At 37.2% G+C, this 115,343-nt stretch carries 111 protein-coding genes and 2 tRNA genes (2 of these 113 cut by a window edge); 35 read left to right on the top strand and 78 right to left on the bottom strand.

From position 1 onward, the window contains the following. On the top strand, positions 1-880 hold the 3' portion of the coding sequence (locus tag I6U49_RS03205) for an IS256 family transposase (RefSeq protein WP_262894938.1). 386 nt of this gene lie to the left of the window's left edge; only the last 880 of its 1,266 coding nucleotides appear in the window; its start codon lies off the left edge, out of view; its stop codon occupies positions 878-880. A 114-nt stretch (positions 881-994) separates the two neighbouring features. On the opposite strand, the gene I6U49_RS03200 is transcribed toward I6U49_RS03205, so the two are convergent. Both I6U49_RS03200 and I6U49_RS03195 read right to left on the bottom strand, forming a co-directional pair. Further along, positions 995-3,466 (bottom strand): polysaccharide biosynthesis tyrosine autokinase, encoded by a 2,472-nt coding sequence (locus I6U49_RS03200; RefSeq protein ID WP_198627540.1) that lies wholly within the window; start codon positions 3,464-3,466, stop codon positions 995-997. Further along, a complete protein-coding gene (locus I6U49_RS03195) occupies positions 3,467-4,264 on the bottom strand; it encodes a polysaccharide biosynthesis/export family protein (protein WP_193710442.1) in 798 nt (265 codons plus the stop codon). A 163-nt stretch (positions 4,265-4,427) separates the two neighbouring features. On the opposite strand from I6U49_RS03195, the gene I6U49_RS03190 reads away from it, so the two are divergent. The 4 genes from I6U49_RS03190 (at position 4,428) to I6U49_RS03175 (ending at position 8,409) form a co-directional block, all read left to right on the top strand. Beyond that, on the top strand, positions 4,428-6,293 hold the full coding sequence (locus I6U49_RS03190) for an ABC-F family ATP-binding cassette domain-containing protein (RefSeq protein ID WP_198627539.1): 1,866 nt from the start codon (positions 4,428-4,430) through the stop codon (positions 6,291-6,293). Between the two features lie 125 nt (positions 6,294-6,418). Then, positions 6,419-6,814: a four helix bundle protein gene (locus tag I6U49_RS03185; protein WP_198627538.1), complete on the top strand. Its 396-nt coding sequence runs from the start codon at positions 6,419-6,421 to the stop codon at positions 6,812-6,814. A 107-nt stretch (positions 6,815-6,921) separates the two neighbouring features. Next, on the top strand, positions 6,922-7,665 hold the full coding sequence (locus I6U49_RS03180; protein ID WP_232804620.1) for an O-methyltransferase: 744 nt from the start codon (positions 6,922-6,924) through the stop codon (positions 7,663-7,665). 45 nt (positions 7,666-7,710) lie between these two features. After that, positions 7,711-8,409 carry an ABC transporter ATP-binding protein gene (locus I6U49_RS03175; RefSeq protein WP_198627537.1) on the top strand — a complete coding sequence of 233 codons (699 nt, stop codon included), beginning with the start codon at positions 7,711-7,713 and terminating at the stop codon, positions 8,407-8,409. A 3-nt stretch (positions 8,410-8,412) separates the two neighbouring features. On the opposite strand, the gene I6U49_RS03170 is transcribed toward I6U49_RS03175, so the two are convergent. The 4 genes from I6U49_RS03170 to I6U49_RS03155 form a co-directional block, all read right to left on the bottom strand. Further along, positions 8,413-8,994, bottom strand: a complete 582-nt coding sequence (locus I6U49_RS03170; protein ID WP_198627536.1) for a PhnA domain-containing protein — start codon at positions 8,992-8,994, stop codon at positions 8,413-8,415. A gap of 87 nt (positions 8,995-9,081) precedes the next feature. Then, the gene (locus tag I6U49_RS03165; protein ID WP_198627535.1) at positions 9,082-9,381 is read right to left on the bottom strand and encodes a type II toxin-antitoxin system RelE/ParE family toxin; all 300 of its coding nucleotides are present in this window, start codon (positions 9,379-9,381) and stop codon (positions 9,082-9,084) included. After that, the gene (locus tag I6U49_RS03160; RefSeq protein ID WP_198627534.1) at positions 9,366-9,602 is read right to left on the bottom strand and encodes a hypothetical protein; all 237 of its coding nucleotides are present in this window, start codon (positions 9,600-9,602) and stop codon (positions 9,366-9,368) included. The genes I6U49_RS03165 and I6U49_RS03160 overlap by 16 nt, the downstream gene beginning before the upstream one ends. A 59-nt stretch (positions 9,603-9,661) precedes the next feature. Further along, positions 9,662-11,368, bottom strand: a complete 1,707-nt coding sequence (locus I6U49_RS03155; protein WP_198627533.1) for a DUF885 domain-containing protein — start codon at positions 11,366-11,368, stop codon at positions 9,662-9,664. 160 nt (positions 11,369-11,528) lie between these two features. Between I6U49_RS03155 and I6U49_RS03150 the strand changes: the two genes are divergently transcribed. Together I6U49_RS03150 and I6U49_RS03145 are read left to right on the top strand one after the other, a co-directional pair. Next, entirely contained in the window at positions 11,529-11,711 is a 183-nt protein-coding gene (locus I6U49_RS03150) for a hypothetical protein (protein WP_193710435.1), read from the top strand. Continuing rightward, entirely contained in the window at positions 11,699-11,995 is a 297-nt protein-coding gene (locus tag I6U49_RS03145; RefSeq protein ID WP_198627532.1) for a type II toxin-antitoxin system RelE/ParE family toxin, read from the top strand. The genes I6U49_RS03150 and I6U49_RS03145 overlap by 13 nt, the downstream gene beginning before the upstream one ends. 22 nt (positions 11,996-12,017) lie before the next feature. Here I6U49_RS03145 and I6U49_RS03140 read toward each other — a convergent pair whose 3' ends face one another. The 10 genes from I6U49_RS03140 to ruvC form a co-directional block, all read right to left on the bottom strand. Continuing rightward, positions 12,018-13,025, bottom strand: a complete 1,008-nt coding sequence (locus I6U49_RS03140; protein ID WP_198627531.1) for a metal-dependent hydrolase — start codon at positions 13,023-13,025, stop codon at positions 12,018-12,020. A 214-nt stretch (positions 13,026-13,239) separates the two neighbouring features. Continuing rightward, a complete protein-coding gene (locus I6U49_RS03135) occupies positions 13,240-15,018 on the bottom strand; it encodes a MutS-related protein (protein WP_198627530.1) in 1,779 nt (592 codons plus the stop codon). After that, positions 15,011-15,376: an MmcQ/YjbR family DNA-binding protein gene (locus I6U49_RS03130; RefSeq protein WP_198627529.1), complete on the bottom strand. Its 366-nt coding sequence runs from the start codon at positions 15,374-15,376 to the stop codon at positions 15,011-15,013. The genes I6U49_RS03135 and I6U49_RS03130 overlap by 8 nt, the downstream gene beginning before the upstream one ends. Before the next feature lie 137 nt (positions 15,377-15,513). Next, positions 15,514-16,128: a DUF4230 domain-containing protein gene (locus tag I6U49_RS03125; RefSeq protein ID WP_193710430.1), complete on the bottom strand. Its 615-nt coding sequence runs from the start codon at positions 16,126-16,128 to the stop codon at positions 15,514-15,516. Position 16,129: 1 nt separating this feature from the next. After that, a complete protein-coding gene (locus I6U49_RS03120; RefSeq protein ID WP_317191840.1) occupies positions 16,130-16,390 on the bottom strand; it encodes a DUF4260 domain-containing protein in 261 nt (86 codons plus the stop codon). 86 nt (positions 16,391-16,476) lie between these two features. Further along, positions 16,477-17,223 carry a cyclase family protein gene (locus I6U49_RS03115; RefSeq protein ID WP_198627528.1) on the bottom strand — a complete coding sequence of 249 codons (747 nt, stop codon included), beginning with the start codon at positions 17,221-17,223 and terminating at the stop codon, positions 16,477-16,479. A 44-nt stretch (positions 17,224-17,267) separates the two neighbouring features. Beyond that, complete coding sequence (locus I6U49_RS03110) at positions 17,268-17,573, bottom strand: type II toxin-antitoxin system RelE/ParE family toxin (protein ID WP_198627527.1); 306 nt, start codon at positions 17,571-17,573, stop codon at positions 17,268-17,270. After that, positions 17,557-17,790, bottom strand: coding sequence for a hypothetical protein (locus I6U49_RS03105; RefSeq protein WP_198627526.1), 234 nt, complete (start codon positions 17,788-17,790; stop codon positions 17,557-17,559). Before I6U49_RS03105 ends, I6U49_RS03110 begins: the two co-directional genes overlap by 17 nt. A 40-nt stretch (positions 17,791-17,830) precedes the next feature. Continuing rightward, positions 17,831-18,958 (bottom strand): radical SAM family heme chaperone HemW, encoded by a 1,128-nt coding sequence (gene hemW / locus I6U49_RS03100; RefSeq protein ID WP_198627525.1) that lies wholly within the window; start codon positions 18,956-18,958, stop codon positions 17,831-17,833. Between the two features lie 23 nt (positions 18,959-18,981). Further along, entirely contained in the window at positions 18,982-19,533 is a 552-nt protein-coding gene (gene ruvC, locus I6U49_RS03095) for a crossover junction endodeoxyribonuclease RuvC (protein ID WP_198627524.1), read from the bottom strand. Positions 19,534-19,813: 280 nt separating this feature from the next. Here ruvC and I6U49_RS03090 point away from each other — a divergent pair, with 280 nt between their 5' ends. Next, the gene (locus I6U49_RS03090; RefSeq protein WP_232804619.1) at positions 19,814-20,854 is read left to right on the top strand and encodes a glycosyltransferase family 2 protein; all 1,041 of its coding nucleotides are present in this window, start codon (positions 19,814-19,816) and stop codon (positions 20,852-20,854) included. Position 20,855: 1 nt separating this feature from the next. Next, positions 20,856-21,131, top strand: a complete 276-nt coding sequence (locus I6U49_RS03085) for a YciI-like protein (protein ID WP_198627522.1) — start codon at positions 20,856-20,858, stop codon at positions 21,129-21,131. On the opposite strand, the gene I6U49_RS03080 is transcribed toward I6U49_RS03085, so the two are convergent. The 7 genes from I6U49_RS03080 to I6U49_RS03050 all read right to left on the bottom strand — a co-directional run bounded on the left by I6U49_RS03080 (position 21,128) and on the right by I6U49_RS03050 (position 25,810). Then, on the bottom strand, positions 21,128-21,532 hold the full coding sequence (locus I6U49_RS03080) for a type II toxin-antitoxin system HicB family antitoxin (RefSeq protein WP_198627521.1): 405 nt from the start codon (positions 21,530-21,532) through the stop codon (positions 21,128-21,130). The genes I6U49_RS03085 and I6U49_RS03080 overlap by 4 nt on opposite strands. Continuing rightward, positions 21,519-21,719 (bottom strand): type II toxin-antitoxin system HicA family toxin, encoded by a 201-nt coding sequence (locus tag I6U49_RS16960; RefSeq protein WP_198627520.1) that lies wholly within the window; start codon positions 21,717-21,719, stop codon positions 21,519-21,521. Before I6U49_RS16960 ends, I6U49_RS03080 begins: the two co-directional genes overlap by 14 nt. A 54-nt stretch (positions 21,720-21,773) precedes the next feature. Then, a complete protein-coding gene (locus I6U49_RS03070) occupies positions 21,774-22,343 on the bottom strand; it encodes a hypothetical protein (protein WP_232804618.1) in 570 nt (189 codons plus the stop codon). Positions 22,344-22,411: 68 nt separating this feature from the next. Beyond that, a complete protein-coding gene (locus tag I6U49_RS03065; RefSeq protein WP_198627519.1) occupies positions 22,412-22,675 on the bottom strand; it encodes a hypothetical protein in 264 nt (87 codons plus the stop codon). A gap of 186 nt (positions 22,676-22,861) precedes the next feature. Next, positions 22,862-23,977: a tetratricopeptide repeat protein gene (locus I6U49_RS03060; RefSeq protein ID WP_232804617.1), complete on the bottom strand. Its 1,116-nt coding sequence runs from the start codon at positions 23,975-23,977 to the stop codon at positions 22,862-22,864. 22 nt (positions 23,978-23,999) lie between these two features. Continuing rightward, complete coding sequence (locus I6U49_RS03055) at positions 24,000-25,448, bottom strand: M56 family metallopeptidase (protein WP_198627517.1); 1,449 nt, start codon at positions 25,446-25,448, stop codon at positions 24,000-24,002. Next, positions 25,448-25,810: a BlaI/MecI/CopY family transcriptional regulator gene (locus I6U49_RS03050; protein ID WP_193710419.1), complete on the bottom strand. Its 363-nt coding sequence runs from the start codon at positions 25,808-25,810 to the stop codon at positions 25,448-25,450. Before I6U49_RS03050 ends, I6U49_RS03055 begins: the two co-directional genes overlap by 1 nt. 352 nt (positions 25,811-26,162) lie before the next feature. On the opposite strand from I6U49_RS03050, the gene I6U49_RS03045 reads away from it, so the two are divergent. Next, on the top strand, positions 26,163-26,660 hold the full coding sequence (locus I6U49_RS03045; protein ID WP_198627516.1) for a DUF456 domain-containing protein: 498 nt from the start codon (positions 26,163-26,165) through the stop codon (positions 26,658-26,660). 105 nt (positions 26,661-26,765) lie between these two features. Here the strand turns inward: I6U49_RS03045 and I6U49_RS03040 are convergent, their stop codons facing one another. From I6U49_RS03040 to I6U49_RS03020, 5 genes are all read right to left on the bottom strand, one after another. Next, positions 26,766-27,065 (bottom strand): HPF/RaiA family ribosome-associated protein, encoded by a 300-nt coding sequence (locus tag I6U49_RS03040; RefSeq protein WP_198627515.1) that lies wholly within the window; start codon positions 27,063-27,065, stop codon positions 26,766-26,768. A 91-nt stretch (positions 27,066-27,156) separates the two neighbouring features. After that, positions 27,157-27,597 carry a hypothetical protein gene (locus I6U49_RS03035; protein ID WP_198627514.1) on the bottom strand — a complete coding sequence of 147 codons (441 nt, stop codon included), beginning with the start codon at positions 27,595-27,597 and terminating at the stop codon, positions 27,157-27,159. A 79-nt stretch (positions 27,598-27,676) separates the two neighbouring features. Next, the gene (locus I6U49_RS03030) at positions 27,677-30,304 is read right to left on the bottom strand and encodes a cation-translocating P-type ATPase (protein ID WP_198627513.1); all 2,628 of its coding nucleotides are present in this window, start codon (positions 30,302-30,304) and stop codon (positions 27,677-27,679) included. A gap of 11 nt (positions 30,305-30,315) precedes the next feature. Then, complete coding sequence (gene ppsA, locus I6U49_RS03025; RefSeq protein WP_198627512.1) at positions 30,316-32,682, bottom strand: phosphoenolpyruvate synthase; 2,367 nt, start codon at positions 32,680-32,682, stop codon at positions 30,316-30,318. A gap of 10 nt (positions 32,683-32,692) precedes the next feature. Then, positions 32,693-33,079, bottom strand: a complete 387-nt coding sequence (locus I6U49_RS03020; RefSeq protein ID WP_198627511.1) for a hypothetical protein — start codon at positions 33,077-33,079, stop codon at positions 32,693-32,695. Between the two features lie 167 nt (positions 33,080-33,246). On the opposite strand from I6U49_RS03020, the gene I6U49_RS03015 reads away from it, so the two are divergent. Beyond that, positions 33,247-34,518: a cation:proton antiporter gene (locus I6U49_RS03015; protein ID WP_198627510.1), complete on the top strand. Its 1,272-nt coding sequence runs from the start codon at positions 33,247-33,249 to the stop codon at positions 34,516-34,518. Here I6U49_RS03015 and I6U49_RS03010 read toward each other — a convergent pair. Genes I6U49_RS03010 through I6U49_RS03000 form a run of 3 tightly spaced genes read right to left on the bottom strand, consistent with a single transcriptional unit; the run spans position 34,507 to position 36,318 of the window. Next, positions 34,507-35,199: an LrgB family protein gene (locus I6U49_RS03010; RefSeq protein WP_193710410.1), complete on the bottom strand. Its 693-nt coding sequence runs from the start codon at positions 35,197-35,199 to the stop codon at positions 34,507-34,509. The two genes, I6U49_RS03015 and I6U49_RS03010, sit on opposite strands and share 12 nt — an antisense overlap. Then, positions 35,199-35,531 (bottom strand): CidA/LrgA family protein, encoded by a 333-nt coding sequence (locus tag I6U49_RS03005; RefSeq protein WP_193710409.1) that lies wholly within the window; start codon positions 35,529-35,531, stop codon positions 35,199-35,201. The genes I6U49_RS03010 and I6U49_RS03005 overlap by 1 nt, the downstream gene beginning before the upstream one ends. 13 nt (positions 35,532-35,544) lie before the next feature. Beyond that, a complete protein-coding gene (locus I6U49_RS03000) occupies positions 35,545-36,318 on the bottom strand; it encodes a creatininase family protein (protein WP_232804616.1) in 774 nt (257 codons plus the stop codon). A 93-nt stretch (positions 36,319-36,411) separates the two neighbouring features. Between I6U49_RS03000 and I6U49_RS02995 the strand changes: the two genes are divergently transcribed. Further along, positions 36,412-37,464, top strand: a complete 1,053-nt coding sequence (locus tag I6U49_RS02995) for a flavin-containing monooxygenase (RefSeq protein ID WP_198627509.1) — start codon at positions 36,412-36,414, stop codon at positions 37,462-37,464. 98 nt (positions 37,465-37,562) lie between these two features. Here the strand turns inward: I6U49_RS02995 and I6U49_RS02990 are convergent, their stop codons facing one another. The 9 genes from I6U49_RS02990 to I6U49_RS02950 all read right to left on the bottom strand — a co-directional run bounded on the left by I6U49_RS02990 (position 37,563) and on the right by I6U49_RS02950 (position 43,898). Continuing rightward, positions 37,563-37,820 (bottom strand): GIY-YIG nuclease family protein, encoded by a 258-nt coding sequence (locus I6U49_RS02990; protein ID WP_198627508.1) that lies wholly within the window; start codon positions 37,818-37,820, stop codon positions 37,563-37,565. Between the two features lie 45 nt (positions 37,821-37,865). Further along, positions 37,866-37,940 (bottom strand) — tRNA-Val (locus tag I6U49_RS02985). A 93-nt stretch (positions 37,941-38,033) separates the two neighbouring features. Next, positions 38,034-38,108: transfer RNA gene (locus I6U49_RS02980), tRNA-Val, on the bottom strand. Between the two features lie 66 nt (positions 38,109-38,174). Beyond that, on the bottom strand, positions 38,175-39,365 hold the full coding sequence (locus I6U49_RS02975; RefSeq protein ID WP_198627546.1) for a bifunctional folylpolyglutamate synthase/dihydrofolate synthase: 1,191 nt from the start codon (positions 39,363-39,365) through the stop codon (positions 38,175-38,177). Between the two features lie 30 nt (positions 39,366-39,395). Beyond that, complete coding sequence (locus I6U49_RS02970) at positions 39,396-40,214, bottom strand: energy transducer TonB (RefSeq protein WP_198627507.1); 819 nt, start codon at positions 40,212-40,214, stop codon at positions 39,396-39,398. An 8-nt stretch (positions 40,215-40,222) separates the two neighbouring features. Then, entirely contained in the window at positions 40,223-40,615 is a 393-nt protein-coding gene (locus I6U49_RS02965; protein WP_198627506.1) for an ExbD/TolR family protein, read from the bottom strand. A gap of 1 nt (position 40,616) precedes the next feature. After that, positions 40,617-41,318 (bottom strand): MotA/TolQ/ExbB proton channel family protein, encoded by a 702-nt coding sequence (locus tag I6U49_RS02960; RefSeq protein ID WP_193710404.1) that lies wholly within the window; start codon positions 41,316-41,318, stop codon positions 40,617-40,619. A gap of 223 nt (positions 41,319-41,541) precedes the next feature. Beyond that, positions 41,542-42,768, bottom strand: a complete 1,227-nt coding sequence (locus I6U49_RS02955; protein WP_193710403.1) for a Glu/Leu/Phe/Val dehydrogenase — start codon at positions 42,766-42,768, stop codon at positions 41,542-41,544. Positions 42,769-42,833: 65 nt separating this feature from the next. Further along, positions 42,834-43,898 carry an anhydro-N-acetylmuramic acid kinase gene (locus tag I6U49_RS02950; RefSeq protein WP_198627505.1) on the bottom strand — a complete coding sequence of 355 codons (1,065 nt, stop codon included), beginning with the start codon at positions 43,896-43,898 and terminating at the stop codon, positions 42,834-42,836. Between the two features lie 93 nt (positions 43,899-43,991). On the opposite strand from I6U49_RS02950, the gene I6U49_RS02945 reads away from it, so the two are divergent. The 3 genes from I6U49_RS02945 to I6U49_RS02935 all read left to right on the top strand — a co-directional run bounded on the left by I6U49_RS02945 (position 43,992) and on the right by I6U49_RS02935 (position 51,360). Next, positions 43,992-45,134, top strand: coding sequence for an acyl-CoA dehydrogenase (locus I6U49_RS02945; RefSeq protein ID WP_198627504.1), 1,143 nt, complete (start codon positions 43,992-43,994; stop codon positions 45,132-45,134). A gap of 239 nt (positions 45,135-45,373) precedes the next feature. Beyond that, positions 45,374-49,897 carry a glutamate synthase large subunit gene (gltB, locus tag I6U49_RS02940; RefSeq protein ID WP_193710400.1) on the top strand — a complete coding sequence of 1,508 codons (4,524 nt, stop codon included), beginning with the start codon at positions 45,374-45,376 and terminating at the stop codon, positions 49,895-49,897. Between the two features lie 2 nt (positions 49,898-49,899). After that, positions 49,900-51,360 (top strand): glutamate synthase subunit beta, encoded by a 1,461-nt coding sequence (locus tag I6U49_RS02935; protein WP_198627503.1) that lies wholly within the window; start codon positions 49,900-49,902, stop codon positions 51,358-51,360. 157 nt (positions 51,361-51,517) lie between these two features. Here the strand turns inward: I6U49_RS02935 and I6U49_RS02930 are convergent, their stop codons facing one another. Next, positions 51,518-53,290, bottom strand: a complete 1,773-nt coding sequence (locus tag I6U49_RS02930) for a T9SS type B sorting domain-containing protein (RefSeq protein WP_198627502.1) — start codon at positions 53,288-53,290, stop codon at positions 51,518-51,520. A 174-nt stretch (positions 53,291-53,464) separates the two neighbouring features. Here I6U49_RS02930 and folE point away from each other — a divergent pair, with 174 nt between their 5' ends. From folE to I6U49_RS02905, 5 genes are all read left to right on the top strand, one after another. Beyond that, the gene (gene folE / locus I6U49_RS02925) at positions 53,465-54,142 is read left to right on the top strand and encodes a GTP cyclohydrolase I FolE (RefSeq protein WP_193710397.1); all 678 of its coding nucleotides are present in this window, start codon (positions 53,465-53,467) and stop codon (positions 54,140-54,142) included. Positions 54,143-54,180: 38 nt separating this feature from the next. Further along, entirely contained in the window at positions 54,181-55,665 is a 1,485-nt protein-coding gene (gene cysS / locus I6U49_RS02920; protein ID WP_198627501.1) for a cysteine--tRNA ligase, read from the top strand. 107 nt (positions 55,666-55,772) lie between these two features. Beyond that, positions 55,773-56,018 carry a membrane protein insertion efficiency factor YidD gene (gene yidD, locus I6U49_RS02915; protein ID WP_198627500.1) on the top strand — a complete coding sequence of 82 codons (246 nt, stop codon included), beginning with the start codon at positions 55,773-55,775 and terminating at the stop codon, positions 56,016-56,018. Positions 56,019-56,066: 48 nt separating this feature from the next. Beyond that, positions 56,067-56,888, top strand: coding sequence for a prolipoprotein diacylglyceryl transferase (lgt, locus tag I6U49_RS02910; protein WP_193710394.1), 822 nt, complete (start codon positions 56,067-56,069; stop codon positions 56,886-56,888). Continuing rightward, positions 56,885-57,379, top strand: a complete 495-nt coding sequence (locus I6U49_RS02905) for a DUF192 domain-containing protein (protein WP_198627499.1) — start codon at positions 56,885-56,887, stop codon at positions 57,377-57,379. The genes lgt and I6U49_RS02905 overlap by 4 nt, the downstream gene beginning before the upstream one ends. Before the next feature lie 244 nt (positions 57,380-57,623). Here the strand turns inward: I6U49_RS02905 and I6U49_RS02900 are convergent, their stop codons facing one another. From I6U49_RS02900 to gyrB, 11 genes are all read right to left on the bottom strand, one after another. Then, entirely contained in the window at positions 57,624-58,358 is a 735-nt protein-coding gene (locus I6U49_RS02900) for an HD domain-containing protein (protein ID WP_232804615.1), read from the bottom strand. Positions 58,359-58,441: 83 nt separating this feature from the next. Beyond that, the gene (locus I6U49_RS02895) at positions 58,442-59,032 is read right to left on the bottom strand and encodes a TetR/AcrR family transcriptional regulator (protein WP_198627497.1); all 591 of its coding nucleotides are present in this window, start codon (positions 59,030-59,032) and stop codon (positions 58,442-58,444) included. Between the two features lie 234 nt (positions 59,033-59,266). Continuing rightward, positions 59,267-59,695 carry a DUF1801 domain-containing protein gene (locus I6U49_RS02890; RefSeq protein WP_198627496.1) on the bottom strand — a complete coding sequence of 143 codons (429 nt, stop codon included), beginning with the start codon at positions 59,693-59,695 and terminating at the stop codon, positions 59,267-59,269. A 202-nt stretch (positions 59,696-59,897) separates the two neighbouring features. Further along, positions 59,898-60,485 carry a hypothetical protein gene (locus I6U49_RS02885; protein WP_198627495.1) on the bottom strand — a complete coding sequence of 196 codons (588 nt, stop codon included), beginning with the start codon at positions 60,483-60,485 and terminating at the stop codon, positions 59,898-59,900. 153 nt (positions 60,486-60,638) lie between these two features. After that, positions 60,639-61,439 (bottom strand): tetratricopeptide repeat protein, encoded by an 801-nt coding sequence (locus tag I6U49_RS02880; RefSeq protein ID WP_232804614.1) that lies wholly within the window; start codon positions 61,437-61,439, stop codon positions 60,639-60,641. Between the two features lie 216 nt (positions 61,440-61,655). Next, positions 61,656-62,249, bottom strand: coding sequence for a hypothetical protein (locus tag I6U49_RS02875; protein WP_198627494.1), 594 nt, complete (start codon positions 62,247-62,249; stop codon positions 61,656-61,658). Between the two features lie 290 nt (positions 62,250-62,539). After that, positions 62,540-63,070, bottom strand: coding sequence for a GNAT family N-acetyltransferase (locus I6U49_RS02870; protein WP_198627493.1), 531 nt, complete (start codon positions 63,068-63,070; stop codon positions 62,540-62,542). Positions 63,071-63,280: 210 nt separating this feature from the next. Beyond that, the gene (secDF, locus tag I6U49_RS02865; protein ID WP_198627492.1) at positions 63,281-66,280 is read right to left on the bottom strand and encodes a protein translocase subunit SecDF; all 3,000 of its coding nucleotides are present in this window, start codon (positions 66,278-66,280) and stop codon (positions 63,281-63,283) included. Between the two features lie 164 nt (positions 66,281-66,444). Continuing rightward, positions 66,445-67,371, bottom strand: coding sequence for a malate dehydrogenase (mdh, locus tag I6U49_RS02860; RefSeq protein ID WP_193710386.1), 927 nt, complete (start codon positions 67,369-67,371; stop codon positions 66,445-66,447). A 92-nt stretch (positions 67,372-67,463) separates the two neighbouring features. Beyond that, positions 67,464-68,486: a DUF6588 family protein gene (locus tag I6U49_RS02855; RefSeq protein ID WP_198627491.1), complete on the bottom strand. Its 1,023-nt coding sequence runs from the start codon at positions 68,484-68,486 to the stop codon at positions 67,464-67,466. Between the two features lie 125 nt (positions 68,487-68,611). Beyond that, positions 68,612-70,552, bottom strand: a complete 1,941-nt coding sequence (gyrB, locus tag I6U49_RS02850) for a DNA topoisomerase (ATP-hydrolyzing) subunit B (protein WP_193710384.1) — start codon at positions 70,550-70,552, stop codon at positions 68,612-68,614. Positions 70,553-71,304: 752 nt separating this feature from the next. Between gyrB and I6U49_RS02845 the strand changes: the two genes are divergently transcribed. After that, complete coding sequence (locus I6U49_RS02845) at positions 71,305-71,877, top strand: DUF2911 domain-containing protein (protein WP_198627490.1); 573 nt, start codon at positions 71,305-71,307, stop codon at positions 71,875-71,877. Between the two features lie 278 nt (positions 71,878-72,155). Here the strand turns inward: I6U49_RS02845 and I6U49_RS02840 are convergent, their stop codons facing one another. The 5 genes from I6U49_RS02840 to I6U49_RS02820 all read right to left on the bottom strand — a co-directional run bounded on the left by I6U49_RS02840 (position 72,156) and on the right by I6U49_RS02820 (position 79,633). Next, entirely contained in the window at positions 72,156-72,788 is a 633-nt protein-coding gene (locus I6U49_RS02840) for a 7-carboxy-7-deazaguanine synthase QueE (protein WP_198627489.1), read from the bottom strand. A 58-nt stretch (positions 72,789-72,846) separates the two neighbouring features. Further along, a complete protein-coding gene (locus tag I6U49_RS02835; protein ID WP_198627488.1) occupies positions 72,847-74,304 on the bottom strand; it encodes a M14 family metallopeptidase in 1,458 nt (485 codons plus the stop codon). Beyond that, positions 74,301-74,972, bottom strand: a complete 672-nt coding sequence (locus tag I6U49_RS02830; protein ID WP_198627487.1) for an N-acetylmuramoyl-L-alanine amidase — start codon at positions 74,970-74,972, stop codon at positions 74,301-74,303. Before I6U49_RS02830 ends, I6U49_RS02835 begins: the two co-directional genes overlap by 4 nt. 144 nt (positions 74,973-75,116) lie before the next feature. Continuing rightward, the gene (locus tag I6U49_RS02825) at positions 75,117-76,529 is read right to left on the bottom strand and encodes a SusD/RagB family nutrient-binding outer membrane lipoprotein (protein ID WP_198627486.1); all 1,413 of its coding nucleotides are present in this window, start codon (positions 76,527-76,529) and stop codon (positions 75,117-75,119) included. A gap of 17 nt (positions 76,530-76,546) precedes the next feature. Continuing rightward, complete coding sequence (locus tag I6U49_RS02820) at positions 76,547-79,633, bottom strand: SusC/RagA family TonB-linked outer membrane protein (RefSeq protein WP_198627485.1); 3,087 nt, start codon at positions 79,631-79,633, stop codon at positions 76,547-76,549. A gap of 163 nt (positions 79,634-79,796) precedes the next feature. On the opposite strand from I6U49_RS02820, the gene dacB reads away from it, so the two are divergent. From dacB to I6U49_RS02790, 6 genes are all read left to right on the top strand, one after another. Next, positions 79,797-81,134 carry a D-alanyl-D-alanine carboxypeptidase/D-alanyl-D-alanine endopeptidase gene (gene dacB, locus I6U49_RS02815; protein ID WP_198627484.1) on the top strand — a complete coding sequence of 446 codons (1,338 nt, stop codon included), beginning with the start codon at positions 79,797-79,799 and terminating at the stop codon, positions 81,132-81,134. Between the two features lie 24 nt (positions 81,135-81,158). Further along, a complete protein-coding gene (locus tag I6U49_RS02810; RefSeq protein WP_198627483.1) occupies positions 81,159-82,211 on the top strand; it encodes a S66 peptidase family protein in 1,053 nt (350 codons plus the stop codon). A 76-nt stretch (positions 82,212-82,287) separates the two neighbouring features. After that, positions 82,288-83,817 carry a helicase HerA-like domain-containing protein gene (locus tag I6U49_RS02805; protein ID WP_198627482.1) on the top strand — a complete coding sequence of 510 codons (1,530 nt, stop codon included), beginning with the start codon at positions 82,288-82,290 and terminating at the stop codon, positions 83,815-83,817. A gap of 24 nt (positions 83,818-83,841) precedes the next feature. Then, complete coding sequence (locus tag I6U49_RS02800) at positions 83,842-84,399, top strand: hypothetical protein (protein WP_193710375.1); 558 nt, start codon at positions 83,842-83,844, stop codon at positions 84,397-84,399. Positions 84,400-84,409: 10 nt separating this feature from the next. Then, a complete protein-coding gene (locus I6U49_RS02795; protein ID WP_198627481.1) occupies positions 84,410-85,015 on the top strand; it encodes an inorganic diphosphatase in 606 nt (201 codons plus the stop codon). Positions 85,016-85,104: 89 nt separating this feature from the next. After that, positions 85,105-85,308 (top strand): hypothetical protein, encoded by a 204-nt coding sequence (locus I6U49_RS02790; protein WP_193710373.1) that lies wholly within the window; start codon positions 85,105-85,107, stop codon positions 85,306-85,308. Positions 85,309-85,422: 114 nt separating this feature from the next. Here the strand turns inward: I6U49_RS02790 and ftsZ are convergent, their stop codons facing one another. The 13 genes from ftsZ to mraZ form a co-directional block, all read right to left on the bottom strand. Continuing rightward, positions 85,423-87,462, bottom strand: a complete 2,040-nt coding sequence (gene ftsZ / locus I6U49_RS02785) for a cell division protein FtsZ (RefSeq protein ID WP_198627480.1) — start codon at positions 87,460-87,462, stop codon at positions 85,423-85,425. Between the two features lie 121 nt (positions 87,463-87,583). Then, positions 87,584-88,951 (bottom strand): cell division protein FtsA, encoded by a 1,368-nt coding sequence (gene ftsA / locus I6U49_RS02780; protein WP_193710371.1) that lies wholly within the window; start codon positions 88,949-88,951, stop codon positions 87,584-87,586. Between the two features lie 3 nt (positions 88,952-88,954). Next, a complete protein-coding gene (locus tag I6U49_RS02775; protein ID WP_198627479.1) occupies positions 88,955-89,671 on the bottom strand; it encodes a cell division protein FtsQ/DivIB in 717 nt (238 codons plus the stop codon). Next, positions 89,661-91,016, bottom strand: coding sequence for a UDP-N-acetylmuramate--L-alanine ligase (murC, locus tag I6U49_RS02770; RefSeq protein WP_198627478.1), 1,356 nt, complete (start codon positions 91,014-91,016; stop codon positions 89,661-89,663). The genes I6U49_RS02775 and murC overlap by 11 nt, the downstream gene beginning before the upstream one ends. 24 nt (positions 91,017-91,040) lie before the next feature. Further along, a complete protein-coding gene (gene murG / locus I6U49_RS02765) occupies positions 91,041-92,132 on the bottom strand; it encodes an undecaprenyldiphospho-muramoylpentapeptide beta-N-acetylglucosaminyltransferase (RefSeq protein WP_198627477.1) in 1,092 nt (363 codons plus the stop codon). A gap of 49 nt (positions 92,133-92,181) precedes the next feature. Continuing rightward, on the bottom strand, positions 92,182-93,390 hold the full coding sequence (locus tag I6U49_RS02760) for an FtsW/RodA/SpoVE family cell cycle protein (RefSeq protein ID WP_193710367.1): 1,209 nt from the start codon (positions 93,388-93,390) through the stop codon (positions 92,182-92,184). A gap of 145 nt (positions 93,391-93,535) precedes the next feature. Continuing rightward, positions 93,536-94,903: a UDP-N-acetylmuramoyl-L-alanine--D-glutamate ligase gene (gene murD / locus I6U49_RS02755; protein WP_317191838.1), complete on the bottom strand. Its 1,368-nt coding sequence runs from the start codon at positions 94,901-94,903 to the stop codon at positions 93,536-93,538. Positions 94,904-94,909: 6 nt separating this feature from the next. Beyond that, entirely contained in the window at positions 94,910-96,148 is a 1,239-nt protein-coding gene (gene mraY, locus I6U49_RS02750; protein ID WP_198627476.1) for a phospho-N-acetylmuramoyl-pentapeptide-transferase, read from the bottom strand. Positions 96,149-96,183: 35 nt separating this feature from the next. Next, on the bottom strand, positions 96,184-97,650 hold the full coding sequence (locus I6U49_RS02745; protein ID WP_198627475.1) for a UDP-N-acetylmuramoyl-L-alanyl-D-glutamate--2,6-diaminopimelate ligase: 1,467 nt from the start codon (positions 97,648-97,650) through the stop codon (positions 96,184-96,186). Next, entirely contained in the window at positions 97,647-99,638 is a 1,992-nt protein-coding gene (locus tag I6U49_RS02740) for a penicillin-binding protein (protein ID WP_193710364.1), read from the bottom strand. Before I6U49_RS02740 ends, I6U49_RS02745 begins: the two co-directional genes overlap by 4 nt. After that, complete coding sequence (locus I6U49_RS02735; RefSeq protein WP_193710363.1) at positions 99,639-99,956, bottom strand: FtsL-like putative cell division protein; 318 nt, start codon at positions 99,954-99,956, stop codon at positions 99,639-99,641. A gap of 52 nt (positions 99,957-100,008) precedes the next feature. Further along, on the bottom strand, positions 100,009-100,905 hold the full coding sequence (gene rsmH / locus I6U49_RS02730; protein WP_198627474.1) for a 16S rRNA (cytosine(1402)-N(4))-methyltransferase RsmH: 897 nt from the start codon (positions 100,903-100,905) through the stop codon (positions 100,009-100,011). After that, positions 100,892-101,359, bottom strand: a complete 468-nt coding sequence (gene mraZ, locus I6U49_RS02725) for a division/cell wall cluster transcriptional repressor MraZ (protein WP_193710361.1) — start codon at positions 101,357-101,359, stop codon at positions 100,892-100,894. The genes rsmH and mraZ overlap by 14 nt, the downstream gene beginning before the upstream one ends. Before the next feature lie 280 nt (positions 101,360-101,639). On the opposite strand from mraZ, the gene I6U49_RS02720 reads away from it, so the two are divergent. Both I6U49_RS02720 and yihA read left to right on the top strand, forming a co-directional pair. Further along, on the top strand, positions 101,640-102,404 hold the full coding sequence (locus I6U49_RS02720) for an alpha/beta fold hydrolase (RefSeq protein WP_193710360.1): 765 nt from the start codon (positions 101,640-101,642) through the stop codon (positions 102,402-102,404). Between the two features lie 82 nt (positions 102,405-102,486). Continuing rightward, positions 102,487-103,095: a ribosome biogenesis GTP-binding protein YihA/YsxC gene (gene yihA / locus I6U49_RS02715; RefSeq protein ID WP_198627473.1), complete on the top strand. Its 609-nt coding sequence runs from the start codon at positions 102,487-102,489 to the stop codon at positions 103,093-103,095. 4 nt (positions 103,096-103,099) lie between these two features. Here yihA and I6U49_RS02710 read toward each other — a convergent pair whose 3' ends face one another. From I6U49_RS02710 to gldB, 3 genes are all read right to left on the bottom strand, one after another. Continuing rightward, on the bottom strand, positions 103,100-103,465 hold the full coding sequence (locus tag I6U49_RS02710; RefSeq protein ID WP_198627472.1) for a GTPase: 366 nt from the start codon (positions 103,463-103,465) through the stop codon (positions 103,100-103,102). 73 nt (positions 103,466-103,538) lie between these two features. Further along, on the bottom strand, positions 103,539-103,877 hold the full coding sequence (gene gldC, locus I6U49_RS02705; RefSeq protein WP_193710357.1) for a gliding motility protein GldC: 339 nt from the start codon (positions 103,875-103,877) through the stop codon (positions 103,539-103,541). Next, positions 103,877-104,836, bottom strand: coding sequence for a gliding motility lipoprotein GldB (gene gldB / locus I6U49_RS02700; RefSeq protein WP_198627471.1), 960 nt, complete (start codon positions 104,834-104,836; stop codon positions 103,877-103,879). Before gldB ends, gldC begins: the two co-directional genes overlap by 1 nt. 105 nt (positions 104,837-104,941) lie before the next feature. Here gldB and nadE point away from each other — a divergent pair, with 105 nt between their 5' ends. Both nadE and I6U49_RS02690 read left to right on the top strand, forming a co-directional pair. Further along, positions 104,942-105,733, top strand: coding sequence for an NAD(+) synthase (nadE, locus tag I6U49_RS02695; protein ID WP_193710355.1), 792 nt, complete (start codon positions 104,942-104,944; stop codon positions 105,731-105,733). A gap of 114 nt (positions 105,734-105,847) precedes the next feature. Beyond that, positions 105,848-106,486 (top strand): response regulator, encoded by a 639-nt coding sequence (locus I6U49_RS02690; RefSeq protein ID WP_198627470.1) that lies wholly within the window; start codon positions 105,848-105,850, stop codon positions 106,484-106,486. On the opposite strand, the gene dnaG is transcribed toward I6U49_RS02690, so the two are convergent. The 4 genes from dnaG to I6U49_RS02670 all read right to left on the bottom strand — a co-directional run bounded on the left by dnaG (position 106,479) and on the right by I6U49_RS02670 (position 111,073). Next, positions 106,479-108,443, bottom strand: coding sequence for a DNA primase (gene dnaG / locus I6U49_RS02685; RefSeq protein WP_198627469.1), 1,965 nt, complete (start codon positions 108,441-108,443; stop codon positions 106,479-106,481). The two genes, I6U49_RS02690 and dnaG, sit on opposite strands and share 8 nt — an antisense overlap. Before the next feature lie 211 nt (positions 108,444-108,654). Next, entirely contained in the window at positions 108,655-109,704 is a 1,050-nt protein-coding gene (locus tag I6U49_RS02680) for a hypothetical protein (protein ID WP_198627468.1), read from the bottom strand. Between the two features lie 57 nt (positions 109,705-109,761). Then, entirely contained in the window at positions 109,762-110,526 is a 765-nt protein-coding gene (locus I6U49_RS02675; protein ID WP_198627467.1) for a hypothetical protein, read from the bottom strand. Beyond that, positions 110,513-111,073 carry an RNA polymerase sigma factor gene (locus I6U49_RS02670; RefSeq protein ID WP_198627466.1) on the bottom strand — a complete coding sequence of 187 codons (561 nt, stop codon included), beginning with the start codon at positions 111,071-111,073 and terminating at the stop codon, positions 110,513-110,515. The genes I6U49_RS02675 and I6U49_RS02670 overlap by 14 nt, the downstream gene beginning before the upstream one ends. A gap of 810 nt (positions 111,074-111,883) precedes the next feature. Between I6U49_RS02670 and rluF the strand changes: the two genes are divergently transcribed. The 4 genes from rluF (at position 111,884) to I6U49_RS02650 (ending at position 114,663) form a co-directional block, all read left to right on the top strand. Next, complete coding sequence (rluF, locus tag I6U49_RS02665; RefSeq protein ID WP_198627465.1) at positions 111,884-112,672, top strand: 23S rRNA pseudouridine(2604) synthase RluF; 789 nt, start codon at positions 111,884-111,886, stop codon at positions 112,670-112,672. A gap of 95 nt (positions 112,673-112,767) precedes the next feature. Continuing rightward, positions 112,768-113,190 (top strand): VOC family protein, encoded by a 423-nt coding sequence (locus I6U49_RS02660; RefSeq protein ID WP_198627464.1) that lies wholly within the window; start codon positions 112,768-112,770, stop codon positions 113,188-113,190. Between the two features lie 18 nt (positions 113,191-113,208). Beyond that, the gene (locus tag I6U49_RS02655) at positions 113,209-114,228 is read left to right on the top strand and encodes an AI-2E family transporter (RefSeq protein WP_198627463.1); all 1,020 of its coding nucleotides are present in this window, start codon (positions 113,209-113,211) and stop codon (positions 114,226-114,228) included. A 33-nt stretch (positions 114,229-114,261) separates the two neighbouring features. Further along, positions 114,262-114,663: a YkvA family protein gene (locus I6U49_RS02650; protein WP_317191837.1), complete on the top strand. Its 402-nt coding sequence runs from the start codon at positions 114,262-114,264 to the stop codon at positions 114,661-114,663. Positions 114,664-114,753: 90 nt separating this feature from the next. Here I6U49_RS02650 and I6U49_RS02645 read toward each other — a convergent pair whose 3' ends face one another. Then, positions 114,754-115,343, bottom strand: the 3' portion of a protein-coding gene (locus I6U49_RS02645) for a bifunctional 5,10-methylenetetrahydrofolate dehydrogenase/5,10-methenyltetrahydrofolate cyclohydrolase (RefSeq protein ID WP_193710347.1). The gene runs 319 nt beyond the window's last position; 590 of the gene's 909 nt are visible here — the last part of the coding sequence; the start codon falls outside the window, past its right edge — the gene reads right to left on this strand; it ends in the stop codon at positions 114,754-114,756.

The following is a 115,343-nucleotide window of genomic DNA, read 5'->3' as shown; positions in this document are numbered from 1 at the left end:
CGATACCGATATTTCCCATACGGTTTTAAGCCAGATCACCGATCAGATCATTCCTGATATCAAAGCCTGGCAAAGTCGTCCTTTAGAACCCCTTTACTGTATTGTTTGGCTTGATGCCATGCATTATAAAGTTAAAGTGGATGGAAAGATTGCCCACAAAGCACTTTATAACATCCTGGGTATTACCAAAGAAGGGAAAAAGGAAATCCTGGGGATGTATATCTCTGAGAGCGAAGGTGCTAATTTCTGGCTACAGGTTTTAACCGACCTTCATAACCGTGGATTACAGGATATCTTAATAGCCTGTACAGATAATCTCAAAGGCTTTACACAAGCCATCTTAAGCGTTTATCCAAAGGCTCAGGTTCAGCTTTGTATTGTACACCAAATCCGTAATTCATTGAAGTATATTGCCTCTAAAGATCAAAAAGAGTTTATGAAAGACCTGAAAAAGGTCTATAGGGCTGTCACTAAAGATGTAGCCGAAGATGAGCTATTGAACCTGGAAGGGAAATGGGGTAATAAATATCCTGTAGTTATTGAAAGTTGGCAGCGTAACTGGGAACAGCTATCCCAGTATTTTGAGTATACAGAACCCATTAGGAAGATTATTTACACCACTAATGCCGTAGAGGGCTTCCATCGGCAAATCCGGAAAGTTACCAAAACCAAGGGTGCTTTCACCACTGATATGTCGCTGCTAAAGCTAGTCTACCTGGCCACACGAAACATTGAGAAGAAATGGACCGCTCCTTTGCATAATTGGAGCCTTACGATTCAGCAATTTTATATTAAATTTGGAGACCGGATACCGCTGGACATAAACGCCAATTCCTCTGGGGCTAGCCCCAGAGGAATTGAAACATCAGACAGAGTTTAATTTACAGACCCTCTCCTCCACCAAATCCATACCCCTTTTCCAAACATCCAGATCTTTATGATTCATCTTTCCGCATTTAATTCTCTTCACTCTTCACCTTTCACTCTTGACCAACTACTCAAAATTCCGCATTGCTTTTTTCCACCAACGTTTAAGTTTTCGGGTGGGATCAGATTTTTCTACGTAGCCTTTAGAATAACGGTTGTATCCGTAGCCATAGCCGTACCCATAACCGTAGCCATAGCCATAGCCATAACCATATTTGGCACGGTGTACAAAATGGTTTAATACAAAGCTGATGTTTTTAATTTCACCTTTGCCATATTTCTCGTTAATAGACTCCAGCATTCCGCGTTTGGTATAATCCTGGCGTATTAGGTATATTGTGGCATCGGCGTGTTTTACCAGGTTTAAAGCATCGGCCACCATCCCAATTGGCGGTGTATCAAGAATAATATAATCGTATTTTTGTTTTAATTCTTCCATCAGCTTATCCATCTGTTCATTGATCAATAATTCTGAAGGGTTGGGTGGTACGGGCCCGGCAGTAATCACATCGAGATAAGGAATTTTACTTTGCTGAATAATTTCATCGGTACTTGCCTGGTCAATTAAATAATTCACCACTCCCAGATCGTTATTCAGCTGAAAATCGTCAAAAATCTTAGGTTTTCTTAAATCCACTCCCACCAATACCGTTTTTCGCTCACTCAAGGCAAAAACCGTAGCCAGGTTCATGGCACAAAAAGTTTTTCCTTCCCCTGAAACCGATGAGGTAATAAGCAGGGTTTTAGAACCTGTAACCCCCTGTTTTTTATACATAAATTGAAGACTGGAACGCAAGCCCCTAAAACCTTCAGAAATAGATGATTTTGGATTGTTAAAAACAACTAAATTCGAGTCGATCTTACTTTTTCCTATCATTCCCAAAATAGGAATGGGTGATAAACGTGTTACTTCCTGGGCATTATGGATGTTGGTATTTAGAAAAACCAACAGAAACACAAAGGTTAAAGGAATCACCCCACCCACCAATACGGCCATCACATAATTCAACTGCGTGTTGGGGCCAATTTGACCTCCGCCTGTATCCTTAGCTGAATCGATCACCATTACATCACTTACATTCGCCGCCTTAATAAGCCCCGCCTCGCTCCTTTTCTCAAGGAACATATTGTAAGATTTTTCGTTTAAACTATACCGCCGCTCAATTTTTAGTAAATCCTGTTCTTCCTGCGGTAGCTTGCTAATTTCAGCCTCCAGTTGCGCTATTTGCCGATTAATATCCAATTGTTCTTCTCGTAACAAGCCTTTGGAAGAACTAATGTTCTCTAGCAAAATAGATTTAACCGAATTTATTTGTCGGTCTATATCGTCAAAAACAGGCGAATTTTCTTTTAGTGAATACTGGTAATTGCTTCTTTCTTCCGCCAATGCAATAATTCGCGAAACCCCACTGGAAATACTTCCTTCTGAAATACCGGCTACCGAAGGGGCGGGCACATTAGAATAATCGTTTCGGGTTTCAAGGTAATTTCTTAAAGTTTCGTAATAAGAAATCTGCCTTCTAATCTCTTCTTTTCTTAGGTCTAAAGTTGAAAGTTTATTGGAAAGTTTAGAGCTTTCCGCAGAAATATCCATAATGGCATTTTCATTTCTAAACTGGTTCAGCTCTGCTTCTACCAACTTCAGGGCTTCCGATTGTACCGCTAAACTGGAATCTATAAACCGAATGGTTTTAGTGGCAAACAGGTTTTTACGAGCCAGCATATTTTCGCTAAGCACTCGTACGGTTCCATTTAAATAATCTACAAGCCTGGCTTTATTCCCCCCGGTTTGATTCATTCTTAACACCGAAGAACCCTGGGATTCCGGACTCACATTTACATTACGATACCTCCCTACAGCCGAATCGAAATTCATAAAACTCACATAAAAAGGAGTACCGGCCTGTAACGGCTGATCTACCCGAACAATAGTACCGTTAAAAAAAGGTAATTTTACTTTTTCCCCCGATTTGTAATTCTTATTAAACTCTTTGGCATCTACTTCCCGGAATGTTTTTTCTTTCGTTTTATAATTTTGAAGGCTTAAATTACCGGGTACTTTTGCTTTTAAATTATAGGTTAGCGAATCTAAAAATGTGATGGTCATACTTACATTAGTAGCCTGGGCCCTAGCCGTATCTGCAATTACTTTAAAAGGAGTACTCCCATAGGCATCTATACGCTGATATTCGCCATCTTTTAAGTACTGGGTATAAAATTGAAGCTCTTCTACCACCTCTTCGTTATGGGAGCGTGACCTTAAGATCGTCATGGCAGTATTTACCTTATCTGAAGTTCCTCCCCAGTTAAAAGTTAAACTGGTATTACTGGTAAAAAAAGGGTTTTGATCGTCTTTTATAGAAATAGAATTTCCCAGCCTGTACACCGGTAATTTCCGAACATTATTATAATAAGCAACCGCCAAACTAATCCCTACCGAAAGCAAAATAAGCTTCCAGTAACTGATAACTTTTAACACAAAACCTTTAAAATCGAAGGTTGAGCCAACATCTGAAATATGATCGTCTTCGTGTGCCATTTAAATCCTGCTAAATAATAAGATGGTTGTGGTTACAAAAGATAATATGGTAACTCCAGTTCTAAATATTTCTAATCCGGTGGTTCCCAACCCCAGCGCCTTTTGCGGCAAAGCGTTCACCAAAATAAGATCGTTGGGTTGAATATAATAATATTCGCTTTTGGTAGCATCAATATCAGTGAGATCTATCTTATGAATTTCCTCTCCATACGGGTATTGCCTAATAATCTTTACATTTTCCATATCTCCATATTCAGAAATACCGCCGGCATTGGCCACCGCTTCCATAATGGTCACTTTTTCTTTGTAAATCACCTGGCTTCCGGTTCCAATTTCCCCAAGCGTGGTATATCTAATTCCGGCGAGTTTTACCGTAACAAAAAGGTTGGCTTCTTCTTTAAAATAATTTTCCAGTAGCAGTTGCTCAATTTTTTCCCGTATTTCCCTTTCGGTATATCCCAGAACGTTTACTTCCCCCAGGGTAGGTACACGAATATTACCATGTTCATCTACCGTAAACCCATCAAAATAAACTTTTTCTTCGGTAGTTGCATTATTATTGGCCTCCCCTACCGGATTAAACATTCCTACCAACTCCTGGTCCAGGGCTTTCACCCGAATACTTAAAAGATCCCCTGTTTGAATTCGATATGGTTTTTTTAATTGATGTACCTGGATAATACTATCCATTGTTTTCTCTTTATCCTGAAGATAAGTGGTTTTTTTAGTAGAAATACACGACGAGAAACTTAAAAACGCCGCCAGTAAGATTAAAATGAAGGTGTATCTTTTCAGCATTTTGCTATTGATTCGGGACATCAAGATAATTTAAATTCACCAATACACATCTATGCAAGGAGTTATCATCTTAATTTAGATAGTTTTAACAAATATAGTTTTTGTAGGCCAATAATAAAATTAAGTCGCAATTTTCCTTTTATTTTGCACAAAACTCAAGTCTGTGAATTATTTAAGTGTAGAAAATATTGCCAAAGCCTACGGCGAACGCGTATTATTTGAAGATATCTCTTTTGGAATCAACGAAGGACAAAAAGTAGGGTTTATCGCGAAAAACGGAACCGGAAAAACCTCCCTCCTAAATATCTTGGCCGGGTTTGATTCTCCAGATGCAGGTAAAGTAGTGTATAGGAAAGATATTACCACGGCCTTTCTTCCACAGGAACCCAACTTAGATCCAAACTTAAGCATTGAAGAAACTATATTTTCTTCAGATAATGAGATTCTAAAGATTATAAACCGCTACGAAAAAGCGCTTAAAAACCCCGATGATACAGAAGCTTACCAAAAAGCCTTTGAAGAAATGGACGCTGCACAAGCCTGGGATTTTGAAACCCAGTACAAGCAGATTTTGTTCAAACTAAAATTAGACGACCTCTCTAAAGAAGTAAAACATCTGTCGGGCGGACAAAAAAAGCGACTTGCCCTTACGGTGATGTTACTTCAAAAACCCAATTTCATTATTATGGATGAGCCCACCAACCATCTTGATTTAGATATGATTGAGTGGCTGGAGGAATATTTTAAGAAAGAAAATTTTACCATTTTTATGGTTACCCACGACAGGTATTTCCTGGAAAGGGTTTGTAATGAAATTGTAGAATTAGACCACGGGCAACTTTATACTTACAAAGGAAACTATGGGTATTATTTGGATAAAAAAGATGCCAGGATGGCACTGGAAGCCACCAATACCGAAAAAGCAAAACAGCTTTATAAAAAAGAGCTAACCTGGATGAGACGCCAACCCAAGGCGCGTACCACTAAATCTAAATCTAGAATAGACGATTTTCAGGAAATTAAAGAACGAGCCCATAAACGCCGCCAGGACCACGAAGTGCAGCTAGAATTAAACATGGAGCGCCTGGGCAGCAAAATTGTAGAACTTCACAATATTGGCAAGTCTTTTCAGGACAAACAACTACTGGAAAATTTTAGCTATAATTTTAAACGTGGAGAACGTATTGGTATTATCGGAAAAAATGGTACCGGTAAATCTACTTTCTTAAACATTCTTACCGGAGGAATTAAACCCGATAGTGGAAAAGTAGTGATTGGAGAAACCATCAAGTTTGGTTATTACACCCAGTCTGGAATTAATATTAAACCGGGCCAAAAAGTTATTGAAGTAATCAGGGAGTTTGGAGACTATATTCCGCTTAAAAAAGGGCGGCAAATTTCGGCTCAACAACTGCTGGAACGCTTTTTATTCGACAGAAAAAAACAATACGATTTTGTTGAGAAATTAAGTGGAGGAGAGCGAAAGCGCCTTTATTTATGTACTGTACTTATCCAAAATCCAAACTTTCTAATTCTGGATGAGCCTACCAACGACCTGGATATTGTTACTTTAAACGTACTGGAAAGCTTTCTATTAGACTTTCCGGGCTGTTTACTGGTGGTCTCTCACGACCGGTATTTTATGGATAAAATCGTAGACCACCTGTTCGTGTTTCAGGGCAATGCCGAAATTCAGGATTTCCCGGGGAATTACACCGATTATAGGGAATATGAAAACAGTGCTATTGCAGAAGCCAGGGAAGAAAGCTCAGAAACCGAGAGTACCAAAAAAGACTGGAAAAAGAGCAGTTCAGGTACAAAACTGAGTTATAATGAGCAAAAAGAGTTTGGAAAATTAGAAAAGGAAATCGCAAAACTAGAAAAACAAAAAGAGAAATTTCAGCAAAAATTCCTGGAAAACCTCAATCCGGATGAAATTAAAGAAAACTCTATAAAACTCCAGGAGATAGATGACGCCATAGAAACCAAAACCGAACGTTGGTTTGAACTTGGGGCGAAGATGGAGTAGATTCAGTGTTTGTTGTTTGTTTGGTGTTTGGTGTTTGATGTTTGGTGTTTGGTGTTTGGTATTTGGTGTTTGGTGTTTGGTGTTTGAAAGATCTTGTATTTTTAGTTAGAAAAAAAATGAGAATTATGGGTAAAATCGAAAGGTTTGAGGATATTGAAGCCTGGCAGCTAGCAAGATTAATATGCAAGAAAACAGAAAAACTATTTCATAATACCAAGCTAGGAAGAAATTTTTCGCTGCGTGATCAAATGGAAAGAAGTTCGGGTTCGATAATGGATAATATTGCTGAAGGTTATGGCCGTGGAGGTAATCAGGAATTTCATAATTTTTTAAGTTATTCAAAAGGTTCTGTTTCTGAATTGCGCTCGCAATTATATAGAGCTTTTGATAAAAAGCTAATTAGTAGTGAACAGTTTGAAGACTTAAAAGAAGACTGCTTAAAAGCCGAAAATAAAATAGGGGCTTTTATGTATTATTTGAGAAAAACGAACCTAAAAGGAATTAAGTTTAAAAAACCATAAACAATATATTTCAACCTGAACTACAAACAAAAAACTCTAAACCACAAACTACTCTGCACCTAAAATCCTACATAAAATTCCTTTTAAAATCCCAAAACCAACATGGGTTGCATTCGCCCTTTGTATACGATTTGGTGACGAAATGTTTTTATGATAGAAAGAAATACGAAGCATATACACTTCTAAACGATTACCGAAAAAATCTTTTAAAAAACAATAAAACAATACAGGTAACCGACTTTGGTGCAGGGAGTAGGGTTTTCACTTCTAATGAGCGCAGTATTGCTTCAATTGCCAAAAATGTAGGAATTCCGAAAAAAAGGGCCAGGTTTTTATTTCGCTTAGTGAATTATTTAAACTGTAAAAATATATTAGAACTTGGCACTTCGCTGGGAATTGGCACTGCTGCACTTTCGGCAAATAAAAATAGCAAAGTAACCAGTATTGAAGGTTGCCCACAAACCGCCAATGTAGCCCGGGTGCAATTGAACAAGTTCGGTTTGAGTAATGTTGATCTTAAGGTGGGAGAGTTTGAAGAAATTCTTTCAAAATTTGTAGTCTTTTCTAATAAAGCCACAAACAACAAACAACAAACCCATTACGATCTTATTTATTTTGACGGGCATCATACCAAAGAAGCTACCTTAAATTATTTTCAGCAATTGCTTCCCACCGCCCATAACGATTCTGTTTTTATCTTTGATGATATTCATTGGTCTCCCGGTATGGAAGCTGCCTGGGAAGAAATTAAGGCACATCCCAGGGTTAAAGTGAGCATTGATACCTTTTTCCTCGGACTTATATTTTTTAGGAAAGAACAGGCAAAGCAGCATTTTACAATACGTTTGTAACAAAATGCGCAAAGCTGCGTCCTATAAGCACAAAATTATTTCTGCATGAGTAAAGTCATTGAGATTAGGCAAATTACCCGGGATTTCCCATTGGGAAATGAAGTGGTAAAAGTTTTAAAAGGCATAGACCTGGACATTGAAAGAGGTGAATATGTGGCCATTATGGGGCCATCGGGATCTGGAAAGTCTACTTTAATGAATTTACTGGGATGTTTAGATACACCTACTTCCGGCACCTATATTTTAAATGGAAAAGACGCCAGCCAAATGGGCGACGATGAACTTGCCGAAATTAGAAATAAAGAGATAGGCTTTGTTTTTCAAACCTTTAACCTTCTTCCACGCACTACCGCTTTAGAAAATGTTGCCTTACCCATGATCTATGCCGGCTACAATAAAACCGACCGAAAAAAACGGGCCGAAGAGGTTTTAACCAACGTAGGACTTGGCGATAGAATGGACCATAAGCCCAATCAACTTTCAGGGGGGCAGCGTCAAAGAGTAGCTGTTGGAAGGGCTTTGGTAAATAAACCTTCTATAATTCTTGCCGATGAACCAACCGGAAACCTGGATTCTAAAACTTCGGTAGAGATCATGAACCTTTTTGATGAAATACACGCAGCGGGCAACACAGTAATCCTGGTTACCCACGAAGAAGATATCGCCGAACACGCTCATCGTATTATACGCCTTCGCGACGGGATGGTAGAAAGTGACGAGAGAAAAAAAGTCTTAAGCCAATAAGCTTTAAACCTTTTTCACAAACTTTGTTAAGATAACAATTTGTTGTCCTTCAACCTTACCTTCAATTTGCTCTGCATTATCGTGAACTAAAGAAACACGGCGTACAGCAGTTCCGCGTTTAGCGGTTAAACTACTACCCTTTACATTTAGGTCTTTTATAAGCACTACGGTGTCTCCGGCCTCGATTACTGCACCATTGCTATCCTTATGGATAACTTCTGGCGTAGTATTTTCTTCGGAAACCAACTGGGACTTGGCAAAAGCTTTTAGCTCGTCTTCCATATACAGCATATCCAGCAAATCCTGCGGCCAGCCTTCAGCCTTAAGTTTAGTAAGCATCTGAAAAGCAACAACCTGAACAGCAGGAACAGTACTCCACATACTATCGTTTAAACAACGCCAGTGGTTTACCTCTACTTTATCAAAATCTTCCAGTTGTTCGCTACATACCTGGCAAGCCATAAAACTTCCATCTACGGCTTCCCCCGGGAAATTCTCCAGGCTATAAACCTTTAAATTATCTGTAGCACTGCAAAGTTCGCAAGTACTATCGCTGCGTTCCCTTAATTCTTTTTCTAAACTCATGCTTAATTTTTAAAGTCGCGAAGATAAGATATAAAACTACAAAACAACTTGATTTGATTCAATAGATAACCGCTGCATAGCTCATTTTTAGAGTTGTTTTACTAGTTTTTTGGGATTCTGCCTACTATCCCAAATAGTCAATATAAAAATTTGGTTCTTCTTTATTTCATAAATAAGTAAGTAATCCCTAACAACTTTAATTCGAACGTTCTTGCTATCTGTAGGTTTTCCGATTTCGGGATAATTAGTAACCAGTATTTCGGCTTGCCTGAATAATTCTGCTAGTTTTTTGCTGTAGACTTTGGATTTATTCCTTTTTATCCAATATTCCAGGATTTCTTTTCTATCGTTCTGAGCTCTTGAAGACCAAATTACCTTTTTAGCCATTCGTCAATTTCTTGATTGGCTTCCTCACTAGTCAAATAATCTCCTTTATTAATCTGTTCCCTAGCTTCTTCTATTGCAAGCTTTTGTTCATCACTCAAATTATAGCTTTTCTGAGTTCTATTCTCTCTATTTAAGTAACGGTAGAGTTCTTCAAGCAAATTTTTATTATCAGATAAATTTATCTCCCTGATTAACTTTTCTCGTATTTCAGCAGTTTTCATAGCGGTAAATTTTACTCCTATAAGTTAAGAAATTCTGAATAAATTGAACTGATATGTTGCTATTGCGCTTCTTCAATATATTTCTCTACCCTTTCTTCTAAAATTGGTAATGTAACCACTCCCTGTTCTAAAATCACTTCGTGAAAATCACGAATATCAAATTGGGCACCCAGGGCTTTTTCTGCTTTTTCACGTAATTCCCTGATTTTTATTTCCCCAATTTTATAGGAAACTGCCTGTCCGGGCCAGGAGATATATCGATCTACTTCGGTATTGATATTATGCATTGAAAGCGCTGTATTCTTTTCAAAATATGCTACCGCTTCTTCCCTACTCCACCCCATAGCGTGAATCCCTGTATCTATTACCAATCGGCAGGCGCGCCATTGTTCATAAGTTAGTTTTCCAAACAACTCATAAGGCGTAGTATATATCCCCATGTCTTCAGCTAGAAATTCGGAATATAAGCCCCAGCCTTCTCCGTAAGCCGATAGATACATATTTCTTCGGAATTTTGGAATGCTATCACCCAATTCGGCATTTAAAGCATTTTGTAAATGATGTCCGGGCACGGCCTCATGCGCTGTTAAAGATGGTAACACATATAAAGGACGATTAGGTAAATTATAAGTATTTACCCAATAATAACCCGGCTGTGTTTCATTGGAAGCTCCAATATAGCGTCCTGTAGTATACTTTGGTGCGATAGCATCGGGTACTTTTGCCACTCCGTAAGGTTTCCTGGGCAAGGTCTTAAAATAAGCGGGGAGTTTGGCATCTATACGTTTAGAAATATCACGGGCTTCTTTAAGTAATTCTTCCCCTGTTTTGGCATAAAATTGTTCATCGGTTCTTAGAAAATGAATAAATTCTTCAAAACTTCCATCAAACTCAACCTCGGCAATTATTTTTTTCATTTCTGAATTAATCCGCGCTACTTCCTCTAAACCAATTTGATGGATTTCTTCTGCTGTTAAATCTAAGGTTGTATAATAATCCAGCCTGTTTTGATAATAGTCCCTACCATTAGGAATTTCAGAAACGCCTAAACTTGTTCGTGTATTTGGCAGATATTCAGTTTCAAAAAAAGCTTTAATTCTTTTAAACTGCGGAATTACATTTTCGGCAATCGCATTTTCAGCGGCATTTAAAACAGAGTCCGTTTGGGTTTTTGAAAGTGTTTTTGGCAGGTTTAGAAAAGGTTCATAGAAATAACTTTCTTTTGGATCTTCTAAAATTTGATTGTTATAGGTAGCTTCGTAACCTTTAAATATAACCAGAGGTTGTGTATTGCCTTTCTTTAAACCTTCCCGCAACAAAGCGAAATGCTGATCTACATAAGTTGGTATGGCATTTAATTTATTTAAATAAGCCTTTACCTGTGCATAGGTATTTAAATCCCGCACCTGGTAAGCCAGGCTTAAATGAAATCCAGAATCAGAAAGCAACGGATTTAAATAGGCTTCGTAGGTGTAACGATCTACGGTTTCCTGGAGTTTAAACTTTAGCATTTCCAACGAAATTGCTTCAGTTTCACTAAGTGAATTAGCTTTAATATTATTGAGTTCTTCTAAACGTGCTTCGGCAAATTCAGCTTGTTTTTTATAATATCCTTCGGTATAAAGGCCTAAAGGAAAATCTTCGCGATCGTAGGCTTTGTGATTTTCTATTTTGCTAATTATGGAGTCTAATTTTACGGAAGCTTCCTGCGCAGAAAAAGTGGAAGTAAATAAAAATACAATAGCAATGCTCAAATAATATTTCATAAATAGGTAGAATTTTCGCTAAGATAAGATTTATAAAGAAGTTTATATGGAATTTAGCTTGCCACGAATAAACGAATATTTTTTATTCAGTAGCTCCTTTCTTTAAATTTAAACTCAGATTAAAATTGTATCTTGTTATTGGATTCAAATTGATGTAAAAATGCTTACAAAAAGCAAATTAAGGGAAGAGATTGAAAAACTGCCGGAGACATTTTCTATTGATGAGTTGGTAGAACGCTTGATTTTTATTGAAAAAGTAGAAAATGGTATAAATCAGTCAAAGAAAGGAGATGTTATTTCTGAGGAACAATTGGATAAGGAGATTGAAAAATGGTTCAAATAAACTGGACATTTCAAGCCATATCTGATTTAAAAAGTATTGGGAAATACATTGGTAGGGATTCTAAAAAATATGCTAGGTTACAAATTATTAAACTTAGGAATCGAACAAAAATTCTTCATACTCAAACCTATTCAGGTAAATCGGTCCCTGAAATAAATCATCCTAAAATTAGAGAGTTAATTGAAGGGAACTATCGAATTATCTATAAAATACTGAATAACAAAAGAATAGACATCCTTACTATTCATCACTCAGCCAGAAATTTAAAGGCAGAAAATCTCTAAATTCATTTCAAATTCCACACCACTAATTTCCCAAAATACGTGTACCCAACTGCGACAAAAGCTCTTTTGCATCACCACGTGTTTTTTCAGTCTCTATGGCTTTAATTTCGCCCTCTTCTTCCACGAGTTTATAGCTAAAAGCAAAATCGGCATCCACCCTGGCTATTGGGCTTAAAGTACCAAAACGAAGATCGTTAAAATAAATCTCCCCTTCCTTTTCTGAAATGGTAAACCAGCCTTCTGAAATAGCAATAAGGCGTTTTACATTAGGTTTTTCTCTCCAGGGCCCCATTAAATGGTGATTCTTGGGATGTGCTACAAAGTCTATTGGTTGTGTATCAAAAATTGAATAATTTCCAATTAAATAAGCATCATCCACCTCTACATTTGCCGTCCATAAAATAGCATTTAGCGGAGCGGGTTTGGTTTCTATTTTATAATAAGCAATACCCTGATTTTCTAAAGCTTCGGTAAACTTAGTAAAGGTATAAAGTTTTAATGCCGGGGTAATTACCAATAAATAAACGCTACTAATTATAAGGCCAAGATTGTTGAATTTTCTCCTTTCTTTTGTTCCTCTTTTCTTTCGCATTGCCAGGATTAAAAACACTAAAAACGGTAAGGTATATAGTGGATCTATCACAAAAATATTCTTATAGGCCAGGCGCACTTCCAGAGGCCAGAATAACTGTGTTCCCCAGGTGGTATGCGAATCTAAAAGCGGATGCGTAAATAAGCCCCAAAACATTAACCAGGACCAATTTTGCCAGGTGGCCTTAGATTTCTTTTCAATCTTTGAGATCAACCAGCCAAAAATGGGCGCAAAAAGTATAGAAAATATGATAGAATGAGTAAAACCACGGTGAATTTCAATAGCGGTAATGGTATCGGTAAAGGCACTGGCAAAAGTGTCTAAATCGGGTATGGTGCCTGCAATGGCTCCATACAGCATTGCTTTATTGCCAACTTTTTTGCCTAAAACTGCTTCGCCAACCGCGGCACCCAGTACTATTTGTGTTAGTGAATCCATTTATAACTTTTTTCTTTACCGATTTAACATCTCCTTTTCGAAAGGAAAAGCTAGATAGTAATAAATCCTTTAATCACGTCATCCTGCTTCAGAATCTAATACGCTTATAAGATCTTGTTAGAAGCTGAAAAAAGTTCAGCTTGACGAAAATAAGACATTTCATATAATCTCAACTAAAGCCTGGAAAAGGTTCCGAAAACTTTAATTCTAGCGTTTAATCGTCTACAATCTCCATCTTTCTAAGCAAGAAAGAGGCGTTCATATTCTGGCAAATTCCATCTTTAAACTTATAATCAAAATGCAGTTCGTCGTTAATGATTTCTGCATCAAAATAATGGTTCTTCACCTGGGATAATTCTGAAGTGATTTCGCATAAACTCAAATCGTGCGTTGCGATAATTCCGGTTGAATTGGAGTTCACCAGTTTCCGAATAAACTTCCTAGAACCTATGGCCTTATCACTACTATTGGTTCCTTTTAATATTTCATCCAGAATAATAAAATAACGATCGGTTTTTATTTCATCTACAATAAATTTTAAGCGCTTTAATTCTGAAAAGAAATAAGACTCGTCATCGCTTAGCGAATCACTGGTGCGCATACTTGTAATAAGTTTTATGGGCGAATATTGACAGGCTTCTGCACAAACCGGAAGCCCTATATTACTCATTAAGATTTGTAGGGAAACCGTTCTTAAGAAGGTACTTTTCCCGGCCATATTGGCCCCGGTAATTATAAAAAATTCTTCCCTACCAATAGAGAAATCATTTGCAATCCTTTTATTAGGATCTAAAAGTGGATGTGCCAATCTTCTTGCTGTAATCCCTCTTTTTTCGTTTATGATTTCAGGAAAAACATAAGCCGGATGGTTGAAAACAAAATTACCCAACGAATTATAAGCATCGGTAGTTTCAATCACTTCAAACCAATTTTCTACGTGCTGCCTGTAGCTTGAGATCCATTTTTCAAGTTTGTAGCATTGTCTAAGGTCCCATAGCAAAAAACCATTGCCCAAAATGCCAAAAATCATATTATTTCGCTGGTCTAAAGCATCAATTGCTTTAGAAAATTCTTTAAAAATGGCAGAAGCTTTTTTCTTTTCTGAACGGATTAAAGCCTGGTTCTTTTTTAATATTTCTGAAGAAAAATCTTCCTGTTCCAGCAAGCCAAGTAACAAATGATATTGATGAAAAGTATCCTGAACTTTACTCACGCTACCCGACAATAAATTGATTTTTTTCAGGTAAATCCCTGTAAAAAGTACTCCCGCCAAAAACCATAAAAAAAGGTGAATCCCTTTTAAATAATCAAACGAATAACCGGCAATTACCAAAATGGAAATCACCGAAAATACTGTTGGCAACCATTTTACGTAATCTGGAACAAAATTCTTATAGTTTTTAAACCATTTAATAACAGTTTTAGAAGGTGTTTCAGTCTTCACTAATTTAGCTAAAGCAGTAAACTCCTGCCGCCATTTTGGCTTTTTAGCCAGTTCTTTAATGGCTTCCTGTTTTAAGGGTATATTCTCTATGCTGTTTTCGGTAAAAATACCCGCCAGTTTTTTGGTCCCTTCATAAAGTGCGGTTCGATTTGCATATTGAAAAAACGATCCCCGCCCAAATAAATCTATATCCTGACTGTAGGGATGTGTGGGCTTTTCAAATTCACTTCCATCGGGGAGCTCTTGAAAATACCCGGTGTTTAGAATATCTATTTCCTGTTCATTCAGCTTGATGATTTCTTTTTGTTTATCGCTTTCATCTTTTAGGTTGCTATGCCTGGAAACCAGGAACAAAAAAAGTGCAATCCCGCCAATAATTACCGGTACGATTACATTCATATTTCCGAAAAAATAATAAACTGCAAAACAAATCGCTAAAAAAACCAATAGCCTAATCAAGCTGGAAACCAATAATTTTTTTGAAATCTTAGCTAATTCCTGCCTGTGTATTTCTTTCTGTTTTATATAAAATTCTAATGGGTTATTCATCTAAATCTTTAAGTTCTTGTTGTTGTTTTTTGGTTAATCCTGAAATTACCAAATGATACGAATCGTCTACCAATTGGAAAACAAAATCGGGCTTCAGGTGACCATCCAGGATTACGGTGTTCCAATGCTGTTTGTTCATATGGTAGCCGGGCAAAATATTGTTTTCGTTTGCTTCCCGCAAGCTAATTGCTTTTTCAGGATCACATTTTAAATTTACACTAAGCGGAATCGCATCCAGACTGGCCAAAGCAAACATTTTGCCCATTACTTTAAAAACCAGCACATCGGGACCAAAAGGAAGTCCTTCTGTCACTCCTTTTTTGTTTATGCAATAATTTCTTAGTGATTCGATGTCCATATGCAATATTGTCATTTCCGCGCAGGCGAAAATCTAAAAAATGTTCTGGTTTGTATTAAGATGAAAAAACAATAATCATCTTAGATCCTGACTTCTCGACTCTGCTAGAAGTGACGAATTCAGGGTGACGTCATCGTCTATTTTTCGATTTTTGACTGATTTCTATCTTCCAAAGTTAGTGCGGTATAATCTAATTTCCAGCCTATGGTTTCTACTATTTTTTCCATTAACAAAATGGTATCCAGTGCCTCTTTTCTTGCCTGGTCTAACAAACCGCTTTGTGGAATTTTATCTACAATATAGTTTTTGGCGTCCCGGTTAATATCGGTAAGATCTGATGTGGTAAAAGGATTTGCCCAACCTTCGCGCTTATCGTAGTACTTAAAATCTGTCTCTACCGTAAGCAATTCAGGCTGCGGAAAATTGGTTAGTACAATGGTTTTTCTTTCATTTTCACTGGTCATTCGCACTTTACTAAGATCGAAACCTACGTGTGCTTTGGCATTTACCAGTACAATGGCCTTTTTCTTTCCTAAAAGCAAGCTTAGGTATTTTTCCTTTAAATTCTCGTAATGATAGACTTCAGAAAAATCGCCTTCAACGGTGATGAACTTACAAACACTTCTAATTTTATCCATAATCACCAACGACTGCTCGTTGGTTTTAAGTTTTGATTTCTCCTTATTAAACCTGGCGAAAATAAAATAAGCCACAACCGCTCCCACGGCCAATCCGATAAATAAAAATTCCATATTAATTTCCTATTTCTCCCAAATGAGTGAATTTAAAACCTTTTTCATACTTAAGGCCATAGCCTAAAATACGATCAAAAGCCACGTGTGAAAACAAAATTACACCTATTAATTGAAATACTTCATTTTGCAGATAGAATCCCAAAATCCAAATTAAAATTGCCAATCCCCTGTGATGAAAAAGATTATAGGTAAAAGCACCTATTTTAGTATTGAAGAGATATCCCAGCATACCAAAATCTGGTGCAAAAAATAAAACCAAAAACCACCATCAGACAAAGTCTAATTGACTAAATACAAAGATTCCCAACAATAACATTGCGAGTTCTTCAAGTGCGAGTGTTACTTTCATAATAATTTATATAAAACAGGCTTTGAGGGGCTGGCATCGTTTTCAAAAGAAGCTATTTGCAGGTTTAATAAATAAGCACCATCTTCAATAGTATTTGGCACATAAACTAATTCGGTAATAGTAGCCTCAAACCGGGTCTTTTTCGGGTAATTCCAAAAGGCCTTGTGCGCCAGTAGCTTCCCACCGTCTTTTTCTTTATCTACAGAGGGTAAATCTATAAGCAGATGTTTTATGCCACAATTCCTAAGGTAAACTGCAGCTTCTTCGCTAAGATATGGCCAATTGGTATGCGAATATTTTTTGGTTTGTTTTTCCCTAAAATTGGGCAGGGTTCTTATAATTAAGGCTTCTGTTTCGTTAGCCTGGATTTTTTCCTTTAAAATGGCTTCAGAAATCACTTTATCTTCTCCCCTTGTTTCAGGTTCTACTGAAATCAACTTAGAAAGAAAGAAGAAAGTTTTCAGCGTTTGATTGATGCTGTAAAATTCCCTGGAAATATGTCCCACACATTCTGTATGCGTAGCGTGTGCGTGCGGATTAAACTGAATAGTATTAAAATTAACCGAAGCGCCTTCTGAAACTTTCCCAATAAAATCACCGTCATTTACCGGTTTTATTTCAGGGGAACCTAAATACCAGGCCACCGGATTCTTTTCATCACCCCGCAAGCCAATGGAAATATCCAGGGGTTTGGAAAGATCGGTTTTAAAATCCTTAGCTTTAAAATTAATGTTCGTTAGCATTCAGCTAAATTATAAAAAGAGTTGGTAGAATAAGCCGGTAAAATTTATTGAAACTTAATTTTATCAGGATCCTTTCTATGAGAAAAGAAAGATAGAATTTCAATCTTTTCGTTGTGCAGTCTATAATACAGCGTATTAAATCTTGCAATTACAGCTCTGTGAATATTTTGCTTTTTATAAGAGACCTGAAATATGGTTGGGTTTTTAGAAATTAACTCAAGGGTATGATCTAAGTGTCTAAATAATTTCTGGAGCTCTTTTTCAGTCCAGTTTTCTTCTAAATAGGCTATTGTTTCCTCAAGTTCAGAAAGTGCGTGAACAGTCCAAAAAATCTTACAACCATTTTTCATAGAGTTTCCTGGCTTCAGATTGCGGTTTTAAGTTCCCGGAATTGGCATCTTCAATTCCTTTCCCTATAGATTTTTTCTCGCCTTCATTTATCTTATTCCACCAATCAGCCTTCTCACTCTCTCTCAATTTCATTAATTTATCTATAATGATTTCATTATCCAAAGTGGATAACCATTGAATTAATTCTATTTTCTTGTTTTTAATATCTATAGCCATAACTCAAATTTACGATTTTTGACTTTAATTTCGATATTTATTATTCCAGGAAAAACAAATCGGCAGCAATACCGTCGCTTAAAAATTTTCCTTTGGCAGTAATATGAAAAACCCCATTTTTTTCCTCAAGTAAATTTTCCTTTTGCAATGGCTTTGCAAGCTCCACAAAGTGATTTTTGTAATCTTCTCCAAATTCCCATGAAACCTCAGCAATATTCACCCCAAATTTTGTGCGAAGCCTCGTCATCACATATTCGTTGTACATATCTGAAAGTGATAAGGTCTCAGTTTCCTGCGGAATTTTATCATTTTCGAGAGCCTTTATGTAAAGAGGATTGTTAGAAACATTCCATTTCCTGGAGTTGCCATCATAAGAATGCGCGGCGGGCCCAATTCCTAAATACGGTTTCCCCAACCAATAAGCGGTATTGTTCTCTGAAAAATAGCCGGGCTTGCCAAAGTTTGAAAACTCATAATGTTCAAACCCATTTTTAGTAAGGGTTTCAACCAGAATTTCAAAATGAAGTTTAGCAGCTTCATCGTCTACCGGTTTTATTTTTCCCCTTTCAATAAATTTATGTAATGCGGTATTTGGTTCTACCGTAAGCGCATAACTGGAAATATGAGGTACACCAAGTTCTAACGAAATTTCCACATTTCGCTGCCATCGTTCCACACTCATTCCCGGGATTCCGTAGATAAGATCTATAGAAATATTATCGAAAGCTTGTTTAGCAAGTTTTATGCTTTTTAAAGCTTCTTTGGCATTATGGGCGCGGTTCATCAGCTTTAAATCTTCTTCAAAAAAAGATTGCACCCCAATACTTAAACGGTTTATTTTAGAAACCGAAAGCATCTTCAACTTTTCTTCGGTTAAATCATCGGGATTGGCTTCCAGGGTGATTTCAGGATTATTGGCAATCTTATAATTCCCAAAAATGGTCTCAAAAATTTTCTGAAGCTCATCTGCTTCCAACAAACTGGGCGTTCCGCCTCCAAAATAAATGGTATGGATTTCAGGAGAATTAAGCTCATTTTTCCGAAGCAGCAATTCCTTACATAACATTTCTACAAGTTTAGCTTTCTTTTTTAAAGAGGTAGAAAAATGAAAATCACAGTAATGACAAGCCTGCTTACAAAAAGGAATATGAACGTAAATACCAGCCATTTTATAAATTTGAAAAGCTTAAATTATTTAATTTTCTTCGGGTTTTGCTTTACGAAGGCAGCCCATCCGGAATAGCTTTTTCCCATTTGAGTTTTCCCCGAATTGTAGAAGTGACAAACCGCAGCTGCAAGCCCATCGGTTGAGTCGAGATTTTTCGGTAATGATTTCAAACCCAACAAACTTTGCAACATTTTTGCCACCTGTTCTTTGCTGGCGTTCCCATTACCAGTAATTGCCATTTTGATTTTCTTGGGTAAATATTCGGTAATTGGAATATCTCGTGAGAGTCCGGCGGCCATCGCCACACCCTGTGCCCTGCCTAATTTAAGCATAGATTGCACATTTTTACCGAAAAATGGTGCTTCAATCGCAATTTCATCGGGATGGTAAGTATCTATTAATTCTATGGTTCGTTCAAAAATCAATTTAAGTTTTACATAGGGATCGCTGTATTTACTTAGCTGCAATTCGTTGAGCTGCATAAATTTCATCTGTTTATTTTCCACTTTTATAAGTCCGAAACCCATAATCGTGGTACCGGGATCAATTCCTAAAATGATTCTTTCACTCTTCAAAATAACTGTTTCAATATAATACTTCCCTAATTTCAACTAACATCGCAAAGCTAAGCAATTTCGTTTCCTTACTCGCTTTCAAGTCTTTTTAGCTTAGCTTTTTTCTTTCAATAAATTCAGAATTCACATTGATTTAATTTACTTTACAGCACAATAAATTAGAAAACCGAGTATGTTCATTTTTGTTATTATTTGTATTTGTTATTCGGTCTTAATGCTCATGTTGCTGTATGGCTGGAAAAAAATCCCTGAATTCTCTTCGGAAAATTCAACTGTGCAAATGCGGTTTTCCATTATTGTCCCTTTTAGAAATGAAGCTAAAAACCTACCAGCTTTACTGAATTCCCTTGCTGAAATTAATTACCCGAATTCACAATTTGAAATTATCCTGATAAACGATAACTCTGAAGATAATTCGGTAAAAATTATCGAAGAGTTTCAGGAAAACTATTCAGAATTAAATGTAAAGCTGTTAGAAAATAAACCTGCCTCAAAGGCTCCCAAAAAAGACGCGATTACTACCGCTATTAAGGCTTCAAAATTTGAATATATTATCACCACCGATGCAGACTGCCAAATTTCTAAAACCTGGCTAAAAACTTACAATAGTTTTATTCAAAAAACCAATTGCAGTTTAGTTGCAGGACCGGTTGCATTACTTCAACTTCCCGGAGAAAACACCAATACCGGACGAAAACATATTTTACGGAATTTTGAGGAATTAGATATTCTAAGCCTCCAGGCATCAACCGCGGGTGCTTTTGGTATAAACAGGGCTTTTATGTGTAATGCCGCCAATTTATGTTATAAGAAAGAAGCCTTTTTGAAGGTTTTAGGGTTTTCGGGAAATACTAATATTGCCAGCGGTGACGATGTTTTTTTGCTTCAAAAATTTCAACAAAGAAAATACCCAATAGGTTTTTTAAAAAGTAAAGAGGCCATTGTTTACACCCGGGGTCAAAATAATTTTAAGAATTTAATTTCTCAACGAATTAGATGGGCTTCCAAAGCGCCGGCTTACACGAGTATCTTTGCTAAAATAACCGGAATCACTGTATTCTTAATGAATGTAAGCCTGGTGATAGCCGCTTTTTTAGTCTTTTTACAGCTGATTAATTATCAGACTGTTTTAATAATTTTTCTGATAAAGTTTAACCTGGATTTTATTTTAATATATAGTGCGGCTAAATTTTTTAAGCGAGAAACAGTATTACGAAGCTATTTTTGGAGCAGTATTTTTTATCCTTTTTTTAGCACTTATATCGCCCTGAAATCATTATTTTATGGGTTCTCCTGGAAAGGAAGGGAATTTAAAAATTAAGATGAATTACTATATATTAACATACACTACCCCTGAAAATTACCTGGAGGAACGGGAAAAATATCGAAAAGACCACTTAAGCCACGCAACCGAGTATTTTAATGAAGGATATTTGCTGCTTGGCGGAGCCATAGATTCGGCTAACGAAGCTGTATTGGTTTTTAAAGCCAACAGTGATAAGATTGCCAAAGCTTTTGCAGAAAACGATCCTTATACAAAAAACGGACTTATAAAAAGTTGGTCGGTAAAAAAGTGGAATGTGGCAATTGGGGATTAAATAGAAATGGAAAGAAGGTCTTCACCTAGTTCGTGAATAGCTTTTTCTATTTTTCTTGCTCTTTCTTCTGAGGCATTTGCTTTTCCACTGGCATATTGTCTCATAAGCGAAGGATTTATACCAGATTTTTCGGCAATAGCTGAAATTTTTATTGGAAGAAGTTTAAAAAATGAAGCTATATCAAGTCTATATTCAAATTCTGTTGAACCTTTAATTTCATCTAACCATTCTTCATTTAGATCTTCCGCTACTTCTATATAATCTTTAAACGCAACTCTTAAATTTTGTTTTAAATCATCTAATGAACTTCCAAAAGCACTTACTACGCCTGGGAGGTTTTGAGTACTTCCCCAGTAAGTCCCGTCCTCGGCCTTTTCAACATATACATTAATCTTTTTCATTATATTTTTTAATTCTAGCTTGTTTTAGAATTGAATTTACGGTTCCCTTGGGAAGATCTTTTTTAGGATGTGGAATGGTAACAATCCCTCTCTTTTCAGGATGTTTGAAATGATGGTGACTTCCTCTAGTTCTAACGAGATACCAGCCATCCTTTTTTATCACTTTAATTAAGGAAACCGAATTCACACGTTAAATTTATAACAAAAATGTTATATAACAAAAATGTTATGTTTCTAATAATTACTCTGCTTTAATTACAATAGGCATTTTAAAAACCGTAGAAACCGGCACCCCGCGCTTACTTGCCGGATAAATTTTTGGAAGGGAATCTATACTTTGGTCTAACCACAATCGCAATTCAGGTAACTGGCTATTTAAAGTAGAGTCAATTTTAACCGAATCTATTTCGGGACGCCCAGAACTATTTATTTCCAGGTAAAGATAAAGCGTATCGTCTATAGATTCTGTAACTACTGGTTGTTGTTTAGAAAGGTAAGCGTAGATATTTTCAGCAACTTCCCGCTCAAAACAATCCCGGGCTGCTAAAAGTTCGGTTTCGTTCCGGCAGTCTTCAAAAGCCGGGTATTCATCTACTTCTTTCCAATTAAGCGTCTTTGCTTCCAGTTCCAGTACTTCTTCCGATGAAATTTTCCTGGTTTCAAAATTACAGGAAGCAATTATTAAAACAGCAACTGCAAGTAGACTATACCGAAAAAAAATCAAAAGGCTATTAGAGAATAAATAAGACTTTAATTTCGAGACAGGTTTTAAAGCCTTTAAATCTCGATTATTGAGTAAAGCTTTTTTCATTGGCAAATACACTTGTACTTTAAGCAAAAGTAAGGAAAATTAAGAGAAGGCCCACTGAAAATGAAGGGCTAATCTTTTATTGCATCCAGTTTTAAAGACTTTATTTCTAACTGCCAGTTAGCCTTATCGAGATCGAGGTTTTTATATTCCAAAAGATATTTATTAGTCTTTGACTTTAAAGCTTCCATGGCTCTTAAAAGTTGATAATTTATATCCATAACAAATCCGTGTCTCAGGTTTTTGTCTGCATATATATTATAAGTAAGTCGGTCATATTTCAACGCCGGCTGCTTATAAATCAAAGCTTTAGTTTCTTTTAAAAGTTCACTCATACTCACTTTTTGCTCTTCCAAATAGATGTTTTTTTCGGTATCAACAAAAATATTGACTTCAAAAGCTTACTGTGCAGTGGCGAAAATAGAAACAAAAAGACTGAAGAAAAATGGAATGATTTTAAATTTGATAGGTTTAATTAGCATTAAAAATAAGTTTGATAGTACTTAAACCTGCAAAGTTTATTAGTTTTCAGCTAAATGTATTTTTTGCTTTAGATCGCTTATTCTGGTTTTTGCCCTATAAAGCATTCCGTCGTTCCCAATACTCTTATATCTATTAAAATACGTCTCGTAGTAGCCAATTACGGCTTCGTGATCTGCCATATAATTATCTGCTGCCACTGCTCGTTCGTACAAAGCTCTTTCATGATCGGGATTTTCTTCCAGGGCCTTATTAAAATATTCCAATGCGTTTTTGTGCTTTTCCTGCATTTTATAGGTAAGTCCCAGGCTAAAAAATTCGGCATCTACCGGTTGTTTTTTTATAAGAATTGACATCAATAAATGCGTTTCAGATTTATCTAAGTTTCCGGTTAAAGCATATAATTTCCCCAGCGTGTAATGCGTGGCCGAATTTCGATCTTCAAAATTCAAAGCTTCCTTATACATCGCTATGGCTTTTTTATAATCGCCAAGCCGGTAATAGGCAAATCCGAGTTTGTTATAGATGAAGTCGGTACCTTCGCCTAACGCTATTAACTTCTCATAACGTGGAATTGCCTCCTTATACAGTTTTAAAGATGAATAGGTTTGCGCAAGGATAGAAAGCAATGAGGCACTATTAGGATTGGCACGCAAGCCTTGTTTACTGAAATGTTCCGCCATAGTATACTGGCGATTCTTCAATTTATCTTTTGCCAGTTTATACAGTGCTCCCTGATGCGTAGTATCAAGGCCTAAGGTAAACAAGAAATACTCCATAGCAGTACTGTCTTTTAATTTCTCCTTAATTAACCCCTGCTGATATTTAAAATTGGCATTTTGAGGATATTTTTTGCTCAGCTTGTTAAAAAGACTGTCGGCTGGATGTAGTTTTCCAGTTTTCACTAATAATTTGCCATAATCTACCGCGGTTAAAACCCGGTTTGGATTTTTGCGTAAAACCTTTTTGTAATTCTCCAGGGCAATCTCAGGTTGCCGGTTGGCCGCATAGTTTTTAGCCAATTTTAAGTAAGTTTTCTCTGTTTGAGGATCTATTTCCTGAAGCTTATTTATAGCCTCAGCATATTCCCCTACGGCATACAAACTATCGGAAACCGCCAAAGCCGAAGTTTGAGCTTCGGCTTTAAAGGCTAACATTAATAAAATGATTATACTTATTTTATTCACCACCATCTACTTGAAAAACTATAGGAAGCGAATACATCACACTAATATTTTCTCCTTTTTGCTTCCCCGGCTGCATCTGTGGAAGTTTAGAAATCACTCTTATAGCCTCTTCTTCTAAAATAGGGTGCGGCGCTCGTGCTTTTACATCTACTATTTTTCCGGTTTCATCTATCCTAAATTGCACAATTATACGATTTACCCCAGTTAGACCACTTTTCTCTGCAATGGAGGTATCAAAGTTTTTATTTACGAATTGTGAAATCTTATTACTAGTACATTTTTTTCTTTCTTCATTAGAGGATAGACCTTCACAACCTTTAAAAACCGGAACATCTTCAATCACTCCAAAAGGAACTGAGTTCGAATTATCAGTGGAAGACTTTTCAAAAGAGGGTGGCGATGGTGGCATTGGAGGTTTTTCAGTATCCATCACTACTTTCATTATTTCAAATAATTCCTCCTTCTCTTCAAGCGATAGTTCTTTACCTTCCTGAACCGCCAATTTAATCTCGGTTAACTGTTGGTAGATTGGTTCTTCTTTTTCATTTATCTCTCTATTTTCAGAACAAGACACATAGGTGAGCATCATAAAAAGTAAAGGCAATACAAATAAGTACTTGTATTTCGCAATTGTTTTTGATCTTGATTTTTGTAACATACTAATTCGTTTTTTGATTAATGAATGGTTAAAAAATTGATTGATGAATGAAATATTCTGCGTGTTAAACGCGGTGTTGAGCAACTGTTCATAATAGCTGCGTTTGGTTGTGGTTTTTACCACATTTGCATCGGCGATGAACTCGTGCAATACGGCAATTCTACTCTGGTAGATGTATACCAAAGGATTAAACCAAAATATGATCTTTAAAGCTTCAAAAAATATCAGGTCCAGGCTATGTCTTTGTTTTACGTGAACCAACTCATGAGATAAAATTTGTTGCTTTTCAGCTTCAGATAATTTATCGCCTAAAAACACGGTTTTATAAAAGGTGCAGGCAATTTTAGAGTTGGGAACTTCAATAATTCGCAGCTCCTTATCTTCTGAAATTCTTCTGAAACGAAACAAATGATTGAGATCCCGGTATTTCTTTATCAAAAGCATTAAACTCAGCACCGCTCCCGCAACATAAGTAACCAACCACCAGTTTATTTGCAAGCCCTGTTGAACGGCTAACTTTACCGCCGGTAACTCCTGACTAGCTTCTGGTTGGCCACCAATATAAACTTCGGGAAGCAAAACCTGAAGGCCAGCGATAGATTCTGCCGGGACCAGTGTGGCCAGGCTTTCAAACTTCAATACTGGCAGTAAAAGGGAAACTAAAGGTGTTACCAGTAAGTACAGCCTGTTTATTGTAAAAAAGGTTTCCTTTTTTAGCATCAGCTCGTACAGCAGTAAAAAACCAAGTTGAAAAACGATTACCTGAATTATATACTCAAACATTATTGTTCTTTTTTATTGATTTCTTTTAAAATGGCCTCCAGATCTTTGGTGTCCATATCGTTTTTCTTCATAAAAAACGAAACCATACTTTTAAAGGAACCATTAAAATAATTGTTCATCAACTTATTGATGCTTTGGTTGCTATAGGTTTCACGAGCCAAAAGCGGAAAATATAAATAGCCTTTTCCCTTTTTTTCGTGATCTACAAAACCTTTATCTTCCAGTATTCTAACAATGGTAGAAACCGTATTGTACGCCGGTTTGGGTGTTGGCATTTCCTCGATAATCGAAGCTACATTAGCCTTCTCCAGTTTCCAGAGAATTTGCATAATCTCTTCTTCGGCTTTGGTTAGTTGTTTCATAATCTTTTTATGTCATTTCCATCCCTTAGAAATCGGGATAAACTCTGGCGGAAATCTCTTATTATTTTTTGAATATTAAACTTCTAAATAGTCAAGCTGAGTTAATTTCAGACTTTATTCCGGAATAACTTCGGAATTCTAAGTCGATTTGAAATTAGGTCCTGAAACAAGTTCAGGATGACGTTATATCTAAAATCAGATCCTGACTTCTCGACTCCGCTCGAAGTGACAAACCCGGAAAATTCAAATTCGATACTGCTAATATAAACTAAGATTTTAGTTTAACCTAATTTTTTAGTTGAAAAATTATTTGAAATTCATCTATATTTGAAAATCTACTTATAAAAACACTATGGATTTACTATTAATAGTTATTGGTGCGGTTTTGATGATATTGGGAATTCTGGGAAGCTTTTTTCCGGTATTGCCCGGGGTACCGCTTAGTTGGCTGGGATTATTACTACTCTATTTATCGCCTTCAATACCCATAAATTACTGGGTTTTGGGCATAGCATTTTTTCTGGCCGCTATAATTTATGCCTTACAACTTGTTATTCCGGCTATGGGAACTAAAAGGTATGGTGGCAGTAAAGCTGGTATGTGGGGTGCTACTATAGGGCTGGTTGTAGGAATTTTAACCCCCATCCCCTTAGGAATACTAATTGGAGCTTTTGTAGGGGCCTTTATTGGGGAAATCGTCAATAAATCTGACTCTAAATCGGCTTTGCGAGCGGCCTATGGGTCTTTTATTGGCTTACTGGCATCTACCTTTATGGAATTGATAGTGGCAGTAGGCTTCTTCCTTTTCTTTAGTTATAAAGTTTGGGGCTTTAGGGATTTACTATTTTAAAAAAAAGAGACTGTTTAAAAATGATTAAACTTCAACTTGGGGATATTGAAATTTACCCAAAAGAATGATTCTATTTCTAATTTTCAAACAGTCTCTGCAAACATCCTAGTGAGCTACAAAAACAGCTTTACGTTTTTTAACTTGCTGTTCCAGTTCGAAGATGGTCTTTTTGATGGCTAATTCAAAACTTTCTTCTGTAGAGGAAGCAAAAATTCTTGGTCCCGGAGCACTTAGCTCTATTTCACAAATTTTTGACTTTCCCTTAGGATCATTTTCTTCTTTAAAATAAACTTCGGCCCTAATAAGCCATTCATATTTTTCTGATAATTTGTTGAGGTGTTCTGATACTAATTCGGTTAAACTTGGTTTTCCTTTTGTTTTTATAAATTGAATGTTGATGAGCATAGTAGTAGTTTTAAGTTTAGACAAAGGTATATTCAAGGCTGTTTTTAAAATATGACAACGGTCACGTTGCCTCGTTTAATTTTGCCGCGTTTCAGGAAATATCGGGTAGCTTATCGGTGTCTTTTATATATTCGGTTATTTTAAAAAGTTCAAGCCTATTTAACCTAAAAGCTTTTACAAAAGCAGCAATCTCATCTTCCAAATGTTCGTGTTCCAATCTAAAAATTCGGCTATCTTCCATCTTTTCAAGGATCATTTTCCCTATTTGCTGCGTATGCTTTTCGGTTTTATCCAATAAATCATCACAACGCTCTCTAAGTCTCAGCAATTCATTCTTCATTCGTGAAGCTATCCTATAATTCTCATCTTTATCTATCCAAATAAAATAGCTATCTAAAAGTTTATGTAGAAAACTGAGGTCATCTTTAAAAAAATGAAGATCTGAATTCCAGTGTTTTGTAAGTGCGTAAAGTTGTTCCATATTGGCTTCAGCGATAAAATCTCCCTTAGGCCGTTTTCTTATATTATCCATAACTTTAAATATTTATGTAGTATGAAAATTAGCATAAAACCGACTTATAAAAAATGATTTCTCTCAGTCTCCAACAAGTTTAGTTAGCTAATTTTAAATGCTTAAAAATTTGGGATAACAGCAGGGAGGCAGTACCAAAAACCACAACCACCAAAAGATGATTAGCAGTAAGCGGCACCAGCGATAATGCCCGGGCCATTATTGGAATTTGATATACCACAAGCATCACTAAAACAGAAAAAAACAAGGCAGCCCAAACCCATTTATTTTTTGTCACCTCGTTTTTTAAAAAAGAAACATTTCTGGCAGGAAGGTTAAACACATTAAGCAATTGACCTAATATTAGTGTATAGAAAGCAATATTATTTACCTGGTTTGAGTTTAAGCCCATTTTAAAATGGGTATATAAAACCACTCCAATTACCGCTGCAGTTATACTTAAGCCATATAACACGGTAGCGAACCAAAGTTTTTTTGTTAAAATAGGTTCCTGAGGATCACGTGGGGGAGCTTTCATAATATTTGGATCTCCTTTTCCCACGCCAAGGGCGAGGGCAGGGAAAACATCGGTAATAAGATTTAAAAATAGAATTTGAAGCGGCAGTAAAGGCATAGGCAGGTTACTTAAAGAAGCCAGTGCCACCGCAATGATCTCGGCCAGGTTACAGGAAAGTAAAAAAACAACAAATTGCCTAATATTTTCAAAAATGGTACGGCCCTGTCTAATGGCCAGTTCGGTAGAAGTAAACTTATCGTCCATTAGAATTACATCGGCCACTTCTTTGGCGGCTTCAGTGCCCCTAATCCCCATAGCAATGCCTATATCGGCTTTCTTTAGTGCCGGGGCATCATTAACTCCATCGCCAAGCATTCCTACAATAGCTTTTTTCTTCTGGTAAAATTCTACCAAATCCAGTTTTTGTCCCGGAACCATTCTGGCAAAGATTGCTGCCTCCATTATTTTCTTTTGCTTAACCTCAGGTAAAGTTTCTATTTCCTCCAGTTCAGCGCCTTTAACCACCATACTATCTGAAGCATTGGTTGGGATAAGTCCAACTTCCTCTCCTATTTTTCTTGCGGTATCGGGATGGTCTCCGGTAACCATAACCACCCGTATCCCTGCATTTTTATAGGTTTCTATTGCTTGCTTAATATCTTTTCTTGGCGGATCTAAAAAACCCAGAATTCCAACAAATGTGAGATTGTCTATTAGGTTTTCCCTGCCCGGATTTTCTTTACTTTCTTTGTAGGCGAAAGCCAAAACCCGCATACCTTCAGCAGCGATTAATTCGGCCTGTTTTTCCCATTTTTCTTTATCCTGAAATTCTTTTGATCCTTCTTTAGTTAAAATTAAATCGCAAGATTCTAACAAAGCTTCGAGGGCGCCTTTTACACATACCAGGAAATCATCTTCAACGCGATTAACCGTAGCCATCTTTTTGATTTCAGCATCAAAAGGAACTTCCTGAGTTCTGGGGTATTTTTGCTGAATTTCTTTACAATTAAAACCCATATCTGCAGCGAATTCTACCAGGGCGATCTCTACGGCGTCCCCGGCCATTTCGCCATTTTTCATTTTTGAATTGTTGCAGAGACACCCAATATCTATCAACCTTTCAAAAGCAATGTCTTTTTTGAATTTTTTGGCTTCGGTAGCAGGAAATTCTGAAGAAGGAAGCATCACATAATGTACACTCATTTTGTTTTCGGTAAGGGTGCCTGTCTTATCGGTACAAATAATACCGGTTTCGCCTAAAGTTTGAACGGCTTCCAGTTTTTTTATCACCACATTTCTTTTGGAAAGCCTAAGCATTCCCCTGGCAAGGGCAATAGTTGCCACTATGGGCAAGCCTTCGGGAATAGCGGCTACCGCAAGGGCTATTCCGGTTTCGATCATTAACAATAAGTCTTTTCCCTGAAAATAACCGGTAACTATAATAAGCAAGGCCAAGAATAAAGTAAGCCATATAAGCCACCGACTTAATCTTTTTAGTTTCTTCTCTAAAGGAGTACTTTCTTTTTTAGCGTTTTCTGTAAGCTCGCTAATGCGTCCAATTTCTGTATTAATTCCGGTGGCCACCACTACGGCCTTTGCTTTTCCCCTAACCGCAATAGTACCTTTATAAAGCATATTTTTACGCTCGGCCAAAGGAAAATTAGCAGAAAGGCTTTCTGTACTTTTTTCTATCTGATTACTCTCACCTGTAAGAATTGCTTCTTTCACGGCAAAACTATCGGTTTCTAACATACGGCAATCGGCAGGAATCACATCGCCGCTTTCCAAAAGCACAATATCTCCGGGCACCAATCCCACTGCCTTTATTTGCTTTTCTTTTCCATCACGCCAAACCCTGGCCCGGGTTTCTACCATTTTTTGCAGTGCCTCTACCGAGCGAAGCGCCTGCCATTCCATAAAAAATCCTATTAAGGTGGTGATAAGAATAACAATTAAAACAGCAGTACCTTCTATGTATTCACCAAAGAGATAAGCCAATAGCATGGCAGCAGCCAGGATATAAATAATGGGATCAAGAAATTGCTCTAAAAAAATGAGGAAGATGTTTTTAGACTTTTCCTTTTTTAAGCGGTTATAGCCATTTTCTTCCAATCTAGATATAACCTCGGGATAGGCTAAGCCCTTAGTGGGATCTACATCCAAATCTGCTAAAACTTTTTCAATAGAGAGCCTATGCACATCCTTAATCATTCTATGATGTTTTAACGTACAGCTTCTGCCTTATTAATATTTTCTATTCCTTTTAGCAGGGCATCAGGATTAAACGAGATACTGTTAATCCCTTCTTTTACCAAAAAGGAAGCAAATTCAGGAATATCACTGGGTGCCTGGCCACAGAGGCCTATTTTTCTCCCTGCTTTTCCGGCTTTATGTATCGCGGTGGCAATCATTTCTTTCGCTGCCGGATTATTTTCATCGAAAACAGGCGTCATAAGCTCTGAATCCCTATCTACGCCGAGTGTAAGCTGGGTAAGATCGTTAGAACCTATAGAGAATCCATCGAAGTACGCTGCAAACTCTTCCAGCAGAATCACATTTGAAGGAATTTCAACCATCATATAAAGCTCAAGTGAATTCTTTCCACGCTCAAGGCCAAATTCTTTTAAAGTATCAATTAGGCTTTTTGCTTCTTTTATAGTTCTGCAAAATGGAATCATCACTTTTAGATTAACAAATCCCATTTCTTCCCTAAGCTTTTTTATGGCTTTACACTCCAGCCTAAAAGCATCTTTATAATTAGGGTGCGAATAGCGGGCAGCACCTCTAAAACCCAGCATAGGATTTTCTTCTAAAGGCTCAAATTGCCTACCTCCTATTAAGTTGGCATATTCATTACTTTTAAAATCGCTAAGCCTAACAATAACTTCTTTCGGATAAAATGCAGCCGCCATTACGGCTATTCCCCGGGATAATTCTTCTACAAAAAAGTCTGTTTTATCTTTATACTGCCAGGTAAGCTCATCAATAGTCTTTTTTGCGGCCTTCTCTTTTACCTCATCATATTTTACCAGGGCCATGGGGTGAATCTTAATTTTATGGGTAATTATAAATTCCATTCGCAATAAACCAACACCCGTATTGGGATAAAAAGAGAGTTGAAAAGCCCTGTCTGGATCTGATAATATAAACTTAACTTCAGTGTTAGGAAGCTTAATTTTTCCGAAATCAATTTTCTTAGTTTCAAACTGCAGGGCATCTTTATACACAAAGCCGGTTTTACCCTCACAGGAAACGGTAATCATTTCCCCGTCTTTTATTTTTGTAGTAGCGTTGGTTGTCCCTACAATTGCCGGCACACCAAGTTCACGGGCTACAATGGCGGCATGGCTGGTTCTGCCGCCCCTATCGGTTACCACCGCAGTTGCCAGTTTTAATAAAGGATCCCAATCTGGACTGGTGTTGTTGGTTATTAAAATTTCACCGGGGTTTAGTTTATAACCTTCATCGGGTGACTTTAAAAACCGGGCTACCCCGCAAGCAATACTGGAGCCAATGGCACTACCACTGGTTAAAATTTCGCCTTTTTCTTTTAAGTGATATTCTATATAAAAACGTTTGTCTTCAGCCTGGTGCACGGTTTCTGGCCGGGCCTGAGTAATAAAGAGCTGGTTAGAGCCCCCATCTTTTGCCCACTCTACATCCATAGGCCTGTTATAATGCTTTTCTATTAATAAGATCCACCGGGAAAGTTTTATAATCTCCTTATCATCTAGCACAAAACTATCTTGTTTTGCCAGCGGTGTTTCAATATTTACGGTAGAAGAGTGACCACTGGACTCGGCGTAGACCATAGAAAGTTCTTTGCGACCAAGTTTTTTCTGAATAATGGGATTTTCGGCTTTATCTATGGTGGGTTTAAAAACATCAAATTCATCTGGATTTACCAAACCCTGCACAATATTCTCTCCTAATCCCCATACGCCAGATAGATGAATAATATTTCTAAAACCAGATTCTGGCTCCAAACTAAAGCCAATTCCGGAGCAACCAATATCAGAGCGTACCATTTTTTGCACGCCTACCGAGAGAGCTATTTCGTGATGCAAAAAATCTTGATCTTCCCTATATTTAATAGCCCGGTTCGTATAAAGCGAAGCAAAACAATTTTTAACCGCCTTAAGTAAAACTTCTGTTCCCTGTATATTTAAAAAGCTATCGTGCTGCCCGGCAAAACTAGCATTGGGCAAATCTTCGGCGGTTGCACTACTTCGCACGGCTACCTGAATATCCTCTCCCTTGCCCAAGTCTTTATATGCTGAAATAATTTCTTCGGAAAACTCTTTTGAAAATTCTGCCTCTAAAATCAGCTTTCTGGCTTCAGAACCAATCTCGGAAAGATTCTTATAATTTTCCCTGTTTAGTTGTTTCAACAGGTTTTTTAATTTTCCTTCTATATCATTAGATTTCAAAAAGGTCCAAAAAGCTTCAGAGGTAGTAGCAAAACCATCTGGCACCAACACTCCTTCTGAAGATAACTCATTATACATTTCACCCAAAGAAGCATTTTTACCGCCTACTTCAGCTAGATTTTTTATAGATATTTCCTTAAATTTTTTAATGAACTTCATAAGCCTTTGTTTAGAGTAATACCAGTTGATAGCCCATATTTAGTAGGAAAATCCCCAATAGAAAAAGTAATACATAAATGGTCTGTACAAGCTTAAGATTTAGTACAGATAGTTTACGTGTAGTAGGTTCAGGAAAAACAAAAAGGCCAAGTCCTATAAAAAGTGAAGTCCAGCCAAGCATAGTGATGATAAACTTCCAGTTAAGCTCCCAAACATTATGAAAAAGAATGTTTAACAAGCCTATAATAATAGCAGCAAAAGCGGCTAATATCAAAAACTTTTGATCTTTTAAATCCTCAAAAATTTGTTGTATTCGTCTGGGATTAAAACTGAGCACAAAAAAGAATATAAGGAGGTACCAACCCCAGAACTTAGCGAGAAATAAAGAAGTATCCATCTTTTATAGGCATTGGTTATCCTCTCAAAGTTAACTTCTATAAAACTATTTTAATATGATAAATATCAGTCAATTAACTATAAAACCCAATCATCTATATTGTTAGTTTTTTGTGAAAAAACTTTAGGTTTTAAGGAAGATCAATTAAAAAAGTTATTTTTAAAATTATGAAAGAACACTACTGGATTTTAGCCGGAATTGGTTTTACTACGCTTATTATGGCCTGGCTGCCTTCAATCTCAAAGCGCATAAAAATTAGTGGACCGGTAATATTGCTAATTATTGGTTTTTTACTCTTCGCCTTAGGTTTACCAATTAGCTGGCCAGATCCTTTATGGGCCGATAAAGGCCTTATGTATTTCTCTGAAATGATTGTGATTATTTCCCTGATGGGCGCCGGCTTAAAAATTGGAAATAATTACAGTTTTAAAGCCTGGAAAAGACCTTTTTTATTAGTTTTTTTAACGATGCCGCTTTGTATAGTTTCTGCCTATTTCCTGGGGCAAAACTTTTTGTATTTGAGTGTGCCCTCATCTTTATTACTTGCCGCCGTTTTAGCACCCACAGATCCGGTTTTAGCTGCCGAAACCCAACTTGACGATCCTGAGCGGGAAAAAGAGTATAAAGGAAAAATAAGATTTGCGCTCACCGCCGAAGCGGGCTTAAATGATGGGCTGGCTTTTCCCTTTACATATATGGCCGTGTTGGTTGCACAGGCAGGTAGCTGGGCCGCATTCGATTTTACAGGTTGGGTATTAGACAAATTCTTTTTAAAAATTATTATTGGAACCATAGCCGGGTTTGCCATTGGTAAGTCTATAGGTTTTTTACTGGATAGGATTCATAAGTACACCGGGATTAGAACTTTTGACGGCTTTCTGGCACTTTCCCTCACTTTACTTAGCTATGGTGCCACAGAACTTTTACATGGTTACGGATTTTTAGCAATTTTCTTTACCGGTCTAAGTCTTAGACATTACGAAAAAGTTAGTGGCGATTATAAAACAAAAATGCACGATTTTATTCATGAGGTAGAACGCCTACTTCTTGTTGTATGGATTATTCTTTTTGGAGCCTCTATCATGAATGGCATGCTTAGCCTTACTGACTGGAGGGGGATTCTTTTTGCCTTTGCTTTTGTATTAATAATTAGGCCACTTGCCGGTGTTTTAAGTATGATGGGGATTAAAGATAGCTTTAAAAACAAACTTGCTATAAGTTTCCTGGGAATTAAAGGTATAGGCTCGGTTTTTTACCTTTCCTGGGCTTTTGTGGAATTTGATGGTTTTGAGCATAAAGAAGAACTCTATGCCATTACCGCATATATTATTTTAATTTCTGTGGTTTTACACGGACTTACCGCACCTTCAATTATTGCATACTTTAAGCGAAAAACTAAAAAAGGCGAAAACCAGGCAGGTGAAATTTCACAGGAATAACTGAAGCAAATACGGTGTTACCAGTGCCGTGATAATTCCGTTTACGCACATTGCCAGTCCCCCATAGACTCCTGCCAATTTGCTTTCTTCAAAAGCGCGGGCGGTTCCAATACCGTGAGCTGCAATACCAAGGGCTGCGCCAATGGCAATTTTACTTTTAATTCCTAATTTTTTCAGGATAAAAGGGCCAAAAGCATTGCCAAATATTCCCACAGCAATTACTATCCCGGCAGTAATTTCAGGAATTCCACCGGTAAGCTTTGTTATTTCAATAGCTATAGGTGTGGTAACCGATTTAGCTGCGAGCGATTCAACAATAAAATCGGGAACTTTTAAAAGCAAGAGAAAAACAATTACGGTTAAGACTCCGCTTATTCCACCAATAAGTACAGAAAATAAAAAAATCTTTAAGTTTTGCTTTACGGCTTCATATTTCTCATAAAAGAAAACCCCTAGTGCCACAACCGAAGGTCCCAGAAAAAAACTTATAAATTTTCCACCCCGATTATAATCTTCAAAATCTATTTTAAAAATTAATAAGAATGAAATAATAAATAAAATGGCCAGCAACACCGGATTTAGTAATACATAATTAAACTTTTTACGTATTTCACGGCCACCTGCAAAAGCAATTATACTTATAAAAACTCCAAATACCGGTAATTGAAAGAATTCATGCATTATCGCTCCAGTTTTTCAATAATAATTGCCGAAATATACAGGGTGATCACTGTGCTGGCAATAACTGCTATAGAAATTGGCATCCAATAATCGGCTATAACTTCAAAATAAACCATTAAACCTACTCCATAGGGAATAAAGAATAATACCAGGTATTTTATAAGTTTATCTGAGGCCGGTTTTACATCCTTAAGTTTTACTATTTTAAGCCTTAAAGCGATAAAAATCAAAAACATCCCCAGGATATTTCCGGCAATTGGAATTTTAAAAAAATAGGTGATTAGCTCACCTAAAAGTAAAAATCCAAAGATATAGGCCAGAGCTTTAAGCATAAGTTTTCTTTAATTAATGATACATATCTTCTAAATCTGACCCGTGCAGCTCCACAAAGAAATCGGCGATCAAATCGGTGGTTTTTTCAAAGAAAACCTCTCCCTTCTCAGCCGTAGCAGCTTTGGGGTCTCCTACTCCTGTATCTTTGGTTACGCTAGTCCATTTTCGTTGCGCACTTGCCCAACCTTCTTTTAAAGCACTTATTTTAAAAGTTTTGGCACTTCCGTCTCCGGCTTCTTCCAGCGGTAAAACCAATTCGGGGCGTAAATGCATAACCGCTGCTGTTTCAAGCTCGCCGGCGTGATCCCCTGGTTCATCGAAATATGGTTTAGCATCGGTAACCTGCCACCAATTTACTGAGCAGGTAAAAAGGTTGGGGTATTCCAGGCTCAATTCCCTAATCATTTGCTTAAAGTTATTTCCGCCGTGAGCATTTAAAATAACCAGCTTATCGATATTATGCATTTGCAAAACCTGGGCTACATCTTTTAAAACAGCATATTGGGTACTGGGGTTAAGGTTCATACAAAGCTTTACATCCATTTGACCGGTATTTACCCCAAATGGAATAGTAGGTAAAACCACGACTTTTGCCTGCTGTCCCCAGGCTTTTTCTGCCGCTTTTGTAGCAGCTTCTTCTGCCAAAATATTATCAGTAGCATAAGGTAAGTGATAGTTATGTGCTTCAGTAGCACCCCAGGGCAAAACGGCTACACTAAAATCTTCATCTCTTATCTGCTTCCAGTTTGTTTCGGCCAGAACATAAGGCCTAATTTTTCTTTCCATAAGCTAATTTTGCCTTAAAATTAGCAATTATGCTTTTTCTAGAGCTATTAAACAGGTGGAAATTAAAACTTATCTTTGCTGAAAATGCGATAGATGCTAGATTTTGTAATTGTTGGGGGAGCGCAAGCCGGGCTTTCCATGGCCTATTATCTTAATAAATTGGGCAAAACTTATGTGGTAATTGATAAAGAAGAGGAAGTAGGTGCTTCCTGGTTAAATAGGTGGGACTCTTTAAAGCTATTTACACCTTCAGAATTTAATAATTTACCGGGAATGGATTTCCCTGCAAAAAAAGGATATTACCCCAGCAAGGAAGATGTAGCAACCTATTTTAAAAAATATGTAGCGACATTCAATATTGAAGTTCGTTTAAATACACTGATAAAAAACGTGGTTAAAGAAGATGATTTTTTCATTCTAAAGCATAGTAAAGGCGAATTAAAGTCCCAAAATGTAGTAATCGCTACCGGTCCATTTCATATTCCATACACCCCTTCTTTTTCACAGAAAATATCAGAAGATATTTTTCAAATTCACAGTAACTATTATAAAAATCCCGGGCAATTGCAGGAAGGCCCTGCGATGGTTGTTGGGGCCGGGGATTCAGGATTTCAAATTTTAGATGAAATTTCTCAAACTAACCGAACTACCTACTTTTCCGGCGCTACCAATGTGCGGGTACTTCCACAGGAAATTTTGGGAAAAACCTTATGGTGGTGGTTTACTAAGATAGGTTTTCTAAGTTTTAGTCGAAAAACCTGGCTTGGAAAAAAGCTTAGTCGGTCTAAACAACCTATTATTGGTACAGACGTTAAAGGCATTTTAAAAAGAGACAATGTACTACCTGTTGGGAAAACTACAAATGCCAAAGAGCAAATTATATTTACCGAAAATCAAAAAATTGAGGAATTAAAAAATATTGTTTGGGCTACAGGTTACAGGCCAAATTTTGGTTGGATAGAAGGTTTAGAACTTACAAAAGATGGTTATCCTAAACACCATAGAGGTGTTAGCAATATTGACGGACTATATTTTATAGGCCTTCCCTGGTTACATACAAGAGGCTCGGCAACTTTAGGCGGAATTAAAAAAGATGCTCAATATCTTGCCAATTATATTAAAGCCGAAGAAAAAACCCTTTTATAACAAAGAGGTTGTCTGAAAAGTTATTAAAATCGTCATCCTGAATTTATTTCAGCATCTAAAATATTGATAATCAAAACATCTTAGAAGCTGAAACGAGTTCAGCTTGACGAAGCTAGACATTTCAGACAACCTCTTCTTCTGCTTTTCCATTTCTTAATTTGTCGCTCTCTGCGAACTGCTCCTGTTCTGGTTTCGAATGTTTCAGAATAAACTAGTAACCAATCTTTAGCCTTCGATGTAAAACCTTTATTGCTCTGCAAATGTTTCTTCAGCCTGTTATCAATGCTTTGGGTGGAACTAATATAATATCCATTAAGTGATTCAGAAAAAAGTATATAAATGTAAAATTTCGACATAAAAAATCCCTAAAGTAGGTAAACTTTGGGATTTGGGAATAAAAGTGGGCGCGAAGGGATTCGAACCCCTGACCCCTTGGGTGTAAACCAAGTGCTCTGAACCAACTGAGCTACGCGCCCTAAAATTTTCAATAAAATTAGCTTTCTTTAAAAAACTAAAAATTTCACTAAGCTAAAAAAAGACTTCATTTTTTAGAAGCCTTTTATATTCTGTGGGCGCGAAGGGATTCGAACCCCTGACCCCTTGGGTGTAAACCAAGTGCTCTGAACCAACTGAGCTACGCGCCCTATTCTTGAATGCGGATGCAAATATAGACTAGTTTTTAATCTACACCAAGAAAAATTTCAAAAAAATTAAATTATTTCGGCAACACTAAACGTGCTTCCACCTATAAACACCAAATCCTGATCCAGGGCAGCATCCAGGGCAGCATCATAGGCTTCTGAAATAGAACCAAATAAACTTCCTTCAAGGCCAAAATCAGCGGCTTTTTGTTGCAAAATCTCAGCATCTAATCCACGGGGAACTGCCGGTTTAGAAAAATAGTAAAGTGCGGCTTTCGGAAACAATGGCAGGATTTTTTCTAAATCTTTATCATTCACCACTCCTAAAACAATATGTAGATGTTGAAATTTCTCATTCTTAAGCTGCTTAAAAACCAAACTAAGGCCTTCTGCATTATGAGCCGTATCACAAATCACCCTTGGCTTTTCCCGTAAAATATCCCAGCGTCCCTGAAGCGATGTATGCAACTTTACACTATTAAGTCCGTTTTTAAGACATTCTTCCGGGATTTCCCAGCCCTTTTCCCTTAAAGCTTTTATAGCGGCAACTGCCGTCTTCATATTTTTGTTCTGATACCCTCCCTTAAGATCTGTATCATAATTTTCCAGTTTTAGATCTTGGGCAAAATATATTTCTGACTTATGTTTTAGTGCCTCTTCTTTAAAAACCCTGGTAGTTTCTTTTTGGGTTTCTCCAATAATTACGGGTACATTATCTTTTATTATCCCGGCTTTTTCACTAGCTATTTCTGGAATAGTATCTCCTAGAAAAGCGGTATGGTCTAAGCCTATATTGGTAATTACCGACACCTCTGGCGTAATAATATTGGTAGAATCGAGCCTACCACCCAAGCCTACTTCAATTATAGCAATATCTACTTTCGTCTTCGAAAAATAATCGAAGGCCATTCCTACGGTCATTTCGAAGAAAGAAAGATTATTTTCAGTCAAAAAATCCCTATGCTCCTCAATAAATCCAACTACATTTTTCTTTGGAATAAATTTTCCGTTCACTTTAATTCGTTCCCGAAAATCTTTTAGATGCGGAGAAGTATATAAACCTACTTTATAACCGGCTTCTTGTAAAATAGAGGCCAACATATGGCTTGTAGAACCTTTACCGTTGGTACCGGCAATATGAACCGATTTAAAATTCTTATGCGGATTCCCCAGATATTCATCTAGTTTAATGGTACGGGAAAGATCTTTTTTAAAAGCCTGCGCTCCTACTCGTTGAAACATAGGCAACTGTTGAAACATCCATTCAACAGTTTTTGTATATGCATCCACTTATTCAGAAAGTTTAAAGTTATAAATAATAGTCCCTACCTGGCGAGAGGGTGCGTTACTATCGCTATTAAAACGCGTGGCCATCGCAGCCCTTCTTGCGGGATCGGTTAAACAAGACGCACTGTTGGTAGTTCCCTTTACACCGGGCGTAGCATTAATTACCTGTCCATTCTGGTTAACTTCTATACGAACCACCACAATTCCGGACTCGTTACAATCCTGAACAAATTTTTCTTTATTCAAGGCCCTTCTACCTCCCAAACGGTAGTTTCCATCTCCATCCAGGCCAGAGCCGCTTCCATAATAAGAACTAGCGTTAGGGTCTCCATTAGGGTCTCCCTTATCACCAGCCTGACTATCGTTTCCTTCCCCTCCACTTTCGGTGCCTGATCTTTCCGGACCATTTAAAATACTACTCATGGCATCGGTAGTGGATTTATCGGGTTTGGGTTCAGGCTTTTTGGCCGGTGGTTCTTCTTTGGGTTTTTCGGGTTCCTTTTTTTCTACCGGTTTTGGCTCTTTCTTTTCTTCAATAACCGGTGCCTCTTCTGTTTGTTGGGTTACCACTTCCTCTTCAATAACCGGCTCAGGTTGGGTTTGCGTTTCGGGAACTGTAGTTTGCTGAGGTGCCGATTTTACCGGCTCGGTAGGCTGCTCATTTCCAGAGCCAACTTCTGATGTCCCAAAATTGATGGCAATACCGCTCTCTGGCGGCGGGTCTAAATATTTAAATCCTAACAGAAATAACAATGCAATTAGCAACACGTGTAAGATAACCGTGATGGTAAAAGATTTTTTTTCGTGTTTGGTATCTAACATAATTAGGCTTATTCGGGTTTAACCGCTAAAACGATTTTATAACTATTTCTATTTGCAATATCCATCACATTCACTGCCTTTTCTATAGGCACTCCTTCTTCTGCCCTTAAGATAATAGTGGGTTTCTCTTCACCAGACAGCTTTGTTTTTAGCGTACTTTCTAAAGAAGACTGCGTTACACGTTGGTCGTCTACATAAAACTGCAGATCTTTTGTAATACTAACCGATACATTTTGAACGCTGGTAGTTTTTCCTTTTGCCTTTGGAAGTATAAGATCTAAAGCTTCTGGAGTAATTACCGGCGAGGTGAGCATAAAAAAGATCAATAACAGGAATACAATATCTGTCATTGAGCTCATACTGAACTCGGGGCTTACTTTATTTCTTCCTCTTAAATTCATATTAAGCGGGCTCGTTTAACAGGTCAAGGAAATCTACCGCAGTAGCTTCCATTTGATGTACTACTTTATCGGTTTTTACTACTAAGTGATTATATCCAATATAAGCAATAATACCAACAATAAGTCCGGCAACAGTGGTGGTCATCGCGGTATAAATACCTTCTGCAAGTGCCCCCATTTGAGCTTGCCCACTACTGGTTGCCAATTCATGGAAAGCAATTACCATACCTATTACCGTACCCAGGAAACCAATCATGGGTGCAGCACCTGCAATAGTTGCCAAAATGCTCACGTTTTTTTCTAACTTATAAACTTCTAAGCGACCCGCATTTTCTATAGCAGTATTAATATCTTCTAAAGGACTTCCAATTCGGGAAATTCCTTTTTCAGTTAATCTGGCTACAGGAGAATCACTTTGTGCACATCGCATTTTAGCCGATTCTATATTTCCGTTTAATACATTGTCTTTAATTTGAAGCATAAAGTTTTTATCTACCTGGCTGGCCGATTTTATTGCGAAAAGCCTTTCAAAATAAATATAAACTGCCGCAAACAACAGAATAAAAAGTATAATAATGATAATTTGGCCTCCAAGGCCTCCACTAAGCATTAAATCGAATAAAGACAGGGTTTTTTCTTCTACTACCGGCTCTGCCTCCTGGGCGGCTTCGGCAACGCCGTCCTGCTGAAAAAAGTATAGCATAGGTTTCTATTGGGTTTTTTAATGTAACGTGATAAACCAGATTTAATTGTGAACCAAATTTAGTAAAATAATTAGCAGGGCAAACTGGTTTATCTTAATTGGGAATTTTTTATTTTTTCCAGGAACGAAATTCATTAAAGTTTACTCATAAAAAAATCCCGCTCGAAAGCGGGATTTTCAGAAATAATCTCAATCAACTAAAATTACAAGATTAATCAAAAATTTATACCAATTGCTTCAGCGCTACTTCAAAAGCTGTTTTGCTGATATTGGTTTTTCCACTATTATTATCGTAAGTATTTTGAATAGCATTTTTAATGGTCATAGAAGTGTCATTAAAAATAGACTCATCGGTCATTTGTACTCTTCTTTCCATAAAATAAGCAAAAACTCTCGCCATCCCGCAGTTTGCAATAAAATCTGGAATAAGGCTAACTTTTTCATCAGTAGATTCCATAATAGAGCCAAAGAAAATTTCCTTATCGGCAAAAGGCACATTAGCACCACTGGTAACCACCTCCAGTTTTCTCTCTATCAAACTGTTAATTTGCTCTTGGGTGATTAAGCGAGAAGCCGCACAGGGCGCGAAGATTTCGGCATCTAGTTTCCAAATTTTTTCATTTATTTCTTCAAAAGGAATTAGCTTGTCGTGTTTAAGGGTATTCCCTTCTTTATTAAGAAAAAGCTCCTTAATTTCTTCAAAAGTAAATCCGTTTTCATTGATTAAACCGCCAACGCGATCTATTATCCCTACTATTTTAACGCCCATTTGAGCAAGATAATAGGCTGCGGCAGACCCAACATTTCCAAAGCCTTGAACTACCGCCCTTTTCTGCGTCAAATCTCCCCCATAAATTTCATAATAATGTTTTACAGATTCTGCTACTCCATATCCGGTGATCATATCGGCAACGGTGTACTTACGACTTACATCAGGGGAAAAGTGATTGTTTTCCAACACTTTAATTACCCCCTGGCGCAACTGGCCAATTCTATTAATTTTATCGGCCTCACTAGGTTTAAAGTGCCCGTTAAAAACACCTTCTTGTGGATGCCATACTCCGCAATCTTCGGTAATAGGAATTACTTCATTAATTTCATCTACATTTAAATCGCCTCCCGTACCGTAATAACTCTTCAACAAAGGGGAGACTGCTTTATACCAGCGTTCCAGAACACCTTTTTTACGCGGATCTTTAGGATCGAAATTTATACCAGATTTAGCCCCTCCTATTGGAGGACCTGAAACGGTAAATTTAACCTCCATTGTTTTAGCTAGCGAAAGCACTTCATTTTGGTCCAGCCCTAAACGCATTCTTGTTCCGCCACCTGCTGCACCACCACGCAAAGAATTAATTACCGCCCAACCTTCAGCTTCTGTCTCAGAATCTTTCCAATTAAATACTATTTCCGGCTCTTTATTTTCGTATAGCTTTAATAATTCCTTCATTTACGCTCTAATTTTTCACAAATATATAAACTAAGTGATATATTTTTAAGTTTTCATCAAAAAAATTAAATTTCATATATCACTCCGGAAGAATGATCTTTTTTAGCACCTGTAACCGATTTTAATACATTTACCTGGCCACGAAGTTTTAAAACCCCGAGCAGTCCAAAAATCAAAGCTTCTTTATAATCAATAATTTCTTGCGAAGGGATTGTAAAATGACACTTAGACTCGTCTTTCAATAGACGTAAAAGAAAATTATTAAAGGTTCCTCCCCCGGTCATTAAAACCTTAGAATCAGGCTGATTATCTAAAGTCTTTGCAATTTGTTGGGCTATGTGCAGGGTGTAAGTGTGAAGAATATCAGGTACATTCTCATTATATTTCTCCAAAATTGGAAAAACGGTAGATTTAACCCATTCTATTCCCAAAGACTTGGGAGGCTTCTCTTCATAAAATGAGAGGGCATTTAGTTTCTGAAGCAAGTCTTTATTTAAATTACCGGAAGCGGCCAATTTCCCACCTTCATCAAACTCTTTACCTAATTTTTGGGAATAGAAATTCAACACAGTGTTTACGGCACAAATATCGTAAGCTACTCGTTTGTCTCCTATTTCGGTAGAAATATTCGCAAATCCGCCTAAATTCACACAATACTTATAATCTGAAAAAAGCAATTGATCTCCAATAGGCACAAGGGGTGCTCCCTGCCCTCCAAGTTCTACATCCTGAACTCTAAAATCGCAAATTACAGTTTGTCCCGTGAGATAAGCGATTTCGGGTAAATTCCCTATTTGTAAGGTATAATTATTTTCTGGCTCATGTTTAATAGTATGGCCATGACTACAAATTATATCGACGTCTTTTATTTGATGCGCCTCAATAAAACGTGAAATAATTTCAGCTAAATAACTGGTATATTTTTTATTTAGCCTCTCTAAGCGCTCTTTTGAGAAATCGATAGCTTCTGCTAAGGTTTCCTGCCAATTTAACGGGTAAGGAATAGTTTCAGCTTCTAAAATCTTATAACTCCAGGAGTTTTTATAATCAAAATTAATATACACCAAATCGATGCCATCTAGGGATGTTCCTGACATAACACCAATAACCCTGTAATTTGCTTTTTTCATATTCGTAAAATTTATTAAACTAAATTGAAAATTACACATCAAAACTTTATCTTTGATGACCAAAATTAGATTTTCCTAAATTAAAATAATAATATGGATTTCAAACTTACAGAAGAACATATAATGATTCGTGATGCGGCGCGTGATTTTGCCAGAAACGAATTATTGCCCGGTGTGATTGAAAGAGACGAAAAGCAGGAATTCCCTTCAGAGCAAATAAAAAAAATGGGAGAACTCGGTTTTCTTGGCATGATGGCTTCTCCTGAATTTGGCGGCGGCGGTATGGATACCATTTCCTATATTCTTGCTATGGAAGAAATTTCAAAGATAGACGCCTCTGCATCGGTAGTGATGTCGGTAAACAATTCTTTAGTTTGCTGGGGCATTGACACTTACGGAAGTCAGGAACAAAAGGAAAAATATCTTTCCAAACTTACCACCGGAGAAAAACTTGGTGCATTTTGTCTTTCGGAACCCGAAGCCGGTAGTGATGCCACATCACAACGAACTACGGCAATAGACAAAGGCGACCATTACCTATTAAACGGAACAAAAAACTGGATTACCAACGGAAATTCTGCCGACTACTATATTGTAATTGCACAAACCGATCGTGAGAAAAAACATAAAGGTATCAATGCATTTATTGTAGAAAAAGGAGTTAAAGGCTTTGAAATTGGCCCTAAGGAACAAAAAATGGGAATTCGCGGAAGCGATACACATTCATTAAACTTTAATGATGTGAAAGTCCCTAAAGAAAACAGAATTGGCGAAGATGGTTTCGGATTTAAATTCGCTATGAAAACACTCTCTGGCGGAAGAATTGGTATTGCAGCCCAGGCTTTAGGAATAGCTTCTGGTGCATACGAGCTAGCTTTAGACTATTCTAAACAACGCAAAGCCTTTGGCACTGAGATCTGTAACCACCAGGCCATTGCTTTTAAACTGGCCGATATGTACACTTCTATTGAAGCATCCAGACACCTGGTAATGAAGGCTGCCTGGGAAAAAGACCAGGGGGCAAACTACGATCTTTCTGGCGCTATGGCTAAAGTATACGCTTCAAAAACCGCCATGGATGTTACTACCGAAGCCGTACAGGTTCACGGTGGCAACGGTTATGTTAAAGAATACCACGTAGAGCGTTTAATGCGTGATGCGAAGATTACCCAAATTTATGAGGGAACCTCAGAAATTCAAAAAATTGTAATTTCCAGAGGCATTTTAAGAGACTAAATTTCTTATAAAAATCCACATTCAAAAGCCCGGTTTTTTAAATCGGGCTTTTTTTGTGCTTAAGTTTTAATACTGCCATTTATTATATTTTTAATATGAAAGGGATCTAATTGTAGATTTATCATTTATAACCAAATTATTTGATTTTACTGAATTTCTTCACACTTTAAGCCCAAAAAGCTTCATTTTTTTTACCTAATTAGGTAATTTTGAGACGATAATTTAAGGACGAAAAGAATATGAAATTAAAAAAACAGGGGCTCTATTCACCCGAATTTGAGCATGATAATTGTGGTGCAGGATTTATCTGTAATCTAAAAGGAAAAAGAACAAACGATATAATTCATAAAGCTTTAGACATTCTTATTCGGCTGGAACACAGAGGTGCAGTGAGTGCTGATGGGAAGACAGGTGATGGTGCCGGTATATTAATAGAAATACCCCACGATTATTTCAAAAAAACCTGTGAATTTAAACTTCCAGACTTTAAAGAATACGCGGTAGGAATGGTTTTTCTCCCGCAGTCCAAAAATCAGCGTAAAATTTGTCGCGAAATATTTGAAGAGGAGATACTAAGCCAGGGACTTAATCTTATTGGTTGGCGTGAAGTACCTGTAAATAGATCCTGCCTGGGAAGTATTGCGTCCTTGTCTGAGCCTAATGTTCAGCAAATATTTATAGGAAAAGGAGAAGATGTTTCTGCCGAGAGTTTTAATGCTAAATTATTTGCCGCCAGAAAAATTGCAGAACACAGAATAGAAAATTCAGGACTCTCTGAATCAGAATATTTTTATTTGCCAAGTTTATCAACAAACACCATTATCTATAAAGGTTTGTTGATGCCGCAGGATATTAATGTTTATTACCGCGATCTAAACGAGCCCGAGGTAGTAACCAAGTTAGCCCTGGTGCACCAACGCTTTTCCACCAACACTTTCCCAACCTGGGATCTGGCACAACCTTTCCGCTATATGTGCCATAATGGTGAAATAAATACGCTACGCGGAAACCTTAGTAGAATGAAAGCCCGCGAAGAGCTTTTTGAAAGTGAGAAGTTTGGTGAAGATCTAAAAGAAATTATACCTATTGTTTCTGAAGGAAAATCAGATTCTGCTTCTATGGACACTGTACTGGAATTGTTATTGCAAACGGGACGTTCCCTTCCCGAAGCCATTATGATGATGGTTCCCGAAGCCTGGGAGAAAAATCCTTCTATGCAAGATGAGAAAAAAGCATTTTACGAATACAACTCCTGCATTATGGAACCCTGGGACGGGCCCGCTTCTATTCCTTTTACCGATGGAAATTATATAGGGGCACTTTTAGATAGAAATGGCCTAAGACCATCTCGCTACACCCTAACCAAAGATGGCTATGTAATTATGTCTTCAGAAACCGGGGTGCTGGAAATTCAACCGGAAAATGTAGAACGCCACGGAAGGTTAGAGCCCGGAAGAATGTTTTTGGTAGACATGAACGAGGGTAGAATTGTGGAAGACGAGGAAGTAAAACAGAAAATAATTTCAGAAAGACCTTACCGCAAATGGCTTGATGAAAACCTTCTAAACCTTTCTGAAGTTCCCTACACCGGGAACAAGACCCCTGTTGAAAAAATTGATATCCATAGTCGTCAAAAACTATTCGGATATACCCAGGAAGATATCAAAACCATAATCACCCCTATGGCGACGCAGGGAAAAGAGGCCATTGGCTCTATGGGTGCAGATATTCCGCTAGCGGTACTTTCAGATAAATCGCAATTATTATTCAACTATTTCAAACAATTATTTGCCCAGGTAACCAATCCTCCGTTAGATGGTATTAGGGAAGAAATAGTTACCGACATTAGCCTTTCTATTGGAGAAGATCGCAATTTATTCGATATAATTCCCGAACAGTCCAAAAAACTAAGAATCCAAAATCCCGTTATTTCCAACGAAGATTTAGATAAAATAAAATACATAGAACATCCCGATTTTAAAACGGCTTCTATTTCAATTTTATATGAAGCTGAAAAAGGCCTTAACGGACTTGAAGCAAGGTTAGATGAAATTATTCTTGAAATAAACGATGCGGTAGACGATGGTTGCAATATTATTATCCTAACAGATCGAAATGCCGACCCAAAATTAGCCCCAATTCCATCGCTTTTAGCCTGCTCGTTTGTGCACCATCGTGTGAAGAAATACAATCGTAGATCTTCTTTCGGGATTGTAATAGAATCGGCTGAACCCAGGGAGCCGCATCATTTTGCATTGTTATTTGGTTATGGTGCCAGTGCGATTAACCCTTATATGGTTAACGAAATTATTTACAACCTGGTTGAAGAAAAAGAAATTGAAGTTAATGATCCCGAAGTTGCCGTACAGAATTTTAATGTAGCTATTGGGAAAGGGATTATAAAGATTATGAACAAGATTGGTATTTCTACCCTTCACTCCTACCGTGGGGCTCAAATCTTTGAAATCTTAGGGTTAAACCAAAAATTTGTAGACAAATACTTTACCAACACTCCTACCCGTATTGAAGGTATTGGCTTGTATGAAATAGAAAAGGAAGTTCAAAAACGAGTTGAAAACGCATTTAGCACTCCCAAAACAGACACTAATCTTGATTTAGAAATTGGAGGGGATTATCGTTGGAGAAGAACAGGTGAAAGGCACATGTTTAATCCGGCAAGTGTTGCTAAGCTGCAACAAGCCGTAAGACAAAACAGCACTAAGGCTTACCAGGAATATTCTAAGTTTATAAACGACCAAAGCGAGCGTTTAATGACGCTTCGCGGAATGTTTAAATTTCGCGATTTAAACCCTATTCCTATTGATGAAGTGGAACCCTGGACAGAAATAGTAAAACGCTTTAAAACGGGCGCTATGTCTTTTGGTTCTATAAGTAAGGAAGCCCACGAAAACCTTGCTATTGCCATGAACCGTATGCAGGGAAAAAGCAACTCGGGCGAGGGTGGTGAAGACCCACAACGTTTTCATAAAGATTTGGACGGAAACTGGAGAAACTCTGCCATTAAACAGGTAGCTTCAGGAAGATTTGGGGTTTCTATTAATTACTTAAGCAATGCACAGGAAATTCAAATTAAAATGGCCCAGGGTGCAAAACCCGGGGAAGGTGGACAACTGCCGGGGCCAAAAGTAAATCCTGATATTGCCAAAACCAGAAATTCGACTCCTTATGTAGGACTAATTTCGCCACCACCACACCACGATATTTACTCTATTGAAGATTTGGCGCAATTAATATTCGACCTTAAAAATGCTAACCGCGATGCCAGGATTAATGTAAAATTGGTTTCTAAAGTGGGCGTGGGAACTATTGCTGCCGGGGTAGCAAAAGCCAAGGCCGATGTGGTTTTAATTTCCGGATACGATGGTGGTACAGGGGCCTCCCCCCTAACCTCACTTCGCCACGCAGGTTTACCATGGGAATTGGGAATTGCCGAAGCACAACAAACCCTACTCATCAATAACCTTAGAAATAGAATTGTGGTAGAGTGCGACGGACAGTTAAAAACCGGTAGGGATGTAGCAATTGCAGCTTTACTGGGAGCAGAAGAATTTGGATTTTCTACTGCACCGCTGGTAGCTTCAGGCTGTATTATGATGCGAGCCTGCCATTTAAATACCTGCCCCGTGGGAATTGCTACACAAGACCCTGAACTTCGTAAGAAATTTAAAGGTACTCCTGAAGATGTGATTAACTTTATGTATTTCATCGCACAGGAATTAAGACAAATAATGGCAGATCTTGGCTTTAGAAGTATCAACGAAATGGTTGGACAAAGCCAAAAATTAGATATGGATCGTGCTATAGAACATTATAAAGCTCAGGGACTGGATCTTTCTAATATTCTATACAAACCAAACGTAGATGAGGATATGCCGCTTTATAATACTGAATCCCAGGACCATAATCTTAGCAATGTTTTAGATTTTGAGATTTTAAAACAAGCGCATCCCGCCATCTATAGAAAAGAAAAAATGAGTCTGGATTTCCCTATTAGCAACATAAACCGTACTACAGGGGCTATATTAAGTAATGAAATTTCCAAAATTCACGGAGAAAAAGGTTTACCTAAAGGTACCCTTACTTTAAATTTCACAGGTTCTGGCGGACAAAGTTTTGGGGCTTTTGCCACCAAAGGACTTACCATGAACATTAACGGAAACACTAATGATTACTTAGGAAAAGGTCTTTCCGGAGCTACTTTAAGTGTTCGAAAACCTAAAGAAGCGTCCTTTAAATCTAACGAGAATGTAATTATTGGAAATGTTGCATTATATGGTGCCACCGATGGCGAGGCCTATATCAACGGAATTGGAGGTGAGCGTTTTTGCGTTCGAAACTCTGGTGCCAAAGCAGTGGTTGAAGGTATTGGTGACCACGGTTGTGAGTATATGACCGGTGGAATTGCCGTAATTCTTGGAACAATTGGAAGAAATTTTGCTGCCGGAATGAGCGGAGGAATTGCCTACATCTATAACGCAGATAACAGCCTGGATAATCATAATTTCAATATGGAAATGATTGGTTTAGAAGATCCTTCAGAAGAAAACAAAGAAGAGCTGAAAGAATTAATTGAAAATCATTATCGCTATACCGAAAGTGATGTAGCCAAAGAAATTCTTGAAAACTGGAAGGAGAATTCAGGGAAATTCATAAAAGTAATGCCTACAGAATTCAAAAGGGCTTTACAGAAAATGGAAGAAGATAAAATGAAAAAAGAACAAAAAGAACTTAAAACAGCATAATTATGGGCAAGATAAGAGGTTTTATGGAATACGACCGTAAAGAGGAAGAGACAGTAGCTGTTGAAAAACGAGTTAAAGATTATAAAGAATTTACTAAGGAATTATCGACGGACGAACTTAGCGAGCAAGGTGCGCGATGTATGGATTGCGGAATTCCTTTTTGCCATAGTGGCTGCCCGGTAGGGAATTTAATTCCAGATTTTAATCATGCCGTTTATAAAAACGACTGGAAAAAAGCACTCACTATTTTACACGCAACCAATAACTTCCCTGAATTTACAGGAAGGTTATGCCCGGCACCCTGCGAATCGGCCTGTGTATTAGGGATTACAGATCCGCCGGTTGCAATAGAGCTTATTGAAAAATATATTGTAGAACGCGGTTTTAAAGAAGGATGGATTACCCCACAGCCTCCAAAATCCAGAACCGGAAAAACGGTTGTGGTTGTAGGATCTGGACCTGCCGGACTTGCTGCAGCACAACAACTTAATCGCGCCGGTCACGAAGTAACAGTTTTTGAACGAGACAATAAAGTTGGCGGATTATTACGTTACGGAATTCCCGATTTTAAAATGGAAAAACATGTAATTGACCGTAGGATTAATGTTTTAAAAGGGGAAGGAATTAAATTTGAAACCGGTGTAAATGTTGGTGAAAATTATGAAACTGAAAAGCTTAAGGAATTTGACGCCGTTGTACTTTGCGGGGGTGCTACCAAACGTAGAAATCTTCCTATTGAAGGAGCCGAAGGCACAGGTATTATGCAGGCTATGGATTTCCTAAAAAATAACAACGAAGTTGTAGATGGTATAAAAGATCTAACAGCTGAATATTCGGCTGAAGGGAAACATGTAATTGTAATTGGTGGTGGTGACACCGGTTCTGACTGTGTTGGAACTTCTAACCGTCACGGAGCAAAATCGGTTACCAATTTTGAAATTATGCCAATGCCGGGAGAGCATAGAAACAAAGAAAACCCATGGCCATATTGGCCTTTCACCCTAAAAACCACTTCCTCTCACGAAGAAGGTGTAGAGCGTAATTGGAGCATTAACACCAAAGAATTTATTAGAGATAAAGATGGTAATTTAAAAGCTTTAAAAACGGTTAATATAGAATGGGTAAAAGGTGAAAATGGCAGGCCACAACTTAAAGAAGTGGAAGGTTCTGAAAAAGAGTGGCCTTGCGAACTGGTTCTTTTAGCTTTAGGTTTTACCGGCCCCGAAAAAACATTAAGCGAGCAGCTAGGCCTTGAACTGGATAGCAGAACAAATATTAAAGGTGATAAAGGATACCAAACCAACGTACCAAATATTTTTACTGCCGGAGATATGCGCCGCGGACAATCTTTAATTGTTTGGGCAATTTCTGAAGGTCGTGAAGCCGCTTATCACGTAGATAAGTATTTAATGGGAAAATCTATTTTACCAAGAAAAGGAGAAGGCGATCTTCCCGCTGCTTAATTTGATTTTTTAATAAATTATTGTTTAAAAAGACTGTTTTAAAGTTTTCTAAAATCTTCATCCTGAACTTGTTTCAGGATTTATGGACTTAGTAATTTTATCTCGTTAGAAGCTGAAACAAGTTCAGCTTGACGAAATATTGCTTTCAAACAGTCTTTTATCTTTTCAAAGTAAAATTTGCCCCAAATGTATCACGGGTACCATCCTGCATTTTAAACTCTACCTTAAACCAATAATCGTCTGCCGGCAAAGGCCTGGCGTTTAAAGTGCCGTCCCATCCCTGGCCACCGGGAACCAATTCTTTGATTAGTTTTCCATAACGATCAAAAATATAAAGTTTTAAGATTGTTATTTGCTCGGTTTTAGGAATATTCCAGGTATCGTTATAGCCATCGGCATTGGGGGTAAAAAACCTGGGATAGCCTACCAGGAAAAAATTTTGAGAAGTTGTAATTCCACAGCCATTGACCTCGCGAGCGCTAATTTGATGATAACCGGGAGTTAAATTTCTAAAAACCGGGTTTTCCCGCCAGGCTCCTTCATCTAAACGGTATTCATATAAGGTTTCTTCACCGGGGCCGGGTGTAACTTCTGCAGAAACGGCATAACCTCCTGTAAAATCGGTTCCTTTAATTTCAACCAAAACATTTTCGGGCCTGGAATAAACAGTAATAGCGGTTTGAAAGCTTGCTTTGCAACCCGATTTAGAATTTGTAACAATAAGCTCTATAGATTTTGCTTCGGGAACTTCAGTTAGCTCGAGCACCGCATTAGTACTAAGCAAACTACCTTCTTCAAACCATTGATAGGTATAATTACCTCCTAAATCTTTCCCTATTTTAGTTTGTCCGGTAATATCTCCATTAATATCTATGCAAACTATAGTTTCTTCCGGAAGGTAAGCTTCAGGCAAAAGTTCTATCTCTGCATTAAATGAAACAACTTCTGAACGGCAGCCACTATCTACTCCTTCTACCTGAGCAAAAAATTTAGTGTTGGCATCCAACGGAAATGCTTTGGTATTTTCAATAGGATTTTCAGCTTCAAGCTCCGCTAAAGAGGTATAAAAGTTCACACTATAATTTTCCTCAGAAGTATTCCCGGCCAATATTTCTTTTGAAGCCAATGTAAGATCTATGGTAGTTTGGTTAGGGTCACATATAAATAAATCTGTTGGAGTATTTGCAATAGGTTCTGGTTTAAATTCTACCGTCACAAAATCTTCGGTAATATTTGCTAAGTTATCGGTAGCAATTAATTTATACTCCCCATCTTCATCTACCTCTAAATATGCTTCATTTTCTCCCTCTAAAACTTCAAATTTACCTTCAACTTTTTTAAACCATTTATAGCTTTCGGCAAACAGTATAGTACCATCAAGAATTATGGTTTCGCCCTGGCAGGCAAAAACTTCATCCTCAAGGCCGTTTGTGAAACAATCTGTTGCGCCGGCTCCGGTATCATTTAGATTTTCCTGTTCCAATTTAATATACCCGGGATCTCCCCTAAAATTTGTAATAATTATCACGTAGATTTCTCCAACTTCAGCATCTTCTAATGATAAAGTTTCAACAGCCTTATTGGAATAAGAACTACTTACCAAATTTTCCTCACTAAGCATCTCATAATCACAAATGGCATCACCTTGCTTAAAGGGTCCCCAAACTGCATAATCTACATCGAGTGCAATTCCGCTTCCATCGGAATTTTCAGATTGAGAGATTACAAAATCTAAATTACCGGCCCGGCCTATTTGGAAAAAGTACCAACTGGGGTAAGGTTGTGCGAGTAATTCACCATAATATGGCCCAACTTCAGCATCGCTTACACTGCTATTATTTACATTGGTATTTTGAAACACCAGTTCGTCCCCGGCGCAAAAAGGTTGAATCTCACTACATACTTCACCCTGGGCAAAAGCCTTTGCCATACTTGCGCAAACAAGAAAAAACCATAAAAAAAGACGTAAATTTCGTTTCATTATAGAGAATAGAAATAACAAATATCTCTTTAATCCCCGGGCTTTAAGGTTATATAAAAACCTATTAAATACGTATCTTTGCAAGCCAAACAATCTGTTTACGACTATTATTGTAAAAACGGTATGAAAATAGACAAAATTTTGAATGACATTGATGAGCAGGGAGACGCCCATGCAGGAAGCAGTGCTGAAAACCCTATTCGTGAAGACGCTTTTGAATTAAGCGATATTGAAAAAGTAGCACTTATCAATAAAGATGTAAAAAGAATTATGGAAACCTTAGGCCTGGACCTTACAGACGATAGCCTAAAGGGAACTCCACAACGTGTTGCGAAAATGTTCGTCAATGAAATTTTTGCCGGCTTAAATCCGGAGAAAAAACCCGTAGCATCAACTTTTGAAAACAAATATAAATATGGTGAAATGTTGGTAGAAAAGAATATCACTGTGTATTCTACCTGCGAACACCACTTACTTCCTATAGTTGGAAAAGCACACGTGGCCTATATTTCTAAAGGGCGTGTAATTGGCCTTTCTAAAATGAACCGTATTGTAGATTATTTCGCAAAAAGACCACAGGTACAGGAGCGAATGACGATGCAAATAGTTCAGGAATTACAAAAGGCACTGGGCACTCCAGATGTTGCATGCGTAGTAGATGCCAAACACTTGTGTGTAAACAGTCGTGGTATTAGAGATATAGACAGCAGTACCGTAACCAGTGAATTTGGAGGTGCTTTCAAGGAACAATCTGTAAAAAGGGAATTTCTTGACTATATAAAACTAGACACTACTTTTTAAAAATTTACTATTTCTTACTAATCAACAACTAAGTATCTATGGCGCTTTACCAGGAACAAAGCTTAAAGATGTATAATTCTATGAGCGGAAAAAAAGAGATTTTTAAACCGCTAAACGAAGGAAATGTTGGGATGTATGTCTGCGGCCCCACTGTTTACAGCAATGTTCATTTAGGTAACTGCCGAACTTTTATCTCTTTTGATCTAGTATTTAGGTATTTAAAACATTTGGGATATAAGGTTAGGTATGTAAGAAATATTACAGATGCCGGCCACCTGGAGAATGATGCAGATAGCGGTGAAGATAGAATTGCAAAAAAAGCACGTTTAGAGCAAATAGAACCTATGGAAGTGGTGCAGCGCTACACCGTAGATTTTCATAATATCCTACAAAAATTCAACAATCTACCTCCAAGCATAGAGCCTACGGCTACCGGGCATATTGTAGAGCAAATTGAGATTGTTAAAACCATTATTGAAAAAGGCTTTGCTTATGAGGTAAACGGCTCGGTCTATTTTGATGTAAAGAAATTTAATGAAACCAATCATTATGGTAAGCTAAGCGGAAGGGATATTGATAATATGATCGCCAACACCCGCGAACTGGCTGCACAAAGCGATAAGAAAAATCCGCAGGATTTTGCCCTTTGGAAAAAAGCAGAACCGCAGCACATTATGCGCTGGCCTTCACCCTGGAGTGATGGATTTCCCGGCTGGCACTTAGAGTGTACCGTAATGAGCACAAAATATTTGGGTGAAGAATTTGATATTCACGGTGGTGGTATGGACTTAAAATTCCCTCATCACGAATGTGAAATTGCCCAGGGAGAAGCGGCCACCGGCAAAAATCCTGTAAATTACTGGCTACACGCCAATATGCTTACCTTAAATGGTAAAAAAATGGCTAAAAGTACAGGAAATAACATTCTTCCTGAGGAAATCTTTTCGGGAAATAACGATGTTTTAGACAAAGCATTTTCACCTAATGTCACTCGTTTTTTTATGCTTCAGGCTCATTATAGAAGTATTTTAGATTTTTCAGATGAGGCATTGAGAGCAAGCGAAAAAGGCTTTAACCGATTGATGGACGCTTACCATGCCATTGATGAGCTTCAGGTTTCAGAAAAATCTAGCTTAGATCTCAAGAGCTGGAAACAGTCTTGCTATGACGCCATGAACGACGATTTTAATAGTCCTATCCTAATCGCTAAACTTTTTGATGCGGTTAAGATGATTAATAATATTAAGGAAGAGGCAGCTACAATCACTGCTGAGGACAAAAAAGAGTTACAAAAAACCATGTCGGCTTTTATGTTTGATGTATTAGGGCTTTTGGATAAAGTTTCAGAAAATAATGATACTTCAGATAAACTTAATGCTACCGTAGACTTGCTTATAAAGCTACGCGCCGAAGCCAGGGACAATAAAAATTTTGCTTTAAGCGACCAGATAAGAGATCAGTTACAGCAAATGGGAATTCAGCTTAAAGATGGGAAAGAAGGGACTACCTTTAGCATCACATAAGTATAATAAGATACGCAAAAGTGGCAGAAATATAGAGGAATATTAAGAAATTTATATTGAATTTCCAGATTGCCATCAAAATTAAAATCATTTAAAACAGGAAAACAATGCTTAAGAAATGGCTTGCATACCCGTTTATCCTGTTGGTGAAGTTTTACCAAAATTTTATTAGTCCGCTTACCCCGGCCACTTGTCGCTATTCCCCCACCTGCTCACAATATAGCCTAATTGCCCTGCAGCGTTTTGGTGTTTTTAAGGGCGGCTGGCTAAGCGTAAAACGAATTTTTAGCTGTAATCCCTGGGGAGGGAAAGGCTACGACCCGGTTCCTAAAAAAACAGAATCTAAAATATAGGGCAACTATTTGCAAATATGTATCTTTACCCTTCAAATTTATTTTTATATGCTTTTTAACGCAATTACCTGGAGCCCTTCTGAAGGTTTAGATTTAGGATTTTTCACCCTACACTACTACAGTTTAATGTTTTTAATAGCCTTTGGCCTGGGCTGGTATATCATGAAGAGCATCTTTGTGCGAGAAAAAGTAGCTATAGAAAAGCTGGATTCACTTTTTATCTACACTGTTTTGGCAACGCTAATTGGTGCCCGGTTAGGCCATGTTATTTTTTATGATTGGGATTATTTTCAAAATCATTTATTAGAAATATTCCTTCCGGTACGTTTTGAACCGGAGTTTGAGTTTACCGGATTTAGAGGTTTGGCCAGCCATGGGGCGGCAATAGGTATTATTATTGCCATGTACCTTTATCGTAAAAGGGTTTTAGATAAGCCTGTGCTTTGGGTATTAGACCGCATTGTGCTTCCTGTAGCCAGCGGTGCTATTTTTGTAAGAATAGGAAATTTTATGAATTCTGAAATTATAGGAAAGCCAACCAATTCAGATTACGGGGTGATATTCGCAAATTTGGGAGAAACTTTTCCAAGACACCCGGCTCAATTATATGAGTCATTTTCATATTTACTTCTCTTTATCTTATTATGGTTTTTATATTGGAAAACTGAAAAACGCCATAAAGTAGGTTATCTTTTTGGCCTATTCCTGGTTTTGCTCTGGACAATAAGGTTCTTTATTGAATTTGTAAAGGAAGCCCAGGTAGAAGAACGCACTACCTGGTTATTAAATACCGGGCAATGGCTTAGCATTCCGTTTATAATAGCAGGACTATACTTTATGTACCGCCCTACCAAACCAAGAACTGTATGATACGTAAGTCTATTATTTTTTCGGCTGTTTTAGCGGCTTCCCTATTGTTTTCCTGTAAAGACGACAATACTACAGAAGCACCTATAGAAACTGAAGAAATCACATTCACCAAAGAAGGAGAAGCTACTTTACTTAAAGCTAACGGCGATACCATTCAGAAAATTGATATAGAGATTGCCGATAATTCTTACGAACGCCAAACAGGTTTAATGTATCGTGAGAGTATGGAAGATGACCAGGGTATGCTCTTTATTTATGACGATGAAGCTCCAAGAGCATTTTATATGAAAAACACGTATATCGCGTTGGATATTATTTATTTTGCTTCCGACAGTACTGCGGTGAGCTTCCAAAAGAATGCGCAACCCCTGGACGAAACTTCTTTACCTTCTGAAAAGCCGGCTCAATTTATACTGGAAATAAACGCAGGCCTGGCAGACGACTGGAATATTGAAGTTGGCGACAAGATAGATTTCGAAAAAATAGATTAGGAATAGTTTTTTCGGGCATTCAATATTGAAATATGCCCGCGTAAAAAACTCACTATTCTTGCCTGTAGTGATTTAATAAACCTAAAGATAGTACCAGCTAAAAGTAAACTTCCTGGGGTCAAGACTCGGGGTATTACACCTTTTGACCGTGCCAATAAAAACCGCCTTTATTCAAAATGCTTAAATAGGCGGTTTTAAAATTGCAACAATCAGATTAGATATCGCTTCTTTTTAATTTCAAGTATTAAATTGTATCGAGTTTATTATTGGAGGCAAGCTTCTGAAAACCCATTTTAAATAGAATATCTGCTCTTGTATTTTCTTTATGGGATAGCGATGTCATAGTCTCCAGAATATCTTCTTTAAAATTAGTTCTTGGAAATTTCTTATGAACATCATTAATAAAATTTAAAGAAAGTTGAAAAGAATGGGCTCCAATAACATCCATTGCTGCACCTTTAGACAGCAGATAAGCTTCGTTACCATACTTTTCTTTATCAACATATGGATTTAAGTGCATATTAATTGCAGCTTGCATACTACCTGCCCTTAATTCATCAACTCCATTCTTCATGGCAAAGTCTTTAACTATATCCCCACCATAAACTGCAAAGCATTGTTTACTGCATACATGATTATGTTTATCTGTTAAGCCTATATCATGCAAAATAGATGTTGTAAACAAAAACTCTTCATCAATCTTCAAGTTTTGCGAAAAGGCCAAACCCAAACTAAAGAAATATGTTCGGTAACAATGTTTTAACAAGGAAGGTTTATAAGTATCGTTTGCTTCTTCTATTGCCATAGCGGCTATTTTTGAATCTGGTATATTGATATTTTTAAAATCAATTTTACCATAAGATCTTATTCCAAGCCATTTAAAAAACTTGTTCTTGTTCTCCCCCAGTTTAGAAGTTATAAGCGAATATTTAAAACTTGAGATTTCTTTGTCACGCAATACACCCAAATCTTTATACATAGTGTTCATTACTTTATAGATTATAATTTTGTGTACAAATCTACAAAAACATACTAATTAGTATGTTTTTTGAGCAAAAAAAATTATTCCAGTGCTTTTAGATACATCTTAAGTTCCTTTAAATAAGCCTTGTACGGTTTATCTGATTTCTCTAATTTACCCAGGTTTCTTGCACCCCAATAGCCGGAAAGTATAAAATTAGCTACCGAGTTTGCATCTACCCCCTTATTTATAGTCTCATTTTTTTGACCCTTTTCTAGCGTAGCAATCAATAAATGCAACCATTGATTTACAAGATTGTTTAGGGCAATAGAAAAAGAATTATTCCAGGGTGTCATTTCCTGAATAAGGTTTGAAGCGGGGCATCCAAGCTCTACCTTTAGAAGATCGTCTTCAATTAAAAGATATCTTATTAAAGAATATATAGACTCAGCAGGACTATTTTTATTTTCAAGTAGTTCTACAAACTTATTGGATAGTCTCGGCTTTAATATTTCATCAATAATAGCTATTCCCATTTCCTCTTTATTTTTAAAATGGTAATAAAATGCGCCTTTCGTCACTTTTGTAGTTCCAATAATTTCATCAATACTAGACGCGCGGTAGCCATTTGAATAGATTAAATCGAAGGCCTTGTTTAGAATAGTTAATCGGGTTATCTGTGATTTCTTCATAAAAATACTGCTTAGTATTTCACAAAGAAACAAAAATAGTTTTAGCTAACCTGTTATTTTGGTGAGTGTAACATTAGTAGACACAATTCGTTTAAAATTGAAATAAGTATTATGAATTTGATATAAATAAAAGACTACTAACTTTAGAACTAAAATCAATAAAAAGAGTGCCTCTGTATAGGGCCTTTTTCCTTTTTACATATAATCCACAATTATCGGCTTTTGAACGCTGTATTATATTCCCAACGTAAGCTCTTCCTTTACCGTATGATAAATCAACGATGCTTTAATACACTGTTTAAGCTCTACTTCCGGGACTTTTTCGTTTAAATGAAATACAATAGCCCGGTTTCCTTCATATCGAAATTTGTGATTGAAAACCAACCTAAAAGTATCGACCAATCTACTTGTACATTGAAAATACATAGCATATTGATTTGGCGTCTTTTCCTTCCAGTCCATTCGCAATGTACTTCCGCTTTTGGTTACAAAACTGGGTTCGCCCCATTTCAAGGTTTCTTCCAAAACGCTTACAGCCTCGGTTTCTTCTGCTGTCTCAATTACCAATTCCCGCAGACGTTGCATTTTATCCCGAACAAAATCGGGGTAATTTGCAAATATTTCAATCACCCTTGTATCTGACTTTAATGTTAATTTACCCATTGGTTTATTATTGTATACCTATATAAAAACCTACTTCTGCATTAGAAGGATCACGATTCTATTATACTTTTGATTAAAGCTTTAGTTTTTTATAAATTTCATGAACAAAGATGTAAACCTGAAAGAATAATCATTTTCTTTCCTGATTTCTAAAATTAAATTTTTCATCAATACCCATCAAATACGTGGCCAGCAAATCTTTTTACTTTTTTAGCTTAATTTTCCTTTTATTCTCATATCGAAACTCGTTCAAATCATTTAGTTCGGTCGATATTCTCTCTTTCCACTCTTCAATTTTTTTTATATTTCTACCCGCTTCTGTTTCTTTTACCAACAGCAAGCGATATTCCGAAAACTCAGTCATGATATTATTATTGATTTGATTTATAATATCGAAACCTTTTATAATTTTATTTTTATTCTCCAAAACCCTTTTTCTAAATTTCCTAGCGTGAATTTCGGCAAGGTCAAATTGCATTTGTTGAAAATCAATTTGCTTTTTAATGTTCGCAATTTTTGTAGTGTCTATCCAGCTTGCGTTTCCTATAAATATATTTTCTATTGTTTGATTCAAATTACGCTTCATAAAGTCGAATCCGCCAATTTCGTGTGAAATCATAAACTGACTGAACACAGCATCATTATTCTTATCGCCCATTTTTATTTTAAAATCCTCAATACTTAGTCTCTTTTCAGAATCCCATTGTATTTGTCCCTCTTGAAGACGCTGTCCAAAAGTTTGATTTAATGAGCCAATTATTACAATAAAGCTAAATATTATTTTTCTCATACAAATGTTTTAATAAAGCTGTTGGCAAGCGCTCATAGTGCCTGGGAAATTTACCATGTACAGCCCACACACTAGATTTAACTAGTTGCCTAATTTAGATTATTCGTTCTAATATTTCTAGAAATTTAGGCTAATACAGCAGCATAAAAAACTTTATGGCCACCGAACCTGATAGGGGTATCGCTCATAGACAATATTATCTTCATTTATTGTAAATCCTTTATCAGCATTTCTTTTTGCTTCCCTATAAATTTTATTAGCTTCTTGTGGTCTTCCTAATTTATACAGAATTTTAGCCTTATAATATTGAACATCTGAAAATTGTTGGTAAATCTCCAAAGCCTGATCAAAAAGTTCTAATGCTTCCTTGTACTTTTTGAGTTCGTACTTGCTGATTCCGTAATAAAATAAATCTAAATGATGCAACCATCCTTCCCCATCATCATTTAATGTTCGTTGATAATCTTTCTCAAAAATCTTCTCAGCCTTTTCAAATTCATTCAATTGTAAGTAGCTCAGCCCAATGTAGAAATTATAAGAATGGTCCATTACAAAGCCATAACCATATTTTTCCCGGTAATCTTTAAAATCGGCAATTGCGTCTTTGTATTGCTTTGAAAAAATACATTTTATAAACGCGCGATAATTTTGCCACCTTTCAGGATTATACTTCACAGCCTTATCTATAAATGGCATTCCTATTTCATATTTGCCTTGCTTAAATAGAGGCATTGCTTTTTGTTGCCAGAAATAGGCAATGGTAGAATCGACTTCTAAACCTTTATTAATCTCCTTTTGCCATTCTTGCGAATAAGGATCTTCTTGCCGGGCACCATTTTTAAGATATTTATCAATTAAAGAATCCTGTTGTTCTTCTGAAAATTTTGAAACCGGTCTTTCTTCAAAAGCCCTATCTGCTTTTGCCCGGTTACAATTAATAAGAGTTAAACTCAATAATATAACTAGAGAGCACTTTAGTAAAAATTTCAAATCTCGATATTTTTTTGCTCAACGAGTAGGGTAATTGGCAAGTTAGATGTTGAAATTTACTATTTTCCGGTTAATTATCGGCATAACAATTATTATTAAATTCTAAGTTATACTTAGAGCGTAATCAAAGCATAGTCACATTTCAAAATAATTACGCTTAGTATCATTACGAAACGAGTTTTAATTTCGCTTGTCAATTTCTATTGCTCTTTTGTAAAATTCCCTAAATTCATCCTTGTCGTATTTAACCCTCATTGCCGAAAGAACATCTACTAAGTTTAAACTACACCAATCCCACAACATAGTCTCGAAATTATATTTAAACATCTGTTTTCCAACTTCAGCTCTTATCTGTTTAACTTCTTCTTGATCAATTCCGTTTTCCCTAAGCCTTTCCAAAGCAAGTTTCTCATTCTCCTTTGTAAACTCGGTATCTAAATAAGGCTCTAAAATCCAATCCCAATTCCAGCTATATTCGATTAAGTTTATGTTATTGCTATCTGCAAAAGCTTTTAATTCTGCTTTCTTTTCTGCAGAAATGAAAACTATGTCGTTAGCAAGGTATATTTTACAAACTCCGAAATCTACACCTATAAAATCGATCTCATTGGCTTTAATAAGCTTATTAGGATAAGCAATTGAGGGTTCGAAAGGATACTCGGAAATCTCTATTTCCTTTTCTGTGATTTTTGATTGTCCAATTCCGCACAGCAATCTTTTTATTTCATGTTCAGTTGAATTAATTAAAGCACTTTTAGCAGATTGTTTTTTCATTGAATTGAATATATTTTTTAGAAAGTTCATTGTGTTTTTATTCAGCCACCAAGATGTTTATATTCTTTTCAATATTCCCTTTAATAATAGTTTAAACTTCCAACCACCTCTTAAGAACTTTACGCTGTCTTTATATTAACCTGAAATTTAGTAAGAATTTCTACAGCTGTTGTTATTTTATAAACTAGAAATTAAGCCGATCGAATTGAATAGAGAAAGCCTCGGTTTTAATTATATATTTAGATTTCCGATGTTTTGGTGCATAAGGACATAGCGGCGATATAATATTTCTACTCATAAAATTCTTTCGGATATTTAACCATTCCGCTTACATTTTCCAATCCATTTTCAGTGAGTTCAATTGCCATACAATTCTCTTTCGGCACCTCAAATGGCAATTTAATTCCAAATAAATCAGCTTGTTTATATCCGAACTTCGGATAATATTTTTCGTGTCCAACCAATACTACAGATTGAAAACCCAATTCCTTTGCTTTCTCATGGGCTTCTTTTATAAGCATTCCTCCAATTCCATTCCTTTGATATTCCGGGAGCACAGAAATAGGAGCAAGCGCTAAAGATTCGAATTCATTGTGCTCATTTTTTATTTTTAATTTGGTTAGTAAAATATGTCCAACAATTTTTTTTTCAGTTTCAGCTACCATTGAAAGCGGGGGAACAAACGCATTTGATTTCCTTAAACGTTCTACTAAAAACTGCTCCTTGTGGTCACTCATTCGCTCATTCTCAAATGCTTTTTCTATAAGTTTAAACACCGCTTTAAAGTCTTCCGGATTTTCTTTTCTTATTATTAAGTCCATTTGTTTTGTAAGTTACTTATACATTTCTTTTACATGCACCACAACTCATTACACAAACCAAATATAAAGATTTAACCTAATCCAGGTTAAACCCAGGTTTGCCCACTACCGTATATAGACACCCCTAAAAGTATATTTTAAGTTAAAACTACCCATAAAAAAAGCGCTCCAGATGGAGCGCTTTTTACTTTTTATATTTCCGAAGAAACCTTAAACCGTAGTGGCTTCAGAATCTTCTTCAACTTTCTTTTTCTTTTCAATCTTAGATTTATCGGTCACGCTGTCGAACATCACAGGAGTTGCGATAAATAAAGAAGAATAAGTACCTACAATTACACCAATAATCAAGGCAAACATAAAGCCTCTAATACTTTCTCCACCAAAGATGAAGATGGCAAGCAATACGATTAAGGTAGTAAGCGAGGTGTTTAAAGTACGACTTATGGTACTATCTAAAGCACTGTTTACAGTTCTTCCCAACGGCCAACTTGTATGTTCGTTTACAAATTCCCTAATCCTATCAAATACAACCACGGTATCGTTTAATGAGTAACCAATTACCGTAAGTATGGCAGCAATAAATGCCTGGTTAATCTCCATACTAAATGGCATTACTTTGTATAGTAATGAGAAGATACCCAATACAATAATAACATCGTGTGCTACTGCGGCAACCGCACCAATACTAAATTGCCATTTTCTAAATCGCAATAAGATATATAGGAAAATCACTACTAGCGATCCTAAGATAGCCCAGAAAGAGTCGTTCTTAATATCATCGGCAATAGTTGGACCTACTTTCATAGACTGCATAATACCAATATCTTTTCCGGCACCTCCTGCTGTAAACTCATCGTAAGTAAGATCTTGAGGAAGGTAAGACTGCAGAGCTTCAAACATAGATTGCTGAATCTCATTATCTACTGCTGTACTTTCTTCATCTACTTTATATTTCGTAGTAATTTTAAGCTGATTATTTGGTCCAAAAGTTTTTGCTTCGGCACTTCCAAATTCAGCGATCAGATCCTGTTCCACATCGGTTGGGTTCACATCCTTATCGAAACGTACGGTATAAGTTCTACCTCCTACAAAATCAACCCCCTGGTTTAGTCCTTGCACTAATAAAGACCCAACACTAATCACGATTAAAATTCCAGAGATTGTATAAGCCATTTTACGCTTCCCTAACCAATTTACTTTTACATTTCTGAAAAGGTTTTTAGTTGCGCCTGTAGCAAAATCAAGTGACTTTCCGTTTTTACCATATCCATCAATAAATAACCTGGTGATGAAAATTGCGGTAAATAAAGAAGTTGCAATACCTATTAATAAAGTAGTGGCAAAACCTTTAATTGGCCCTGTACCTAAAATCAATAGAATGAAACCAGTTAAACCGGTAGTAATATTCGCATCTAAAATTGAAGACAGTGCGTTATTAAATCCGTCTTTAATAGCATCTTTCTGTACTTTTCCTTTTGCAAGTTCTTCTCGAATTCTTTCAAAGATAAGTACGTTGGCATCTACCGAGATACCAATAGTTAATACAATACCGGCAATACCAGGTAAAGTTAACACCGCTCCTAAACCGGCAAGAATTCCGAAGATAAATAGAATGTTTACTGCCAGGGCAACATCGGCAAAAAGACCGGCTTTACCATAATAGAAAACCATCCATAACAACACAAAAACAAGGGCGATGGCAAAAGACCAGATCCCGCTATCTATGGCTTCCTGACCTAAACTTGGTCCTACAATTTCACTTTGAATAATATCTGCAGAAGCAGGCAGTTTACCAGCTCTAAGAACATTGGCCAAATCCTGACCTTCGGTTATTGTAAAATCTCCACTAATTTCACTTCTTCCCCCCGCAATAGGTCCTGTAGAAACTCCCGGAGCAGAATAAACAGTATTATCTAAAACAATGGCAATATTGCTTTGTTGTGTAGAAGCAAGGCCGGTCATTTCTTCCCATATCTTAGCTCCTCTTCCATCCATTTGCATAGATACAGCAACACGCCCCATTTGGTCGTAAGTTTGTTGTGCATCAGTAATCACATCGCCACTAAGCGGTGGCTCCATATTACGATTACCTTTTAAAGCATAAAGACCAACTACACCTTCTTCATCCTGTGGAATTCCCCAAGCGAATTTAGCATAACGTTGTGATGCCGGAAGTAAAGATCTTACCTGTGGCATGGCAAGATATTCATTTACCCTGGCAGTATCTTTTTCAGAGAAATATGCCAAAACCGGTCCTCCCTGGAATCCAGGCCCCTGAATAAGTTCAAATAGAGGATTATTACCGGTGCTTACTTCAGTAGAATCTTCGCTTTCTGCAAGCAACTCATCTATATCGCTATCGGTAGCAGTAGTATCGGATTCAGCTTCTGTTTCTTTGCTCTCTTTGCTTACTACGTCTCTAAGCACATTATTAGCCTGAGCCAGGAAATTTCCTAATTCATTGCTTTTATATACGTGCCAAAATTCTAATTGCGCAGTACTCTGCAACAATCCCTTTACACGATTAATATCTTTAGCACCCGGTAATTCTACAAGAATTCTTCCTGAATTACCAAGACGCTGAATATTTGGTTGGGTTACCCCGAATTTATCGATACGCTTTCTTAAAACTTCAAAAGCAGAAGTAATAGACTCATCAACCTTTCTTCTAATTACTGTTTCAACATCAGCATTAGTCATCTCGAAGTTAATCTCATCACTTAGTGTTTTATTGGCAAACACATCTGGAGATGCTAGTTTAGCATCAGGAATATTATTAAAAGCTTCAAAGAAAAGATCTATATAATCGTCCTGGCTATCTTTAGAAGCTTCATCGGCCTCAGCTATTGCCTGGTTAAAAGCGGGATCGTTGGTATTATTTGCTAAACCGGCAAGAATATCTTTAACCGAAATTTGAAGAATTACATTAATTCCGCCTTTAAGGTCAAGTCCTTTATTTAGTTCTTTGTCTTTGGCGTTACTGTAAGTAATACCTGCAATAATCTCCTCATTCGCAACAGAATCGAGATATTTTTGCTGTTCAACATCTCTCAATGCTGAATAGTTTTCTACATTTTCGCTAATTTTTTGCCTGGCAAAATCTTCAGCTTCATTTTCTACATTATTAGCAATAAAAGTAAAAGACAACTGATATATACATACCAGTCCAAATAAAATTGCAAAAACCTTAATCAGTCCTTTGTTCTGCATTATTCCTTAAGTTATAATTAATTAGGTCAATTTTAAAAACGGACAAATATAGGGTTTCAAAAATGAAATCCCAACAATTTTTTTTTGAATAATTTAACTTTTAAACACAAAAAAGGCCGCTAAACTTGCGGCCTTTTTTAACATATATTCAAGGTAAAAACTATTTATAGTTCTAATAGGGCATTGGTTTTATTTACACCTTCTGCACTTTCTTTCATCTTTTTAGACTCTGCATCATCAAGTTCAATTTCGACGATTTTTTCCAAACCATCTTTTCCTAAAATTGCAGGCACACCAATACAAATATCGTTTAGTCCATATTCACCTTCCAGCAATGCTGAGCAAGGGAACATTTTCTTTTGGTCGCAAGCAATTGCCTGAACAAGGGCAGAAACTGCCGCACCCGGTGCATACCAGGCACTGGTTCCTAATAATTTGGTAAGAGTTGCCCCTCCAACTTTGGTGTCTTCTGAAACCTGGTTTAAACGATCTTCTGACAAGAAAGCTGAAACGGGCACAGAATTTCTGGTTGCTAATCTTGTAAGCGGCACCATACCGGTATCGCTATGTCCACCTATTACCATACCATCTACATCAGATGGAGGGCATTCCAAAGCTTCACTCAATCTAAATTTGAAACGGGCACTATCTAAAGCTCCACCCATTCCAATAATTTTGTTTTTTGGAAGACCTGTAGTTTTATGCACAAGGTAAGTCATGGTATCCATTGGATTACTTACCACAATAAGCGTAACATTTGGAGAATGTTTAATAAGGTTTGATGCAACTTCTTTTACGATCCCTGCATTTATTCCAATTAATTCTTCACGCGTCATTCCGGGCTTACGAGGAATACCACTAGTAATAACAGCAACATCACTGCCTGCTGTTTTAGCATAATCGTTAGTTGTACCGGTTATTTTTGTATCAAAACTGTTAAGGGTTGCGGTCTGCATTAAATCCATCGCTTTTCCTTCGGCCACTCCATCTTTAATATCGAGTAAAACCACTTCTGAAGCAAAATCTTTAATAGCAACATATTCTGCACAACTGGCACCAACGGCACCTGCTCCTACTATAGTAACTTTCATCTTATATTTTATTTAAATCGGTTAATAATTGACCTCAAAAATACGAATATTGCTATAGTATTACTAGAAGATATGGTTAAAACTAGCCTTTTTTAGATCCTAAAATGTAGCCCGGCATTCACATGAAAAAATTTACCGGCTGTAGCCATAGTGCTAATCTTAAAACGATTAAAGTAAATATTAAAGCCCAAATCGGCCTTAAATTGTGCCTGACTTTGATCTAAACGCGCAAGGGCATTATTAATAGGACTTAAAGCCACCCCGGTTCCTCCCATAGCATAGCTAAAGTTAGAATTTGTTGCCCCCAAAGCTCCGAAAACCTCAAAACTGTCGCCGTATTTTTTAGACCCCAATACCGAGGCCATCCATAAATTAGAGTTCACGTTTACCAGGGTTAGATTCCCAAAAGAGCTTCCTTCAGACGACAAGTTTACAGGATCTACAAATTCATATTCGGCATCAAACTTATTAAAGGCAATTATTGCCGAAGCCTGAAAATCGTCTTCATTATTAAACCTAAAATATTGTGTGAAATTATGCTTTACCGCTGCACCATAAGTAGTAAATGCCACCCCATCTACCGTTAATTGCGGAAGAATTCTAGCAGAAAATTCTGTTTCGTAAGGTAAGCCAACCGTAGCCTGAACAAATGGATATGCAAGGATATTTTTATTAATTCCTTCTATAGCCCTAAACCTAATAGGCACAGTATTACCCAAATAGTCAACTTCGCCTACAAAATAAGTTTCTGTCTCTCCACCAAATGCCGTTGGAACTACTGCATTACTACCCTCACCTTCAATACTTAAAATTGGGCTTCCGCCTGAATGCACACCGGCAAAATCATTATTAGAAATAGTAAAACTTTGCCTGTTAGAAGGAACAATAAGCGCATTTCCCTGAAACGATATCTCCACTTTCCAGGGCTTTAAAGCGGTAGCAGAAGTGAACCATCCTGCACCGGCCTGATAGGCCGCTCCTTCGGCTGCTGGCCCTGCAAATTCATCGGCGATATACAACATCTCGTTTGCGAATTTTGTAACATCGTCTTCCTGTGCGTAAGAACCAATTGAAAATAAAATAGATAAAATGAGGTATTTAGTTCGAATTTTCAAAATAGGTAGGTGTTAAGTTAGGTGGTAAAAATAACAAAAAAAGTATTCCCTATACAATCTCGGTTTATACTATAAAAAAACCCGCAAGTTTACTTACGGGTTTTATTTTCTATAGTTATGCGGTTCTATGCATCAATATTGGCATATTTCGCATTTTTCTCTATAAATTCACGTCTTGGTGGCACCTCATCTCCCATTAACATAGAGAAAATCCTATCGGCCTCACTACTATTATCTATAGTCACCTGTCTCAACTTTCTTCTTTCAGGGTCCATGGTAGTATCCCAAAGTTGTTCGGCATTCATCTCCCCAAGACCTTTATAACGCTGAATCTGAACTCCACCGCTGTAGCTTTCAGCAATTTCATCACGCTCTTCTTCGCTCCAGGCATAACGCTTTTTGCTTCCTTTTTTAACTAAATATAAAGGCGGGGTTGCTATATAAATATTTCCTCCTTCTATCAACTCTTTCATATACCTAAAAAAGAAAGTTAAGATTAAAGTCTCAATGTGGCTACCATCTACATCGGCATCACACATAATTACTACTTTATGATATCTTAATTTTTCAGTATTTAGAGCTTTACTATCTTCTTCGGTACCTATGGTAACCCCAAGAGCGGTATATATATTTTTTATCTCTTCGTTATCAAAAACACGATGCGTCATCGCTTTTTCAACATTCAGGATTTTACCCCTTAACGGAAGAATTGCCTGAAACCTACGATCTCTCCCTTGCTTGGCAGTACCCCCTGCAGAGTCACCCTCCACAAGAAACACTTCGCTTTGCGTAGGGTCCTGTTCTGAACAATCTGATAATTTCCCGGGCAAACCACCAATACTCATGGCAGTTTTACGCTGCACCATATCACGGGCTTTTTTAGCCGCATTCCTGGCTTGAGCAGCAAGAATCACCTTTTGAATAATGGTTTTCGCATCATTAGGGTTTTCTTCAAGGTAATTTTCAAGCATTTCCGAAACCGCCTGTGAAACCGCCGAAGTCACTTCCCTGTTTCCCAGTTTAGTTTTGGTCTGCCCTTCAAATTGAGGTTCAGCTACTTTTACCGAAATAATTGCTGTCAAGCCTTCACGGAAATCGTCTCCAACAATTTCAAACTTTAGCTTATCGAGCATTCCCGATGCATCGGCATATTTTTTAAGGGTAGTAGTTAATCCCCTTCTAAATCCAGACAAATGAGTTCCACCCTCATGGGTGTTAATATTATTCACATAAGAATGTAAGTTCTCGTTAAACGAGGTGTTATAAACCATCGCAACCTCAACCGGAATATCATTCTTCTCACCTTCCATAGAGATCACCTCAGCAATAATAGGCTCACGGTTACCATCCAGGAATTTTATAAACTCTTTTAGCCCTTCTTCAGAATAAAATCTTTCAGAAAGGAACTCCCCTTTTTCATCAACCTCGCGTTTATCGGTAAGTATAATTTCAATTCCTTTGTTCAAATAAGCCAACTCGCGCATTCTGCTAGACAAGGTTTCGTAGCTATATTCTACGCTTTGCTGAAAAATACTGGGGTCTGGCTTAAAAGTGATAACCGTTCCGTTAAGTTCGGTTTCACCAACAGGTTTTACGGGATAAAGTGGCTTACCAATTTCATATTCCTGCTCCCATATTTGCCCATCCCTGTAAACTGTGGCTTTAAGAGCTGTAGAAAGTGCGTTTACACAACTTACACCAACTCCGTGCAAACCACCGGAAACTTTATAAGAATCTTTATCGAATTTACCACCTGCACCAATTTTGGTCATTACTACCTGCAAAGCAGAAACACCTTCTTTTTTATGAAGGTCTATAGGAATTCCCCTTCCGTTATCTTCGGTAGTTACCGAACCATCTTCGTTTATGGTTACTTTTATCTTATCACAATGGCCGGCCATAGCCTCATCTATAGAGTTATCTACAACCTCATATACCAAATGATGCAAACCGCGTATACCAGTATCACCAATATACATAGAAGGGCGCAAGCGTACGTGCTCCATACCTTCAAGAGCCTGAATACTATCGGCCGAATAATTCTGTTTTTTGGCTTCCTCGCTCATATATCTCGCTAATTAAATTCGTCTATTTTGAATAACGAACAAATATAACAAAACCCATATTTTAAATGATACCACTAAGTCTTAGACCGCTTTAAGTTATTAACAATTTGTGTAAAAAAAAGCCCAAAACACAGCTAATTCGATGCTGTATTTCAGGCATAACAAACCACACGATTGTTTACTTTAAACTTAGGCTAATTATTCAAGTTCTTTTTTTTCATTTATAGCTATCCAAAAAGTGTAGCCCCTTCCACCTTATTACAAACTGCCTGGTATTTAAGGCTGCATCCTTTTATCCTTGCCGCTCTTTCACCCGGCACTTTTATTCAAGCGCTCTTTAGTGTCGTAAAAACATCATCCATACCTTAATAAGGTTTTTTACAACATAATATACCCCTTCCAATACATACACTCCATTTTTACCTGAATTACAACGGAATATTATTTCAGGAAGCCTACTAATTTTTTTCTTACGAAAACCGCTTCACTACTACTAGATTTCTATCTAAGATTTAGATTTATAATATATTACAAACATGCACTCTATATTACATTTAACAAATACTTACACATCATCCAGTTAAAATGAGAAACACGTAAGGGCTAATTAAAAACTGAAAGTAAGTAAACAATCATTAAAACACTTACATCTCTTACATATGTAAATATCCCGTATTTTAACAGCAACTAAATAAATTTTTAACACCTTAGTAGCTAAGAGTAGATTATCTTTAACATTAAAAATTAACGCAATGAGAAAAATACTTTTTACAGCCGTATGTTTAATAGGATTAATTGGTTTCCAGGATGTACTGGCTCAGGAAACGCAGCTGTCTAGCCAGCCTAACTTTCCTAAATTAGACACCAGCCCCCTTGATATGATTTTGCACCGTAATCAAAAAGACGAGGTGCTTATGAGGGTAATTTACAGCCGACCTCAAATGCGGGATCGGGAAATTTTTGGGAAACTGGTTCCTTATGGGGAAGTATGGAGAACCGGAGCAAACGAAGCTACCGAAATCACTTTTTATAAAGATATGAGCATTGGTGGCGAAACCGTAAAAGCAGGCACCTATACGCTTTACACTATTCCAAATGAAAAACATTGGACTATCATCTTAAATAAATCTATTCACACCTGGGGTGCCTACGAATATACCGATGAACAAGATTACGTAAGAATTAAAGTACCAGTTAGAAATGCGAGTCATAATATCGAGAATTTCTCTATGGCAATAGAGCAAAAAGAAGATGAAGCAGGAGCTAACCTCTTAATGGGTTGGGCAGATAAGTATGTAAAAATACCTTTTTCACCTGCAGGTTAGTAGACTATCTCGGAGCAAGCCTCGGGTATTACATCCCTTTGCTGTGCCAATAAAAATTTGAATGATAAAAAAGCTGTTTCTCCCAGAAGCAGCTTTTTTTATAAGGTATTGAGATATTTAGGATGTGCTGATGCAAAAATTATTAGACAAAGCCTTATCCTGAACCTGCCCATATTTTCTGGCCGATTTATTTCAGGATCTAATAAGGTATATCAGCAGGAAACTAGAAGCTGAAACCAGTTCAGCTTAATTACTTCCACTTAATATTCCATTTATTTTTATGGAATATTAAGATACTTATGGGTTTGAAGGGAAACTTTCCATTTCGGATTTTTCATCACGAAATCTACTATTAGGGGCATCATTTTTTCCCTGTTGCTCCATTCGGGTTGTAGGTAAAGTATGCAGTTTTCACTAACTTTTGCTGCCTGTTCTTCTGCAAACTTAAAATCGTGCTTATTAAAGATAATCACTTTTAACTCGTGAGCCAACGGATAAATTTCTTCAGTAGGTAATTTTATTTTTTTGGGTGATAAACAAATCCAATCCCATTCCCCTGTTAATTTATAGGCTCCAGAGGTTTCAATATGAATATCGCAACCTTTAGCTTTTAAAGCACCGGTAAGCCTAGTCATATCCCAGGTTAGTGGTTCTCCTCCGGTAATCACTATAGTTTTACTATTGGCCACAGCCTTTTCTACTATTTCACCAATATGGGTTGGTGGATGAATAGCCGGGTCCCAACTCTCTTTTACATCGCACCAATGGCATCCTACATCGCAACCGCCAATTCTTATAAAATATGCCGCGGTTCCTTTATGAAATCCTTCTCCCTGGATGGTGTAAAACTCCTCCATTAACGGAAGCATTATGCCATCATCTACCAATGCCTTTGTCTCTTCTGTAATCATAGCCTGCAAAGATACGTAATCTTCTTTTTTTAAGCTGTACCACAGGCATAATTCCTTCTTAATCTATAATAAGTGCATTTGGCACCTCTACTTCCTCATTAGACAATACTACCAAAAACCCATTGATTACTGCATAATTCAATGCTCCCTCCTTTTCAAGAAAGAAATTAGGCTCTAAATTTTCCGGAACTTCAAAGTCTTCAGCAACAAGGTTAATTGGTAACTTAACAGCATTAGCTTCCGGTAATTCTTTTAAAGACACATAAGCATAGCCATCCTTCAGCATTTTAAAAATATCTTCTCTTTGAAGTTCTTCTATATTCTGAAAGCTCTCCGGGTAAATTTTTGCTTTAACTAACTTAAATCCTAAAGCATTTAAATTCCTATATCCGTAATGAGTAGAAAGATCACCCCGATCTGAAATATAGGCGTCGTAAAAATAATTTAGATTTTCATCCTGAATTTCATTCTGGTTAATCCCTAAATCGAGAATATAATCTTTCCCTAACAATTCATAAGTAAGTCCGGTAAGTTTTAAATCAAAAAGTTTCCGGTCATTATTAGGGATTTCTTCATATTTCGAAATATCAGCATTTTTATAATCTTCGTTGGCAATAGAAAATATAGCCGCAAGGATGGAAACAAAATTCAACTTTCTAATTTCCTGCTTTTCGGGATCGTTTGGGTAGCCACCAGATTCAATTAAAATAGTGCTTGTACCCCATTTTTGAATATTATCTCCAAAAGCACGCGGTTCAAAATCGTCGTTATACCTACCTACCTGTCCGGGCGCATATTCCTGCAGGATATTGTTCATTTGCACAATTACCCGCATTGCCGCAGCCCGCACCTCATTGATAGATTTTTCATAATCGTAGGCAGGAGCCAAATACGAAATAGTGGCGGGTTTTGGAGTTCTTTCAGCATTATAATAAGTGCTCTGGTCGTGAAGGTTAAATCCAAAATCGGCATCCAAACTATCCCGAACCCATTTTAAGGCCTTACTTTCGGGCGATTGTAATCGCAAGGCATCCCTATTAATATCTACCCCCAATAAATTTCTACGCTGAAAACGTGCTGCGCCATCTGGATTCAACATAGGTAAAAAGTGGAGCTTTAGCTTTTTCAACATTTCTTCTTTTTCTGCTGAAAATGCTTCAGAATCTAAAAAATTAAGAATATCAAAAATTGCCATAGTAGCGGTAGATTCATCCCCGTGCATTTGGGACCACAGGAAAACATCTACATCTCCGCTTCCAACAGAAATTAACTGGAGTGGTCTTCCTTCTATAGATTCCCCGACTTTTACAACCTTAAACATTTCTTTCTGTTTAATCTCGTTGATTATGGGTTGAATTTGAGTTTGAGTAAAACGGCGTTTTTCAATAGATTTTTCTTTAAAAGCATCGTAAGAATTATATAAGCCTCTATACAATTCTTTTTCTTGTGCCAGGCTAGTTGAAAGGCTAAAAAATGTACCTATAAAAAATAAGAAACCAATATTTTTAAAATTCATTTAAGCTTGTTTTTAGGAACAGGTTTAAATTTAAGACTTTTCGTTTCTTCCCGAAGTTTTTGCATAAATTCTTTTCCGGGATCGGTCTTTTGGGTTCTATAGGCATCATCTTTTTCCAGCCATAACGAGTGCCCCTGAAATTGCGGATATTCATAATGACCCAGCAAAAATTCTATAGGATATTTTTTATTTAAATAGTTCACTAAATCAATATTTGCCTGAAGCTGGGCTTTGGTAAGCGGAGTTTCTTTTGTTCCTCCTACATTTTCAATTCCAATTGCCGCATGGTTTAAGCCAATTACGTGCCTGGCCATAATTGTTTCGGGCATTAACCTATAAATTGTACCATCGCGGTCTACCAGAAAGTGCGCCGATACATTTAAAGCACCTGCTTTTTGAATATCTTCCCTGGCGCCCGGTAACCTAACCGGATTAAAAGCCTTAAATGAACCTTCTAAATCTGGAATTGCCGTCCAGTGCAGCACAATCATTTTTGGAGTAATTTCAGGAATAGATTTTTCTAAACCGTAACGTTCTTTCAGGTAATCAAGACTAAGCTGTTTTCGTTCTTCATTAAAAATAATTGGACGATCTATGATATTATTAGCAACATCCGAACTTTTGCAGCTTAAGAGTATAAGGCTGAAAATAAAAACTACATATCTCATTTTATAATATTTAAAACTGAAATCTCCCGGTACGACCGGGAGATTTCAAAATTAATGATTATCGTCTAAAAAAGTCTATTCTCGTCAAGATGACGGTTTTAAAAACCCTTTCAGACAGCTTCTTAAAATTAATGAAAGTAGTATTTATTCATCCCAGAAAATTTTATCGGTAAGACTAACATCGGGGACATTGCTTCCATTTCTACTTATTTCAGAATCGGGATAAGCCAATCTGGCTATAAACTCGCCATTAAGATCTGGATTTACATTTACGGGTAAATCAAAATCTTCATAAGCATAATCATATCTACGAGCATCCACCCAGGTTTCGGGATGTAAGAACATAGCTATCCATTTCTCTTTAAAGATGTCATCTATACTAAAAGCTGCCTCACCCATACTTACTGCCGGGTTATTGATATAGGCATCTATTTCAGCCGGTTCTACCCCAATTTTGGTCATATGAGCTCTAATACCGGCTAAATAAGCCTGATAAGACCTACTTTTATCTATATTAAATGCTGCTTCGGCTTCAATAAATTTCTGTTCAGAATATGTAGCAATTAATATTGGGGACTGTTCACCGGTATAAAAGTCATCCGGTTCAAGTACAGACCTTGCACCTTGTTCAGGAGCATTTCCCCTACCGGCTCCATTTTCTACTCCAATATACTCACCATCATCTGTAGCCCCAACCATGTAAGGCAGTCTTGGGTCCTGAACAGTATAAAGAGTTCCATCCATACTTTCTATAAATTGTTCAGAAATCCATCCTCCCAGGAGTAAATCGGCATTATCGATAGCTACCTGGGCCCAGGGATTAAATTCTTCCGGAAAATATTCTACCTGAGCATCGTCTTCGTTAGATTCCATTCCTTCATCTAAAGCCGCAAGTACGGCAACCGGATCGTAAGAATCGGTTTCGCTATAATGATTAAGATATCTTGCTTTCAACATATTACCCAATTTTATCCATTTATCGATATCCCCTTCATAAATAAAATCGTCTTCTCCTACCGAAATCTCGGTGGGATTAGATAGATTTCCAAAACCCTGATCTAACAATGTTAAAACTTCCTGGTATAATTGACTATCATCGTCATAAGAAGGTGTAATGGTTTGGAAATTTAGTCCTTCGCTATAAGGAATACTTCCCCAGGCATCTACCGTCATCCCAAGATTTAGGGCCATTAAAATTTGCCCTATTCCCTGATAATGATTGGCACTGGTCTCTGAAGCCTGATTTATTAAGTCACTTAAATCGGTCATTACATTATACATATTAGACCAGGTACTGCTATAACTTACCGGGTCCATAACATCTGAAGAACTTGCGGGGTTAGGTGAAGCCAGATGTTGCACATAGTTGGTAGTAATATTTCCCATTCTAAATGTATTCTGGGCCGTTTCAAAAGTGGAATTTACCGTTAAGGCAGAAATTGGTGCTTCTGTGGGGTTATTGGGATCGTCGTTAATATCCAGGTAATCTTCGCAAGACGAAAACATAAATAATCCGGATATAACAAGATATGTGTATTTATTCTTTAGAAAATTCATATTCGTTATCTTTTAAATTATAGTCCTAAATTAAGCGTGAAAAAAAAGCTTTGTACTCCGGGGTAACCCAAGCCGGTAAAACCAACTGCATTTCCGCCGGCACCGGCACTAAAAGATTCGGGGTCAAAACCATCCCAGGGAGTATATAGAATAATATTATTTGCTGCCACCGAAACCCGTGCAGAGTTAAATGGCAAAACTTTTAATATATTTTCCTGGAAATTATAACCAAGTGAAATATTTCTCAACTTTATAAACGAAGCGTCGTGTACAAAATTTTCACTTACGGTTCTATAGGTGTTTCTATAGAAGCCGGCACCGTAATCCCTACCATCGGGGCCTTCGCCCTGGCCTAACCACACTTCCTGGGTATTTGGAGAACCATCTGCCAGCACCCCGTTAAAAACCCGTGTATCATTTCTTGCAAGGGTATATTCAGCAATTCCAAAAGCTGCAAAGAAATTATCGTATTGGCTATATTGCTCCAATCCGGTTCTAAAATCTATAAGAAAAGATAAATCGAAGCCTTTGTAAGAAAAATCATTTTTAAGGCCACCAATCCATTTAGGGGTTGTATTTCCTAAAACAAGCTGCGCGCCATTTCTAACCGGGAAACCATTTTCTCCAATTACAATTGGCAAGCCTTCATTTAGAAAGATGCTATTTTCATCTGCACCAAACCTCTCATAACTACTACCAAAGATATTTCCATAAGCTTCTCCTTCAATAAGCTTCATAGTCACCCTACTTCCGGCATATCCAAATTGGCTTCCCACTACAATTTCATCTATTCCTTCCCTAATATTCACCACTTCATTTTTGTTATAAGCGGCATTTAAAGAAACATCCCAGGTAAAATCTTCGGTTCTCACCGGAGTACCCCTTACAATAAACTCAACACCTTTGTTTTCAATCTCACCTGCATTGGTAACAAAAGTCGAAAAACCTACACTTTCTGAAACCGGAACCGGAATAATTTGGTCTTTACTATTAGACTTGTACCATGTAAAGTCTATGCCTAAACGATTTTCAAAAAGCCTAAGATCTGTACCAAACTCAATAGAAGTGGTTTCTTCCGGTTTCAAAATTGGGTCTCCAAATCTACTAAACCTAGTAAAACCAACCTGGCCATTTAAGGGGTAAACGTCTGGAGAAGTATAGGTTTGCCCAATTAAATAGGGATCTGTATCCTTTCCTACCTGTGCCCAGGAAACCCTTAATTTTCCAAAACTTAAAAATTCTGGTGTCTCAATAACTTCACTAAAAACCCAGCCTACATTAACCGATGGGTAGAAAAATGAATTATTACCAATTGGAAGTGTTGAAGTCCAGTCGTTTCTTGCAGTTATGTTTAAAAATAACATATCGTCATAACTCAACATCAAATCGCCATATAATCCTACCAATCTTTTTTTACGTTTATCCTGTGAATTTGAAATTTGACTCGTATAACTCAAGTCGTAAAATTGAGGAATCACGAAATCGGTTCCAGAGGCATCAAATCGCTCATAATTCCGTTCAAAAACATCGTTTCCTACCCTTAAAGTACTTCCAAATTTTTCGTTCCAATCTTTAGTGAAGGTTATAAAGAAGTTTGAGTTAATATCCCTGCTTTCAATACTTGTTTCTGAAATAGAACCGGTACTACTCAAGGGTACTTCGCCATCTATCCCTAGTGGACCGGGAGTAATCTCGGTTCTACTCTCACTATAATAATCTGTTCCAATTAGGTAATTAATATCCAACCATTCAAAAGGGCTATAAGTAAATTTAAAATTACCAATCGTTCTATTAACCTCATCCTCAAAAGTACTAAAGCGGGCATCGTATAGCGGATTGGTGTTACCATAAGTTTTCATGGTGCCATCGGGATTTATATAATCGGTTACATCATGATTTGGTGCCCAATACATCATTCGCTCCATAAACCTATCATGCGGCACACGATTTCCACCCGAAATAGTGTAACTTAAATTTCCGGCGAATGTAAATTTATCGCTAAATTTCACCTGTCCATTTAATCTGGCCGAGGTCCTATTCCAATCACTAAAAGGCATTATCCCTTCATGACTTAAATTACCCAGAGAACCGTAGAAGGTAGCTTTTTCATTTCCTCCAGAAATACTTAAAGAATTATCTATTTGCACACCTGTATCAAATGCATCGCGCCAAATATCATAGAATTTAACATCTGGATCTATAGCATTAATCTCTGCCATTGAAGGTCCCCAATTAGGCCAAAAAGAATCTGGATTATACTCCCCTGAGAATCCCTGCCCATAAACCTCCTGAAATTTAGGATATCTATTAATATCTTCAAAACCAACCGAACTATTAAGGTTAATCCTAACCTGCCCCTCTTTACCTTTTTTTGTAGTAATAATAACAGCTCCATTGGCAGCCCTAACTCCATATAAAGCGGTTGCTGCAGCTCCTTTTAATACGTTCAAAGATTCAATATCATTAGGGTTAATATCTGCAGCCCTGTTTGTGAGTCCTCGAGGGGTACCATCAGATTCAGTAGTAGAATTATCTATTGGCACTCCATCTACTACAAATAAAGGTTGATTGTCTGCATCGGGGTCTAAAGAGTTCACACCTCTTATAATAATTCTGGCACTTTGACCGGGAGCTCCACCAGAATTAGTGATTTGCACCCCTGCAGCCTGCCCCTGTAAAGCACTTACTACATTTTGTTGTTTAGTATTGGTAATTTCCTCTGCATTCACTTCCTGCACGGCATAACCCAGAGCTTTCTTTTCCTGTTCTATCCCAAAGGAAGTAACCACTACTTCGTCCAAGCCTTCAAGATTCTCGGCAAGAGCTATGTTAATTAGATTCCTTCCATTCACCGCCTGTTCCTGCTTTAAAAAACCCAAAGAAGAAAACACTAAAATTGCATCTTCGTCTACCTGAACAGCGTATTTACCTTCCATATCGGTAACCGTACCCTCATTTGTTCCTTTTACCAAAACATTCACTCCAGGTAAAGGCATTCCGTCTTTGGCTGCAGTAACCTTACCGGTTACTTCCAGCTGCTGAGCATAAATTCCGGAAAATTGGAAAAACGCCAGCAATACCATAATTGTAATTTTGTTTCTCATTACTTTTGTGTTAAAGTTTTCCGAATAATCAACTAAATATACCCAACTTATCTCAAACCACAAGGATATAAAAGCCTAAAAATCAAACTTTCATCAACTTTTTAATTATATAACTTTGCACTTTTCTTTTTAAAACAACTAATTCAATTAAAAGTTTCACTTCATGCGATATACTCTTCTCCCCACTAAAACTACTCTTAAAAGTCTTAGCTTTTTACTGCTTACTCTATTGCTTGGCTCTTGCTCATCATCAAAAAAAATAAGTAAGCCCTTAGATAAAATATTTAAGGAGTCTGCAGTTTTTGAAAAAGCCTTTGTGGGCTTCATGGTGATTGATCCTAAAAAAGACAAAACGCTCTATAGCTATAATCCAAATAAATATTTTACACCTGCCTCTAACACCAAGCTATTTACTTTTTATGCAGGACTAAAAATTTTAGATGATTCTATTCCCGCACTTCAATACCGGATTTTAGGCGACAGCCTTTATTTTAAAGCAACCGGAGATCCTTCATTTTTAAATGAAAGCTTACCAAAATCAGACGTTTTAGATTTTTTGAAAAGCACTTCAGAGAATCTGGCCTATGTAGCCCCAATCTACACCGAAAAACACCAGGGTCGTGGCTGGGCCTGGGACGACTACAATTCCTATTATTCTGCCGAGATTACTCCATTTCCTATTTATGGAAACCTGGTAGGCTTTAAATTCCAAAATAATAAAGAGCTGCCTATGGTTACACCAACAGTTTTTAAAGACTCGATTTTTAACTCTAAAGACAGTTTAATTTCGAGACGGGTAAAACGGGATTTACATAAAAATCGTTTTGTATTTAACAATCAAAAAAAAGATTCAGATTTTTCACAAGTTGTGCCTTTTAAATATTCACCAGAATTTCTAGTAAGCCTTTTAAGTGACACCCTTCAGAAACCGATTACATTTATTGAAGATTCAGCATTAAATAAAAAGCTTACAAATACTATCTATAGTATTCCGGCCAATAGCATTTATAAACGAATGCTAAAAGTGAGCGATAATTTTATTGCAGAACAAATTTTACTAATGGCGGCAAACAAAGTTTCAGATACCCTTAAAACCGAGATCGCCATAGATTATATGAAAGAGAATTTTTTAAAAGATTTACCCGACGAACCTATGTGGTATGATGGTTCTGGCCTTTCGCGCTATAATCTATTCACCCCACAAAGTATGGTAAAATTGCTTCAAAAAATTAAAAAAGAGGTTCCACAGAAAGAGTTATTAGATATGCTTCCTGCAGGTGGGCATTCGGGCACCATAAAAAACTACTATAAAGCAGATAAGCCTTATGTTTTCGCCAAAACCGGAACATTAAAAAACAACCACAGCCTTAGCGGATATTTAATAACCAAAAAAGGCAAATTATTAATTTTCAGTTTTATGAATAGCAATTATACAGTCCCTACTTCAGTTTTAAAAGCCGAAATGGAAAAGGTACTGCTACAAATTCGCGATAATTACTAACTTTAAACCTCTAAAATTATCCAGATGCAACGTAGAAAATTCATTCAAAATATAGGAATTGGAAGTTTGGCTTTTCCACTAACTAGTTTTACTGAAATTAATAAAATCGCTCCTATTGACAATTCGATAATAATTCCACAGGGATTAAAAAAAGGCGATACGGTTGGTGTAGTAAGCCCATCTAGTGCTATTTTTGAAACCGAACCTTACGAAATTGCGAAAGAAAATCTGGAAGCCATGGGTTTAAAAGTAAAATTTGGAGATTTTGTAAAAGGGCGTTACGGGCATTTGGCAGGGACCGATGAGGAACGTGCAGGAGAATTAAATGATATGTTTCGCAACGATACTATTAAGGCTATAATGGCACTTCGTGGAGGTTCTGGGGCAGCAAGAATTCTGGATAAATTAGATTATAAGGCAATAAAAAATAATCCGAAAATCTTTATAGGTTATAGCGATATTACCGCCCTGCACCTGGCAATTTACCAAAAAACAGGACTGGTAACTTTTCACGGCCCCTTAGCAGTCTCTACCTGGAACTCCTTTAGTTTTGATTATTTTAAACGTTTGTTATTTGACAACGAAAAAATAACCTTTACCAATCCTAACGATAAAGGCGATAATCTTACACAAATTAAAAACAGGATAAGAACCATTAGAAAAGGTGAAGCTACAGGCCGATTAATTGGCGGAAACCTCGCTGTTCTCACAGGAATTATGGGATCGGAATATTTCCCAACAAACTGGGATGGCAATATCCTATACTTAGAAGATGTAGGTGAACAAATTTATGCCGTAGATAGAATGATGAGCCAGTTGCAATTAGGAGGGGTGCTGGACAAAATTAGCGGATTTGTCTTTGGAAAATGCACCAATTGTAAGCCTGGTGGCTCAGGTTATGGCTCGCTAACCATGGAAGAAGTTATAGATCATTATATAAAGCCACTAAATATCCCGGCTTTTTCAGGCGCAATGATTGGCCATATAGATGACAATGTTACCATTCCTAACGGACTGAAAGCGAAGATAAATGCAACAAAAGGGAGCATTGAGCTTCTGGAAAATGCCGTTAAATAATAATTTTCTAAAAAGTAAATGTGTTTAAAACCGGAAATTATAAGCAACAATTCTTATTTTTAAGAAATTTTGAAAGGTGGATAAAACAACAGAATTTGTAGAGTATATAAGTAAGGCTTACAATCCTAAAGGCGACTATATTTATTTGGGAGCCGCTATGTTAAATGGAAAAACTTTTGCCGATGCTGCAGTAAAAATTCCCTTAAAAACAATGAACCGCCACGGACTTATAGCAGGAGCTACCGGAACGGGAAAGACCAAAACCCTGCAAATTCTCGCTGAGAATCTTTCTCAAAAGGGCGTTCCGGTTTTGCTAATGGACGTTAAGGGAGACCTAAGCGGTATTGCAAAACCATCAGCCGGGGAAGATTTTCTATATGAACGCCATAAGAAACTTGATTTTCCTTTTAAAGCTTCTAAAGCACCAGTAGAATTCCTTAGCATTTCAGAGCAAGATGGGGTTCGTTTAAGAGCCACAGTAAGCGAATTTGGGCCCGTTTTATTATCTCGTATTTTAGATGTCACTCCTACCCAGGAAGGTATTTTAGCCATTATTTTTAAATATTGCGACGACCATCATCTACCACTATTGGATCTTAAAGATCTAAAGAAAATGCTTCAGTATATTACTGATGAGGGCAGGGAATCTATAGAGAATGAATACGGAAGAATTTCCAAAGCCTCAACGGGAGCTATTTTAAGAAAAATTGTAGCCCTGGAACAACAGGGGGCCGAACGCTTCTTTGGGGAACGCTCCTTTGAAGTAACCGACCTTACCAGAAAAGACGAAAATGGACATGGATATGTAAACATAATGAGGCTTACAGACATCCAGGATAAACCTAAGCTCTTTTCTACATTTATGCTTAGCTTATTGGCTGAAATCTATACCACTTTTCCCGAAGAAGGTGATAGGGAGAAACCTAAACTAGTCTTATTTATAGATGAAGCCCACCTTATTTTTAAAGAAGCTTCAGATGCTTTATTAGATCAAATAGAAAGTATAGTAAAGTTAATTAGATCTAAAGGAGTTGGGCTTTATTTTGTAACCCAAAACCCCACCGATGTCCCTTCAGAAGTATTGGGGCAATTGGGATTAAAAATTCAGCATGCACTTAGGGCATTTACGGCAAAAGATAGAAAAGCAATAAAATTATCGGCTGAAAATTATCCTATTTCCAAATATTACGATACCAAAAATGAGCTTACTGCGTTAGGAATTGGAGAAGCTTTAGTTTCTGCTTTAGATGAAAAAGGAAGACCTTTGGCACTTGCCGCAACCATGCTAAGAGCACCAATGAGCAGAATGGACATTCTTACCAATAACGAACTTAAAGAGCTCATTTTACAATCTGAATTAAGAACAAAATATAACGAAGAAATTGATCGGGAAAGCGCCTATGAACTTCTTAATAAAAAAATTGAAGAAGCTAAAGCTAAAGAGGCCAAAGAAAAAGCCGAAATTGAAGCTTTAGAACGAAAAAAGGCAATTAACCGCACTAACAATCGAAACTCTGGAAAAACCCAGGGCGCAATCATTAAAGTACTTACCAGTGCTACTTTTATTAGGGGCGTAATGGGAGTACTCAATAAGTTATTAAAATAATATCATCAACATTCAATCTAAGAAATGAAAAAATCTTTGCTACTTATTCTGGGACTTGCTTTAGGATTAACTTCCTGCCAAAAAGACGAAGACAATCCTTTTTTAATTACCGCCAATCAGGTTGGCCCTGTACACCGGGATATTAAAATCAATAAATTAGACTCTTTATTCGCAGAAGATTCCCTGGTAAAACAAAAGAGTGGGGCTAGGGAGTTTCGTGCGGTTAACGAGATTAAGGTCTTCGAAAAAGGAGGAAAACCTTTAATGGTCTTAGAACCGCTTCAGGAGTTTGACTCTACCAGCACCATTGGCTATATACGTGTTTTAGACGCCCGTTATAAGACCAAAACAGGTTTAAACACCCAAAGTACATTTAAAGACATTGTGGAAGATTATAATATTTCAAGAATAGAGAATACCCTTAACGCAGCAGTGGTTTTTCTGGATGAAATAAATGCCTATATCACTATAGATAAAAAAGAGCTTCCGGCAGATTTAAGATATGATACAGATTCTAAAATTAGAGCTTCGCAAATTCCCGATGATGCTAAAATTAAATATTTTATGATCTATTGGGATTAAATTGCCAGGTATGGGAAGATTTTCAAGCCTTTTAATTTTTAGTGTTCTTCTATTTCTTTCTGCCTGTAAAACTTCCAAAGATTTTAGTGGCTTACAAGCCAGTATGGAAAAAGGAATTTACCGTGCAGTAATTGAAATTCCTGCGGGCACCAATAAAAAGATTGAATACGATAAAAATCAAAAAAAGTTTGTAATAGACCAGAGGGACGGCAAAGACCGAATTATAAATTTTCTTCCCTACCCCGGGAATTACGGCTTTATTCCCTCTACATATTCCAACCCTAAATTAGGTGGTGATGGCGATGCCGTAGATGTATTGGTGTTGGGTGAAAGTATAACAACCGGCAGCCTAATAGAGATAATTCCTGTAGCTATTTTGAAGTTAGTAGATGAAAAAGAGCTAGATTATAAAATAGTTGCCATTCCTGCTGAAGTAAACAAGCAAATTATAAAGACTAAGAATTACCAGACTTTTATGGCCAAATACCCTGAAGTAATAAAAATCCTGGAGCTTTGGTTTGGTTACTACGATAAAGCACAGTCTATAGAAATTAAAGGCTGGGGTGATGAACAGGAAGCGATTTCTGAAATTGAAAAATGGCGTTTACGCACCTAAACATACACATTTTCTTTAAAAAATGTTAATCAATCTTTGATTTTCTATCATTTAGCTACCTTTATTTCACTAACCAAAATACTGTAGTTATGATTAAAATCTTAGGAATTGTTTTAACCGTTGGTGGTGCAATTGCCCTGGTGATGGGGATTCTTGGAATTTTTGGGAGCCTTGCCTTATCATTAAGCCCGTGGGCATTGGCCATTATTGGTTTTATTTTCTTTATATCGGGTATTTCCCTTATTAAAAGAAGAAAAGACACCGAAGATATTGAAGCAGAACAGAAATCTTAATTTATCTTGTAGCAAACCTACAAGGCTTTAAAAGCTAGATTAGCGAGCAACAAAAAAGGTGCCCATTGCAAGGCACCTTTTTTTATGAACAGTAATATAAAATAAAGATTGGTGTTAGTCTACATTATCGTGTAAAAACGAGTTGTTTCTCCTAAAATAAAGATCGTCGTTATCGTTTTGGCCCAGGCTGGTCCTTGATAGCTTTCCTTCTCCTCTATCGCTTTTATCTAAATCTATTCCCTGTCTTTTATAGGCAGGTTGCTTTTCAATTTCTTCAATTTGAGCCGCATTATTTCTAAACTTATAATTAAACTCCTTCATTTTAGCCCTACGCTCGGCTGCACGTTCTATAAGCACCTCAGAAATAGGGTTGTTAAAAGGGTCTTCCTCTCCTTCACTTTCTTCGGGGTTTTGAGGCTCTGGCTTTAAGGTTTTCTTTTCAAAAGCAATAGTCTCATCTTTTGGTTCTTTTCTCTTTTCGGCTCTGGGTTTTGAATTATCCAAAGATTGCTCAAAATCCATATAATCGTCAAGGCTATAACGCTTAACCCCACGAGTAGAACTCTCGGTTACAGGAACAACTTCTACAGGTTCGTTCACCTCTATATTCTTAGGCTCGTCATCTTCCAATTGATGCCTAATTTCCTGCCTTTTTTCCTGTTTTGGTTGTTGTGGCTGCTGTTGTTGCTGTGCCTGTTGCTCTGGTTGCTCGTTTTTTGGTTCTTCTTTCTTCTCCTGATTTATAGGAAAATCGAACGTGAACATAAATTGATCTTCGCTTTCAGTTTGAACTTCTTCCGGCTCATTTACATCCATCTCCTTTACTTCTTCTGAAGTATCGTTGATAATAAAATCGTTAGGATTTACTTCTTCATAAGAAACTTCCATATTTCTAGCAGAAGGTGGCGTTTGTAACAATTCGTCACGTTTATCCTTAATATTACCTAATTCATCTACCTCTTCTACACTATCATCTAAAGTATGAACAATAGGCTTCTCTGGCTCCTGTACTTTTGCCGCTTTTGGTTCTTCTGGAGCAGCTGCCTCTGTCTTCTGATTTAATTCTGGGTAAGAACGTGTTTTCTTCGGATTTAAATTCTGTTCCGCTTTTTGATCGTCCTCCAGGGTATGGATTATTTTTTTAGTCTCGGTATTTACAATTTCATTTTGCTGTTCTACATTAAAACCGGTAGCAATAATGGTAACCGAGATCGCTTCGTCTAAAGCTTCATCTTCGCCAACCCCCATAATAATATTGGCGCTATGGCCTGCTTCAGCCTGAATATGGTCGTTTATTTCTCCTATCTCATCAATAGTAATCTCCTCAGAACCCGAAACAATTAGCAGTAATACGTTTTGGGCACCGGTAATTTTATTATCGTTCAATAACGGAGAGTCCAGGGCTTTGCTAATAGCATCCTGAGCCCTGGTAGCACCTGTAGCCTGGGCAGAACCCATTATGGCAGTACCACTATTACTCAATACCGTTTTAGCATCCCTAAGGTCAATATTTTGGGTATAGTGATGTGTAATAACCTCAGCTATACCTCTGGAAGCGGTTGCCAAAACCTCATCGGCTTTAGAGAAACCGGCTTTAAAACCAAGATTCCCATAAACTTCCCGTAGCTTGTTATTATTAATTACGATTAAGGAATCTACATGGCTTCTTAAATTCTCTACACCAAGTTGCGCTTGTTCGTTTCTCATTTTCCCTTCAAATTGAAAAGGAATGGTCACGATTCCAACGGTGAGAATACCCATGTCTTTCGCTTGTTTTGCAATAACAGGGGCAGCACCTGTACCGGTACCCCCGCCCATACCTGCGGTAATAAATACCATTTTGGTATTTACATCAAGCATTTGTTTAATTTCATCAAAACTTTCTACGGCTGCCTGTTCCCCAATATGTGGATTAGCCCCGGCTCCTAAACCTTCTGTTAGGCTAACACCTAATTGAATCTTATTAGGAACTGAGCTGTTCTCAAGGGCTTGCGCATCGGTGTTGCAAACCACAAAATCTACTCCTTTTATCCCTAACTGGAACATGTGGTTTATGGCATTGCTGCCTCCACCACCTACACCAATAACTTTAATGACGTTCGATTGATTCTTTGGCAAATCGAATGCAATGCTGTCGAATTCTGTACTGCTCATAAATTCTGTTTTACTGGTTCTATCTTTTACTCACTAAGTGAGATTTAATATGCTTCGACGCTTGTGCCGAAGTGTTTCTATAGTTATAATTACACACTTTTTCAGCTTTCCTGAAAGTGCTTTACTCTGCGTTATCTAAAAAATCTTTAAACTTCTCTGCCCATTTATCAAATATGCTCTTTTTGGGCGCTCTTTTTGGAGCTTCAGGGTCTTGCCTCAAATCGCCACTTTGTGGTGGATTTTGATCAAAATCTTCCTGTAGTTCTGCTTCTTCTTTTTCTCTTTCTTCTTTGCTCTTTAGCACTACTTCTTCCTGAAATTTCTTTTCACCGTGTTCCAGGCTATTCATTACCAGGCCAACCGCGGTGGCGTAAACAGGACTGGTAGTTTCAGTATCGTTATTTCCTGCCAAATGTTCGTTTGGATAACCAATTCTGGTATCCATTCCGGTTATATATTCGGCAAGTTGCTTAATATGTTGCAGCTGCGCACCACCTCCGGTTAAAACCATTCCGGCTATTAATTTCTTCTTTTGTTCTTCGTGCCCGTAGTTTTTAATTTCGAGGTAAACCTGCTCAATAATCTCTACAACACGGGCGTGAATTATTTTTGAAAGGTTCTTTAAGGTAATTTCCTTAGGTTCCCTTCCGCGTAATCCGGGGATAGAAACAATTTCGTTGTCTTTGTTTTCTCCCGGCCAGGCAGAGCCAAATTTAATTTTCAGCAATTCTGCCTGTTTCTCTATAATTGAACAGCCCTCTTTAATGTCTTCGGTAATCACATTTCCTCCAAAAGGAATTACCGCGGTATGTCTTATAATTCCATCTTTAAAAATTGCTAAATCGGTGGTTCCTCCACCAATATCTATCAGTGCAACCCCGGCTTCTTTTTCTTCCTGGCTTAATACAGCATTAGCTGAAGCTAATGGCTCTAAAGTAACTGCCGAAAGTTCTAGACCGGCACTTTTTACACATCTTCCTATATTTCTAATAGAAGAAACCTGCCCCACTACCACATGGAAATTAGCTTCAAGCCTCCCACCATACATTCCAATAGGTTCCTTTATTTCTGCCTGCCCATCTACTTTGAACTCCTGGGGCAACACATGAATAATTTCTTCTCCCGGCAACATCACCAGTTTGTGCACCTGGTTACAAAGGCTATGAATATCGTCATTATCAATAACCTCTTCCGGATTCGTCCTGGTTATGTAATCGCTATGCTGCAAGCTTCTTATATGCTGTCCTGCAATTCCTACTACAACGTCGCTAATTTTTAATCCGGAATCTGCTTCAGCTTCCTGAATAGCCTGTTGTATAGATTGGATGGTTTGAGTAATATTGTTTACCACCCCACGGTGCACCCCAAGGCTTTTGGATTTCCCAATGCCTACGATTTCTACTTTACCATATTCGTTCTTACGCCCAATCATAGCCACAATCTTTGTGGTCCCTATGTCTAATCCTACGGCTATGTCGTTGTATTCCATAATTTATTTTTTAGTGCAAACAACCTGATCTTCAAATTGTAAATTCACTCTTTTGTAGGTATCTAATTTCTCGTCTTGTATAGCTTTTTTATAAAATGCCTTAAAATTGTTGAATTTCAGTGCTATATTCTCGGCTTTGCCGAAATAAACCTTAAAGTCTAGTTTTCTCATTTGCAGCTCAAATTTATTACCGGCCAAACGCTTTATAGCGGTTACATGCTGCGTTAAAAAATCATCTTGTTGAATATATGCAACCAACGGATATACTTTCTCTACAGCACTTGAATCTACACCTAACAGCAATGGAACCCGAGCTGAATAATATGGAGACAAAGGCATTTCACTTCCGTTTTCATCTAAATAATAGGTAGAATTTCCCACTATTCTTCCAATAGGTTTACGCTGAACTATCTTAGCTTGAAGTTTGCCGTCCAAACTAAGAAAAGCTTCAGCATTTTCTATCATATCATGATTGTTCAAAAGACGTTCTACCCTATTCAAATCTAAAGTTTCTTTATCTATGTCCGTCGCAGCTACATCATTTTGTATCAACAAGTTATTAACCGCTTCTTCAGTAACATAGAGGTTCTCTCCCCCTACAAATTGCACCTTTATTTCACTTATTTTTCTTGCATTATTACGCTTTTCGGCAAAGCTGAAAAGAAAAGCTACTAAAATCAGCAAAACAGGCAGTTTTATGTATCTAAGTTTATGCTTCATCTTGCAAGGCTTTTTTTACAGATTCCACTTCTTCTCCAATACTACCGGCACCCATAAGCACCACAACTTCAGGCTTAGACCTTTTAATTTCTGCAATAATATTTTCTTTCTGAATTAACTTCTTTGAATTACTATTTACCTTTTCTAGAAGCCAGGCTGAAGTAACCCCTTCAATTGGTAATTCCCTAGCCGGATAAATATCCAGCAGGAATAACTCATCAAACAGGGCCAGACTTTCCGCAAAATCTTCTGCAAAATCTTTTGTCCTGCTAAACAAATGTGGTTGAAAAACCGCCAGGACCTTCTTTCCCGGATGCATTTCCCGCACTGCCTGATTTACGGCAGCAATCTCTGCCGGATGGTGTGCATAATCGTCTATAAGCACCAGGCTATCTGATTTAATTTTATAAGAAAATCTACGTTTAACCCCCTTAAAACTATATAACGCCCCGGTTAGCCTGGGGATTGGGGATCCATACTGGATAGCCATTGCCAGGGCGGTTATAGCATTTAGCAAATTGTGTTTGCCGGGTAGATTAAACCTAAAGTCTTTAATAACTTCGTTGGGAGTTTTTAAATCAAAATGATAGCTCCCATTTTTAATCTTTATATTTTGTGCCGAATAATCAGAATTATCTTCTATTCCAAAAGTTTTCCCCGCTATTGCCAATCCGTTTTTTACGAATAAAGTACCATTTTCGGGAACCAGTTTAGCAAATTGCCTAAAGGTATCTTCCAATTCTTCTTTGCTACCATAAATATCCAAATGATCGGCATCCATAGCGGTTATGGCAGCAATATTTGGCGAAAGGTGAAGAAATGAACGATCAAATTCATCGGCTTCAACTACAACAACCTCATCTCCCTTAAGAATTAAATTACTTTGAATATCTTCACTAATACCGCCCAGAAACCCGGTAACTTTTGCCCCGGTTTCCTTAAGTAAATGACCTAAAATTGCAGTAGTAGTGGTTTTTCCATGAGTTCCCGCTACAGCCAAAGTTGTTTTTCCTTTTGAAATCAAACCAAGCAAAGCAGCCCTTTTCTTCAGTAGGAATTCATTTTCTTTGAAATAAGCCAGTTGTTTATGTGCCGCAGGAACAGCCGGAGTATAAACCACCAGGGTATTTTCTTTATTTTTAAATTCAACGGGAATAGCCCTTAAATCATCATCGTAAACCACAACAACACCTTCGGCTTCCATAGTTTTGGTTAGCGAAGTTGAAGTTTTATCATAACCGGCCACATTCTTACCAAGGGATTTAAAGTAACGCGCCAACGCACTCATCCCGATACCCCCGATACCGATAAAATAAATGTTTTGTATGTGGTTTAGAGCCTGCATTCTATTTTAAATCAAACGTCATTTTCATTTAATCAATTTTTCTATTTCGTCTACAATCCTGGCGGTTGCATTTGGTAAAGCCAGTTTTTTAATATTTTTACCTAGCTTTCTTTGCTTCTCTTCAGAAGCCATGAAACCAAAAAATACCGTTTCAAACTTTTCATCCAATTCATTTTCCTTCAACATCAAAGCGGCATTCTTCTTTACTACCGCCTGTGCATTTTTGGCCTGATGGTCTTCGGCTACATTAGGTGAAGGAATAAAAAGTACCGGTTTCCCAACAATACTTAATTCGGACACTGTCCCGGCTCCTGCCCTGGAGATAATTACATCGGCAGCGCCATAGGCCAGGTTCATATTATTTAAAAACATATGCGTTTGCACCAAACCTGAATCATACTTTTTATATTCTTCAAAATACAGCTTGCCCGTTTGCCAGATTAACTGAATATTCTCCTTTTTAAATCTTTCTAAATTGGCTTCCACCAATTGGTTTATTCTTCTTGCACCCAGACTTCCGCCTAGCACCAACACTACTTTTTTATTGCTTTCAAGTTCAAAATGTTTTAGTGCCTTTTCCCTATTTGCATCAATCTTCAATAAATCCTGCCTTACAGGATTACCGGTAATTATGGTTTTTTCAGCAGGAAAAAATCGTTTCACTTCTTCATAGGCAGCACAAATTTTATCTACTTGTTTTGCCAAAAGTTTATTGGTTATTCCGGGAAACGAATTCTGTTCCTGAATAATACTTGGAATTCCTTTAGAGCTTGCTACTTTTAAAAGAGGGCCACTGGCAAAACCACCGGTTCCAATCACCACATTGGGCTTAAACTCCTTTATTATTCTTCTGGATTTAGCCAAACTGCTTAGCAACTTAAAAGGAAACATCAAATTACTCATCGTTAACTTTCGCTGAATACCACTAATCCAAAGACCTTCTATTTTGTAACCTGCTTGCGGCACCTTTTCCATCTCCATCCTGTCACTTGCACCTACAAACAATATTTCTGTTTCAGGATAACGTATTTTTATCTCGTTGGCAATAGCTATAGCCGGATAAATATGCCCGCCTGTGCCACCTCCAGATAATATTACACGTAAATCCTTTTTCATTTTTTATATCTCTATATCTAAACCTCTTTTCTCCTAAAGCCTATTAGCTCTATATCGCCTCACTTAAAATGTCTAACGGATTTTCTTCATCTACATCCGTTCCAGCTTCTTCCTGCTCTTTTATTTCTTCACGTTTGGCGCTAACACTTAAAATAATTCCAAGTGCCATACATGTCATCCAAATAGAGGTTCCCCCACTACTAATTAGCGGTAGTGTTTGTCCCGTAACAGGAAACAACTCTACGGCAACCCCCATATTTATTAATGCCTGAAAGATAATGGGCAAACCCACCCCCATAACCAGCAACTTACCAAACACTGTATTGGCTTTAGTTGCAACAATTACAATTCTAAAAAGCAATAATAGATAGGCACCCATAACTCCAAATGCCCCAATTAACCCCATTTCTTCAACAATAATCGCATAGATAAAATCTGATGAAGATTGCGGTAAAAAATTTCTCTGTACACTTTTTCCAATTCCCGTTCCGGCAATACCTCCACTGGCAATGGCAATCTTTGCTTTTTCTATTTGATAATCTGCTTCTGTATCTTTATCATCAGAAAAATTCTCAATTCTACTGGCCCAGGTATCTACCCTATTAGGCAAAAGTCCCGGAAACGCTTTCGCTGTTAAAACAAACATCGTTAACAAAAGCAAACCGGCGGCGACTATAATTCCAAGGTATTTTACCGGATACCCACCTAAAAACATGAGTACCAAAACCATAGAGAAAATAATAGCTGTTGTAGAGAAATTGGCCGGCAAAATTAATAATAATACCAGTCCTACGGGCACCCAAAGTGGTAAAATTGACTCTTTAAAACTAAGATTATCATTTGTTTTTTTCGATAGGTAGCGAGCCACGTAGATCATTAAAACTACAGAGGCTAAGGTAGACGACTGAAATGAAACACCTAAGCCCGGAATTTGAATCCACCTACTGGCATAAGCACCATCTATAATAGTTCCCTGAGCTATGGTATAAATAAGAAGTACAACCACAACGGGTAAAAATAATATTGATAGCCCACGGAAATAATGATAGGGAATTTTATGCACCGCAAAAAGCAAACAAAACCCTAAAAGCAAATGGAAGAAATGCACTACCACATATTGGAAAGTACTTCCATCTCCATATAAATACGCAAGATTACTACTGGCACTGTAGACCGGCAAAAACGAAAATATTGCCAACAGTCCGGCCGTAGCCCAGATAACCTTATCGCCTTTAAGATTTGAAAAAATGTTGCTCATTTAATTTTTTAATTTCTCTTTTACTCAGCCAAACTTTTTAACGTCACCCTGAACTTGGTTCAGGATTTAACTTCTTAGTATCGAAACATGCTAGAAGCTGAAACAAGTTCAGCTTGACGAAAGCCTGGCTCTAAAATCTTTAATTTTAAAGATCTCTAACTGCCTCTTTAAACTGCCTTCCCCTATCTTCGTAATTCTCAAAAAGATCAAAACTGGCACAGGCTGGCGATAGCAATACCGAATTTCCTTTTTCAGCAAGGCTATAGGCCATTCTTACGGCTTCTTTCATCGACTGTGTTTCCACTATGGTATCTACACAATTTCCAAAGTTTTGCATTAATTTTTGATTGTCTACTCCCAGGCAGATAATAGCTTTCACCTTTTCGTTCACAAGAGGCAAAAGATCGTCGTAAACATTTCCTTTGTCCACTCCACCTACAATCCAAATGGTTTCGCTTTCCATACTTTCGAGGGCGTAAAAAGTAGCGTTCACATTGGTTGCCTTAGAGTCATTAATGTACTGTACATTATTAATTTTCAGCACTTTTTCAAGTCGGTGTTCCACCCCCTGAAAACTCTCCATACTCTCTCTAATGGTTTCTTTTCTAATTCTTAAAAGCTGGGAAACAGTGGCCGCGGCCATAGCATTTTTGGTATTGTGTTTACCCTGCAAACCTAATTTTGTTGTTGGCATGTTAAATTGGTTGTTTTTTATATTGACAATAATATTTTGGTTCTCTATATATGAGCCGTTTTCTACTTTTTGTTGAAGGGAAAACGGTAATTTTTGTGCTTTCACCGGGTTCTTTTCTAACCAACCGGTAATAATTTCATCGTCTAAATCGTAGATAAAGAAATCTTCATCGGTTTGATTTTCGGCGATTCTAAATTTTGAGAATACATAGTTCTCAAGCTTGTACTCGTATCTATCTAAATGATCTGGCGTAATGTTAGTAAGCACCGAAATATCTGGCCTAAAATCCTTAATTCCGTCTAATTGAAAGCTGCTTAATTCCAATACAAACCATTCGGGATTGGTTTCGGCCACTTGTTTGGCAAAACTGTCACCAACATTCCCGGCCATTCCCACTTTTATACCCGCATTTTTCAAAATATGATGCACAAATTTGGTGGTGGTGGTTTTTCCATTACTTCCCGTAATTCCAATAATTTTAGCTGAAGTAAAGGCCGCAGCAAACTCTATTTCTGAAATTACCGAAATACCTTTCTCCCTTAATTGCGTTACCATTGGTACGGTTTCAGGAATTCCAGGACTCTTCATCACTACCTCTGCGTTTAAAATTTTAGCTTCGGTATGTTTTTCTTCTTCCCAATCGATCTTTAGTTCATTAAAAACCGACTTATATTTTTCTTTTATTTTTCCTTTATCTGAAACAAAAACCTCAAAACCTTCTTTCACTCCAAGAATAGCCGTTCCTGCACCGCTTTCGCCGCCGCCAAGAATCACCAGTCTTTTACCGGAATTAGGAGTATTTTGAGTTATAGGTTTCACTATTTCTTATCTTACTTTTAAGGTTATTATAGATACAATGGCCAGGAAAATTCCAATAATCCAGAAACGCACCACTATTTTACTTTCGTGATATCCTTTTTTCTGATAATGGTGGTGTAAGGGAGACATCAGGAAAATTCTTCGACCCTCTCCAAATTTTCGTTTGGTAATTTTAAACCAGGCTACCTGTAATACTACCGAGAGGTTTTCCATTAAAAAGATTCCGCATAAAACAGGAATCAATAATTCTTTTCGGGTTGCCACAGCCAGCACAGCTATAATTCCGCCAATGGTCAAGCTCCCGGTATCCCCCATAAAAACCTGGGCCGGATAGGTATTGTACCATAGGAAGCCTACCAGAGCTCCAGCAAAAGCACTTATAAATATGGTCATCTCACCCGATCTGGGGATGTACATAATGTTCAAATAATCAGAGAAAATAATGTTTCCCGAAACCCAGGCAAAAATCCCCAGGGTGAGCACAATTATTGCCGAAGAACCGGCAGCAAGACCGTCTATTCCATCGGTTAAATTAGCACCATTAGAAACCGCCGTTACAATAAATATCACGATGGGTATAAATATTAACCAGGCGTAATTCTTTAAGGCAGGATCTATCCAACTTATTAAGCTGGAATAATCGAATTCGTTATTTTTTACAAAAGGAATAGTAGTGGTTGTAGTTTTAAGTTCAGGCCCCATTTCCCTAATATTTTGAAAACTATCTACCAGCTCCTGCTGTTGCGGTGCAGGTTTATTGGCTTCCTCCTTTACGGTAACGCCAGGATGAAAGTACAAAGTACTACCAACAATAATTCCCAAACCTACCTGCCCTAATACTTTAAACTTACCCTGCAGGCCTTCTTTATCCTTTTTAAAGGTTTTAATATAATCGTCTATAAATCCAATTGCCCCCATCCAAAGGGTTGTAACAATTAATAGGATTACATAAATATTTTCAAGTTTAGCAAATAGTAAAACCGGAACAAGAGTTGCGAAAATTATAATCAAACCACCCATTGTAGGGGTGCCCGCTTTTTCACTTTGCCCACGTAAACCCAAATCACGAACGCTCTCCCCAACTTGTTTAGCTAGCAAATAACCAATAATTCTCTTCCCGTAAATGGTTGAAATTGCCAAAGAAAGAATAATGGCCATGGCAGATCTAAACGTAATATATTCAAACAGCCGCGCCCCGGGCACCTGGTATTCTGCTTCTAGATATTGAAATAAGTAGTATAACATATTTTTTTATTACTCGTTCCCTGTAAATTTTGGGCTTACTTATTTAGCTGTTTTAAAAATTCGGTTACAATCTTAATATCATCAAAATCTTTGCGCTCTCCATTTACCTCCTGGTAGGTCTCGTGACCCTTTCCCGCAATTAGGATGATATCATTTTCTCCTGCCATTTGGCAAGCGGTTTTAATAGCCTGTTTCCTATTGGTTACCGCCATTATTTTCTTGAAGTTCTGTGGTTCTACCCCGGCCTCAACCTCTTCAATAATCTTATCGGGATCTTCCGTTCTTGGGTTATCGCTGGTAAAAACCACTTTCGTACTTAAAGCCGAAGCAATATGCCCCATTTTTGGCCTTTTAGTGGTATCACGATCTCCCCCGCATCCCACTACAGTTATAAGTTCTTCATTTTTTGTGCGAATGCTATTAATAGTTTCCAGTACATTTTTTAAAGCATCTGGAGTATGGGCATAATCTACTATTGCCGTAATCTTTTCTTTTTCTGAAATGATATATTGAAATCTGCCGTTAACAGCGTCTAACTCACTTATAATCTTAAGGGTTTCCAGATTTTCAAGGCCCAGAAGTTCGGCAGTAGCATAAATAGCCAAAACATTATAAGCGTTAAAGCTTCCAATTAAGCGCGACCATAATTCCTGATCGTTCACTTTTAGCAATAATCCGGTAAAGGAATTTTCCAGGATTTGCGCTTTATAATCGGCGTAAGATTTTAGGGCGTAGGTATATTTTTGTGCTTTTGTATTTTGCAGCATTACCTGCCCGTTTTTATCGTCTACATTTGTTAAGGCAAATGCAGAAGCCGGCAATTCATCAAAAAAACGCTTTTTCACATCGCGGTATTCTGCAAAACTCTTGTGATAGTCTAAATGATCGTGGCTTAAATTTGTAAAAATACCTCCGGCAAATTCTAAAGCTGTTGTTCTATGCTGATCTATCCCATGGGAACTCACTTCCATAAAGCAAAACTCAACACCTTCATCATTCATTTGCTTTAGATAGTCGTTTATAGTTATAGAGTCTGGCGTGGTCCTTACCGCATCAAAAGCTTTTTCGGCCACCATAACGTTTACAGTAGAAAGCAAACCAACTTTAAAGCCTGCTTTAGTAAACAAATTATATAAAAGTGTAGCAATGGTGGTCTTCCCATTTGTTCCTGTAACACCTACCAGTTTTAATTTTTCTGAAGGGTTATCGTAATAATTGGCTGCCATAAAAGCTAAAGCTTCCTGGGAATCTTCAACCTTTACATAGGTAACTCCGTTTACAATTTGCTTCGGAAATTCTTCACAAATCACAGCAAGCGCTCCATTTTCTATTGCCTGCCCTATATACTTATGCCCATCGGACACACTTCCGCGAATAGCCACAAAAGCATCATTAAAGGCTACTTTTCTAGAATCGAATTGCAGGCTATTAACAGTTACTGAAGTATTTCCTACCACAGCATCAATTTCTACTTTATATAATATGTCTTTTAAGACTCTCAACTTATATTTAGTTTTACTTGTTGGTTAGTTTCTATTTTTTGTCCGGCTGATATAGACTGTGACCTCACTTTTCCCGTCCCATTAAAATTCACTTTTAGCCCAAGGTTCTCTAAAAGAGAAACAGCATCCATAGCCGGCATCCCAGTAACATCTGGCATTACCGGTTTTTCATTTTCAAAACTTGTATAGTAAGCTTCAAAATCGTCTATCACCTTATTATTCTTCACTTCAAGAGAAGGCAGGGTATCCATAACAGGAGTATCGGTATAAATTTTTTGGGCAATTTGCTTAAATACAGGGCCTGCCACTATATTTCCATAATAACCTATTCTTCTATTTGGTTTATGAATAATCACAATACAGGAATATTTAGGATCTTCAGCAGGGAAATATCCGGCAAAAGAAGAAATATACCTCCCCGGCTCTATCCAGTACTCTACCTGGCAGGTACCTGTTTTTCCCGCCATAGAAAAGTTGGGGGTATAAATATTTGTAGCAGTACCTTTCTCTACGGTATGCTTCATTATTTTTTGAAGTTTTTTAGCGGTTTCAGGCGAACAAATCCTTGGATTCATAACCTCTCGCTCTACCTTTAAAATACTTTTATCCCATTCTTTTACTTCTTTTATAAATCTGGGTTTTACCATTTCCCCATTATTGGCTATGGCATTGTAAAAGTTGAGAGTTTGTAGAGGTGTTAAAGAAACCCCGTACCCAAATGCCATCCATGGCAAGCTCAATCCATTCCAACTTTTATCATCAGGGTGTGGTATTCTTGGAGAACCCTCTCCCTTTATATCCAGGCCTATTTTCTCATTAAGCCCCATATCATATAGACGTTCAACGAATTTAGCGGGGTTATTTTTATACCCCTCGGTAATCATTTTAGTAAAAGCAGTATTTGAGGAAACCTCAAATGCCCTTGCTGCCGAAATCTTCCCATAACCTCCACGACGGGAATCCCTTACCGGTCTTCCGTAATATCTTACCACACCCTTTTCAGTATCTATAACCGAACTTGTATCTATTACATTATCTTCTAAAGCGGCGGTAAGCGCCATTAACTTAAAGGTAGAACCCGGCTCGTGAGACTCATAGACCGCATAGTTTCGCTTCTCAAAATAAGTTCCCTCTTCGGTACGCCCAAGATTAGACATTGCTTTGATCTCTCCGGTTTTGGTTTCCATCACCACAACGGTACCATGATCGGCTTCAAAGTGCTCCAATTGTTTTAGTAAAGCGTGATGGGCAATATCCTGAATATTCACATCTATGGTTGAGACTACATCATAACCATCTTTTGGCTCTACTTCGTTATTATCACTAATAGGCTTCCACTGGCCTTTCGCAATTTTTTGCTTTAACCTACGACCATCGGTACCCCTTAAATATGAGCTAAAAGCACCTTCCAGCCCCACACGGGTAAAATAGCCGTTTTCGTCCTGGCGCTCATAACCTACCGTTCTTTCCCCCATTTTTCCCAGAGGATGCTCCCTAACCGTTCTTTGTTCTACAATAATCCCACCTCTGTAAGCCCCCAGATTAAACATAGGAAAGCTCTTTACTTTCATATATTCTGAATATCCAAGGTTTTTTGCAATTGGTAAATAGCGCTGCCCATTAGCCCTTGCCTGCCTTAAACGCTGCGACCAATAAGCTGCAGATTTACCGAACATTTCGCTAAGATTATTAGACAACGGAACGATATTTTCCTGAAAATTTTTATCTGATACAGTTACTGCGTCAAACCTTATATCGTATTTGGGAACTGAAGTTGCCAAAAGATTTCCATTGGTATCATAAAGATTTCCGCGACTGGCAGGAATTTTAAAGCTTTTAACAGTACGTTCTTCGGCAAGGTTTCGGTAATAATCCCCTTCCACAAACTGGATATCGAGTAGTTTCACCCCTACGCCTATAGCAAAAATGAACATACAGGCCGCAACCACGTACAATCTATTTAATATGCCTTTTTCTGATGTAGCCATCTACTCCTTAATATTCACTTTAATTTTATAGGGCGGATTCTCGGAAGGAACAATTCCGCGATCTTTCATTTTTTGAGTAATTGTAGATTCCATCTTAATTCGCATTAAAGCCGACCGGCGATCTACAAATTCACTTTTCAACTCCCTTACCTCTGTATGAAGTTTAGCTATCTTATGCACTTTACGTTCAGCACTATGGGAGCTCGCTATCATAATAATGGCAAGCAGTGTACAAAAAACTATAAAGCGCCAGTTATTTACAGCGTCTCTACTAATAAGAAAATTAGCACGTAGTAAGTTGTAAAAACCTTCTCTCATTCCTTTCTAAATTTCACCCCCTTCTTAGAATTCGCTATAAGTCTATAAAAAACTATAACTTCTTTGCTACTCTCAACTTAGCACTTCTGGCTCTATTATTCTCCTTAATTTCTTCAGCTGTAGGTACTATAAGCCCCCCAACCTTTTTAAAAGGAACCGAAATATTTCCGTAGAAATCTTTTTCAGGCTCACCCTCAAATAATCCACTTCTTATATACCTTTTCACCAATCTATCTTCTAACGAGTGATAAGAAATAAGACTAATCCTCCCATTTTTTACCACCAGGTCTTCGGTTTGCTTTAAAAAATCTTTTAAAACCTCAATTTCCTGGTTCACTTCAATTCGAATTGCCTGATATATTTGTGCCAGAATTTTATTCTCCTTTCCTTTAAACAAATGCGGTTTCAGCAAGTTATTTAGCTCTTCACTGCTCTCTATAGGTTTTTCCTTTCTTGCCTCCACAATAAGCCTTGCCAGTTTTGGCGCATTTTTTAAGTCAGCATATTCATAAAACAGCTTTTTAAGTTGTTCTTCTTCATACTCATTAACCACCTCAAAAGCACTAAGCTTACTTCCCTGGTTCATACGCATATCCAAACGTGCATCAAACCGGGTAGAAAAACCTCTTTCTGCTTCATTAAATTGATGCGACGAAACACCAAAGTCACCTAAAATTCCATCAACTTTTTTAACCCCATAAAATCTCAAAAAACGTTTTATATATTTAAAATTCTCATGAATTAGCGTAAAACGTGAATCTTCAATAGTGTTTTGCAAAGCATCTTCATCCTGATCAAAAGCAAAAAGCTTCCCCTTAGCCCCGAGCCTACTTAAAATCTCCCTGGAATGGCCACCTCCACCAAACGTAACATCCACATACACGCCATCCTCCTTAATACTAAGGCCGTCTACAGATTCTTTTAATAAAACCGGATTATGATATTGCATCTAAATCGTCATTTCCCATTACTTCTTCAGCGAGTTCAGCGAAATCATCTGAAGCCTCATCAATGGTGTTTTCATATTTATCTTTATCCCAGATCTCTACAATATTCACAGCAGAGGATAACACGATCTCCTTACTGATACCAGCAAAACCTACAAGATCTTTAGGTATTAAAAGCCTACCATTAGTATCCACTTCCACCATCTTTACACCAGCAGTAAACCTTCTTATAAAATCATTATTCTTCTTTTTAAAGCGGTTTAAACCATTAATTTTCTGCATTAGAACATTCCACTCCTGCATAGGGTACAACTCTAAACAAGGCTGAAAAACCGAACGTTTTAGCACAAAACCCTCCTGCAACATAGGCGCAAGCTGCTTTTTTAATGCTGAAGGAACCATTAACCGGCCCTTGGCATCTGCTTTACATTCGTATGTTCCAATGAGATTTACCACTTATATACTTTACAAAGTCAAATATATTGAAAAAATTACCACATTTTACCACTTTCTACCACTTTGTTAATAAGTTTATCAACTGTATATAGCTGAAACACTATCAAGTAGACCTATTCATTTAGGTTTCAGAGGCTTGGTTTTTATTGTACTTTTCTTGTTAAATATTTTAAAAAAGATGATAAAAATGCATTTCCTAAATGACTTTGGTATTTCTTAAAAATGATTATACTTGTAATGAAATCGCTATATTTGCGATTGCGAAACGCAAAGCCAATCAATGAAAAATAATGTAAGGCAAGAGGGAAAGTTTACGTACCTGGAGCAAGGAGAGGGAACCCCGATAGTTATTTTACACGGACTTATGGGTGGTTTAAGTAATTTTGATGGGGTTACCGAATATTTTCCAAAGCATGGTTATAAAGTTGTTATCCCAGAACTTCCTTTATATTCCATGTCCCTACTTAAGACCAGCGTAGGCACTTTTGCTAAATTTTTAAAAGAATTTATAGATTTTAAAGGTTACGATAAAGTTATACTTCTAGGCAACTCGCTTGGTGGGCATATTGCTTTATTGGCTACTAAATTATACCCAGAAATTGTTAAGGCCCTTGTAATAACAGGAAGCTCGGGACTTTACGAAAATTCTATGGGCGAGAGTTATCCGCGTCGTGGGGATTATGAATTTATCAAGAAAAAAGCACAGGATGTTTTTTACGACCCTGAAGTTGCCACCAAAGAAGTAGTAGATGAAGTTTACGAAACCGTAAGCGATCGGAATAAACTGGTAAAAACCCTGGCCATTGCCAAAAGCGCCATAAGGCACAATATGGCTAAAGATTTACCAAAAATGAAAACCCCTACCTGTATTATTTGGGGAAAAGACGATCACGTAACCCCACCTGAAGTAGCTGAAGACTTTCAGCGTTTACTTCCGGATGCCGATTTATTTTGGGTAGATAAATGTGGCCATGCCGCCATGATGGAACACCCCATATTGTTTAATGAGCTACTTCATGACTGGTTAAAACACCGGAATTTCTAAGGCATATAATTTATAAAGGTTTATTAGGTTTAAGGCTGCTAATACTAACATTGAACAAGATCATTTTTCAAAAAGAATTACAATGAAAATCAATTCGGCCGAATTTGTGGTAAGCAATACACGTGTAGATAAATGCCCGGACAGCAAGCTTCCGGAATACGCTTTTATTGGCCGTAGTAATGTAGGAAAGTCTTCTTTAATAAATATGCTTACAGGTAGAAAAGCACTTGCAAAAACCTCGGCCAAGCCTGGAAAAACACAACTTATCAACCATTTTTTAATCAATAAAGAGTGGCATTTGGTAGATTTACCGGGTTATGGGTATGCGAAGGTTTCTAAATCTACAAAGCGTACTTTTCAAAAATTTATCACTGCATATTTTGACAAACGCAAGCAATTAATTTGCGCCTTTGTACTTATAGACAGTAGGCACGATCCACAGCCTATAGATATGGAATTTATGCAATGGCTTGGCGAACACCAGGTTCCATTTTGTATTATTTTCACAAAAGCCGATAAGCTAAAACCAAAGGTTCTTGAGAAAAACATCAACAATTACCAGGAAAAGATGCTAGAAATATGGGAGGAAATGCCAGAGTTTTTTATAAGCTCGGCAAGTGCCAAACTGGGACAGGAAGAAATTCTGGAATACATCGATTCTATAAATAATGAATTAAAGGCTAATAATTAGGCTCCTAAAATTTAAGCCGATCTTCAATTATCGCTATCAGCTCTTCGGCTGAATAAACTTGCTCCAATTCCTCTGTAGTCAGAAAAACTCCCATTTCACCTTCATCTTCCCATAATATTATTGGAAAAGTATATTTGTAACCAAACTTTGAAGCATATTGCTTTTGAAATTCGTCTAAATGAAGAAATTTCATCCCCACTTCTGAAGCCTGCCTGTATTTTTTCCATTGTGGATTTTCCGAAAAAACACCGTGTGTTACTTTACAAAGGTTACATGCAGAAGATTTGGGACTTATCATTTTATACAGCGCATCCAGAACAGCATTATGTGTTCCGGAAAACGCGTTATATACAAAAATAAGTTTCTCCACTGAATAAGCAGGATTTAACACTTACATCGCTTTACCCACAATATAAATATTGTATAAACCGGGTTTAGACTAATTACTTTTTGGTGATTTCTAATTTCTCGGCAAAATAATCGCAAAAATCTTTCATAGTCGCAGTCATTTTCTCGTCTTGTGTAGCACGGTTAAACGTATCGCTCATAGAAACAAGGGTTTGATGAAAAAATTTCTTCATTTCATCTACCGGCATATCTTTGGTCCAAAGATCTATCCTCAAGGTCTCCTGCGCTTTACTATCCCATACAGAGAGCATTAAAGCCTTAGCCTCTTCTTTATAAACATTTCCATCTTCGGCACTCCAGCTAATCTCTTCCGGTACACGATTTTCATCGGTAACCACCTCTATATTTATTTCTGACTTTTTATATGCTGACATTACTTTCTTGGTTTAAAATTCGCTTTATTAAATATTGTTTCGGCATCTGTTTCAATCATTTCCTGTAAAGATGCGTTGGCTTTTTCCATATAACTTCTTACAATTTGCCAGCCTATATATTGCCCCAGCTTTGCCGGAGAATCGGCATCTAATTGTAGATAAAACTTTGAAAAAGGTGCTGGATACAAAAACCGTGAATACAATTCGGTATCTGTATCAAAAAGCAACTCATTTTCTACATAATACCGCCATATTTGCGCCTCATTATTTTTCGCCCAGGTATATTCATCTTCAGTATAGCCTATTTTTTCTGCATCAGTTACTTCAGGAATAAACTTATCTTTTAAGTATAAAAGTTTTCCGTAGTACACCATATGCGCTAGAAAAGTTCTTGACCTGGGTCTTTTTACATATTTTTCGGCATATGCGTTGGCAACATCCGGAAGTATTTGTTCCTTGTTAAAATTCTTTTTTAAATACTCCTGAATTCCAATATAAAAATGATGGTCTTTCCCTAAATACGTATCCAGGGAAATGAATAAATAATTCTCCTGAAGAATTACTTTATTTTTATAGTCAACTTCAGAAGTCACTGTAAACACTTTTGGTGCTTTAAATTTTGGAAAATAATACTTTACATGCTGAAAGAGACTGTGGAGTTCTGCTTTTTTATTTTTAAAAGAAGGAAAAGCTTCACCAACTTCCTTATTTATTTCCTGCTGAATAGTATCGTTCAATTTTGCTATCCAAACACTATCTGAAAATTGCCGCGGAAACAAAAAAGGATATTCCTGTTTTAAATCCATAAGTTTTTCAGGATCGGCTTCAGCAAACTTTTCATCAAACCTTACCACTTCAAAATCTACCGGCACCTTTGCAATCTCTTTTTCAATTCTGCTTTCCTCATTACAGGAAACAAAGGCGAACATAAAACATAAAAAAATTATTTTTCTAATCATAAGGGATCTTTATGAAGGCTTTAACGCCGTGGCCTTTTAATAATTATGTTTAAATGGTAGATTTGTGTGCAAAGGTATTATTTACAAATTTAATCACCCAAAATTATGCAAACTGAAAAAGTGGTAAACCACATAGTTAACTGGTTAAAAGATTACGCTACCAATGCCGGAATGCATGGTTTTGTAATTGGTATTAGCGGGGGCATTGACTCTGCTGTAACTTCAGCGCTTTGTGCCAAAACCGGTTTGCGTACGCTTTGTATTGAAATGCCTATTCACCAGCATAAGAATCAGGTAACCCGGGCACAACAACATATTAGCTGGTTAAAAACCCACTATGCCAACGTGAGCAACCTGGAAGTTAACCTAAGTTCGGTATTCGAGAATTTTAAACAGGTTGTCCCAGAGGCTGAAGCTTCTGAAACATTAGAACTTAGCCTGGCAAATACCAGGGCGAGGTTAAGAATGTCTACGCTCTATTATTTTGCAGGTTTGCATAGCTATCTTGTAGCAGGAACGGGAAACAAAGTAGAAGATTTTGGAGTAGGATTTTATACCAAGTACGGAGACGGAGGTGTAGACCTAAGCCCAATTGCCGACCTTATGAAGACAGAGGTCTATGAAATCGCAAAATTTTTAGGAGTGACCCAGGAAATTATAGAAGCACTACCTACCGATGGCTTATATGGAGACAGCCGTAGCGACGAAGATCAAATTGGCGCCTCTTACCCAGAATTGGAATGGGCCATGAAAGCAGCAGAAGAAGGGAAATCGGCTGAAGATTTTGAGGGGCGAAAACGGGAGGTTTTTACAATTTACCAAAGAAGACATCGCGCTAACTCCCACAAAATGAACCCAATACCCATTTGCAACATTCCCATTAGTCTTAAAAAATAATCACTTTATCGAATAATGTGCTCATAAAACGGAATCAAGAATAAATTCTGTTAAATTTAATAGTATAAATGCGCTTGCCCTACCCGGGCGTATTTTTTAAGCAAATTTAATATTATGAGCACAGTATTAATTGCAGATCATCATCCTGTGGTGCATCAGGGGATTCGGTATATTTTAAGAAACAATCCGGCTCTTGAAGTTGTGGGTAGTGTTCATAGCGGAATGGAATTATATGGTTTTTTAAGCGAGCGCCAACCCGATGTTTTGATTATTGAAATAGACCTTCCCGAAATTAATGGCATAAATGCTCTTCGTACCATAAAAACTGACTATACCAAAGTTAAAATGCTTGTTTTTACCGGGCATCCTGAAGAGGTTTATGCATTAAGTGCTATTAAAGCGGGAGCAGCAGGTTATATCTCTAAAATGGCAAAACCCGATGAACTTGAAAAAGCCATTTACCAGGTAGCAAGAGGCGGCATTTACCTCAACAAAAAAATTACCGATAAGCTGAATGCAGGTATATCGCCCGGAAGAAATTTAATTGCAAAATTTAAGAAACTTTCCACTAGAGAATCTGAAGTTTTAAATCTTATCTCTGCCGGCAAACGAAATAAAGATATCGCGGAAGCCCTTTCCATAAACGAAAAAACAGTAAGTACTTATAAAACCAGATTGCTAAAAAAACTACAGGTAGATAATGTGGCAGATCTTATTACACGTTCGCGCCTATTGCAAATAAACACTACATAACGCGATTCAGTTTTTCTGAAAGCACTTTCTTTAAAGTCAAATAATCCTTTACATCTTCTAATATATGTTCGGTTTGTTGCTCTTCGGATGGAGTTTTCACCTTTTCGGAAAGCTCGTTAATTTTTTGATTTATTAAAAACCTGCGTAAAGAAAGAATGGTTTCGCTAACGTGTCGTGAAATAGTTTCAGTTTTTGCTTTTACAAAAATATTTTGCCTTTCCCATTCGTGTAACTTGTATTGTTCTTCTTCCATTAAAATTGAAGTGATCTCTGAAGCCTGATCGGGGTCTATATCATTGATAAAATTCCTGACCTCAAATTTTTCTTCACTGTTTAGCCGGGCGATTAATTGGGTATAAATATCCCTGAATTTAGGATTGGCAAAAGCAATTTCATCTTCCTGTAAATCCAGGAATATCTTCTCAAATACCCTGGTTTTCTGTATCTCCTTTTCCAGGCCAAACTCCCCATCTTCTTTTTCTTTTAGTACCAGATCTTCAAACTCTTCTTCTACCGTACCATATTGCAATAAAAGACTAATAATTTTTTTCTCAAGTTCATATTGCTCGTCTACACGGGAAGTTTTAGGTTGCGCCTCTTCTTTTACTACATCAAAAGATTTTTTCTGTTGCTTTTGCTGTGGAGAAGTTCTTCCGCTTTTTGCATTTAATTGTGCAAGACTGGAAAACAATACGTTTTCAGAAATATCCATTATTCTTGAACATTCCTGTAAATAGACTTCCTGTTGAATAGTATCTGGAATTTTAGAAATACTACTCACAATATCCCTTATTAATGCTGCCTTTTTAACCGGATCTTTCTTTGCTTCTTCCATAAGCAAAGACGCTTTGTAGCTAATAAAATCACGAGCATTCTCCTGCAAATATTCAGCTAAAGCTTCCTCTGAATTATTTTTCGCAAAACTATCGGGATCTTCTCCTTCCGGAAAAGTACAAACCCTAACATTCATTCCCTGTTCAAGGATTAAGTCTATTCCTCGAAGCGAAGCTCTTATCCCGGCGGCATCGCCATCAAATAGAACGGTAATATTTTTAGTTAGCCTGTTAATTAACCTTATTTGCTCTGGTGTTAAAGCAGTTCCTGAAGACGACACCACATTCTCAATCCCACTTTGGTGAAACTGAATCACATCGGTATAACCTTCAACCAGAAAGCAGTTGTCTTGTTTAGCAATGGCCTGTTTGGCAAAATTTATACCATACAAAACCTTACTCTTATGGTAAATATCACTTTCGGGGGAATTGAGATATTTGGCTGCTTTTTTTTCACTGCTAAGAATTCTCCCCCCAAACCCTAACACCCGACCAGACATAGAGTGAATTGGAAACATAACCCTTCCTTTAAAGCGGTCAAATTGCTTTTCACCCTTTACAATAGTAAGGCCTGTTTTTTCAAGGTACTCCAGTTTATAAGCTTCGGCGAGGGCTTCTTTGGTAAAATCGTCCCATTCGTCTAACGAATAACCCAGCTCAAATTTTTTGATCGTTTCTAAAGTAAAGCCCCGTTCTTTAAAGTAGCTTAACCCAATAGCTTTTCCTAAATCGGTTTTATGTAGATTTTTCTGAAAATGTTTATTGGCAAATTCTGAAACCAGGTACATACTTTCCCGCTCATCCGCTTGCTGTTTTTGCTCGTCGCTTTGCTGGGTTTCCTCGATCTCAATCCCATATTTTTTGGCTAGGTATTTTATGGCTTCAGGATAGGTAAAATGCTCATGCTCCATTAAAAAGGCCACCACATTCCCTCCTTTTCCACTAGAGAAATCCTTCCAGATTTGTTTTACCGGTGAGACCATAAAACTAGGCGTACGCTCATCACTAAACGGACTTAAACCTTTAAAGTTTGAACCCGATTTTTTAAGCTGAACAAAATCACCAATAACCTGCTCTACCCGGGCGGTTTCAAATACGTTATCTATGGTAGTTTTTGAGATCAAAACGGTCTTATTTAAACCTTTAGAGAGGTTGCTTAAAAGTTTAGGTTCGTCAAGCTGAACTTGTTTCAGCTTCTAATATGATTTGATTATCAATATCTTATATCTCCGAATGAATTTAGGAGCAAGCTCTGAAATAAATTCAGAATGACGATTTTAAAAACTTTTCAGACTCCCACTTTCTTCGGAGGACAAAATTACAATTTAAAATTGGCTAATCAACATCAAACCTAAGTCCTAAAGAAAAATTGTGTAATTCCCGGTTGGGATCCTGGAATATAGGGTTTAGATCGTATTTTCCATAGAGTGTGGCACCACCCCAGCCCAGGTAAGCACTTACACCATAGACTAAATCATTGGTGTTATAATTATTCTTTAGTTTCTCTTTTACCTTATCGCCATCTTCCTTAAACTTTAGTTTTTGACGTTCCCCAATATTAAACCCGGCATAGCCACCAAAACCAATCTTTAGCATTTTATAAGTTGAAAAATGCAATCTACTTTCGGTTTCTGTTCTCTTAGAGGGGCCTATTTCAAAATGAACAGGAACTACCAGGTTATCCATTCTAAATTTAGATTTATCAAGGTCTAATGCGAATTCCTGCAAATAGGTTTGGTCTCCGTCTTCTACAAAAATACGGTTATCGGTAGGCTTTAAACCGTTGAATTGAAATGAAAGTCCGTATCGAAATCGCAACCAGTTGGTTTCCTTAAAAACCCGCGTTTTCCAGGCCCAACCAATTTCGAAAAAACGGCTTCCTGCCAGTTTAAAATCTGAATCATTTAAAGACTGCCCTTCTTCTAAAGCATTATTGAATCCGGCGGCCACTACCAAATCACTGGTGGTACGTTTATCGTATTTTTTAGTATTTATATTAATATCAACAGCTTTTCCCTTACTTCCAAAAGCAATATAACTTCCAGAAGAATCGGCATTTCTATCCCTTAATTCCATTTCGTTTTCTAAAATGGCAATTTTGTTTTCAATATTTTTAGCGTGCTTTTCAGCTAATTCCTTCTTTTTCTTTTCGGCCGCTTCTTGAGTGATTATACCGTTTTCCAATTGCCCGTTAACAATTTCTATTTGGTATTTGAGCTTTTCTTTCTCTTCGGTTACAATTTTGGCCTTTTCTTTTTCAAAAAACTCTTTTGCTCTTTCTTCTGAAGAAAGCTCTACTGCTTTTGGCGCTTCTTCCTGGGCATTAACTTGTTGTAAACCTAAGCTGAACAACGAAAATGACACGTAAAAAATAATTGTTTTCATGATAATTGATTTTAAAGTTTGATGAATGACCCGTTTGTGGGAATTTTTAGATAGTTATTAATAATTTCTGTTGGCAACCGCCGTTTTTGCCTTGAGATAACCTTCTTTTAAGACCTCAAAAACTTTGGCTTTAAAAGACTGGTATATCTCATCTTCTACTTCGGCTAAAAGCGCATTCGCATTTATAGTGTTGGTAGAAGTATATGATTTTAAATTCCTTTCTCTACTTAATTCTGATGCCGCTTCTGCCAATAACACATCAACTTCATCCTCAGAAATTTTATCATTGTTAGCGGCTTCAGCAATTACTTCTTCAAGTTTAGATTGAAAAATTTTTTCTTCAGAAATTGGCGGTTCCAGGCTTATTTCTTCCAACACAACTAGTTCTTCAACAGCGATTTCTTTTGAAACTGGATTTTTGAAAGAATTTTCGTTTTTTACTATAGCTTCAGTTTTATTGGCAACTCTATTTCCTACCGCTTTTTTAACTGAACTCTCTTCCTTTTTTTTGTTTTCTTCAGAAGCTATACTGGAATTTTGTTCTTGTGTAAATTCTTGTTTTACTTCCGGTTTTTGAATATTCTCATTTATCGGTTCCTCTACAATTTGAGGAGTATCTGAAACTTCCCCGTTCCAAAGAAAAGTACCGGCAACCAATAAAACGGCAACTGCCGCGGCAATATATTTCCAAACTGCCCGGGAATTTCCATCCTTTTTGGCATCTAACTTTGCCTCCAGCTTCTCCCAACTTTGAGCAGAAGGAGTAATTTGCCTTTTTTCCAGTTTCTCCCTTACTGATTTTTCGAATTTATTTGATTCCATAATCCGATGTGTTTTGTGTTTTTAATTGTTCCTGCAACATTTTTCTCGCCTTAGATAATTGCGACTTTGAAGTTCCTTCGGTAACCTTCAACATTTTTGCAATTTCAGCGTGTTTATATCCTTCTACCGCATACAATACAAAAACCATCCTATAGCCTTCGGGTAAATTGTCTATAAGGTTTTGAATATGTGCAACATTAAGTTCTGTATTCATTTCAGCATAAAAACCAGGATCGGCAATTTCTTCATCACTAAAAACAATTTTCTTTTGTGACCGAAGAAAAGAAATTGACTCCCGAACCATTATTTTACGTATCCAGCCTTCAAAACTTCCTTTAGATTCAAAATCTTTAAGATGGGTAAATACTTTAAGAAATCCGTTAAGCATCACTTCTTCGGCGTGATGTATATCTTTAACATATTGCCGGCAAATACTTAGCATTTTTCCCGAATGCAACTCATATAATTGGCGCTGCGCCTTACGGTCTTTTTTAGCCGCGCGTTTTATTAGTTGAGATTCGCTCTTAAAAAGTTGAATTACTTTCACCCGATTTCTTAATTAAAAAGGCCTTCTATCTATATAGACGCAGGAAAGTTACAAAAGGTTGCCTGTACCCTCTGATATTTTTTTGATGATTCTTATTTCTATGCGTTTTAATGAGAACAAAGGCTCTGCGATAATCTGTTGTTTTGGGTTTGTTGTTTGAGGTTTGAGGTTTGAGGTTTGGGGTTTGACCTTGCCTGAATATAGTTGCCTTTTTTAGGTTTATTACAAGGACGAAGCATGCGGCAATCTGTCGTTAATTTGTTGGAGCGATTGAAAAATCGGGATCGAAATGCCGGCTGACCTGCTTTTGAAATTGCGGGACCTACTACAAATCTGCCTAAATAAACAAATGGCGCAAGAGTTTTGAAAAACGATAATCCTGACATATTAGAGCAAAGTTTACAGCTTAAAAAAAGCTGCCCGCAATACACGAATATTATTTATGATTCGTGGATTCGTGGCTTTTTTTGGTTTTACCTAATAAAAACTACGACTGTCAAATTGTTATATTTTGAATCACTAATGCCCGGTAAAAACTTTTATGACCTCTATTTATCTAGATTAGAGGTTCATTTTATGCTTTTTTACAATTTTGGAACTTCCTATTTTTTGGAAAATAATGCTTTCACCAAATACAAGAAATCATTTAACGCTGGTTATCAGACAGCTACATTCAAGTCTTTTTCCTGGTTATATCAGCGCAGCGATCTTAATTCTTTACCGAACAACAATGATTTTGAATTCTTAACCTGGAACCTAAAACTTTGAAACCATCGGCTTTCACCTTATCTTTACCTCAGAATTCATTTTATGTCTGAACAAAAGCTCACCCGAATAAATAAGTATTTAAGTGAAATAGGCTATTGCTCCCGCCGTGCCGCCGACAAACTAATAGATCAGGGCCGGGTAACCATTAATGGCAATATACCGGAAATGGGAACCAAAATTGCCCCCGGCGATTTGGTAAAAGTTGATGGAAAAGCGGTATCGGAAGCAACAAAAAAAGAGCCTAATGTATACCTGGCTTTTAATAAACCCATAGGTATTGTTTGCACTACAGATACCCGTGTGGAAAAGGATAACATTATTGATTTTATAAATTATCCAAAAAGAATTTTTCCTATTGGCCGATTAGATAAGCCTAGTGAGGGACTTATCTTTCTCACCAACGATGGGGATATTGTCAATAAAATTTTGCGCGCCAAAAACAATCATGAAAAGGAGTATATCGTATCGGTAAATAAACCAATTACTTCAGACTTCATTAGAAGAATGGGGAATGGTATTCCCATTTTAGGCACCCGAACCAAAAAATGCGAAGTAGAAAAGTTGGGAAAGAATGAATTCAGGATTATACTTACCCAGGGGCTAAACAGACAAATTCGTAGAATGTGCGAATTTTTAGGTTATGAAGTGACCGCTCTTAAACGCATTAGGATTATGAATGTAAACCTGGATGTTCCGGTTGGTGCATACCGTGACCTCACCCAGGAAGAGCTAGCTACCATCAATAAAATGGTTAATGAATCTAGCAAAACAGCAGAATCGGTAACGACCAATAAGTCTGGAAAAAGAAATATGCGTTTTAGAAAAAAATAAATCTTAACACATTATTAGCGGAATAGCTTACCTGCATGTTAAGATTACTTGTTAACTTTAGTTATGTCTTTGTCTACATTAAAAAGTAACAATTTATGAGGGTGCAGCCGTTTCATTTAGCCATACCGGTCTCAGATTTACAAAAAGCCAGAAAATTTTATAAAGAAACCCTTGGTTGCGGCGAAGGCCGAAGCAGCGATCACTGGGTAGATTTCAATTTTTTCGGTCACCAATTGGTGATTCATTACAAACCAAAGGAAGAGATTGAAAAAGCACATAGTAATCCTGTTGATGGGAAAGATGTTCCAATACCCCATTTTGGCGTAGTCCTGGAATGGGATGTATTTGAGGAGTTTGCCAACTTATTAAGATCTAAAAGCCTTGAATTTGAAATTGAACCCTATATTCGTTTTCAAGGGCAGGTAGGCGAACAGGCCACCATGTTTTTTAAAGATCCTTGTGGGAATGCCTTAGAATTTAAAGCCTTTAAAAATAAAGATCAATTATTTGCAAAATAACCAACCAACTATAAAAATATGAATAGATTAAAACCGGCACTGGTACGCCAAATTTTTGTACTAATGCTCATCTTATTTTTAGCGGTTTTAATTTTTAAAGAAATTATTCCATACCTATCCGGGGTTTTGGGAGCCATCACCCTATATGTTCTTTTACGGAACTGGATGAAAAAATTAATAGCCAGGGGCTGGAGCCCTACGGTAGCTGCATCACTTTTAATGGCAGGTTCCTTTATAGGAATTCTTGTTCCCATTTCTTTGATTGTAATTATGCTTTCTTCGAAAATAAGTAAAGCAGTAGCTAATTCAGAAAGGGTAATTAGGGCCATAAAAGATCAACTAGTAGAAGCCGAAACCTATATTGGCTATAGTTTAAGCGATTCTATAGATACCGCTTCGGTCACCAATTGGATGTCTGGAAATCTGCAAAGTTTGGCAGGTGGCACTTTTAATGCATTTATCGCAATAGGTATTATGTACTTTATGCTTTATTATATGCTCACAAAAAGGGACTCTATGAAATCTTCTCTTATTTCTTACATTCCCCTAGGTAATGAAAACCTACAAATAATAGGTAAGGAAAGCGATCAACTTGTAAGGTCTAATGCACTGGGAATTCCACTTGTGGCAATTTTTCAGGGAGTTATAGCCCTTATTGGCTATTTAATTTTGGGAGTACCAGATCCTTTCTTTTGGTTTGTGATAACAGCTATAGGATCTATGATTCCATTTATTGGAACCGCTATTGGAATTATTCCCGTAGTAATACTTTTAATGGCCCAGGGCGATAATTGGCAGGCTATTGCTATGTTAATATATGGCTTTGTGGTTGTGGGTTCTACCGATAATTTAATTAGACTGTACATCTTAGACAGACTCGCTGCGGTACATCCTTTAATTACTTTATTTGGAGTTATTGTTGGAGTGCCACTTTTTGGTTTTATTGGATTAATTTTTGGACCATTGCTTATCTCCTTGTTTTTATTAATTCTGAAAATTTACAAAAAGGAGTATGGCAATTCCAATGACAGACTTTAAAACAACTACTAATCAACAAAATGAAGAATAATTATGAATATGTTCAGTAAAAAGAAGCAAGAGATTGATGAGGAATACCTAAAGAAAGGTGTTGCGCAGGTAAAAGATGGAGATGTAGAATTAGCAGCAAAAAATCAGGAGAAAATAGAAGATAAAATTGTAAATGCCAGTACACTAAGGAAGTATACAGAACTTGGTAAATTAATGTTTGGAATGCTTCAGGATTATAGAAAAGGTGCATATAAAAATGTACCCTGGTTTACAATTGCTTCTATAGTTTTTGCGCTTTTATATGTCTTAAACCCTTTAGATTTAATGCCAGATTTTATCCCCGGACTTGGCTATGTAGACGATTTTGCCGTTTTAACCGTGGCATTGAGATTTATTGAAACCGACCTTCATAAGTATTTAGATTGGAAACTTGAGGAAGCTTAATTTCCCGGCTTTAAATAACTAAAAAATCCTATCAAGCCTAAATTCAAATTTCAGGCTCAATAGGATTTTTTTAATCTGGCACCTAATAGGTTATTTATTCAACATACTTTTTTCCTTAGCTCTTTTTTTATGGCGTTCGGTAGCTAATAAAGTATTTTTAAGCAGCATAGAAACCGTCATTGGACCTACTCCACCCGGTACAGGTGTGATGTATGAAGCACGCTTACTTACATTTTCAAAATCTACATCTCCTTTTATCACGTAGCCTTTTTCAGCTTCTTCATCTGGCACCCTGGTTATTCCCACATCAATAATAACAGCATCATCTTTAATCATTTCAGCCTTTAGGAAATCGGGAATTCCAACCGCGATAATAATAATATCGGCCTGGGAAGTGATTTGGGTAATATTTTTAGTGAATTCGTGCGTTAAGGTAACTGTTGAATTTCCTGGAAAACCGCTTCTCCCCATTAAAATACTCATAGGTCTCCCCACAATATAACTTCTACCAATAACCACAGTATGCTTTCCTTTTGTTGGAATATCGTAACGCTCTAACAGTTCTAAAATTCCAAAAGGGGTCGCAGGGATAAAGGAAGTCATATCCAGGGCCATTTTCCCAAAATTGGTAGGGTGAAAACCATCTACATCTTTATCGGGGTCTACGGCATTTAATACTT

The organism is Salegentibacter maritimus, assembly GCF_016236915.1.
In the GTDB taxonomy this organism is placed as follows: Bacteria; Bacteroidota; Bacteroidia; order Flavobacteriales; family Flavobacteriaceae; genus Salegentibacter; species Salegentibacter maritimus.
This window is presented reverse-complemented; position numbering and strand designations above follow the sequence as displayed.

Bases quoted from the DNA above. Each gene is read 5' to 3' on its own strand.
- I6U49_RS03155 (WP_198627533.1), bottom strand. From the start codon at position 11,368: ATGAAATATTATTTGAGCATTGCTATTGTATTTTTATTTACTTCCACT.
- I6U49_RS02950 (WP_198627505.1), bottom strand. From the start codon at position 43,898: ATGAAAAAAGCAAATTACAGGGTTATTGGTGTTATGTCAGGAACATCC.
- I6U49_RS02975 (WP_198627546.1), bottom strand. From the start codon at position 39,365: ATGTTTCAACAGTTGCCTATGTTTCAACGAGTAGGAGCGCAGGCTTTT.
- I6U49_RS02970 (WP_198627507.1), bottom strand. From the start codon at position 40,214: ATGTTAGATACCAAACACGAAAAAAAATCTTTTACCATCACGGTTATC.
- ppsA (WP_198627512.1), bottom strand. From the start codon at position 32,682: ATGAAGTTCATTAAAAAATTTAAGGAAATATCTATAAAAAATCTAGCT.
- I6U49_RS02760 (WP_193710367.1), bottom strand. From the start codon at position 93,390: ATGAGCAACATTTTTTCAAATCTTAAAGGCGATAAGGTTATCTGGGCT.
- yihA (WP_198627473.1), top strand. From the start codon at position 102,487: ATGAAAATCAATTCGGCCGAATTTGTGGTAAGCAATACACGTGTAGAT.
- I6U49_RS03150 (WP_193710435.1), top strand. From the start codon at position 11,529: ATGCTTACAAAAAGCAAATTAAGGGAAGAGATTGAAAAACTGCCGGAG.
- I6U49_RS02810 (WP_198627483.1), top strand. From the start codon at position 81,159: ATGCAACGTAGAAAATTCATTCAAAATATAGGAATTGGAAGTTTGGCT.
- gyrB (WP_193710384.1), bottom strand. From the start codon at position 70,552: ATGAGCGAGGAAGCCAAAAAACAGAATTATTCGGCCGATAGTATTCAG.
- I6U49_RS02890 (WP_198627496.1), bottom strand. From the start codon at position 59,695: ATGGGTAAATTAACATTAAAGTCAGATACAAGGGTGATTGAAATATTT.
- I6U49_RS02660 (WP_198627464.1), top strand. From the start codon at position 112,768: ATGAGGGTGCAGCCGTTTCATTTAGCCATACCGGTCTCAGATTTACAA.
- I6U49_RS02960 (WP_193710404.1), bottom strand. From the start codon at position 41,318: ATGCTATACTTTTTTCAGCAGGACGGCGTTGCCGAAGCCGCCCAGGAG.
- I6U49_RS02930 (WP_198627502.1), bottom strand. From the start codon at position 53,290: ATGGCAAAGGCTTTTGCCCAGGGTGAAGTATGTAGTGAGATTCAACCT.
- I6U49_RS02900 (WP_232804615.1), bottom strand. From the start codon at position 58,358: ATGTATAAAGATTTGGGTGTATTGCGTGACAAAGAAATCTCAAGTTTT.
- cysS (WP_198627501.1), top strand. From the start codon at position 54,181: ATGGCGCTTTACCAGGAACAAAGCTTAAAGATGTATAATTCTATGAGC.
- I6U49_RS02965 (WP_198627506.1), bottom strand. From the start codon at position 40,615: ATGAATTTAAGAGGAAGAAATAAAGTAAGCCCCGAGTTCAGTATGAGC.
- I6U49_RS02945 (WP_198627504.1), top strand. From the start codon at position 43,992: ATGGATTTCAAACTTACAGAAGAACATATAATGATTCGTGATGCGGCG.
- secDF (WP_198627492.1), bottom strand. From the start codon at position 66,280: ATGCAGAACAAAGGACTGATTAAGGTTTTTGCAATTTTATTTGGACTG.
- I6U49_RS03005 (WP_193710409.1), bottom strand. From the start codon at position 35,531: ATGCTTAAAGCTCTGGCCTATATCTTTGGATTTTTACTTTTAGGTGAG.
- ftsZ (WP_198627480.1), bottom strand. From the start codon at position 87,462: ATGAGCAGTACAGAATTCGACAGCATTGCATTCGATTTGCCAAAGAAT.
- I6U49_RS03010 (WP_193710410.1), bottom strand. From the start codon at position 35,199: ATGCATGAATTCTTTCAATTACCGGTATTTGGAGTTTTTATAAGTATA.
- I6U49_RS02680 (WP_198627468.1), bottom strand. From the start codon at position 109,704: ATGAAAACAATTATTTTTTACGTGTCATTTTCGTTGTTCAGCTTAGGT.
- I6U49_RS02845 (WP_198627490.1), top strand. From the start codon at position 71,305: ATGAGAAAAATACTTTTTACAGCCGTATGTTTAATAGGATTAATTGGT.
- I6U49_RS02895 (WP_198627497.1), bottom strand. From the start codon at position 59,032: ATGAAGAAATCACAGATAACCCGATTAACTATTCTAAACAAGGCCTTC.
- I6U49_RS02675 (WP_198627467.1), bottom strand. From the start codon at position 110,526: ATGGAATCAAATAAATTCGAAAAATCAGTAAGGGAGAAACTGGAAAAA.
- I6U49_RS03125 (WP_193710430.1), bottom strand. From the start codon at position 16,128: ATGGAATTTTTATTTATCGGATTGGCCGTGGGAGCGGTTGTGGCTTAT.
- mdh (WP_193710386.1), bottom strand. From the start codon at position 67,371: ATGAAAGTTACTATAGTAGGAGCAGGTGCCGTTGGTGCCAGTTGTGCA.
- hemW (WP_198627525.1), bottom strand. From the start codon at position 18,958: ATGGCTGGTATTTACGTTCATATTCCTTTTTGTAAGCAGGCTTGTCAT.
- I6U49_RS02735 (WP_193710363.1), bottom strand. From the start codon at position 99,956: ATGAGAGAAGGTTTTTACAACTTACTACGTGCTAATTTTCTTATTAGT.
- I6U49_RS02825 (WP_198627486.1), bottom strand. From the start codon at position 76,529: ATGAATTTTCTAAAGAATAAATACACATATCTTGTTATATCCGGATTA.
- gldC (WP_193710357.1), bottom strand. From the start codon at position 103,877: ATGTCAGCATATAAAAAGTCAGAAATAAATATAGAGGTGGTTACCGAT.
- I6U49_RS02720 (WP_193710360.1), top strand. From the start codon at position 101,640: ATGAAAAATAATGTAAGGCAAGAGGGAAAGTTTACGTACCTGGAGCAA.
- ftsA (WP_193710371.1), bottom strand. From the start codon at position 88,951: ATGGAATACAACGACATAGCCGTAGGATTAGACATAGGGACCACAAAG.
- I6U49_RS03045 (WP_198627516.1), top strand. From the start codon at position 26,163: ATGGATTTACTATTAATAGTTATTGGTGCGGTTTTGATGATATTGGGA.
- I6U49_RS03165 (WP_198627535.1), bottom strand. From the start codon at position 9,381: ATGGCTAAAAAGGTAATTTGGTCTTCAAGAGCTCAGAACGATAGAAAA.
- I6U49_RS03030 (WP_198627513.1), bottom strand. From the start codon at position 30,304: ATGATTAAGGATGTGCATAGGCTCTCTATTGAAAAAGTTTTAGCAGAT.
- yidD (WP_198627500.1), top strand. From the start codon at position 55,773: ATGCTTAAGAAATGGCTTGCATACCCGTTTATCCTGTTGGTGAAGTTT.
- I6U49_RS03065 (WP_198627519.1), bottom strand. From the start codon at position 22,675: ATGAGTGAACTTTTAAAAGAAACTAAAGCTTTGATTTATAAGCAGCCG.
- I6U49_RS03020 (WP_198627511.1), bottom strand. From the start codon at position 33,079: ATGGATACTTCTTTATTTCTCGCTAAGTTCTGGGGTTGGTACCTCCTT.
- nadE (WP_193710355.1), top strand. From the start codon at position 104,942: ATGCAAACTGAAAAAGTGGTAAACCACATAGTTAACTGGTTAAAAGAT.
- I6U49_RS03140 (WP_198627531.1), bottom strand. From the start codon at position 13,025: ATGGATTCACTAACACAAATAGTACTGGGTGCCGCGGTTGGCGAAGCA.
- I6U49_RS03060 (WP_232804617.1), bottom strand. From the start codon at position 23,977: ATGTTAGCCTTTAAAGCCGAAGCTCAAACTTCGGCTTTGGCGGTTTCC.
- I6U49_RS02800 (WP_193710375.1), top strand. From the start codon at position 83,842: ATGAAAAAATCTTTGCTACTTATTCTGGGACTTGCTTTAGGATTAACT.
- I6U49_RS03130 (WP_198627529.1), bottom strand. From the start codon at position 15,376: ATGGACATCGAATCACTAAGAAATTATTGCATAAACAAAAAAGGAGTG.
- I6U49_RS03200 (WP_198627540.1), bottom strand. From the start codon at position 3,466: ATGGCACACGAAGACGATCATATTTCAGATGTTGGCTCAACCTTCGAT.
- I6U49_RS03195 (WP_193710442.1), bottom strand. From the start codon at position 4,264: ATGCTGAAAAGATACACCTTCATTTTAATCTTACTGGCGGCGTTTTTA.
- gldB (WP_198627471.1), bottom strand. From the start codon at position 104,836: ATGATTAGAAAAATAATTTTTTTATGTTTTATGTTCGCCTTTGTTTCC.
- I6U49_RS02820 (WP_198627485.1), bottom strand. From the start codon at position 79,633: ATGAGAAACAAAATTACAATTATGGTATTGCTGGCGTTTTTCCAATTT.
- I6U49_RS02935 (WP_198627503.1), top strand. From the start codon at position 49,900: ATGGGCAAGATAAGAGGTTTTATGGAATACGACCGTAAAGAGGAAGAG.
- I6U49_RS02955 (WP_193710403.1), bottom strand. From the start codon at position 42,768: ATGAAGGAATTATTAAAGCTATACGAAAATAAAGAGCCGGAAATAGTA.
- I6U49_RS02995 (WP_198627509.1), top strand. From the start codon at position 36,412: ATGCTAGATTTTGTAATTGTTGGGGGAGCGCAAGCCGGGCTTTCCATG.
- I6U49_RS03185 (WP_198627538.1), top strand. From the start codon at position 6,419: ATGGGTAAAATCGAAAGGTTTGAGGATATTGAAGCCTGGCAGCTAGCA.
- I6U49_RS02870 (WP_198627493.1), bottom strand. From the start codon at position 63,070: ATGGACTTAATAATAAGAAAAGAAAATCCGGAAGACTTTAAAGCGGTG.
- I6U49_RS03145 (WP_198627532.1), top strand. From the start codon at position 11,699: ATGGTTCAAATAAACTGGACATTTCAAGCCATATCTGATTTAAAAAGT.
- I6U49_RS02830 (WP_198627487.1), bottom strand. From the start codon at position 74,972: ATGAGATATGTAGTTTTTATTTTCAGCCTTATACTCTTAAGCTGCAAA.
- I6U49_RS03055 (WP_198627517.1), bottom strand. From the start codon at position 25,448: ATGTTTGAGTATATAATTCAGGTAATCGTTTTTCAACTTGGTTTTTTA.
- I6U49_RS02790 (WP_193710373.1), top strand. From the start codon at position 85,105: ATGATTAAAATCTTAGGAATTGTTTTAACCGTTGGTGGTGCAATTGCC.
- I6U49_RS03175 (WP_198627537.1), top strand. From the start codon at position 7,711: ATGAGTAAAGTCATTGAGATTAGGCAAATTACCCGGGATTTCCCATTG.
- I6U49_RS03050 (WP_193710419.1), bottom strand. From the start codon at position 25,810: ATGAAACAACTAACCAAAGCCGAAGAAGAGATTATGCAAATTCTCTGG.
- I6U49_RS02775 (WP_198627479.1), bottom strand. From the start codon at position 89,671: ATGAAGCATAAACTTAGATACATAAAACTGCCTGTTTTGCTGATTTTA.
- I6U49_RS03080 (WP_198627521.1), bottom strand. From the start codon at position 21,532: ATGAAAAAGATTAATGTATATGTTGAAAAGGCCGAGGACGGGACTTAC.
- I6U49_RS02875 (WP_198627494.1), bottom strand. From the start codon at position 62,249: ATGAAAAAACAATCTGCTAAAAGTGCTTTAATTAATTCAACTGAACAT.
- I6U49_RS03040 (WP_198627515.1), bottom strand. From the start codon at position 27,065: ATGCTCATCAACATTCAATTTATAAAAACAAAAGGAAAACCAAGTTTA.
- I6U49_RS03000 (WP_232804616.1), bottom strand. From the start codon at position 36,318: ATGGAAAGAAAAATTAGGCCTTATGTTCTGGCCGAAACAAACTGGAAG.
- I6U49_RS03090 (WP_232804619.1), top strand. From the start codon at position 19,814: ATGCGGTTTTCCATTATTGTCCCTTTTAGAAATGAAGCTAAAAACCTA.
- lgt (WP_193710394.1), top strand. From the start codon at position 56,067: ATGCTTTTTAACGCAATTACCTGGAGCCCTTCTGAAGGTTTAGATTTA.
- I6U49_RS02840 (WP_198627489.1), bottom strand. From the start codon at position 72,788: ATGATTACAGAAGAGACAAAGGCATTGGTAGATGATGGCATAATGCTT.
- mraY (WP_198627476.1), bottom strand. From the start codon at position 96,148: ATGTTATACTACTTATTTCAATATCTAGAAGCAGAATACCAGGTGCCC.
- I6U49_RS02835 (WP_198627488.1), bottom strand. From the start codon at position 74,304: ATGAATTTTAAAAATATTGGTTTCTTATTTTTTATAGGTACATTTTTT.
- folE (WP_193710397.1), top strand. From the start codon at position 53,465: ATGAAAATAGACAAAATTTTGAATGACATTGATGAGCAGGGAGACGCC.
- murG (WP_198627477.1), bottom strand. From the start codon at position 92,132: ATGAAAAAGGATTTACGTGTAATATTATCTGGAGGTGGCACAGGCGGG.
- I6U49_RS03035 (WP_198627514.1), bottom strand. From the start codon at position 27,597: ATGGATAATATAAGAAAACGGCCTAAGGGAGATTTTATCGCTGAAGCC.
- I6U49_RS03070 (WP_232804618.1), bottom strand. From the start codon at position 22,343: ATGAAAAAAGCTTTACTCAATAATCGAGATTTAAAGGCTTTAAAACCT.
- I6U49_RS03105 (WP_198627526.1), bottom strand. From the start codon at position 17,790: ATGGCTATAGATATTAAAAACAAGAAAATAGAATTAATTCAATGGTTA.
- I6U49_RS03085 (WP_198627522.1), top strand. From the start codon at position 20,856: ATGAATTACTATATATTAACATACACTACCCCTGAAAATTACCTGGAG.
- murC (WP_198627478.1), bottom strand. From the start codon at position 91,016: ATGCAGGCTCTAAACCACATACAAAACATTTATTTTATCGGTATCGGG.
- I6U49_RS02795 (WP_198627481.1), top strand. From the start codon at position 84,410: ATGGGAAGATTTTCAAGCCTTTTAATTTTTAGTGTTCTTCTATTTCTT.
- I6U49_RS03160 (WP_198627534.1), bottom strand. From the start codon at position 9,602: ATGAAAACTGCTGAAATACGAGAAAAGTTAATCAGGGAGATAAATTTA.
- I6U49_RS02905 (WP_198627499.1), top strand. From the start codon at position 56,885: ATGATACGTAAGTCTATTATTTTTTCGGCTGTTTTAGCGGCTTCCCTA.
- I6U49_RS02990 (WP_198627508.1), bottom strand. From the start codon at position 37,820: ATGTCGAAATTTTACATTTATATACTTTTTTCTGAATCACTTAATGGA.
- I6U49_RS03115 (WP_198627528.1), bottom strand. From the start codon at position 17,223: ATGCTAACGAACATTAATTTTAAAGCTAAGGATTTTAAAACCGATCTT.
- I6U49_RS02885 (WP_198627495.1), bottom strand. From the start codon at position 60,485: ATGAGAAAAATAATATTTAGCTTTATTGTAATAATTGGCTCATTAAAT.
- I6U49_RS02655 (WP_198627463.1), top strand. From the start codon at position 113,209: ATGAATAGATTAAAACCGGCACTGGTACGCCAAATTTTTGTACTAATG.
- rluF (WP_198627465.1), top strand. From the start codon at position 111,884: ATGTCTGAACAAAAGCTCACCCGAATAAATAAGTATTTAAGTGAAATA.
- I6U49_RS02690 (WP_198627470.1), top strand. From the start codon at position 105,848: ATGAGCACAGTATTAATTGCAGATCATCATCCTGTGGTGCATCAGGGG.
- I6U49_RS03135 (WP_198627530.1), bottom strand. From the start codon at position 15,018: ATGAATAACCCATTAGAATTTTATATAAAACAGAAAGAAATACACAGG.
- I6U49_RS03015 (WP_198627510.1), top strand. From the start codon at position 33,247: ATGAAAGAACACTACTGGATTTTAGCCGGAATTGGTTTTACTACGCTT.
- I6U49_RS03110 (WP_198627527.1), bottom strand. From the start codon at position 17,573: ATGAAAAATGGTTGTAAGATTTTTTGGACTGTTCACGCACTTTCTGAA.
- dacB (WP_198627484.1), top strand. From the start codon at position 79,797: ATGCGATATACTCTTCTCCCCACTAAAACTACTCTTAAAAGTCTTAGC.
- I6U49_RS02650 (WP_317191837.1), top strand. From the start codon at position 114,262: ATGAATATGTTCAGTAAAAAGAAGCAAGAGATTGATGAGGAATACCTA.
- I6U49_RS03170 (WP_198627536.1), bottom strand. From the start codon at position 8,994: ATGAGTTTAGAAAAAGAATTAAGGGAACGCAGCGATAGTACTTGCGAA.
- gltB (WP_193710400.1), top strand. From the start codon at position 45,374: ATGAAATTAAAAAAACAGGGGCTCTATTCACCCGAATTTGAGCATGAT.
- rsmH (WP_198627474.1), bottom strand. From the start codon at position 100,905: ATGCAATATCATAATCCGGTTTTATTAAAAGAATCTGTAGACGGCCTT.
- I6U49_RS02740 (WP_193710364.1), bottom strand. From the start codon at position 99,638: ATGGCTACATCAGAAAAAGGCATATTAAATAGATTGTACGTGGTTGCG.